Here is a 113,950-nt window from a genome sequence, read left to right on the forward strand (position 1 = left end):
TGCACCTGGTCGACCTCGACGCCGCCTTCGGCACCGGCGACAACCGCGAGCTGATCGCCGAGGTCGCCAGGGCCATGGACATCAAGGTGGAGCTGTCCGGCGGCATCCGCGACGACGACACCCTCGCCGCCGCCCTCGCCACCGGCTGCACCCGCGTCAACCTCGGCACGGCCGCCCTGGAGACCCCGGAGTGGGTCGCCAAGGTCATCGCCGAGCACGGCGACAAGATCGCGGTCGGTCTGGACGTGCGCGGCACGACCCTGCGCGGCCGCGGCTGGACCCGGGACGGCGGCGACCTCTACGAGACGCTGGCGCGCCTCGACAAGGAGGGCTGCGCCCGCTACGTCGTCACCGACATCGCCAAGGACGGCACCCTGCAGGGCCCGAACCTGGAGCTGCTGAGGAACGTCTGCGCCGCCACCGACCGCCCGGTCGTGGCCTCCGGCGGCGTGTCGTCCCTGGACGACCTCCGCGCCATCGCCGAGCTGGTACCCCTCGGTGTCGAGGGTTCCATCGTCGGCAAGGCCCTGTACGCGAAGGCGTTCACCCTGGAAGAGGCACTGGAGGCAGTGGCGTCATGACATCCGAGGCCGTACGGCGCGTGCAGAGCGGAAGTCCCTGGGAAGAGAGCTTCGGATTCGCGCGCGCCGTCGCGGCGGGTGACCGGGTGCTGGTGGCCGGCACGACGTCCTTCAAGGGCACCGTGCTGTACGGGGAGGGCGACCCCTACGAACAGGCCAAGGTGGCCTTCACCAGCGCCCTCGAGGCGATCGGTGAGTTCGGCCTCGGCATCGGGTCCGTGCTGCGCACCCGGATGTACCTGACCCATGTGCGGGACGTGGACGCGGCGGGCCGCGCCCACAAGGAGCTCTTCGACTCCGTCCGCCCTGCCTCGACCCTGCTGGTCGTGCAGGGCTTCGTCGACCCGCGCATCCTGGTCGAAGTGGAACTAGAGGCATTCAGAGGAGACGTGACCTCATGACCCTGGCGGTCCGAGTCATCCCCTGCCTGGACGTGGACAACGGCCGGGTCGTCAAGGGCGTCAACTTCCAGAACCTGCGCGACGCGGGCGACCCCGTCGAGATGGCCAAGGTGTACGACGCCGAGGGCGCGGACGAGTTGACCTTCCTGGACATCACCGCGTCCTCGGGCGACCGGGAGACGACCTACGACGTGGTGCGGCGCACCGCGGAGCAGGTCTTCATCCCGCTCACGGTCGGCGGCGGCGTCCGCACCGCCGAGGACGTCGACCGGCTGCTGCGGGCCGGCGCCGACAAGGTGGGCGTGAACACCGCCGCCATCGCCCGCCCCGAGCTGATCCGGGAGATCGCGGAGCGGTTCGGCCGGCAGGTCCTGGTGCTGTCGGTGGACGCGCGCCGCACCGAGGGCGGCGCCTTCGAGGTGACGACCCACGGCGGCCGCAAGGGCACCGGCATCGACGCCGTCGAGTGGGCCCACCGCGCGGCCGACCTGGGCGCCGGGGAGATCCTGCTCAACTCCATGGACGCCGACGGCACCAAGGACGGCTACGACCTGGAGATGATCGCGGCCGTCCGCAAGCACGTCACCGTCCCCGTGATCGCCTCCGGCGGCGCGGGCCGGCTGGCGGACTTCCCGCCGGCCGTCGACGCGGGCGCGGACGCGGTTCTGGCCGCCTCCGTCTTCCACTTCGGCGACCTGCGCATCGGCGAGGTCAAGCAGACCCTGCGGGAGGCGGGCCACCCCGTGCGGTGACACCGTCCCACAGCTGCCGGCCCCGGCCGCCCGACCAGGGCGGCCGGGGCCTTCTCAGGTCCGGACGTCCTCGCCGCAAGATGCGAAAGGAAAGTTGCGCAACATCTGTTGTGCAATTTTTCTTTCGCATCTAGGGTTGGAGGCATGACAGCCAAGGGAAGCCGTCCCATCACGGACGTGGGGACGCTCAAAGCGCTCGCCCACCCGCTGCGGATGAAGCTGTACCGAGCCCTGTGCGTGGCCGACAAGGCGACCGCCTCGCACCTCGCCGACCAGGTCGACGAGGCCGTGTCGCTGGTCAGCTACCACCTGCGCAAACTCGCCGAGCACGGCCTCGTCGAGGAGGCCCGGCCGCAGAGCGCGGACGGCCGGGAACGCTGGTGGCAGCCGTCCTCCGAGGGCGTGAGCATCCGGGACCAGGACTTCCGGGACGCCCCCGAGAAGGCGGCCGCGCATCTCGCGGCGACCCGGCTCTTCCACGACCAGCGCACCGACCTCTACCGCCGCTACCTCGACGAGCGGCCCACGTGGAGCGCCGAGTGGAACACGGCCGCGGCCGACAGCGAGTCCCTGCTCCGCCTCACCGCACCCGAACTGCGCGCGCTGAAGGACGAGATGCTCGCCCTGATCCGCAGGTACGACGAGCTGGGCCGGTCCGCCGAAGCCGAGGGCGGCACCGAAGGGCGCGAGCACGTCGCGCTGCACGTGTACGGATTCCCGTTCCGCGTCTGAGAAGGGCCCGACGTGACCGACACCCTCATGGCCCCGGCGACCGCCGCCGAGGACCGCGCCGCCCACCGCGACCCCAACGTGCTGCGCTGGCTCGGCGCCTACACCGCCTCCATGCTCGGCGACAGCGTCTACTACATCGCCCTGTCCTGGGCCGCCGTCCAGGCCGGCACCCCCACCGAGGCCGGCGTCGTGATGTCCGTCAGCGCACTGCCCAGGGCCGTGCTGATGCTCGGCGGGGGAGTGCTCGCCGACCGGCTCGGCCCGCGCCGCGTCGTCATCGGCAGCGACGCCGTGCGCTGCGCGGCCGTCCTGGCGGTGGCCGCCCTGCTGTTCCTCACCGGTCCGGGACTGTGGCCGCTCGCGCTGCTGGCCCTGCTCTTCGGCACCGTCGACGCCGTCTTCATGCCGGCCGTGGGCGCCCTCCCGGCCAGGATCACCGGCAAGGGGCAGCTCGCCCGCGTGCAGGGCATGCGCGGCCTCGCCATCCGCTGCGCGGGCGTGGCCGGCGCCCCGCTCGGCGGGCTCGGCGTGGCCCTGGGCGGCGCACCGGCCGCCTTCGCCCTCGCCGGGCTGCTGATCGCCGTCTCCGTGCCGCTGCTGATCTCCGTGCGCCTGCTCCCCCTGCCCGGCGACGACAGGCCCGGCGCCCCGCGCACCACCGCCTGGGCCGACCTGGCCGGCGGCCTGCGCTACATCCGCGGCCACCGCGTCCTCGCCCCGCTCATGCTCGCCATCGCCCTCGGCGACTTCGGCTTCGTCGGCCCGCTCAACGTCGGCCTGACCCTGCTCGCCGACCGGCGCGGCTGGGGCGCCGCCGGCATGGGCTGGGTGCTCGCCGGATTCGGCGCCGGAGCGGGCGCCGCCTCGCTGCTGCTCGCCGTCCGGGGCCGGGTGCCGCGCGCCGGGCTGGTCGCCGCCTGGGCGATCCTCGCCGGCTCCGTCGCCATCGGCACCCTGGCCTACGTGCCCCGGCTCGTCGGCGCCGTCGGCGTCGCCCTGCTCATCGGGCTGCTCGCCGGGCTCAGCGGAGTGCTGTGCGGGGCCCTGCTGCAGACCCTGTCCGACCCCGCCTACCTCGGCCGGGTGACCGCCGTCGCCAGTGTGGTCAGCCTCGGCCTCGCCCCGCTGAGCATGCCCTTCGCGGCCGCCGCCGTCGGGGCCTTCGGCCTCGGCCCGGTGTTCGTGACCAGCGCGGCCGTCTGCGGGCTCGGCGGGGTGGTCGCCCTGTGCGTCCCCGGGCTCCGCCGCGCCGAACTTCCCCGCTGACGCTCACACCCCCGGCTGGGTGAGCTGCACCAGGTTGCCGACCGAGTCGTCGAACACCGCCGCGAGCACCGGGCCCTGCCTCCGCGGGGGATGCGGGAAGCGCACACCCAGCCCGCGCAGCCGCTCGTACTCCGCCGGCAGGTCGTCCACGGAGAAGACGATGCACGGGATGCCCGCCTCGTACAGCGCCGTGCGGTACGGCTCCGCGATCGGGCCCTGCCCGGGCTCCAGCAGCAACTGGAGATCCGGCTGGGCCCCCTCGCGCGCCCCCACCGTGACGAACGGCGTGGCGTCGCCCGGATCCAGGTGCTGCCGGGTCTCGAACCCGAGGACCTCCGTGTAGAACGCGTGCGCCTTCGCCACGTCGTCCACGAACACGCTGGTCATCGCGACCTTGATCATGCGGCGCCTCCCGGCTGCCCGGTCCCGGCGGCCCGGTCTCCCGGAACCCCGGTCAGAAGCCGAGCTGCTTCGACTCGTGCAGGGTGGCGATCGCGTTCTCGTCGCCGTCCAGCTCCACCTTCGCCTCGTTCTGCCGGCCGAAGGCGAACATCAGCAGCTCCGAGGGCTCACCGGTCACCGTCACCACCGGAGTGCCCCGGTGCGCCACCGCCGTCTGGCCGTCCGGGCGGCGCAGCACCAGACCGGTCGGCACACCCCGGCCCAGCAGCCGGGCGGTGCGCTCCAGACGCGACCACAGCGCGTCCTGGAACACCGTGTCCAGCTCGCGCGGGCCCCAGTCCGGCTGGGCCCGGCGGACGTCCTCGGTGTGCACGTAGAACTCGACCGTGTTGGCGGCCTCGTCGACCTGCTTGAGCTGGAACGGCGAGAAGCGCGGCGGACCGGTCCTGATGAGCTGGATCAGCTCCTCGTACGGCTTCGCGGCGTACTCGCCCAGCACCTTCTCCAGCCGGGAGGCCAGCGGCTTGATCAGCGCTCCGCCCGCCGCGTCCGGGCGGCGCTCGCGCACCACCACGTGCGCGGCCAGGTCCCGGGTCCGCCAGCCCTCGCAGAGGGTGGGGGCGTCCGGCCCGACGGTTTCCAAGAGGTCGGCGAGCAGGAGCCGTTCACGCTTGGCGAAGGTCGACATGGAGTCAGCCTACGACTCCGTAACCGGTCCGCCCACCCGTCACCCGGCCACCCGGACCAGTCCCGGGTGGCGTCCACCCGGTGCCCATCCCCTGGACAGGAACCCGGAAGCGGCCGGCCCACGCGGCACAATGGCACCCATGACCAGCACTCTCGACCCCGAGATCGCCGCGCGCCTGAAGCGCAGCGCCGACGGACTCCTCCCGGCCATCGCCCAGCAGTACGACACCGGCGAGGTGCTCATGCTCGGCTGGATGGACGACGAGGCGCTGCACCGCACCCTGACCACCGGCCGCTGCACCTACTGGTCGCGCAGCCGCCAGGAGTACTGGGTCAAGGGAGACACCTCCGGCCACGTCCAGTGGGTGAAGTCCGTCGCCCTGGACTGCGACGCCGACACCGTGCTCGTCAAGGTGGACCAGGTCGGCGCCGCCTGCCACACCGGCGCCCGCACCTGCTTCGACGAGGACGTCCTGTTCCAGGACGACCCCGGCGCGAGCGTCCCGCGGGGCCGCGCGGCGTCCGCCGGTCAGTAAGGTCTGCCGCCATGGACCTCGAGACCTTCCGCAAGCTCGCCGCCGACCGGCGTGTCATCCCGGTCACCCGCAAGCTCCTCGCCGACGGCGACACCCCGGTCGCGCTCTACCGCAAGCTCGCCGCCGAACGCCCCGGCACCTTTCTGCTGGAGTCGGCGGAGAACGGGCGCTCCTGGTCCCGCTACTCCTTCGTCGGCGTGCGCTCCGCGGCCACCCTCACCACCCGGGACGGCGAGGCGCACTGGCTCGGCACGCCGCCCGTCGGCGTCCCCGTCGAGGGCGATCCGCTCGCCGTCCTGCGCGCCACCGTCCAGACCCTGCACACCCCGCCGCAGGAGGGCATGCCGCCCTTCACCGGCGGCATGGTCGGCTACCTCGGCTACGACATCGTCCGCCGGCTGGAGAAGATCGGCCCCGGCGAGGTCGACGACCTCGGGCTGCCCGAGCTGACCATGCTCCTCACCAGCGACCTCGCCGTCATGGACCACTGGGAGGGGTCGGTCCTGCTGATCGCCAATGCGATCAACCACAACGACCTCGAGACCGGCGTGGACGAGGCGTACGCCGACGCGGTGGCCCGCCTCGACGCCATGGAGGCCGACCTCGGCCGCGCGGTCGCCCAGCCCCCGGCCGTGCTGCCGCCCTCCGAGCTGCCCGAGTACACCGCCCGCTGGGGCGGCCCCGACTTCCGCCGGGCCGTCGAGGACGTCAAGGAGCGCATCCGCGCGGGCGAGGCCTTCCAGGTCGTGCCGTCGCAGCGCTTCGAGACCCCGTGCACGGCGAGCGCGCTGGACGTCTACCGCGTGCTCAGGGCCACCAACCCCTCGCCGTACATGTACCTGTTCCGCTTCGACGGGTTCGACGTCGTCGGCTCGTCCCCCGAGGCGCTGGTGAAGGTCGAGGACGGGCGCGCGATGGTCCACCCCATCGCCGGCACCCGGCACCGCGGCGCCACCCCGCAGGAGGACCAGGCCCTCGCCGACGAACTGCTCGCCGACCCCAAGGAACGCGCCGAGCATCTGATGCTCGTCGACCTCGGCCGCAACGACCTCGGCCGGGTCTGCGAGCCCGGTTCGGTGGAGGTCGTCGACTTCATGTCCATCGAGCGCTACTCGCACGTCATGCACATCGTCTCCACGGTCACCGGCCGGGTCGCCGAGGGCCGTACCGCCTTCGACGTGCTGACCGCGTGCTTCCCCGCGGGCACCCTCTCCGGCGCCCCCAAGCCCCGCGCCATGCAGATCATCGACGAGCTCGAACCGTCCCGGCGCGGCCTGTACGGCGGCTGCGTCGGCTACCTCGACTTCGCCGGCGACTCCGACACCGCCATCGCCATCCGTACCGCCCTGCTCCGGGACGGCACCGCGTACGTGCAGGCGGGCGCGGGCATCGTCGCCGACTCCGACCCGGCCGCCGAGGACCAGGAGTGCCGCAACAAGGCCGCCGCCGTGCTGCGGGCGGTGCACACGGCCAACCGGCTGGGCGGCTAGCACGGCCCGTGCCGAACCCCGGGTGACGGTTCACCCGGGGTTCAGGCGATAGTGGAGTACGTGACTGCCGTACCTCAACCCCGTTCCGAAGCCGCCGCACCCAGCCGGTCCGGCCGGCGGAGCCTCGCCGTGGCCCTGCTGTGCGGTGCGCTCGGCGCGGCCGTGACCCTGCTCGCGACCCGGCAGCGCTGGTCGGAGGGCACCGCCACGGTGGCCGGCGGCGCGTTCCCGCTGACCGCGAAGGGCAGCGACGTCACGGGCGTCCCCGCGGCCCTCGCCATAGTGGGCCTGGCCGCGCTCGTCGCCGTCTTCGCCGTCCGCCGGGCCGGCCGCCTCGCCGTCGCCGCGCTGCTCGCGCTCAGCGGCGCCGGCATCGTCGCCGCCGCGTTCACCGGCGCCTCCGACGGCTCCGCGCTGGACGAGAAGGCCGCCGAGACCACCGGCGACACCTCGGCCGCGGTGACCGCACTCACGCACACCGGCTGGCCCTGGGTGGCCGCCGCAGGCGGCGTCCTGATCCTGCTCGCCGGACTGCTGGCGCTGCGCTACGGCACCCTGTGGCCCGCCATGTCCGGCCGCTACGAGCGCGGCTCGGAACGCCCGCGCCGCAAGGCGGCGCCCGCCGACCCCGACCGCCCCGAGGAGATCTGGAAGGCCCTCGACCGCGGCGAGGACCCCACCGGCGCCTGAGGCCGCGCCCGCCGCCCCCGCCGGATGTGGCGAACCAGACGCCACCCCCGCGTCCGGCACGCGTGTGCGTACGGGACAATGGAGTAAGAGCGCCCGGCACGGACGGTGACGCGCTCGGAACCGTACGGACACGTACTTCGACACGTACAAGCAACGAGGAGCAAGTCATGGCGGGCAGCAGCCACGGTCACACCCCGGCCGCCTGGACCGGCGTCATCATCGCCTTCATCGGTTTCTGCGTCGCGGGTGCCTTCATGGTGATGGCCCAGCCGGTCGGCTTCTGGGCGGGCATGGTGATCGTGCTCCTCGGCGGCGTCGTCGGCGCCGCCATGCGCGCCATGGGCCTCGGCCAGCCGAAGCAGTCGCACACCACGCCGCACGTGGCCCGCGCCGCGACCCGCGAGCCGGCCGGCGTCGAGGGCTGAGCCCCACCGCAGCGCATCCCGCGAGGGGCGGCCCCGCCGGACGCGGTGGGGCCGCCCCTCGCGCGCGTGCCGCCGGCACGCGGGGCACAATGCCGACGTGAACCCCGACAGCGGCATCGCCCCGCGCACCACGCCCAGCACCCCCTGGAGCCGGCTCGCCGTCCCGGCCGGTGTCCTCGCGGCCGTCGCCGGGGCCTTCGCCTACGTCGGCACCGTCGACCCCAACGAGCCCGGCCACTACCCGGTGTGCCCGCTCTACTACCTGACCGGGCTGTACTGCCCCGGCTGCGGCGGACTGCGCAGCGCCCACGCCTTCGTCCACGGCGACTTCCTCACCGCACTGCAGGACAACGCGGCGGGGGTGACCGCCTACCTGGGCTTCGCGGTGCTCTGGACCGTCTGGGCGGTGCGCGCGGCGCGCGGCCGGGCGGTGCGGTTCGAACCGGGGCGGGTCCGGATGTGGGCCGTCGGCGCGCTGCTGCTGGTGTTCACCGTTGTCCGGAACCTGCCGTTCGGCGGCTGGCTGCATCCTTGATCGACGGTGAACGTCCAGGTAATGGGACCGGCGTCCACCGGATGCGGGGCCTCGGCCGTCGTGCGGATACCATCGCAAGTGACCACAGGTTTCGGAACCTGAAGGAACGACCGTCTGAAAGGGGGCCGCTCGCGTGAGTGTGCTCGACGAGATCATCGACGGAGTCCGTGCCGACCTCGCGGAGCGGCAGGCGCGCGTCAGCCTCGACGAGCTCAAGGAGCGCGCGGCGAAGGCCCGCCCCGCCAAGGACGGAGTGGCCGCGCTCAAGGGCGACGGCGTCAAGGTCATCTGCGAGGTAAAGCGGTCCAGCCCCTCCAAGGGCGCGCTGGCGGCGATCGCCGACCCGGCCGGGCTCGCGGCGGACTACGAGGCGGGCGGCGCCGCCGTCATCTCTGTCCTCACCGAGCAGCGCCGCTTCGGCGGCTCGCTGGCCGACCTGGAGGCGGTCCGCGCCCGCGTGGACATCCCCGTCCTGCGCAAGGACTTCATCGTCACGTCGTACCAGCTCTGGGAGGCCCGGGCGTACGGCGCCGACCTCGCGCTGCTGATCGTCGCCGCCCTGGACCAGCCGGCCCTCGAGTCGCTGATCGAGCGCGCCGTCTCCATCGGACTCACCCCGCTGGTCGAGGTGCACGACGAGGACGAGGTCGAGCGGGCGGTGGACGCGGGCGCCAAGGTCATCGGCGTCAACGCGCGCAACCTGAAGACCCTGCGCGTCGACCGCGGCACGTTCGAGCGGGTGGCCCCGGAGATCCCCGACCACCTCGTCAAGGTCGCCGAGTCCGGAGTGCGCGGTCCGCACGACCTCATCGCCTACGCCAACGCCGGCGCCGACGCGGTGCTGGTCGGCGAGTCGCTGGTCACCGGCCGCGACCCGAAGGCCGCCGTGTCCGACCTGGTCGCCGCCGGCGAGCACCCCGCGCTCCGGCACGGGCGGGGCTGACCTCCGGCTAAGCTGGTTCCGATGACGCTTCCGATCACCCCGGCGACGCGGGACGCCTATGCCCGCCTCGCCCGCGGCTGCCGGCCCCGTGGCTGCCGTGCCCCCGCGCGGCGGGTGCACGGGCGGCGGGTCCGCTATGTGATCGGCGACGAGCCCGGTCAGGTGAACGGCATGCGATGGCGTCCCTCCGCGTGCGCTTCACCTGCGGTGAGCTGAGCCGACGGTTCTTGTGAACGCCGTCTGATCCGCACCCTCGGTCGGGCGGACCGCCCAGGGGGCTCCCCCCCGAACCCCGGCCTTCGCCCACCCACCACCCGACTCGGGCCCTTGAGGCAAGTGCCTCGCCGGCACCGACCGGCAGGCGCGGGTGTCGTGGGAGGCACCGCTGAGGGCAGCGCGCGCGTACTCGTACCCCAAGTCCAGCAACCCGGGGCCTGAGCCCCTGCGAGGTATCCGTATGCCCAGCGAGTTCTTCATTCCCGATCCCACCGGCCAGGTGCCCAGCGCCGAGGGCTACTTCGGGGCGTTCGGCGGCAAGTTCATCCCGGAGGCGCTCGTCGCCGCCGTGGACGAGGTCGCCGTCGAGTACGACAAGGCCAAGGCCGACCCCGAGTTCGCCCGCGAGCTCGACGACCTGATGGTGAACTACACCGGCCGGCCCAGCGCGCTGACCGAGGTGCCGAGGTTCGCCGAACACGCCGGCGGCGCCCGCGTCCTCCTCAAGCGGGAGGACCTGAACCACACCGGCTCGCACAAGATCAACAACGTGCTCGGCCAGGCCCTGCTCACCAAGCGCATGGGCAAGTCCCGCGTCATCGCCGAGACCGGCGCCGGCCAGCACGGTGTCGCCACCGCCACCGCCTGCGCGCTCTTCGGCCTCGAATGCACCATCTACATGGGCGAGGTCGACACCGAGCGGCAGGCCCTCAACGTCGCCCGCATGCGCATGCTCGGCGCCGAGGTCGTGGCCGTGAAGTCCGGCAGCCGCACCCTGAAGGACGCCATCAACGAGGCGTTCCGGGACTGGGTCGCCAACGTCGACCGCACCCACTACCTGTTCGGCACCGTGGCCGGCCCGCACCCCTTCCCGGCCATGGTCCGCGACTTCCACCGGGTCATCGGCGTGGAGGCGCGGCGGCAGATCCTGGAGCGCGCCGGGCGGCTGCCCGACGCCGCGATCGCCTGCGTCGGGGGCGGCTCCAACGCCATCGGCCTCTTCCACGCCTTCATCCCCGACGAGGACGTGCGCCTCATCGGCTGCGAGCCCGCCGGGCACGGCATCGCGACCGGCGAGCACGCGGCCACCCTCACCGCCGGCGAGCCCGGCATCCTGCACGGCTCCCGCTCCTACGTCCTGCAGGACGACGAGGGCCAGATCACCGAGCCGTACTCCATCTCGGCCGGTCTGGACTACCCGGGCATCGGCCCCGAGCACTCCTACCTCAAGGACTCCGGCCGCGGCGAGTACCGCGCGGTCACCGACGACGCCGCCATGCAGGCGCTGCGCCTGCTGTCGCGCACCGAGGGCATCATCCCGGCCATCGAGAGCGCCCACGCCCTCGCCGGCGCCCTGGAGGTCGGCAGGGAGCTGGGTCCGGACGGCCTGATCGTCGTCAACCTGTCCGGCCGCGGCGACAAGGACATGGACACCGCGGCACGCTACTTCGGCCTCTACGACACCGACGCCGAGGTGGCCGCCAACGAAGCCGACACCGCAGAGATCGAGGGGGACGCCAAGTGAGCGGCAACATCCGGCTGTTGACGGACACCCTCGCCGCCGCGAAGGCGGAGGGCCGGTCCGCGCTCATCGCCTACCTGCCGGCCGGGTTCCCGACCGTGGACGGCGGCATCGAGGCGATCAGGGCCGCGTTCGACGGCGGCGCGGACGTCGTGGAGGTGGGCCTGCCGCACAGCGACCCCGTCCTGGACGGCCCGGTCATCCAGACCGCCGACGACATCGCCCTGCGCGGCGGGGTCAGGATCGCCGACGTCATGCGCACGGTCAGGGAGGCCCACGAGGCCACCGGCAAGCCCGTGCTCGTGATGACGTACTGGAACCCCATCGACCGCTACGGCGTCGAGCGCTTCACCGCCGAGCTGGCCGAGGCGGGCGGCGCGGGCTGCATCCTGCCCGACCTGCCGGTCCAGGAGTCGGCCCTGTGGCGGGAGCACGCCGACAAGCACGGCCTCGCGACCGTCTTCGTCGTCGCCCCCAGCAGCAAGGACGAGCGTCTGGCGCGGATCACCGAGGCGGGCAGCGGCTTCGTCTACGCGGCCTCGCTGATGGGCGTCACCGGCACCCGCGCGTCCGTCGGCGCGCAGGCGCAGGACCTGGTGGAGCGCACCCGCGCCACCGGCACCGGGCTCCCGGTGTGCGTGGGACTCGGCGTCTCCAACGCGGCCCAGGCCGCCGAGGTCGCCGGGTTCGCCGACGGAGTCATCGTCGGCTCGGCGTTCGTCAAGCGGATGCTGGACGCCCCCGACCACGCGGCCGGGCTCGAAGCGGTGCGCGCGCTCGCCGGCGACCTGGCCATGGGCGTGCGCGGACAGGCGTAAGCGTCCATAGGCGGAGTGATCCGTTCACAACGGAAGAATCGGTCACCCGAACGGGTGGACCTCGGGTCGGGGAGGCGCGCTGCGCCTCCCCGGTTCGTTCTGGGGGTGTGAGCGAGAAGAACCGTGACGGAAAGCGCACCGCCCGTGAGCGGATTGCGGCGGATCGCAAGAAGCAGAAGGCCGCCGAGCGGCGGCGCCGCACGCTGATCGTGGGCGCGAGCGTCGTCTGCGTCCTGGGGCTCGCGGCGGTGATCGGCGTGATCGCCGCCAACTCGGGCAAGGGCAAGAAGAGCAGCACCGCCTCCGGGCCCGTCGTGGTGCCCTCCGGCGCCCGGGGCCAGAACAGCCTCGCGATCCCGGTCGGCAAGGACGGCGCCAGATCGACGCTCACGGTCTGGGAGGACTTCCGCTGCCCCGCCTGCATGGCCTTCGAGGCGCGGTACCGGCCGACGCTGCACGAGCTGACCGACGCGGGCAAGCTCAAGGTCGACTACCACCTGGTCCGGCTGATCGACGGCAACCTCCGCGGCACGGGCTCGCTGCGCGCGGCGAACGCCGCGGCCTGCGCCCAGGACGCCGGGAAGTTCCGCGACTACCACGACGTGCTGTACGCGAACCAGCCCCAGGAGACCGACGACGCCTTCGGGAACAACGCCAAGCTGATCCAGCTCGCCGGAAAGGTGAAGGGCCTCGACACCCCGGCGTTCCGCGCGTGCGTCAACAAGGGCACCCACGACGGCTGGGTGAACAAGTCGCACCAGGCGTTCCAGACCGGCGGCTACGGCAGCACGCCCACCGTCCTGCTGGGCGGCAAGAACATCTACGCCGACCAGACGATGACCCCGGAGAAGCTGAAGCAGATGGTGGAACAGGAGAACAAGGGGTGAGTGTTTCCCACGCCCCCGTTATGGACCCGTAGCCCGTCCGCTTGCCGTCCGCCCGGGCCGGCACGGTAGCGTCGACCCTGCCATGGAACTTGCCTACATCCCCAGCCCGTCGCACGGGGTGCTGTATCTCGGCCCCATCCCGCTGCGCGGCTACGCCTTCTGCATCATCATCGGCGTCTTCATCGCCGTCTGGCTCGGCAACAAGCGCTGGGTCGCGCGGGGCGGACGGTCCGGCACGGTCGCCGACATCGCCGTCTGGGCCGTGCCCTTCGGCCTGGTCGGCGGCCGCCTCTACCACGTGATCACGGACTACGAGCTGTACTTCGGCGAGGGCCGTGACTGGGTGGACGCCTTCAAGGTGTGGGAGGGCGGCCTGGGCATCTGGGGCGCGATCGCACTGGGCGCGCTCGGTGCCTGGATCGGCGCGCGGCGCCGGGGCATCCCGCTGCCCGCCTACGCCGACGCCGTCGCGCCCGGCATCGCCCTCGCGCAGGCCATGGGCCGCTGGGGCAACTGGTTCAACCAGGAACTGTACGGGCGTGAGACGCACGTCCCCTGGGCGCTGCACATCACCTCCTCCGAGGGCGGCCGGGTGCCGGGCTACTACCACCCGACCTTCCTCTACGAGTCCCTGTGGTGCATCGGCGTCGCCCTCCTGGTCATCTGGGCCGACCGGCGCTTCAGGATGGGCCACGGCCGGGCCTTCGCCCTGTACGTCGCCGCGTACTGCGTGGGCCGCGCCTGGATCGAGTACATGCGCGTCGACGACGCCCACCACATCCTGGGTCTGCGCCTCAACGACTGGACCGCGCTGATCGTCTTCCTGCTCGCGGTCGCGTACATGGTCGTGTCGGCCAGGAAGCGGCCCGGACGCGAAGCGGTGGTCGAGCCGGGCGTCTCCGACGGCGGGACCGCGGGCGCCGAGGCCGCGACCGAGGACGCCGCCGGCGAGGGCACCGTGGCCAGGGCCGCGGACGGGACGGGCGACGGCACCGGGCACAAGGCCGAGGGCACAGCCGAGGAGAAGGACGGTGGCAAGGCCGCGGTCAAGGCCGCGGACGACCCCCGGGATCCCGCCGATGCGGATGCCGTGCCGGCGAAGGACGAGGCGGAGTCGGCGAAGAAGAGCTGACGGCCGATGGGCAGTCGCCGAAGGGCGCTCCGGATCTTCCGGAGCGCCCTTCGCCGTGTCCGGCCCGCGTGTGCCGCCGGACCGGCGGCGGTCAGTCCCGGCGCGCCAGCGACAGCGTCCGCCGCGCGGCGGCCACCACCGCCGCGTCGACGAAGCGGCCGTCGGGCAGGGCCTGGGCGCCCTGGTCCGCGGCCGCCGCCTTGATGATCGTCTCCGCGTGCTCCAGCTCCGCCGGGGTGGGGAGGTAGGCCCGCTCGATCACCGGGAGCTGCCGCGGGTGGATCGCCGCGCGGCCGAGGAAGCCCAGGGCCCGGCCCCGGGCGCAGGAGGCGGCGAGGCCGTCCAGGTCGCGGATGTCGGGGTGGACGGACTGCGGCGGTGGGGGCAGCCCGGCGGCCCGGGCGGCGACCACCACGCGGGAACGCGGCCAGTCGAGGCCCGCGTCGGCCCGTACGCCCAGGTCGGCGCGGAGATCGGACTCGCCGAGCGAGATGCCCCGCAGGGACGGGTGGGCGGCGGCGATGGCGTAGGCGTGCTCGATGGCCAGGGCCGACTCCAGCAGCGCGTACAGCGGGCGGGCGGCGGCCACGGCGACCTGTCTGACCTGCCCGGCGCAGCTCACCTTCGGCAGCCGCAGCCCGGTCACGCCCGGCAGCGCGGCCAGGGCCGCGAGATCCGCGGCCGCCCAGGGGCCGTCCAGGGCGTTGACCCGGACGTGGACCGGGACCCGCTGCGGCTCGGCCAGCCGCTCGGCCGTGGCCGCCCGGGCGTACTCCTTGCGGTCGGGGGCGACCGCGTCCTCCAGGTCGATCACCACCACGTCGGCGCCCCAGGCCAGCGCCTTGGTCACGACGTGCGGACGGTCGCCGGGGGCGTACAGCCAGGTCAGCGGGAACGCTGTCACAGCGCGCCCTCCTCACGCAGGGCGCGCAGCTCGTCCGGGCCGAGGCCCAGCTCGCCGAGGACCGCGTCGGTGTCGGCGCCGTGCGGGCGGCCGGCCCAGCGGATCGCCCCGGGCGTGCCGGACAACCGGAAGAGGACGTTCTGCATGCGCAGCGGACCGAGCTCCGGGTCGTCGACCGTGGTGACGGTGTCCAGGGCCTGGTACTGGGGGTCGGCCAGGACGTCCCGGACGTCCTGGACCGGAGCCACCGCCGCCTCCGCCTTCTCGAAGGCCGCGAGCACCTCGGCGCGGTCGCGGACCGCGATCCAGCTCCCGACCGCCTCGTCCAGCACGTCGGCGTGCGCGGCCCGCTGCACGCCCGTGGCGAACCACGGCTCCTCGATCAGCTCCGGGCGGCCCACCAGCCGCATCACCCGCTCCGCCACCGACTGGGCGGAGGTGGAGACGGCGACCCAGGCGCCGTCGGCGGTGCGGTAGGTGTTGCGCGGGGCGTTGTTCGCGGACCGGTTGCCGGTGCGCTCCTGGACGTAGCCGAGCTGGTCGTACCAGGTGGGCTGGGGGCCGAGGACCGCGAGGATCGGCTCGATGATCGCCATGTCCACGACCTGGCCCTCACCGGTGCGGTCCCGGCCGGCCAGCGCTGTCAGCACCGCGTAGGCCGTGGCGAGGGCCGCGATCGAGTCGGCGAGGCCGAAGGGCGGGAGCGTCGGCGGTGCGTCGGGTTCGCCGGTGAGCGCGGCGAAGCCGCTCATCGCCTCGGCGAGCGTGCCGAAGCCGGGCCGGTGCGCGTACGGGCCGAACTGGCCGAAGGCCGTGACCCGGGCGAGGACCAGCCGCGGATTGGCAACGGACAGCTCAGGCCAGCCCAGGTCCCACTTCTCCAGGGTGCCGGGGCGGAAGTTCTCGATCACCACGTCGGCGGTGGCCGCCAGCCGCAGCAGGGTGGCGCGGCCGCCGGGCCGGGACAGGTCGAGGGTGATCGCGCGCTTGTTGCGCCCGAGCACCTTCCACCACAGGCCGACGCCGTGCTTCGCCGGGCCGTGGCCCCGGGACGGATCGGGCCGCCCCGGATGCTCCACCTTGATCACCTCGGCGCCGAAGTCGCCGAGCAGGGTGGCCGCCATGGGGCCGGCGAAGAGGGTGGCCAGGTCCAGGACCCGCAGGCCGTCGAGGGGACGGGGGCGCTTGTTCTCGGGGTGCGTGCTCATGCGTGGTACTGCGCCTCGATCTCCGGGCGGTACGGCATCGACGCCGACGCGCCCTCCCGCTGCACGGACAGGGACGCGGCGGCCGCCGCCCAGGACAGTGCCTCGCGCACCGGTTTCTCCTCGGCCAGGGCCACCGCGAGCGTTCCGGCGAAGGTGTCGCCCGCCCCGGTGGTGTCGACGGCCCTCACCTGCGGCGCCGGCACCACCAGCGGCTCGGCGCCCCGGGCCAGGTACAGGCAGCCGGTCGCGCCCAGCGTGACGACGACCTCCGGGATCAGCTCCGTCAGCGCGGCCGCGGCCGCCTGGGGGTCGGTACGGCCGGTGAGGGTGACGGCCTCGTACTCGTTGGCGACCAGCAGGTCGGTGGCCTCCAGGAGATCGGGGGGCAGCGGCTGGGCGGGGGAGGGGGTGAGGACCGTGCGGACCCCGTGCCGTCGTGCCGCCTCCGCCCCGGCGACCACCGCGGCCAGCGGGATCTCCAGTTGGAGCAGCAGGGCGTCGGCGGAGGCGATGACGCCCTCGTCGCCGGGGGCGAGGTGGTCGACGGTGCCGTTCGCGCCGGGGATGACGACGATGGAGTTGCCGCCCTCGTCGTCCACCACGATGTGCGCGGTGCCGGACGGGCCCTCCACGGTGCGCAGGAAGTCGGTGTCCGCGCCCGAGTGTTCCAGCGTCTCGCGCAGGCGGACGCCGAAGGCGTCGTTGCCGACCGCGCCGATCATCGAGACGGTGGCGCCGGCCCGCGCCGCGGCGATGGCCTGGTTGGCGCCCTTGCCGCCGGGGACGGTGCGGAACTCCCGGCCCGTCACGGTCTCGCCGCGCTGCGGGGCCTTGTCCACATAGGTGACGAGGTCCATGTTCGTGCTGCCGAGGACGGCGATGTGGGTCATGGGCGGGTCGCCTCCAGATGCGTGAGCCGGGCGAGGGTGTCGAAGCCGGTGCCGTCGAAGTCGCCGACGGTGGTGGCGAGCCGGTTCTTCAGCGGGGCCCGCCAGCGGTCGGGGAGCGCCTCCGGGGTGCCGGCCAGGAGGCCGGCGACGCTGCCGGCGGCCGCCCCGTTGGAGTCCGTGTCCCAGCCGCCGGACACGGCACGGCACACGGAGCCGCCGAAGTCGCCGTCCGCGTGGCTGAGGGCGGCGACGGTCAGGGCGGTGTTGGGGATGGCGTGGACCCAGTGGTGGGTGGCCGCGTAGGCGGCGTGCAGTTCGTCCACCACGTCGTCGAAGTCCTCGTGCCGCGCGGCCAGCCCGAGCGCGTGGTCGATGGCCCTCGCCAGCCGTGAGCGCTCCGGCACCACCGTGCGGCCGGTGCGCAGGCAGGCGTGCACGTCCGTGTCGCCGCCGGCCGCCGCGGCGAGGGTGGCGGCCGTGAACATCGCCGCGTACACGCCGTTGGCGGTGTGGGTGAGCAGCGCGTCGCGGTGCGCCTGTTCGGCGGCGGCCGCGGGGTCGCCGGGGTTGGTCCAGCCGTGGACGTCGGCGCGGATCAGGGCGCCGATCCACTCGCGGAAGGGGTTGCGGTGCCGCGCGGTGTGCGGGGGCTCGATGCCGCTGAGCAGGTTGCGGAAGGCGACGCGCTCGGCGGTGAAGGCGCGGCCGGGCGGGAGTTCGTCCAGCCAGAGCGCCGCCACGTCGGCGGTGCTGAAGCCCCGGCCGTGGCGGCGCAGCAGGAGGAGCCCCAGCAGCGGGTAGTTGAGGTCGTCGTCCTCGGGCATGCCGTCGATGTTCTCGGCGAGGGACGTCGGCGCCGAGCGGCGGTTCCACGGGTACTGGGCGAGCAGGTCCGCGGGGACGCCGCGGGCGGTGAACCATGTGGTCAGCGGCCAGTTGCCGGTGGCCCTCGCGAGGGCCCGGATGCCGTCGAGGGGGAGTTTCTCGACGGGCTTGCCGAGGAGGCAGCCGGCCGCCCTGCCCAGCCAGGCCGCCTCCAGGGCGAGGGGCGTGGTCCGCCCGCGGGGCCGCGCGGCGGGCCAGTCGGGGCAGGCGGCCCGGATGCCGGCCAGGTCCGTCGGCTCGTCCTCGGCCAGCCTGCTCGGCAGGTCGGCCAGCTCGTCCAGCAGGTCCTCCGCCAGGAGGCGCAGATAACGCGAGGCGCGCTGCGGCGAGGCCCCCGCCCGCTCCGGGGCCGCCGGGCCCCCGGCCGCCCGCCACCGCGCCTCGATCCGCGCCGGCTCCCGCCCGTCCAGGCGGGCCTGGACGAGTTCGTGGCCCAGCAGGTCCTCGGGCTGCACCCAGGTCAGTCGGAGCACGAGGTGCCTCCCAGCGCCGCGAACGCCCGTTCGTGCGCCCGCCTGCGGTCCACATCCCGCCGGAAGATCTCGCGGGCGACCCCGGCGAGCGTGCGGGCCGGTTCCCACAAGTCCAGGCGGCTGGCCTCCGCCACCGTCTTCGCCCAGTCCTCGGGGACCGGCGAGCCCAGCGCTCCGGCGAGCGCGCCGGCCATCGTGGCGATCGAGTCGCAGTCGCGCCCGTAGTTGACCGAGCCCAGCACCGCGTGGCGGTAGTCCCCGCCGGCGACCAGCAGCATGCCGAGGGCCACCGGGAGTTCCTCGATGGAGTGCAGCCGGGAGGGACGCCGGGCGCCGAGGGAGGGGGAGCGGTAGTCGGGGCCGACCGTGTCGTACGGGGCCACCGCCGCCCGCAGCGGGGCCAGCGCCGACTCGAAGTCCCGGTGCCCGCGCGCCGCTTCGCAGACCTTCTCGATCGCCGCGCGCGTGCCGTCCTTCGCCAGGCCGAGACAGGCGGTCACCACGGAGTCCGGGGTGGCGTCCGGAGCGACGGCGGCGGCGACCGCGGCGGCGAAGACCCCGGCCGCCTCGCGGCCGTACGACGACTGGTGCGCACCCGCGACGTCCAGCGCCTCGGCGTACGCGGCGGCCGGGTCGGCCGCGTTGACCAGGCCGACGGGGGCCATGTACATCGCCGCTCCGCAGTTGACGATGTTGCCGACGCCCGCCTCCCGCGGATCCACGTGGCCGTACGCCAGCCGAGCCACCAGCCACTTCTCGGCGAGGAAGAGGCGGTGCAGCGGCAGCGTCTCGGTCTCCAGCTCCGGGATCCAGCGCGGGTTCGTCATCAGGTCCGGGACGAGGTGGTCGGCGACCGCGTACGCGTCGAGGTGGTCGCGGACCCGGGCGTAGACCCGGACCAGCGCGTGGGTCATCAGGGTGTCGTCGGTGACGTGGCCGTCGCCCTTGTGGTACGGGGCGATGGGGCGGGCGGTGCGCCAGTCCTCGCCGTGCCAGGGGCCGACGACGCCGTGGACGCGGCCGCCGTGGCGGTCGGTGATCTGTTCCGGGGAGTAGCCCTCGACGGGGCCGCCGAGCGCGTCGCCGACGGCCGCCCCGACCAGGGCGCCGGTGATCCGGTCGTCGAGGCCGCTCAGCCGCGCCGGACCCGGCCCGCTGCTTTCTTCTCCTTTGGGCGTCATGCCCGAATCATCCTCCCGGTCGGGCCCGGTGCGCGGCTTCCAGGAGCCCGGCGAGTTCCACCAGGTCGGTGCCGGTGAGCCGGGGCAGGGCGCAGCCGGACAGGGTGCGGCAGGCCTCCCGCCAGGCGGCCGGGACGGCCGCGCCGCCCTCCAGGGCCCCGGTGAGCGCGCCGGCGAGGGCCGGGGCGGAGTCGGCGACCCGGGACAGGCACGCGGCGGTGGGGACGGCCTCGGCGATACGGCCGCGGGCGGCGGTGGCGAGGGCGAGCGCGACGGGGACCGTCTCGGCGGCGGCGATGCCGTAGCTGTAGACGTGGTCGACGATCTGGTGCTCCAGGAGCGGGACGAGGGCGAAGGCGCCGTCGCTGTCCCGGGCCAGGGCGAGGGCGTGCCGGGCGTTGCGGCCGATCTCCGTCCCCTCGGGGAGCTCGGCGAGCGCGGCCGCGACGCAGGCGTCCGTGTCCGCTCCGGCGAGGGCGAGGGCCACGGCCGCCGCCATCGCGCGGGCGCCGTGCACCCCGTCGCCGTCCTGGGTGTAGCGGGCGTCGAACTCGGCCAGGTCCGCCGCGCGTTCCGGGTCGCCGGGATGGGCCACGGCGAGCACGCAGGCGCGCACACAGGCCGCGTCGTCGAAGTAGTGCGGGTTGTCGTGGCCGGTGGCGGGCGGGCGCAGCCCGGTGGCGAGGTTGCCGAGACCGGCCCGGACGGAGATACGGGCGCGCAACGGGAGCACGGCCGACTCGATCTCGGGGGCGCGTTCCGCCGCCGCGGCGACCTCGGCGGCGACCGCGGTCCAGGTGAGGTCGATCGCGGCGCGCATCCGGCGCTCCCGGCTGAGGTCCCCGAGCACGTCGTCGTCACCGGCCCGCAGGACGGCCTCCGCGGCGAACGCCGCCCACTCGGCGTCGTCGGAGGGGCCGAGGCGGAGGGGTTCCGGCGGCTGGTTGAGGGCGATCGGCACCGGCAGGGTGGTGGTGGCGTTCTGCTCGGCGAACGTGTCCAGCTCGCGGGTGAGGCGCCGGGTCCACTCGGGCATACGGGCAGCCCGGTGCCGCGCGGCGGGCCAGCCGGCGGCGTCCCCGGCGGCGAGCCCCAGCAGCAGCCCTTCGACACGGCGCCCGGTCATGCCCGGCCCTCGCCGTCTGGCTGCCCGGGGTTCCCGGCCGTCCGCGCGGTGACGGCCTGCGGCGCCGTCGCCGCCGTCCCGGTACCGGCGGTCTCGCGTGGTGCGGCCACGCGCACGGCCGCCGGGCCGGCCCCCGCCGGGGCCGGCGGGAGGGCGGGCGCGGTGTCGCCCGCGTCCCGCGTCGCGGTCACCCGCACCACCTCCCGGATCGCCGTCGGAAGGGAGCCCGGCAGTACCAGCCCCGCCCCCCACTTGCCGCCCTCCTCCGGTACCAGCAGCTCGGCCACGTCCAGCACGTGGTGCCCCGCCATCGAGGGCAGGCAACGGCCGCGGGCCGGGCCGATGGCGGCGGCCCAGTCGGCCGGGATCGCGGCGATGCCCTGGGTGGCGCCGGCGAGGGCGCCCGCCACCGCCGCCGTCGTGTCCGCGTCGCGCCCCATGTTCACCGCCGTGAGCACCGCCGTGCGGAAGTCGCCGTCGGCCGCCGCGTACGCGCCGAAGGCGAGGGCGACCGCCTCGGGGGCCAGGTCGGTCCACGGATAGCCGCCGACGACCACCGCCGAGCGCACCGCCCGTTCGCCGCGGTGGGCGACGGTCACCGCGCGGCGCAGCGAGCGGGCGGTCCAGGAGTCCTCGGGGACGACGGCGAGCGCCGAGGCGATGACCACCGCGGGCGTGGCCCCCGCCATCGCGGCCGCCACGCCCCCCGCGACCGCCTGGCCGCCGTAGATGCCCTCGCCGTCGTGGCTGACCGAGCCGTCGATCGCCACCAGCCGGGCCGCCTCGCCGGGGCGCCCGGCGGCGAAGACGCCGAACGGCGCCGCGCGCATCGCGAGGCCGTCGCTCCAGGCGTGCCGGTGCTGGGCGGAGATCGGCGCGGCCAGGCCGCGGCGGAGGTTCTCCAGCGTGCCGCGCTCACTGAAGCCGGCGCCCCGGAACGGGCCCTCGGCCCGGTCGGCGATCCACTCGTGCCAGGCGCTCTCCACGTGGGCCGGGGTGAGCGCCGAGCCGTGCCGGGCCAGCAGCAGGCCCGAGAACAGGGCGTACTCGGTGTCGTCCGTGCCGCTCGGCCGCTCGCTCACGTACCCGGTGATCCGGCCCCAGCGGGCGCGGATCTCGGAGGGCTTCAGGTTCTCCGCCGGCGCCCCGAGCGCGTCGCCGACGGCCAGGCCGAGCAGCGCGCCGCGGGCCCGTTCGCGCGGCCCGGGGGCGTCCCCCGGCGCCGGGGACGGGGGAGTGCAGGCGATCGACGCCATGGGCGGCCTCTCCTTCCGCAGGGCCACGGGCCGTCCGCGGGGCCACGGCCTCGTCGCGGATTCCCGTGCGGATGCCCTTTGCGGATGTCTGCCACGGTGACGCCGCGCACGAGCCTGGGACGCCTCCCTGTCACCCGCTCGGCAACTGAGCGCTCATGATCACTGATGAGCGATTTTCGGGGAAAGCGCAGGTAAGCCCAGCCTTTCCTTGCTGGCGCCCGGGAAATTACCGGCGTACGTTCGGTGTTGTCGAAAAATAGAACTCATCCAAAGTTAGCTTTGGCTAAGCTACCTGGGGGACCCCGCGATGGCGATCATCGAGACCGAGGCCGCGCTGCACGAGGCGCACCGCGACAACCACACGCACCGCGACGTCAACGGCGGCTGGCTGCGCCCCGCCGTCTTCGGCGCGATGGACGGCCTGGTCTCCAACCTGGCCCTGCTGACCGGCGTCGCGGGCGGCTCCGTCGGCCACCAGACGATCGTCATCACCGGTCTCGCGGGCCTCGCGGCCGGCGCCTTCTCCATGGCCGCCGGCGAGTACACCTCCGTCGCCTCCCAGCGTGAGCTGGTCGAGGCCGAGCTCGACGTCGAGCGGCGCGAGCTGCGCAAGCACCCGCAGGACGAGGAGGACGAGCTGGCCGCGCTCTACGCGGCCCGCGGCGTCGAGCCGGAACTGGCCCGCGAGGTCGCCCGGCAGCTCTCGAAGGACCCCGAGCAGGCGCTGGAGATACACGCCCGCGAGGAGCTGGGCATCGACCCCGGCGACCTGCCGTCGCCGCTGGTCGCGGCGGTCTCGTCGTTCGGGTCGTTCGCGCTGGGCGCCCTGCTCCCGGTCCTGCCGTACCTGCTCGGCGCGACCGCGCTCTGGCCCGCCGTGCTCCTCGCGCTCGCCGGACTGTTCGCCTGCGGCGCGGTCGTGGCCCGGGTGACCGCGCGCAGCTGGTGGTACAGCGGCCTGCGGCAGCTCGCCCTGGGCGGCGCGGCCGCCGGTGTGACGTACGCCCTGGGCAGCCTGTTCGGAACGGCCGTAGGATGACCCGACTGGAACTTATGCGTCGGACCGCATAAGTAGCCGTTACTCGCTGGTTTCGAACGCTTAACCACCGGGCATGAGCCGTAAGCGCTGGGGGCAATGACGCCTGCGGCGCACTCACGGGACGGGTGAAGACGCTCGCTCCCGTCCCCCAGGGCCGATGGACGCCGATCTGATCGATCTTGTCCCGTTCGGTCCCCACACACTTTCCGTCGCCGGTGCGCGGTACCCGCCGTGACCCCGCGACACCCCCGCCGCAATCCGTGGCGTCCGCATGTTGGAACGGAGTATCCGATTCCCGGGAACCGCTCCATCATGTAACCTGCACGAAATTTCGCACTCCGCAGAGGGCCAACGTCGTCCCTCGGCACCATCACATGCCACATGACGACGACGGGAGAGCCGATGCGTACGCCGCGCCAGCCGTCCCAGCATTCCGCGAATGGCCAGAACTGGTCCTTCATGGATGCTCGCCCTGCTGCGCAGGGTATGTACGACCCCCGCAACGAGCACGACGCCTGCGGCGTCGGCTTCGTCGCCACCCTCACCGGCGAGGCGAGCCATGCGCTGGTCGAGCAGGCGCTGACTGTTCTGCGCAACCTCGAGCACCGCGGCGCCACCGGCTCCGAGCCCGACTCCGGCGACGGCGCGGGCATCCTCTCCCAGGTCCCCGACGCCTTCTTCCGCGAAGTGGCCGGTTTCGACCTTCCCGCGGCGGGCTCCTACGCGGTGGGCATCGCCTTCCTGCCGGAGGACGGCACCGCGGACGTCGTCTCACGAATCGAGACGATCGCGGCCGACGAGGGCCTGACCGTCCTCGGCTGGCGCGAGGTCCCCGTCGCCCCCGAACTGCTCGGCGCGACCGCCCGGTCCACCATGCCGGTCTTCCGCCAGCTCTTCGTCGCCGCCGGCGACGCCGAGGGCATCGCGCTCGACCGCCGGGCCTTCGTGCTGCGCAAGCGCGCCGAGCGGGAGGCCGGTGTCTACTTCCCGTCCCTCTCCGCCCGCACCATCGTCTACAAGGGCATGCTGACCACCGGCCAGCTCGAGCCCTTCTTCCCGGACCTGTCCGACCGCCGCTTCGCCTCCGCGATCGCGCTCGTGCACTCCCGGTTCTCCACGAACACCTTCCCGTCGTGGCCGCTCGCGCACCCCTACCGGTTCGTCGCGCACAACGGTGAGATCAACACCGTCAAGGGCAACCGCAACTGGATGCGCGCCCGCGAGTCCCAGCTCGTCTCCGACCTGTTCGGCTCGGACGAGAAGGCGATCGAGCGCATCTTCCCGGTGTGTACGCCGGACGCCTCCGACTCCGCCTCCTTCGACGAGGTGCTGGAACTGCTGCACCTCGGCGGCCGCTCGCTCCCGCACTCCGTGCTGATGATGATCCCGGAGGCGTGGGAGAACCACGACTCCATGGACCCGGCCCGGCGCGCCTTCTACCAGTTCCACTCCACGATGATGGAGCCCTGGGACGGCCCCGCCTGCGTCACCTTCACCGACGGCACCCAGGTCGGCGCCGTGCTCGACCGCAACGGCCTGCGCCCCGGCCGCTACTGGGTCACCGACGACGGCCTCGTCGTCCTCGGCTCCGAGGTCGGCGTCCTCGACATCGACCCGGCCAAGGTCGTCCGCAAGGGCCGGCTGCAGCCCGGCCGCATGTTCCTCGTCGACACCGCCGAGCACCGCATCATCGAGGACGACGAGATCAAGGCGTCCCTCGCCGCCGAGAAGCCGTACGCCGAGTGGCTGGAGGCCGGCGAGATCGAGCTGGCCGACCTGCCCGAGCGCGAGCACATCGTCCACACCCACGCCTCGGTCACCCGCCGCCAGCAGACCTTCGGCTACACCGAGGAGGAGCTGCGCGTCATCCTCGCGCCGATGGCCCGCACCGCGGCCGAGCCGATCGGCTCCATGGGCACCGACAGCCCGATCGCGGCCCTGTCCGAGCGCCCGCGGCTGCTCTTCGACTACTTCACCCAGCTGTTCGCGCAGGTCACCAACCCGCCGCTGGACGCGATCCGCGAGGAGCTGGTCACCTCGCTGCGCTCGTCGCTGGGGCCGGAGGGCAACCTGCTCGAGCCGACCGCCGCGTCCTGCCGCAGCGTCCTGCTGCCCTTCCCGGTGATCGACAACGACGAGCTGGCCAAGCTCATCCACATCAACGCCGACGGCGACATGCCCGGCTTCAAGGCCGCGACCCTCTCCGGCCTGTACCGGGTCTCCGGCGGCGGTGACGCCCTCGCCGCGCGCATCGAGGAGATCTGCGCCGAGGCCGACGCGGCCATCGAGAACGGCGCCCGGCTGATCGTCCTCTCGGACCGCCACTCGGACGCCGAGCACGCGCCGATCCCGTCGCTGCTGCTCACCGCGGCCGTCCACCACCACCTCATCCGCACCAAGCAGCGCACCCAGGTGGGCCTGCTGGTCGAGGCCGGCGACGTCCGCGAGGTCCACCACGTCGCCCTGCTCATCGGCTACGGCGCCGCCGCCGTCAACCCGTACCTGGCGATGGAGTCGGTCGAGGACCTGGTCCGCGCCGGCACCTTCCTGTCGGACATCGAGGCCGAGCAGGCCATCCGCAACCTGATCTACGCCCTCGGCAAGGGCGTGCTGAAGGTCATGTCCAAGATGGGCATCTCCACCGTCGCCTCCTACCGCGGCGCCCAGGTCTTCGAGGCCGTCGGCCTCGACGACGCCTTCGTCGAGAAGTACTTCAACGGCACCGCCACCAAGATCGGCGGCGTCGGCATCGACGTCATCGCCAAGGAGGTCGCCGCCCGCCACGCCAAGGCCTACCCGGCCTCCGGCATCGCTCCCGCGCACCGCGCGCTGGAGATCGGCGGCGAGTACCAGTGGCGCCGCGAGGGCGAACCGCACCTGTTCGACCCGGAGACGGTCTTCCGGCTGCAGCACTCCACCCGCAGCGGCCGCTACGACATCTTCAAGAAGTACACCGACCGCGTGAACGAGCAGTCCGAGCGCCTGATGACGCTGCGCGGCCTGTTCGGGTTCGACTCCGGCCGGGCCCCGATCCCGGTCGACGAGGTCGAGCCCGTGAGCGAGATCGTCAAGCGCTTCTCCACCGGCGCCATGTCGTACGGCTCCATCTCCAAGGAGGCGCACGAGACCCTCGCCATCGCCATGAACCAGCTGGGCGGCAAGTCCAACACCGGTGAGGGCGGCGAGGACCCGGACCGTCTGTACGACCCGGCGCGCCGCTCGGCGATCAAGCAGGTCGCCTCCGGCCGCTTCGGCGTGACCTCGGAGTACCTGGTCAACGCCGACGACATCCAGATCAAGATGGCCCAGGGCGCCAAGCCCGGCGAGGGCGGCCAGCTGCCCGGCCACAAGGTCTACCCGTGGGTCGCCAAGACGCGTCACTCGACGCCGGGCGTGGGCCTCATCTCCCCGCCGCCGCACCACGACATCTACTCCATCGAGGACCTGGCCCAGCTCATCCACGACCTGAAGAACGCGAATCCGCAGGCGCGGATCCACGTGAAGCTGGTCTCCGAGGTCGGCGTCGGCACCGTCGCCGCCGGCGTCTCCAAGGCGCACGCGGACGTGGTGCTGATCTCCGGCCACGACGGCGGCACCGGAGCCTCCCCGCTGACCTCCCTGAAGCACGCGGGCGGCCCCTGGGAGCTCGGCCTCGCCGAGACCCAGCAGACCCTGCTGCTCAACGGCCTGCGCGACCGCATCGTCGTGCAGACCGACGGCCAGCTCAAGACCGGCCGCGACGTGGTCATCGCCGCGCTGCTCGGCGCCGAGGAGTTCGGTTTCGCGACCGCGCCGCTCGTCGTCTCCGGCTGCGTCATGATGCGCGTCTGCCACCTGGACACCTGCCCGGTCGGCATCGCCACCCAGAACCCGGTGCTGCGCGACCGCTTCGCCGGCAAGGCCGAGTACGTCGTGAACTTCTTCCGGTTCATCGCCGAGGAGGTCCGCGAGATCCTCGCCGAGCTGGGCTTCCGCTCCATCGAGGAGGCCGTCGGCCACGCCGAGGCGCTCGACGTCACCCGGGCCGTCGACCACTGGAAGGCGCAGGGCCTGGACCTGGAGCCGCTGTTCCACGTGCCGGAGCTGCCCGAGGGCGCCGTCCGCCACCAGATCGTCGGCCAGGACCACGGCCTGGAGAAGGCCCTGGACAACGAGCTGATCAAGCTCGCCGCCGACGCGCTCGCCGCCTCGGACGCCACCGAGGCGCAGCCGGTGCGCGCTCAGGTCGCCATCCGCAACATCAACCGCACGGTCGGCACCATGCTCGGCCACGAGGTGACGAAGAAGTTCGGCGGCGCGGGCCTGCCCGAGGACACCGTCGACATCACCTTCACCGGCTCCGCCGGCCAGTCCTTCGGCGCGTTCCTGCCGCGCGGTGTCACGCTCCGCCTGGAGGGCGACGCCAACGACTACGTCGGCAAGGGCCTCTCCGGCGGCCGGATCATCGTCCGCCCGGACCGCGCGGCCGACCACCTCGCCGAGTACTCGACCATCGCGGGCAACACCATCGGCTACGGCGCCACCGGCGGCGAGCTGTTCCTGCGCGGCCGCACCGGCGAGCGGTTCTGCGTCCGCAACTCCGGCGCGCTGGTCGTCTCCGAGGGCGTGGGCGACCACGGCTGCGAGTACATGACCGGCGGTCACGCGGTCGTCCTCGGCCCGACCGGCCGCAACTTCGCGGCGGGCATGTCCGGCGGCATCGCCTACGTCATCGACCTCGACAGCGACAACGTCAACGCCGGCAACGCCGCGGCGGTCGAGGCGCTGGACGACACGGACAGGCAGTGGCTGCACGACGTGGTGCGCCGCCACGCCGAGGAGACCGGCTCCACCGTCGCCGGGAAGCTGCTCGCCGACTGGGACACGGCCGTGCAGCGGTTCAGCAAGATCATCCCCAGCACGTACAAGGCAGTGCTCGCCGCCAAGGACGCCGCCGAGCGAGCCGGTCTCTCCGAGACCGAGACCACCGAGAAGATGATGGAGGCGGCGACCAATGGCTGACCCGAAGGGCTTCCTGAACCACGGCCGCGAGGTCGCCAAGACCCGTCCTGTCGGTGAGCGCGTCAAGGACTGGAACGAGGTCTACGTCCCCGGCTCCCTGCTGCCGATCATCAGCAAGCAGGCCAGCCGGTGCATGGACTGCGGCATCCCGTTCTGCCACAACGGCTGTCCGCTGGGGAACCTGATCCCCGAGTGGAACGACTACGCCTACCGCGAGGACTGGGCGGCCGCCTCCGACCGCCTGCACGCGACCAACAACTTCCCGGAGTTCACCGGTCGCCTCTGCCCCGCCCCCTGCGAGTCGGCGTGCGTGCTCGGCATCAACCAGCCGCCGGTCACCATCAAGAACGTCGAGGTCTCCATCATCGACAAGGCGTGGGAGACCGGGGACGTCGCCCCGCGGATCCCCGAGCGCCTGTCCGGCAAGACCGTCGCGGTCATCGGCTCGGGCCCGGCGGGCCTCGCCGCCGCCCAGCAGCTCACCCGGGCCGGCCACACGGTCGCCGTCTACGAGCGCGCCGACCGCGTCGGCGGACTCCTGCGGTACGGCATCCCCGAGTTCAAGATGGAGAAGCGGCACATCAACCGCCGCATCGAGCAGATGCGCGCGGAGGGCACCCGCTTCCGCACCGGCGTGGAGATCGGCCGCGACCTCGGCGCCCGCGACCTCAAGAAGCGGTACGACGCGATCGTCATCGCCGCCGGCGCCACCACCGCCCGCGACCTGCCGGTTCCCGGCCGCGAGCTCAAGGGCGTCCACCAGGCGATGGAGTACCTGCCCCTGGCCAACAAGGTCCAGGAGGGCGACTACGTCACCACGCCGATCTCGGCCGAGGGCAAGCACGTCGTCGTCATCGGCGGCGGCGACACCGGCGCCGACTGCGTGGGCACCGCCCACCGCCAGGGCGCCGCCTCGGTCACCCAGCTGGAGATCATGCCCCGCCCGAACGACGAGCGGCACGCCATCAACCAGCCCTGGCCGACCTTCCCGATCCTCTACAAGGTCACCTCGGCGCACGAGGAGGGCGGCGAGCGGATCTACGCCGCCTCCACCACCCACTTCGAGGGCGACGAGGAGGGCAACGTCCAGTGGCTGCACCTGGCCGAGGTCGAGTTCGTCGACGGCAAGCTGACCTCCAAGCCGGGCACCGAGCGCAAGATCCCGGCCCAGCTGGTCACCCTCGCGATGGGCTTCACCGGCACGGACCGGGAGAACGGCCTGGTCGAGCAGTTCGGCCTGGAGCTGGACGAGCGCGGCAACATCGCCCGCGACGCCGACTTCCAGACCAACGTGCCGGGCGTCTTCGTCGCCGGTGACGCGGGCCGCGGCCAGTCCCTGATCGTCTGGGCGATCGCGGAGGGCCGCTCGGCCGCCCGCGGCGTGGACCGCTTCCTGACCGGCGCCAGCGAACTGCCGGCCCCGATCCGCCCGACCGACCGCGCGCTGGCGGTCTGACGGGCCCCGAGAAACGTCCCGTACAAAGGCGTACGGAACACCTGACGGCGCCCGCCCCGTCCCCGACCGGACGTGGGGCGGGCGCCGTCGCACGTCCGCCCGCGCCGGCTACGGCACCGTGTACGTCTCCCCGTACACCTGCCAGGTCAGCGGGGTGCGCAGCCCCAGGTTCCCCTCGTCGAGGAACCGCCGCTGGGCCGTGTCGACGCGCGTGGTGTCGATGGTGGCCTCCCGGTCCTTCATCGCCGCGCGGCGGATGTCCAGGAAGACGCCGAGGTACTTCTTCTCGCTGCCGCCCAGGGACGGGGAGCCGGCCTTCTCCAGCGCGCGTTCGCGCAGGCCGTAGAAGCCGTCGCGACCGGTGCCGGGGCCGTGGAAGACCATCGCGTCGTAGTAGACGAACTGGCCCAGCGTGCCCAGCCCGTCGAGCTTGGCGAGGCGGACGGCCGGGTCGAAGTAGACGCGGTCGCGCTCCGCGTCCTGCGCCTCGCGGAACGCCGGGAGCCTCGCCTCCGCCTTCCAGGCCGCGGTGAAACCAGGGTCCAGGCCCCGGTGGGAGCCGGTGCCGTCGACCTTTCGCAAGGCCGGCAGATACGGCGCGAGGCCGTTGCCGGGGTGGGCCTTCGTGTACCGCTCGACCAGGGTGAGCAGGTCGTGGGTGCCGGTGCAGAACCCGATGATGCCGGCGGTGTAACCCCGCCCGTCGCCGATGTCCTCGATGTAGCCGTACGCGCTGCGCCAGTCGAGCGTGGAGTTCTCCGCGCTCGCCACGATCTTCTGCGCCAGCTCCTTCGCCGCCGGCGCCGCGAGCCCCGGCGGCGCGTCCGCGATGACCTCCTCGTCCCGGGCCCGCTCCGACTCCGCCCGGGACTTGGCGTCCTCCGGCTCCCGCTGCACGGCGGAGACCCGCTTGTCGACCGCGTCCGAGGAGCCGGAGGAGCCGGCGCCGAGGGCGTAGACCACCGCCGCGAGGGCGACCGGAACGGCCGCGAGCAGCAGGATTCCGGCTCGTCTCATGACAGGTCCCGTCTCTCCATGGCAGTCACCGTACGGCCCGGATCAGGCCGCCCCTCCCGTGAGCGCCGGTTCCACCGCCAGCGACGACACCCTGACCGCGGTCAGCGCCACCAGCAGCACCAGCAGCGCCACGCACACGCCCGCCTGGACGAGCGTGCGCCGGCCGTCCCGGGGCGCGTAGGCGTACGCCAGCGTCACCGTGCCGCCGGCCAGCAGGCCGCCGAGGTGCCCCTGCCAGGAGGTCATCCAGGCGGAGACCACCAGCCACACCAGCAGGCCCGTCATGTACTGGTTGACCGCCCGGCGGTCGTAGCCGAGCCGGCGGCCCATGATGTAGTACGCGGCGCCCAGCCCGAAGACGGCGCCGGACGCGCCGACCGTGCGGGTCTCCGGGGCGAGCAGCAGCACCAGCACCGAGCCGCCCAGCGCCGACAGCAGGTACAGGGCGAGGTAGCGGACCCGGCCGAGCTGCGCCTCCACCACCCGGCCGACGTTCCACAGCGCCAGCATGTTGAACAGGATGTGCGTGATGCCGAACGCGCCCTCGGCGGGCGTCAGATGCAGGAACGCGCCGGTCAGCAGCCGGTACCACTCGCCGTGCGCGACGCCCTCGGGCAGATAGCCCGGCGGCACCGAGCCCAGCATGTCGAACCGGTACTCGACCGAGGGCCGGGCCAGCTCGGCGAGATAGGCGAGCACGTTCAGGCCGATCAGCACGTACGTCACCACCGGCACCGCGCTGATCCGGCCGCCGAACGCCGTCCGCGCCTGCCGTACCGAGCGCGTCCCCTCCTTCACGCACTCCACGCACTGGTGACCGACGGCGGCCTCCCGCATACAGGAGGGGCAGATGAAACGGTCGCAGCGGGTGCAGCGGACGTGCGACTCGACCTTGGGGTGACGGAAGCACGTGGTCACGGCGGACTCGGCGGTCACGGCCGGCTCCTCGGGGGTTCACGGGGACAGGGTGAGCCGGTGGGGACGGCGGCGAACAAAATAGCGAACGGCTGTGACGTGAGTGACACCAGGGGGCGGTGATCACGTAGGCTCGGCGGCCTGCCGGAGCCGAGGGGGGACACCATGGCCGTGATCAGCCTGCGCAAGGTGGAGGAGACCGCGCCCGCGCTCGTCGAGCAGTACCGCACGGCCGGCATCTCGCTGCGCAAACACGGACTGGACGGTCTCACCGCCGCCGTGTACCTGGTGATCGACCACTCGGGCTCGATGCGGCCCTACTACCAGGACGGCAGCGTGCAGGCGCTCGCCGACCGGGTGCTCGGCCTGTCCGCGCACCTCGACGACGACGGCCGGGTGCCGGTGGTCTTCTTCTCCACCGACGTCGACGCCGTCACCGACATCGCCCTCGACGGCCACGAGGGCCGCATCGCACGGATCGCGGCCGGACTCGGGCACATGGGCAGGACCAGCTACCACGTGGCCATGGACGCCGTCATCGACCACTACCTCGACAGCGGCGCCACCGACCCCGCCCTGGTCGTCTTCCAGACCGACGGCGGCCCCACCAGCAGGCCCGCCGCCGAACGCCACCTCTGCAAGGCCGCCCGGCTCCCGCTCTTCTGGCAGTTCGTCGGCTTCGGCGACCCGGACAGCCGGCAGTTCGACTTCCTGCGCCGGCTCGACGAACTGCCCGTGCCCGCGAAGCGCGCCGTGGACAACGCCGGCTTCTTCCACGCCGGGAAGGACCCGCGCGGGGTCCCCGACGCCGAACTGTACGACCGCCTCGTCGGCGAGTTCCCGCGGTGGCTGGCGGCCGCACGCGCCGCGGGCATCGTGACCGGCTAGCTCCCGGCACCGCGCCGCCTTCTACGTGTCGCACTCCAGCACCGTCCGGCACAGCCCGCACCGGGCCCGCACCCGGCCCTTGACCGGCAACCGGATCCGCTGCAGACACGTGGGGCACGGAAAGGACACCCGGAGGTCACCGCCCGGACCGGGACCGGCACTGAAGACGTACCCCGCGGCCGGCCGGCCCCCGGACGGATGACGCCGGTCATGGGCGTAGCGGCGCCGGCCCGCCCAGCCCGCCCCGGTCAGCGGCGGCTGCTGCCCGTCCCGCAGCGCCAGCTCCCGGCCCCTGACGTACGCCGAGTACGCCTGCGCACTGGTGAACCACACCCGGGGATCCTCGTCGAACAGCAGCGCCCGCTTGGCGAGGACGTACCCGAACTCCTCCGGCGTGAGATAGCCCAGCTTCTGCGAGGACACCCCGTCCTCGCGGAACGCGTCCAGCAGCAGCCAGCCCGCGCCCAGATAGGCCGCCACCGTGTCCGTCAGGATCTCGTTCTCCGCCGTGGTCGGGAACGCGAGATCCAGACGGTGCAGATACACATGGGTCACCTCGTGGGCGAGCGCCGCTCCGATGTCCCCGCGATGCGTACGGAACCGGTCGTTCAGCTCCACGAAGTACTCCGGGCCCGCCGCCAGTTCGACGTTCGCGGCGTGCGTCATCTCCCGGAAGCCCACCACCAGCCGCGCGTCCGGCAGCCTGAAGTGCCGCACGATCTCCCGCGCCACCCGCTGCGCGCCCAGATGCAGATCGTCGGTGTCACAGAAGGCCACGTCGGCCGGCGGCACGCTCGCCGAGAACGTCCGCACGGTCTCGTACGACAGCCGCCTGTACAGCGCGGTCACGGCGGCCCGCACCGTCTCCAGATGCGGGTAACCGTGCTCGACCGGTCCGCCGTCCGCCACCTGCGACCCCCAAAGACGCCCGGAACTCCCTCCCACTGTATGCGGGCGCCCACCGTGTCGCCCCGCCCGCGACACGCCGTCCCGGCACGGACTGATCGCATGCTGGTCACGCACGATCGCCGGACCGCGCGGCCCTTAGGGTTGACCGCCATGACCATCAGCAACACCGGTACCGGTGACGTCGACCCCGCGGTCCGCCAGGAGCTGGAGCGGCTGCGCGACAGCATCGACAACATCGACGCGGCCGTCGTCCACATGCTCGCCGAGCGCTTCAAGTGCACCCAGCAGGTCGGCCGGCTCAAGGCACGGCACCAGCTCCCGCCCGCCGACCCCGCCCGCGAGGCCCGGCAGATCGAACGCCTGCGCCGCCTCGCCGAGAACGCCAAGCTCGACCCGGCCTTCGCCGAGAAGTTCCTGGGCTTCATCATCGCCGAGGTGATCCGGCACCACGAGTCCATCGCCGGGGACACGGTCGGCGGTGCGTCCGCCACGGCCGGCTGACCCTCCCCGGCGCCGGCCCGCGGGCGCACGGAGCGTGGCCACGGCGGCACGGGGCGCGACACCGGACATATGCCGTGTACCGATCCGCCCCTGTCCGCTGTGGATGCCATCAGGCAGCATGACGTCCATGTCCGTCATCACGCGCGACGAAGCGCAGCTCCGAGCACAGCTCCTCGACGTCCACCGCTACACGGTCGAACTCGATCTCACCACAGGGGACGAGACCTTCGACTCCCGCACCGTGATCAGGTTCACCGCGCGGTCCGCCGGGGACACGTTCGTCGAGCTGAAGCCCGCCTCCTTGCGCACCGTCACCCTCGACGGGCAGCCCCTCGACCCGGAGACCCTCGACGGCAACCGGCTGCCGCTGCGCGGCCTCACCGCCGGCGAGCACGAACTGCGCGTCGACGCCGCCATGCGCTACTCCCGCACCGGCGAGGGCATGCACCGCTTCACCGACCCCACCGACGGCGAGACCTACGTCTACACCCAGATGTTCCTGGACGACGTCCAGCGCGTCTTCGCCGCCTTCGACCAGCCCGACCTCAAGGCCGTCTTCGAACTCACCGTCACCGCCCCCGACGGCTGGAGCGTCCTCGCCAACGGCATCACCGAACACCTCGGCCAGGGCCGCTGGCGCGCCGCCGCCACCCCGCTGATCTCCACCTACCTCGTCGCCGTCGCCGCCGGCCCCTGGCACTCGCTGCACACCGAACACCGCGGCCTGCCCTTCGGCATCCACTGCCGCCGCTCCCTCGCCGCGCACCTCGACACCGACGCCGAGGAGATCTTCGACGTCACCCGCGCCTGCTTCGACCGCTACCACGAGAAGTTCGAGGAGCCCTACCCCTTCGACTCCTACGACCAGGCGTTCGTCCCCGAGTTCAACGCCGGCGCCATGGAGAACCCCGGCCTGGTCACCTTCCGCGACGACTTCGTCTTCCGCTCCGCCGTCACCGACACCGAACGGCAGACCCGCGCCATGGTCATCGCCCACGAGATGGCCCACATGTGGTTCGGCGACCTCGTCACCCTCAAGTGGTGGGACGACATCTGGCTCAACGAGTCCTTCGCCGAGTACATGGGCTACCAGACCACCCTCGAAGCGACCCGCTTCACCCAGCCCTGGGTTGAGTTCGGCGTCACCCGCAAGGCCTGGGGCTACGACGCCGACCAGCGCCCCTCCACCCACCCGGTCGCCCCCGAAGCCGTCGACGACACCGCCGCAGCCCTGCTCAACTTCGACGGCATCTCCTACGCCAAGGGCGCCTCCGCACTGCGCCAGCTCGTGACCTGGCTCGGCGAGAAGAACTTCCTCGCCGGCATCAACATCCACTTCGAACGGCACCGGTTCGCCAACGCCAACCTCGCCGACTTCATCGACTCCCTCGCCGCCGCCACCGACCGCGACGTGCACGCCTGGGCCGAGGCCTGGCTGCGCACCACCGGAGTCGACACCCTCAGCCCGCGCGTCGCCGCCGCCGACGGCACCCTCGCCCTCACCGTCGACCGCGCCGGCAGCCGCCCGCACCGGATCACCGTCGGCCTCTACGACCACGACCTCACCGACGAGGGCCGCCTCACCCCGCGCGAGCACGTCAGCCTCGACGTCCCGCAGAGCGCACCGCAGCCCATCGGCAAGCGCCCCGCGCTGATCCTCACCAACGACGGCGACCTCACCTACGCCAAGATCCGCTTCGACGACGAGTCCTTCGAAGCGGTCCGCACCGGCCTGTCCGGACTGCCCGAGCCCCTCACCCGCGCCGTGGTCTGGAACGCCCTCCGGGACGCCGTACGCGACGGCGAACTCCCGCCCGCCGCCTACCTCGAGACGGCCCGCACCCACCTCCCGCGCGAGACCGACCTCGCCGTCGCCGAAGGCGTCCTCGCCTTCGCCGCCCACGAGGTCACCGACCGCTACCTGCGCCCCGAGGACCGCCCCGCGGCCCTCGCCACCCTCGGCTCCCTCTGCCGCGACCTGCTGCGCCGCACCGAGGACGGCGACAACCCCGGCCTGCGCCTGATCGCCGTACGCCACTTCATCAACGTCGCCGCCCACCCCGACACCATCGCCGCCTGGCTCGCCGACGACACGGTCCCCGGCGGACCCGAACTCGACCCCGAACTGCGCTGGCGCATCCTCGGCCGGCTCGCCGTCCTCGGCGCCACCGACGAGGCCGCCATCGCCGCCGAACTCGACCGCGACCCCTCCGCCAACGGCCAGGAAGGCGCCGCGACCTGCCGCGCCGCCCTCCCCGACCCGGAGGCCAAACGCGCCGCCTGGGACGCGATGTTCGCCTCCGACGACCTCTCCAACTACCTCTTCACGGCCACCGCGCGCGGCTTCTGGCAGCCCGAACAGGCCGACCTCGTCCGCGCCTACGTACCCCGCTACTACCAGGACGTCGTCCCGCTCGCCGCCCGCCGCGGCCCCGCCATCGCCGCGGCCGCCGGACGCTGGGCCTTCCCGTACCACGCGGTCGACGCCGAGAACCTCGCCCTCGGCGAGGCCTGCCTGCGCGAGGCGGAACCCGTCGCCGCGCTGCGCCGCAAACTGGTCGACGAACTCGACGACCTGGCCCGCGCCCTGCGCGTCCGGGACGCATAGCACCGAAGTCCCAAACGGCGTGGTGCCCTCGCTCCCCTCCCGAGGGAGGGGAGCGAGGGCACCACGCCGTCCGGGAGGCAGCCCCTAGCCGTTCCCCACCCGCAACTCCGCCCGGCGCACGCCCCCTTCACGCGGGCCCGCCCGCCGGTTGCCCACCGCCTCACGCGCCGGAACGGCCGCACCCAGCAGGAAACCGAGCCGCTCCAGGAAAGCCTCCCCGGAGCGCCAGCCGGCCGGCACCGACGCCGTCACCAGGGACACCGAGCCCGCCCGGGCCAGCAGGGACTCCGCCAGCGCCCGGCCCAGCCCCCGGCCCCGCGCCCAGGGCGCCAGCAGGAACAGGCCCACCGCCACCGCACCCGGCTCCGGATGGTCCAGCACCGCGTCCACCAGACCCGCGACCACGCCGTCCCGCTCCAGCACCAGCAGCACCTTGTCCTCCGGACTCGCCCCCTCCGGCAGCGCGTAGAACAGGCTCTGCACATCACCCGGCCCCGACGGCAGCCCCGTCGCCGCCACGAACCAGTCCTCGCACTCCTCGAACAGCGTCAGCAGCGGCACCTCGTCCCGCGGACCGGGCTCACGCACCACCACCCGCTCACCGGGCACCTCGATCATCCACGCGTCAACCATCCGAACGACGGTAGCCGCGGCGCCACCACGGCTCCACCGCTCCAACGCGTTTTCCCCGTACGGCAGTACCCACGACCGGGTCCCGATCGTTGAACCTCCCGGACGGGTGGACCCCCGCCACGGCCGCCCCCCTCCCCGCGCCCCGGAGGACAGCCCATGAGCACCCCGCCCCTCGCCTCAGGACCCGGCGGACCCACAGCCCTCCGTCCCCTCCTGGACACCGTCCTCGACGCCCTCGCCACCGGCCGCCGGGCCCGCGGCGGCCCCCTGCCGGCCGGCGGCCCCGAAGCCGTCACCGCCCGCATGACCACGGCCCTCGGAAACGGCGTCCTCCCCGACGCCCCGGACCCCGACGCCCTGCGCACCCTCGTCCACGCCCTGGCCGAAGGCGCCGCCGACCCCGCCGACCCGCTCTGCGCCGCCCACCTGCACTGCCCGCCGCTCGCCCTCGCCACCGCCGCCGACCTCGCCGCCAGCGCCCTCAACCCCTCACTCGACTCCTGGGACCAGGCCCCCGCCGCCTCCGCCCTGGAAACCGAGGTCACCCGCGCCCTCGCCCGGCTCATCGGCCTCCGCGACGCCCTCGTCACCACCGGCGGCACCGAATCCAACCAACTCGCCCTGCTCCTCGCCCGCGAGACGCACGGCCCCCGCCTCCGGCTGGTGCACGGCGCCAACGCCCACCACTCCCTGCCCCGCGCCGCCTGGCTGCTCGGCCTGCCCCACCCGATCGTCCTGCCCACCCCGCGCGGCACCCTCGACCCCGCAACCCTCCACCACACCCTCAGCACCGAGCCCGGCCCCCTGCTCGTCGCCGCCACCGCCGGCACCACCGACGCCGGACTCATCGACCCGCTGCCTGAGGCCGCCCGCCTGTGCGCCACCCACGGCGCCCGCCTGCACGTCGACGCCGCCTACGGCGCCGGCCTCGCCTTCAGCGACCGGCACCGCCACAAACTCGCCGGACTCGAAACCGCCCACACCGTCACCCTCGACCTGCACAAACTCGGCTGGCAGCCGGCCGCCGCCGGACTCCTCGCCGTCGCCGCGCCCGGCGAACTCACCGCACTCCACCACCACGCCGACTACCTCAACGCCGACGACGACACCGAAGCAGGCCTCCCCGACCTGCTCGGCCGCTCACTGCGCACCACCCGCCGGCCCGACATCCTCAAGATCGCCGTCACCCTGAAGACCCTCGGCCGCACCGGACTCGGCGCCCTCGTCGACCAGGTCTGCGCCCACGCCGACGAGTTCGCCGACCTCGTCCACCGCCACCCCGGCCACGACCTCTACGACCGGCCCGTCATCAGCACCGTCCTGTTCCGGCCCGCCGGCGCCCCCGACACCGCCGTCGCCGCCGTACGCCGCCGCCTGCTGCACGAAGGCCGGGCCGTCCTCGGACGAGCCCGCCCCGACGGACGGCTCTGGCTCAAGGCCACCTTCCTCAACCCCCACACCCGGCCCCACGAACTGGCCGCACTCCTCGAACTCGCCGAAGGAGCCACCCCCGCATGACCAACCCCCCACACCACCGGCCCGGCGCCCCCCGCGACCTCGTCGGCATCGGCATCGGCCCCAGCAACCTCTCCCTCGCCGCCCTCGCCCACCCCCTCGCCGAACTCGACGCCGTCTTCTACGAACGACGCCCCCGCTTCGACTGGCACCCCGGCCTGCTCATCGAAGGCGCCACCATCCAGGTCCCCTTCCTCGCCGACCTGGTCACCCTCGCCGACCCCACCAGCCCCTGGAGCTTCCCCAACTACCTGAAGACCCACGAACGGCTCTTCCCCTTCTACTTCGCCGAGCGCTTCCACATCCAGCGCGCCGAATACGACGCCTACTGCCGCTGGGTCTGCGAGCACCTGCCCGGACTCCGCTTCCACCACCAGGTCGACGCCGTCCGCTGGAACCCCGAACACGACGTCTTCGAGATCGACCACACCCGCCACGACCCCCACGGCGGCACCCCCGCCCACGGCCGCACCCACACCCGCAACATCGTCCTCGGCATCGGCACCACCCCCCATGTGCCCGACGCCCTGCGGCCACTCGTCGAAGCACCCGGCGTCCCCGTCATCCACGCCGCCGACTACCTCGACCACCGCGCCACCCTCCTCACCGCGGGCCACATCACGGTCGTCGGCTCGGGACAGTCCGGCGCCGAGGTCTTCCTCGACCTGCTGCGCCACCGCCCCGCCGGCCACGAGAAACTGCACTGGATCGGCCGCACCGAAGCGTTCGCACCGATGGAGTACTCCAAACTCGGCCTCGAACACTTCACCCCCGACTACACCCGCTACTTCCACGCCCTCGCCGAACCCGTCCGCGACCGGCTCACCACCGCCCAGTGGCAACTGCACAAAGGCATCGACGCGGACACCCTCGCCGCCATCCACGACGAGCTGTACCGGCGCACCCTGAACGGCGGCTGGCCCGACACCGTCCTCACCCCCGGCGTCCGCGTCCGCACCGCCGGCCGCATCGCCGCCGGCCAGGTCGAACTCCACCTCGAACACCTCCAGCAGGGTGCCCGCAGCCGGCTCACCACCGACGCCGTCGTCCTCGCCACCGGCTACCGCGAACGCCCCCTCGGCGGCCTCCTCGCCGGACTCGACCCCTACATGCGCCGCGACGGCAGCGAACGCCCCCGCATCGACGAGAACTACCGCCTCGTCCTCGACCCCGCCGTCACCGGCTCCGTCTACGTCCAGAACGCCGAACTGCACACCCACGGCGTCGGCGCCCCCGACCTGGGCCTCACCGCCTGGCGCAGCGCCACCATCCTCAACTCCCTCACCGGCAAGGAGCAGTACCCCCTGCCCACCCGCACCGCCTTCACCACCTTCGGACTCCAGGACCCCGCCCCCCGCATGCCGCACGCCAGACAAGCCGGGCAACTGGTCCCCCTCCTCGAATAGGCCCCACGCACGACGGCGGCGCCGGTGCGGGAACCCGCACCGACGCCGCCGACACACCTCGACCGGAGACTCAGAACACCGGGGTGCCGTCCCGCGTCAGCTTCCAGTCCACCGACGCGAAGTCCTTCGGGTCCAGCACACCCTTCGCCGTCACCCACTCCGCGATCCGGGTGCGGATCTCCGTCGACTCCGACCACAGCTCCTTCGCCGACGCCACGTGCGGGAAGGCGCCACCGCCGTTGGCGCGGTAGTTGTTCACCGCCAGCACGAACTGCTGCGCGTCGTCCAGCGCCGCACCACCGAACGTCAGGTTCCTGATCCGCGAACCCGCCGGCTGCGCCACGTCGATGTCGTACGACAGACCCGACACGTAGTCGTAGTTGTAGTCCGGACGGCCACCCGCGTTCGTCAGCTTCTCCACGTCGACCGCCGCGCCCGCCGCCGTCTGCACGTAGTACGCCGCCGAGTACTCCAGGTACGCCCGCACCTGCGCGCCCGTCATCAGCTTCGCGACCAGCGTGTTGTCGTACACGTACAGACCCGACAGGTCCCGGATCGTCACATCGCCGGCCGGGATCTGCGACGTCCGCGAGAACGGCGACGCCTGCGCGATCACCGGCAGCGACGCGTACTCCGTGCCCGCCAGCGCCGCCTTCACCACGTCCTCCTGGACCTTGGTGATCAGATCGATGATCGGGGCGTCCTTGTACCGCGCCTCGACCGTCGTCAGGGTCTGCGTCGCCCGGCCCACCACCTGGTTGACGTACGCCACGACCTTGTCGTGCTCGTCCTTCAGCAGCTTCGTGATCCGCGGGTCGTCCGCCACCGTCCTCGAGTCACGCAGCGAAGCGGAGACCGACTCCACCTCCCACCGGCCCTTGTCGAACACCAGCTCGATGTCGAAGACGCTCAGCCGTTCCGCGAAGCACAGCGGCTCCGACAGCACGACCGTCCGGCCCGACTTCTCGTTGACGACCTTCAGCTCCGGAATCTCCAGATGCGCGTGCCCCACCAGGATCGCGTCGATACCCGGCACCTGCCGCGCCACGTTCGCCGCCGCGTCCTCCACGTACGGCAGCTGGTCACCGTACGAGGAGTTCCCCGACGTACCCGAGTGCGCCGACACCACGACCACGTCCGCGCCCATCGCCCGCAGCTTCGGCACCCACTTCGCGGCCTGCTCCTCCAGACCCGGGAACGCCAGCTTGCCCTGCACGTACGCCTTGTCCCAGATCGCGATGCCCGGGTTGGTCAGACCCAGCACGGCCACCTTCACCGGCGGAGCGCCCGGCACGTGGAACTTCTTCATGAAGTAGGGCGGGAAGGCCGGCTTCAGCGTCTTCGCGTCCACCGCGTTGGCCCCCAGCAGCGGGAAGTCGAGCTGGTCCTCGAACTTCCGCAGCGTCTCGATGCCGTAGTTGAACTCGTGGTTGCCGAGCGCCGCCGCGTCGTACCCGATCGCGTTCATCGCCTGCGCCATCGGGTGCACCGGACCGCCCTTGGCGGTGATCGGGTCGACCTTCGCGTAGTAGTACGTCAGCGGCGTGCCCTGGATCGTGTCACCGGCGTCCAGCAGCAGCGTGTTGCAGCGGCCCTTCTCCTCGCGGATCGACTCGACCAGCGTCGAGACACGCGCCAGGCCCTGCGCGTTGCCCGCCTTGTCGGAGTACTCCGCGTCCTTGAAGTAGTCCCAGTTGAAGACGTGACCGTGCAGATCCGTGGTGCCCATGACGGTCAGCGAGTACCGCTTCGGGTGCTTCCCCGGCCCCTTCGCCTCCGCGGCCTCGGCCGCCGGAGCCGCTCCCGCACCGGCGATCGCCACCCCCGCCCCGGTCACGGCGGACTTCTTCAGGAACTTCCGGCGGTTCAACGGCATCTCTCGGTCTCCTCGGGGAAACAGCCAACAACGCGCGTAGATTCTGACCCGGGCATGACCGAAAGCAACAGGTCCATTCGGTTTCGATCTGGTGACCTGTCGCCCCAACTCCGGCCACAGAAGCGGAAACCCCATGACACAGTGGGACGTATGACCCCACCGGCGACCTCACCCCACGGCACCCCCGACGCCCCCCTCCTCACCGTCCGCGGCGAGGCCGAGATCGACGCCGAACCCGAGATCGCCCGCATCGGCGTCACCGTCACCGCCCGCGGCCGCGACCGCCGCACCACCCTCGACGACCTCACCCGCCGCAACACCGCCGCCCTCGACCTCGTCAAGTCCTACGGCGACGCGGTGGAACACGTGACCACCGGCAGCATCTCGATCACCCCCGAACTCACCCCCCACGGCCGCGGCGAACGCCTACGCGGCCACCACGGCCGCGTCCACCTCACCGCCGAACTCACCGACTTCACCGCCCTCGCCGAACTCACCACCCGACTGGCCGACTTGGAACTCACCCGGATCGACGGCCCCTGGTGGTCCCTGCGCCCCGACTCACCCGTGCCCGCCCAGGCCCGCCGCCAGGCCGTCCACGAGGCCCTCCGCCGGGCCCGCGAATACGCCGACGCCCTCGGCACCACCGTCGCCGCCCTCGTCGAACTCACCGACACCGGCGACGACCACACCCGCCCCGGACGCACCCCCCTCGAACGCGGTGCACGCAGCACCGCACTCGCCCAACCGGAGGAACCACCCCGGCCCCTCGACCTCGAACCCCCGCGACTGCGCGTCGGCGCACAGGTCACCGCCCAATTCACGATGCGGCCCCCGCGGGTCTGAAGACCGAAAACCCACGACGTGAAGATTTCGCTCAAAGGAGCGGGCCTTCGCACAGTTCAACAGTTGTCAATATCCCTTTACCCAACGGTTGTTGGGCAGTCATGAACCCCGGATTCACTACCCGTGGGTAAGGCCTAGGCTCGACCTATGCGCCGAGCAAAGATCGTCTGCACTCTGGGCCCCGCCACCGACTCGTACGACCAGATCAAAGCACTCGTCGAAGCCGGAATGGACGTCGCCCGCTTCAACCTCAGCCACGGCACCCAGACCGAGCACGAGGTGCGATACCAGCACGTCAGAAAAGCCGCCGACGAAACCGGCCGCAGCGTCGGAATCCTCGCCGACCTTCAAGGCCCGAAGATCCGCCTCGGCCGATTCAGCGAAGGCCCCGTACTCCTTGAACGCGGCGACACCTTCACCATCACCGTCGAGGAAGGCGTCGAAGGCGACCGCCACATCTGCGGCACCACCTACGCCGGCCTCGCCGCCGACGTCACCCCCGGCGAACGCATCCTCGTCGACGACGGCAAGGTCGGCCTCGAAGTCACCGCCGTCGACGGCCCCCGGGTCCACACCCGAGTGGCCGAAGGCGGCGTCATCTCCGACCACAAGGGACTCAACCTCCCCGGCGTCGCCGTCTCCGTACCCGCCCTGTCCAAGAAGGACGAGGACGACCTGCGCTGGGCCCTGCGCACCGGCTTCGACGTCGTGGCCCTCTCCTTCGTCCGCAGCGGCAAGGACGCCCACGACGTCCACCGCATCATGGACGAGGAAGGCCGCCGCCTCCCCGTCATCGCCAAGGTCGAGAAACCCCAGGCCGTCGAGAACATCGACGACATCGTCGCCTCCTTCGACGGAATCATGGTCGCCCGCGGCGACCTCGGCGTCGAAATGCCCCTCGAACAGGTGCCCATCGTCCAGAAGCGCGCCATCAAACTCGCCCGGCGCAACGCCAAACCCGTCATCGTCGCCACCCAGATGCTCGACTCGATGATCGAGAACTCACGCCCCACCCGCGCCGAGGCCTCCGACGTCGCCAACGCCGTCATCGACGGCACCGACGCCGTGATGCTCTCCGGCGAGACCAGCGTCGGCAACTACCCCGTCGAGACCGTGCGCACCATGGCCAAGATCGTCGCCGCCGCGGAGGAGGACATCCTCGCCAGGGGCCTGCCGCCGCTCACCGAACGCAACAAACCCCGCACCCAGGGCGGAGCCGTCGCCCGCGCCGCCGCCGAGATGGGCGACTTCCTCGGGGCCAAGTTCCTCGTCGCGTTCACCCAGTCCGGCGACACCGCCCGCCGGCTCTCCCGCTACCGCTCGCCGATCCCCCTGATGGCCTTCACCCCCGAGCCGGCCACCCGCTCCCAGCTCAGCCTCACCTGGGGCGTGGAGACCTTCCTCGGCCCGGAGGCGGACTCCACGGACGCGATGGTCGCCCAGGTGGACGAACTCCTCCTGCGGTACGGCCGCTGCGAGAAGGGCGACATCGTGGTCATCACGGCCGGCTCACCCCCCGGCGTCCCCGGCGCGACCAACATGGTCCGCGTACACCACATCGGCGAGGACGACAGCCCCAAGTAGCGAAGGCTCAGTACTTGGGGCCCACGTGCACGTCCATGAGGGCTACGGAGGCTTTTCGGGCGACGGAGATGTTGTACGGGTCGCCGTTGCGGGTGCAGTGGGTCCACGTGATCCCGAGCCTGTCGAGTGTGTCCGTGTAGAGCCGCCGGATGTCGTCGGAGACGTTGGTGAAGAAGTAGCGGGGATACTCGTAGCGCCTGCGCTCACCGCCGACCAGGCGAGTCGTCCAGTTGGTGACACGGCATCCGTCGGAGTGGATCAGGCCGCGGACGAACTCCCAGGGGTACTCGTCGACGATGTCCTGCTGCCAGGGCTCCAGGACGATCCGTCGCTCGTGCTTCTTGCCGGGACCGTGCTGGGGGAACAGGACGGGCCAGTGCCGGTGGTAGCTGGTCACCATCGCACAGCCCTGTTTGCGGAGCGTATGGACCCGCACCCCGGGGCGTACACGTGCGATGGCCTCGCAGCACATCCGCATGAGCCCGGGCCATGTGTCGGCGCACGCGATCCTGAGGTAGTAACCGCCGCCCGGGTGCGGGCTGATGCACCCGTCGCCGAGATAGAGGCCCAGCAGGTACGCGTATGCGCGGGCGTCGGAAGGCGGCCCGGGCGGAGGCGCTGGGCGGGACAGCGGTTCGAGACGGACCTGCCATGAACGGATCGCGGCGCGCGAGATACCGGTCTCGCGGCTCACCGCGTTCAGGCTGCGGCCCTGCGCGACAAGCGCGAGAGCCTGCTTACGGGTGCTGACGTCGTACATGCGGCCACTCTGCGAAGGCGATCGCTGTGACACGCGGAGAAGAGTGGAGCTTCACGGGAATGTGGAAATCCGCTCGTGAATGGTGACCTTCGGATCGAAGGAAAAGTGCCCCGGGTCGGACTCGAACCGACACTGTATGGGTTTTGAATCCATTGCCTGCTGCCAATTGGGCTACCGGGGCCCGGTGAATCGAAGGTTTACCTCGACCCGCTGCCTGACCACCTTACCGCAGCTGGGTAGGCTCTTGTCAGCAGTACCGACCTGCCTCGTAACAAGGAGCCCGAGTGACCTCCCCCGAGTCGCCCCAGCCCGTAGACGTGCCCGACGACGACAAGTCGCACGTGCCTCCGCTGACGACCCGTGTCGTCATCGCCGAGGACGAGGCCCTGATCCGGCTCGATCTGAAAGAGATGCTGGAGGAGGAGGGCTACACCGTCGTCGGCGAGGCCGGGGACGGCGAGCAGGCCGTCGAACTGGCCCGCGAGCACCGCCCGGACCTGGTGATCCTCGATGTGAAGATGCCCAAGCTCGACGGCATCTCCGCGGCCGAGAAGATCGCCGAGGAGTCCATCGCCCCGGTCCTGATGCTCACCGCGTTCTCGCAGCGCGACCTGGTGGAGCGGGCCCGGGACGCCGGTGCCATGGCGTACCTGGTGAAGCCGTTCAGCAAGAGCGACGTCGTCCCGGCGATCGAGATGGCCGTGTCCCGGTTCACCGAGCTGCGGGAGCTGGAGAAGGAGATCGCGGACCTCACCCAGCGGCTGGAGACGCGCAAGCTGGTGGACCGCGCGAAGTCCATCCTGCAGACGGAGTACGGGCTGACCGAGCCGGCCGCGTTCCGCTGGATCCAGAAGACGTCGATGGACCGGCGTCTGTCGATGCAGCAGGTCGCCGAGGCGGTCATCGCGGACAACGACGAGAAGAAGTCCGCGAAGAAGGGCTGAGCCCCCCCGCGCACAGGACGAGGCCCGCGCCCCGGAGAAGGGGGACGCGGGCCTCGTCGTACCGGCGGTGCGCGGCGGGGTCAGTCCTCGCCGAGGTACGCCTTGCGCACGGACTCGTCGTGCAGCAGGTCCTGTCCGGTGCCGGAGAGGACGATGCTGCCGACCTCCATGACGTGGCCCTGGTCGGCGAGCGAGAGCGCCGCCTGGGCGTTCTGCTCGACGAGCAGGATCGTGGTGCCGGAAGCCTTCAGCTCGACGATCGTCGCCATGATCTTCTGCATCATGATCGGCGACAGGCCCATGGAGGGTTCGTCGAGCATCAGCAGCTTGGGCTGGGACATCAGCGCCCGGCCCATGGCCAGCATCTGCTGCTCACCGCCGGAGAGGGTGCCGGCGGCCTGCTTCCTGCGCTCCCCGAGGATGGGGAAGAGGTCGTAGGCGCGCTGGATGTCCTTCTCGATGCCTTCCTTGTCCTTGCGGAGGAAGGCGCCGAGCTGGAGGTTCTCGGCGATGGACAGGCGCGGGAAGATGTGCCGGCCCTCGGGGGAGTGGGCGAGTCCGAGGGCGACGATCTTGTGCGCGGGGACGCCGGCGAGTGGCTTGCCGTCGAAGAGGATCTTTCCGGAGCTGGGCTTGAGCAGTCCGGAGAGGGTGCGCAGGGTGGTCGTCTTGCCGGCGCCGTTGGTGCCGATGAGGGTGACGACCTGGCCGGCTTCGACGCTGAACGAGATGCCCTTGACGGCTTCGATCTTGCCGTAGGCGACCCTGAGGTCCTCGACCTCCAGCAGTGCGGTCACTGGGTGTCTCCCTTGGTGGTGCTGGTGCTCTCCGCGCCGCTCTCCGGGCCGCCGGTGGTGCCGGCGTCGGCGGGTGCGGCGTCGTCCGGGCCGGTGGACTCGGCCTGCGCGGGCTCGGGCTCGGCGTCGGTCTTCGGGGCCGCGGCCGGGGTTCCGGCGTCGGCGGCGGTCTCCGCCGCCTCGACCTCGGCGGCCTCGACCTCGGCGGCCTCGGCCTCGGCCGCCTCGGCCTGGCCGGGGTCGCCCTCGAAGGGTTCGCCGAGGTAGGCGGCGACGACCCGGTCGTCGGCCTGGACGACGTCGGAGGTGCCCTCGACGAGCTTCTCGCCCTGGACGAGGACGGCGACGCGGTCGCAGAGGTTGAAGATGAAGCGCATGTCGTGCTCGATCACGAGGACGGCGATGCCCTTGTCCCGGATGGCGAAGACCAGTTCCTCGGTGGTCCGGGTCTCCTGCGGGTTCATGCCGGCCGTCGGCTCGTCGAGGAGCAGCAGGCCGGGCTCGCTGGCGAGTGCGCGGGCGATCTCCAGCTTGCGCTGTTCGCCGTAGGGCAGGTTGCGGGCGAGGTGGTCGCGCTTGGCGGCGAGGCCGACGAACTCGAGGAGTTCCATGGCCTTGGCCTCGGACTCCTTCTCGGCCTTGCGGAAGCCGGGGCCGCGCAGGAGGGCGGACCAGAGGCCCTCCTTGGTGCGGGTGTGGCGGCCGACGAGGACGTTCTCCAGGACCGTCATGTTGGCGAAGAGCCGGATGTTCTGGAAGGTCCGGGCGATCCCGGCCTGGGTGACCAGGTGCGGCTTGGGCGGGAGCACCTTGCCCCGGAAGGCGACGGTGCCCTCGGTGGGCACGTACAGGCCGGTGAGGCAGTTGAAGAACGTGGTCTTGCCGGCGCCGTTGGGGCCGATCAGGCCGACGATCTCGCCGCTGTTGACGGTGAAGTCGACGGATCGGACGGCGGTGAGGCCGCCGAAGCGCATGGTGACGTCACGGGCTTCGAGTACAGGTGTCGTCATGGTTCTTTACGCCCCTGCCTTGGTGGCGGCCGGTTCGTCGGTGAGCGTTCTCTGTTCGGGGACGTCGAGTTGGCCGATTTCGTGGAATTCGAGCTGGCGGCGGCGGTTGGCGATGATGCCCTCCGGCCGGAAGCGCATCAGCAGGACGAGCGCGATGCCGAAGGCCAGCAGTTCGTAGTTCTGCAGGAACTGGAGCTTCTCGGGGACCAGGTAGAGGACGCTGGCGCCGAGGAGGGGGCCGCTGACGGTGCCCATGCCGCCGAGGACGACGGCGGCGAGGAGGAAGGCGGAGTTGGGCGGGGCGGCGCCGGCGAACTGGTAGGGCTGCGGGTTGACGCTGTAGTTGACGTGGGCCATCACGGTGCCGGCGAGGCCGGCGAGGGAGGCGCCGAGGGCGAAGGCGATCAGCTTGACGCGGAAGCCGTTGATGCCCATGGCCGTGGCGGCGGTCTCGTCCTCGCGGATGGCGATCCAGGAGCGGCCGATGCGGGAGTCGGCGGCGCGGGTGAAGACGAGCACGACGATGGCCGTGACGATGAGCATCAGGAAGAGGTAGTTGGCGAAGCGGCCGAGTGTGAACCCGGCTATCTCGTGTGCTTCGCCGAACTTGAACCCGAGGATGTCCAGGTCCGGGATCTGGGTGATGCCGTTGGGGCCGCGGGTGATGTCGGGTCCGGAGTCGCCGTCGAGGTTGTTGACGGTGATGCGGAAGATCTCTCCGAAGCCGAGGGTGACGATGGCCAGGTAGTCGCCGCGCAGTCGCAGGGTGGGGGCGCCGATGAGGACGCCGAAGACGAGCGAGGCGGCCATGCCGGTGAGGGCGGCGGCCCAGAAGGGGAAGTGGACGCCGGAGAAGCGGGAGTACTCGGAGCCGGAGACGAGTGCGGCCGCGTAGGCGCCGACGCCGAGGAAGGCGACGTAGCCGAGGTCGAGGAGGCCGGTGAGGCCGACGACGATGTTCAGGCCGAGTGCGACGGTGGCGAAGATGAGGATGTTGACGCCGACGTTGGCGTTGTGGTCGTCGCTCTGGGTGAACGGGAAGATCACGGCGGCGAGGAAGGCCAGCGCGGAGGCGAAGCCCTTGTGCTGGGCGGCCATGGTCGCGTAGCGGTCGACGAGGCCGGTGTGCATCAGGCCCCAGGCGGCGAAGATGACGAGGAGGAGGAAGCCGATGAAGGTTTCGCTCGCGTCGTTGTCGATGCCGATGCCGTAGGTGAAGGCGATCAGGGCGATGGCGGTGCCGGCGGTGATGACGCCGCGCTCGAGGAGCGGGGACAGGGTGCCGGGGCGGGGCTGCTGGGGCTTGGTGAGGTAGCCGCGCAGTCCGGTGCCGGGGGCCGGGTGGGGCAGGGCGAGGGCGCCGACGACGGGCAGTGCGGAGGCGGCCATGGCGACGTAGGCGCCGGGGTCGAGGTTGACCAGGCCGTCGAGGTCGACGGCGATGGCGATGCCGGTGAACCAGCAGACGGTGAACGCCGACAGGGCGGTGAGGAACACGGGGGAGGTGGCGCCGGCGGGGTTGAGCCAGCGCAGGCCCTTGATGTTCCACAGGGTGAGGGAGAACAGCAGGGTGAGGGCGCCGGCCACGAGGGCGAGGATCTGCAGGCCCGCGGGGTAGCCGTAGACGGTGAGGTCGCCGGGGAACGCGGGGGTCCAGGTCCAGCTCATGAAGGTGCTGGCGATGGTGCCCACGGCGCCGATGGCGATGAGCAGTCGGGCGGCGGCGGGCGGCAGCGGGACGGGCCCGTGCGTGGCCGTGGCGGGTGCTGCGGTGGTGGTGTCGGTCATGGTGCTCACGCCCTGTCCGCGACGCGCTCGCCGAGCAGGCCTTGTGGTCTGAAGAGGAGTACGAGGATCAGCAGGACGAAGGCCCAGACGGCGGCCCAGCCGCCTCCGCCGAGCTGCTGCATGCCGGGGATGTCGGCGATGTAGGCGGTGGCCATGGCTTCGGCGAGGCCGAGGACGAGGCCGCCGAGCATGGCGCCGTAGATGTTGCCGATGCCGCCGAGGACGGCCGCGGTGAAGGCCTTGAGGCCGGCGATGAAGCCCATGTCGTAGGAGACGGAGCCGTACTTGAGGCCGTAGGACAGGCCGGCGACGGCGGCGAAGAAGCCGCCGATGGCGAAGGCGATGACGATGATGCGGTTGGTGTCGATGCCCATGAGCTGTGCGGTGTCCGGGTCCTGGGCGGTGGCCTGCATGGCGCGGCCGGTGCGGGAGAGCCGGACGAAGAAGGCGAGGACGGCCATGCACAGCGGGGCGGCGATGATGAGGAAGACGTCGCCGCTCTGGACGGTCACGGAGCCGAGGTGGAGCGGGCCGAACGGCAGCTGGGGGAAGACGCGCGCGGACTTGGCGTCGGGGTACCAGTTGAAGACGGCCTGCTGCAGGGCCAGTGACAGGCCGATGGCGGTGATGAGTGGCGCGAGGCGTGGTGCGCCGCGCAGGGGGCGGTAGGCGAAGCGCTCGGCGCCGACGGCGATGAGCACGGCGACCAGTGCGCCGCCGATGAGCATCGCCGGCAGGGCTATCCACATGGATATGCCGTCCGGCAGGGCGAGGTAGACCGTGAGTGCGCCGAAGCCTCCGGTCATGAAGATCTCGCCGTGGGCGAAGTTGATGAGCTGGACGATGCCGTACACCATCGTGTAACCGATGGCGATCAGCCCGTACATCGAGCCGAGGAACAGCCCGTTGGCCAGCTGCTGCGGCAGGGTGTTCACCGCATGGCCTCCATGTGGTGGGGAGAGTCAAGGGGGGCGTAGAAGGCGGGCCGCGCGGTGACGGTGGTCTGCGCCGCGCGGCCCTGGTGGTGCGGTGTGTCCGGCTGGACTACTTCGGGTTGGCGACGCCGCTCTTGGCGGACTTCCACTCGCCGTTGGTGACCTTGTAGACGGTCAGCTGCTTGTTGGTGGTGTCGCCGTACTCGTCGAAGGAGATCTTGCCGGAGATGCCGTCGAAGGAGCTCTTCTGGACGGCGTCGACGACCTGCTGGCGGGCGTCGGAGGGCACCTTGCCGTCCTTCACGACCTGGCCGACGGCCTTGATGATGGCGGTGGTGGCGTCGTAGGAGTACGAGCCGTAGGTGCCGTAGTCGCCGGGGTACTTCTTGGCCTTGTAGGCGGCGACGAAGTCCTTGGCGGCGGGCAGGGTGTCGACGGGGACGCCGATGGAGGTGACGAGGTCGCCCTCGGCGGCCTTGCCGGCGGTCTTGATGTAGGTCGGGGTGAACATGCCGTCGCCGCCGAACAGCGGGATCTTGGCGCCGGCGTCCTTGAGCTGCTTGGTCAGCACCTGGGACTCGTCGTACTGGCCGCCGTAGTAGAGGATGTCGGCGCCCGAGTTCTTGATCTTGGTGGCGAGGGTGGAGAAGTCGCGGTCACCGGTGTTGACGTGGTCGGTGCCGACGACCTTGCCGCCCTGCTTGGCGAACTGGGCCTTGAAGATCTTGGAGAGGCCGGCGCCGTAGGTCTGCTTGTCGTCGACGACGAAGGCCTTCTTCTTCTTGAGGCCGTTGTACGCGTAGTCGGCGGCGAAGGCGCCCTGGAGGGCGTCGGTGGTGGCCGTACGGAAGTAGGACTTGAACGGGCGGGACTTGCTGGTCTGCCAGTTCTTGCCCTGGGTCAGCTCGGGCGCGGTGTTGGAGGGGGAGATCTCCACCAGGTTGGCCGAGGCGAGGGTCTGCTGCATCTGGGTGGCCACGCCCGAGTTGAGCGGGCCGACCACGCCGAGGACGTCCTTGTCGGCGACGAGCTGGGAGGCGTTCTGCTGGCCGGTGGCCGGGATCGCCTTGTCGTCCAGTGCCTTGATCTTGAAGGTGACGCCGGGGACGGTCTTGTTCTTGTTGGCGTCGTCGACGGCGATCTGGGCGCCGTACTGGATGCCGAGACCCGTCGCGGAGTTCTGGCCGGTCAGCGGGGCGTCGACGCCGATCGTGACCGTCACGTTGCCGCTGTCGCCGCCCTTGCTGTCGTCATTGCGGGAGCCGCAGGCGGTGAGGGTCAGAGCTCCGGTGGTCAGAACGGAGGTAAGAATCACCAGAGAACGCTGTCGCACAATCGATCCTTTCCGCAGGCACGTTCGCCCCGAGTGGTGGGGTGTTGGGTGCCGCGCCGGTACCGAACTCCCGATGGAGCGGTGACTGGCCGTGACTCTAGGCGTGTGTGGACAACGTGGAGGAGTGCTTGTCCAAGGCTGTGACGCTCTTGTTATGACACGAGGTAATGCAGAGCGGTACGGCGTGGGGGGAACGCATGAATTCAGGTCGATTCGCCCCGTCCGCATTCTGAGAACCCGCAGGACCGCGTCGGCGCGTTCAGGCGTCTCGACGGTTTTGGTAATTACACAACTCTGTTGCTGCAGGCGACTTTCGGGACTGCTGTGCGGCCCTGGGACGGGTGGACGCGATGGCCGAAACCGAGAATCTGGATTGCGCGCGTATTACATAGAGTTACTGCAAGGGAAAGGAGCTCGACGGCTTCGGCGCTTTTCCGCATTCCGCCCATGGGGACGGTTGTGGTGATCTTGCGGGGGAAGCGTCCCTTTGTCCCGGAAAGGGGCGGCGCGGTGTGGCGCGGCGCGGTGTGGCGCGGCGCCGTCCGGACGCGCTCGGGCGCGCGGCGCGGAGGCCGGCGGGGGAGGGGCGGGGCGAGTGGGCCCGCGGCCTGCCGGGCTGTCAACTCGGCGGCGGAGAAAGGGCGGTGACGGGGTCCCGCTGTCGGGGCCGCGGGTGGGGGCAAGGGGCCGGCGGGGCCTCGGCGGCCCCGCCGGACAGCGGTCAGGCGCCGGTGTGCGGCACGTGCGCCTCGTCGCCCTTGCGGACGTCGCGCAGCAGGCAGGTGAGCCGGGCGGTGCAGACCCGGCGCTCCTCCTCGTCGCTGATGACGATCTCGTACGTCGCCGTGGAGCGCCCCCGGTGCACGGGGGTGGCCACACCGGTCACCAGGCCCGAGCGGGCGCCGCGGTGGTGGGTGCAGTTGAGGTCCACGCCGACCGCGATCTTCGAGCTGCCGCCGTGCAGCATGGAGCCGACCGAGCCCAGGGTCTCCGCCAGCACCGCGGACGCGCCGCCGTGCAGCAGCCCGTAGGGCTGGGTGTTGCCCTCGACCGGCATGGTGCCGACGACCCGCTCCGCCGACGCCTCCAGGATCTGCACGCCCATACGGGTCCCGAGGTGGCCCGCGGAGAACAGCGCGGGCAGGTCGACGCCGAGCGCGGCGTACTCGTCGACGACCTCCTGCGGGAATGTCACCTGCTGCTGCTCACCCATGGGCGCGGCTCCGTTCTCGTACAGCTGTCACGTCACTGAGCAAACGCTCAGTCGGTCGCCGATTGTTCCAGACGCCCTTCCGGGCGGGCCTGCGGGCGGCGCTCGCCCGGGACGCCCCCCGCCGCGCCCCCCAGGGCGTGCTCCAGCCGGACCACGACGGACTTGCTGGCCGGGGTGTTGCTGGTGTCGGCCGTGGCGTCCAGCGGCACCAGGACGTTGGTCTCCGGGTAGTAGGCGGCGGCGCAGCCCCGCGCCGTCGGGTAGTGCACGACGCGGAAGCCGGGCGCCCGCCGCTCCACGCCGTCCCGCCACTCGCTCACCAGGTCGACGTACGCCCCGTCGGCGACGCCCAGGGCGCGCGCGTCCTCGGCGTTCACTAGCACCACCCGGCGGCCGCCCGTGATGCCCCGGTAGCGGTCGTCCAGGCCGTAGATGGTGGTGTTGTACTGGTCGTGCGAGCGCAGCGTCTGCAACAGCAGCCGCCCGGCGGGGAGTTCCGGGTACTCCACGGGGGCCGCGGTGAAGTTCGCCTTCCCGGTCGCGGTCGGGAAGCGGCGCTCGTCGCGCGGGGCGTGCGGCAGCGCGAAGCCGCCGGGTCGGGCCACCCGCGCGTTGAAGTCCTCGAAGCCGGGGACCACGCGCGCGATGCGGTCCCGGATCGTCGCGTAGTCCTCCTCGAACTCCTCCCACGGCACCTTGCTGTCCGCGCCCAGCACCCGGCGCGCCAGCCGGCACACGATCGCCGGCTCGGACAGCAGGTGCCGGCTCGCCGGCTCCAGACGGCCCCGCGAGGCGTGCACCATGCCCATGGAGTCCTCGACGGTCACGAACTGCTCGCCGCCGCCCCGCACATCGCGCTCGGTGCGGCCCAGGGTGGGCAGGATCAGGGCACGCGCGCCCGTGACCACGTGCGAGCGGTTCAGCTTGGTCGACACGTGCACGGTCAGCCGCGCGCGCCGCATGGCCGCCTCGGTGACCTCCGTGTCGGGGGAGGCGGAGACGAAGTTGCCGCCCATGGCGAAGAACACCTTCGCCTCGCCGTCGCGCAGCGCCCGGATGGCCCGCACGACGTCGAAGCCGTGCTCGCGCGGCGGCGCGAACCCGAACTCCTTCTCCAGCGCGTCCAGGAAGGCCGGCGCGGGCCGCTCGAAGATGCCCATCGTGCGGTCGCCCTGCACGTTGGAGTGACCGCGCACCGGGCACACGCCCGCGCCGGGACGGCCGATGTTCCCGCGCAGCAGGAGGAAGTTGACGACCTCGCGGATGGTCGGCACCGCATGCTTGTGCTGGGTGAGGCCCATGGCCCAGCAGACGATGGTCCGCCGCGAGGCGAGGACCATGCCGAGCGCCTGCTCGATCTCCGCGCGCGTGAGACCGGTGGCCGCGAGCGTTCCCTCCCAGTCGGCGGCGCGGGCGGCCTCGGCGAACTCCTCGTACCCGTGCGTGTGCTCCCGCACGAACTCGTCGTCGACCGCGCCCTCGGTCTCCAGGATCAGCTTGTTCAGGAGGCGGAACAGGGCCTGGTCGCCGCCGATGCGGATCTGCAGGAACAGATCGGTGAGCGCGGCGCCCTTCAGCATGCCCTGCGGGGTCTGCGGGTTCTTGAACCGCTCCAGTCCGGCCTCGGGCAGCGGGTTGACGCTGATGATCCGCGCGCCGTTCGCCTTGGCCTTCTCCAGCGCGGAGAGCATCCGCGGGTGGTTCGTCCCGGGGTTCTGCCCGGCCACGATGATCAGGTCGGCCCGGTGCAGGTCCTCCAGCAGGACGCTGCCCTTGCCGACGCCGATGGTCTCCGACAGCGCCGAACCGGACGACTCGTGGCACATGTTGGAGCAGTCCGGCAGGTTGTTGGTGCCCAGTTCGCGCGCGAAGAGCTGGTAGAGGAACGCGGCCTCGTTGCTGGTGCGGCCGGAGGTGTAGAAGACCGCCTCGTCCGGGGAGGCCAGCGCGGAGATCTCCTCGGCGACGATGCCGAAGGCGCGCTCCCAGGTGACCGGCTCGTAGTGCGTGCCGTCCTCGGCGAGGTACATGGGATGGGTGAGCCGGCCCTGCTGGCCCAGCCAGTACCCGCTGCGCCCGGCGAGATCAGCGACGGGGTGCGCGGCGAAGAACTCCGGGGTGACCCGGCGCAGGGTGGCCTCCTCGGCCACCGCCTTGGCGCCGTTCTCGCAGAACTCCGCCCTGTGCCGGTGCTCCGGCTCCGGCCAGGCGCAGCCCGGGCAGTCGAAGCCGTCCTTCTGGTTCACGCGCAGCAGGGTCAGCGCGGTGCGCCGCACGCCCATCTGCCGCTGGGCGATGCGCAGGGTGTGGCCGACGGCCGGCAGGCCCGCCGCCGTGTGCCTGGGCTCCGCGACCTGCGGCGCGTCCTGGACCGGATCACCCTTGGGCGGCTTCGTCGCCATCGCCCGCTCCCCTTCGACTGCGTGTGAGACGTACGCCACCGATCCTCCCACGGGGCGCCGACAGGCCGCCGGGGCGGCCACTGCGGGCGCGCGGGCCCCCGGCCGCCGCCCGCGACGGCGGTGTGCCGGGTCGCTCCGGCGCCCGCCGCGGGTCGGACCGGTCCCGGCTGTCAGTGGGGCGTGGCAGGATCGGGGACGTGGCAGACACAGCATCGAAGAAGACCGACAGCACCCCCGGCGGCCGTCCCCGGCTGATGCTCATGGACGGGCACTCGCTGGCCTACCGCGCGTTCTTCGCGCTGCCCGCGGAGAACTTCACCACCGCGACGGGCCAGCCGACGAACGCGATCTACGGCTTCGCGTCGATGCTGGCCAACACCCTGCGTGACGAGGCGCCCACCCACTTCGCGGTGGCCTTCGACGTGTCCCGCAAGACCTGGCGCTCCGAGCGGTTCACCGAGTACAAGGCGAACCGCTCCAAGACCCCCGACGAGTTCAAGGGGCAGGTCGAGCTGATCGGCGAGCTGCTCGACGCCATGCACGCGCAGCGCTTCGCCGTCGAGGGCTTCGAGGCGGACGACGTCATCGCCACCCTCGCCACCCAGGCCGAGGCCGAGGGCTTCGAGGTGCTGATCGTCACCGGCGACCGGGACTCCTTCCAGCTCGTCACCGAGCACACGACCGTGCTGTACCCGACGAAGGGCGTCTCTGAGCTGACCCGGTTCACCCCGGAGAAGGTCTTCGAGAAGTACGGGCTGACGCCCGCCCAGTACCCGGACTTCGCCGCCCTGCGCGGCGACCCGTCCGACAACCTCCCCGGCATCCCCGGCGTCGGCGAGAAGACCGCCGCGAAGTGGATCAACCAGTTCGGCTCGTTCGCGGAACTGGTCGAGCGCGTCGACGAGGTCAAGGGCAAGGCGGGCCAGAACCTGCGCGACCACCTGGAGTCCGTCAAGCTCAACCGGCTGCTCACCGAGCTGGAGCGCGAGGTGGAGCTGCCGAAGACGGTCACCGACCTGGAGCGGGCGCCGTACGACCGCAAGACCGTCGCGATGGTCCTGGACACCCTGGAGATCCGCAACCCGTCGCTGCGCGAGCGGCTCTTCGCCGTCGACCCCGGCGGCGAGGAGGCCGAGGCCACCCCCATCGTGGCGGAGGGCGTGGAGCTGGACGGCGCCGTCCTGCGCACCGGCGAGCTGGCCGGCTGGCTCACCGAGCACGGCACCGGAACCCTCGGCGTCGCCACCGTCGACACCTGGGCGCTGGGCACCGGCTCGGTCGCCGAGGTCGCCCTCGCCGCGGCCGGGGGGGCGGCCGCCTGGTTCGACCCGGCCGAGCTGGACGAGGCCGACGAGCGCGCCTTCGCCGGCTGGCTCGCCGACGCCGCCCGCCCGAAGGTGTTCCACAACGCCAAGGGCGCCATGCGGGTCCTCGCCGAGCACGGCTGGCGCGTCGACGGCGTCGCGATGGACACCGCGCTCGCCGCGTACCTGGTCAAGCCGGGCCGCCGCTCCTTCGACCTGGACGCCCTGTCCCTGGAGTACCTCCACCGCGAGCTGGCCCCCGCCGCCGCGGCCGACGGCCAGCTCGCCTTCGGCGCGGACGACGGAGCCGAGGCGGAGGCCCTGATGATCCAGGCCCGCGCCGTCCTCGACCTGGGCGAGGCCTTCGAGGGCCGCCTCCAGGAGGTCGGCGCCGCCGACCTGCTGCGGGACATGGAACTGCCCACCTCCGCCCTGCTCGCCCGCATGGAACGCGACGGCATCGCGGCCGACCGCGCCCACCTGGAGGCGATGGAGCAGACGTTCGCGGGCGCCGTGCAGCAGGCCGTGAAGGAGGCCCACGCCGCCGCCGGCCACGAGTTCAACCTCGGCTCGCCCAAGCAGCTCCAGGAGGTCCTCTTCGGCGAGCTGGCGCTGCCGAAGACGAAGAAGACCAAGACCGGCTACACCACCGACGCCGACGCCCTGGCCTGGCTCGCCACCCAGACTGACAACGAGCTGCCGGTCATCATGCTCCGGCACCGCGAGCAGGCGAAGCTCCGCGTCACCGTCGAGGGCCTGATCAAGACCATCGCCGCCGACGGCCGCATCCACACCACCTTCAACCAGACGGTGGCCGCGACCGGCCGGCTGTCGTCCACGGACCCGAACCTGCAGAACATCCCGGTCCGCACGGACGAGGGCCGGGCCATCCGCCGCGGCTTCGTCGTCGGCGAGGGCTTCGAGTCCCTGATGACCGCCGACTACAGCCAGATCGAGCTGCGCGTCATGGCCCACCTGTCCGAGGACGCGGGCCTGATCGAGGCGTTCACCACGGGTGAGGACCTGCACACCACGGTCGCCTCCCAGGTCTTCTCGGTCGGGCGGGACGCGGTGGACGCGGAGATGCGCCGCAAGATCAAGGCGATGTCGTACGGCCTGGCCTACGGACTGTCCGCCTTCGGCCTCTCCCAGCAGCTGAACATCGAGGCGGCCGAGGCCCGCGGCCTGATGGACACCTACTTCGAGCGCTTCGGCGGTGTCCGCGACTACCTGCGCCGCGTCGTCGACGAGGCACGGGCCACGGGCTACACGGCGACGCTCTTCGGACGCCGCCGCTACCTCCCCGACCTCAACAGCGACAACCGCCAGCGCCGCGAGGCCGCAGAACGCATGGCGCTCAACGCCCCCATCCAGGGCACGGCCGCCGACATCGTCAAGATCGCCATGCTCGACGTCGACCGGGCCCTGCGCGAGGCGGACCTGAAGTCCCGCCTGCTCCTGCAGGTGCACGACGAAATCGTGCTGGAGATCGCCCCCGGCGAGCGCGCGGCCGTGGAGGAACTGGTCCGCCGCGAGATGGCCGGCGCCGTCCAGCTGCGCGCCCCGCTGGACGTCTCGGTGGGCGTCGGCCGCGACTGGGAGTCGGCGGCACACTGACGCCGGTCCGGTGTCCCGGATGGGGCACCGCACCGGCGTAGGCACCCCTGACCGGTCCGACACCGGCAGGGGCGCCGCACCCCTGACCGGCGGAGCCCCGGCGGGGTTCTTCACTCACGTGGACCCCGCCAGAACGCAGCCCCGTGCCCGCAGCCGCAACACTGCGGGCATGGGTATACGCATGCTCCACCGCCGGACCCACGAGGTACGGGGCGGCGCCCGGGCCGAGACCGGCAGCGGTGCCGGCGCGCCCGCGGCCGCCTCACCGGTCCCGGCCCTCGCGCCCGGCGCAAGCACCGCCCGCATCCCCCTCGTCCGGACCGCGGCCGCCCGCGAAGCCGTCGCCGGCCTGCTGCGCCGGCCGCGCGCCCGACTCCGCCGCACCGCCGACCGGCGCGCCTGGGCCGACCTCGCCCGCGCCTACCTGGCGCTGCTGCTCACCGCGATCCCCCGGGCCCGCCCCAGACACACCCTCACCGTCTTCGTGGCCGCCCTCACCGAGCCGCCGACCGGTCCCGGCCCGCACCGACCACCCCGCCAGGACCGCCCGGAACCCGGACCGGACGCCACACCCTGACCCCGGCCGCGTACAGCAGCACCCCGAGCAGCAGCCCGGCCCCGACCCCGAAGCACAGGGTCGGCACCAGATCCAGCGGCCGCACCGACGTACCCCAGTACGCCCACCACCGCGCCGCCCGCTGCACCGCTCCTGCCAGGGCACAGCCCCCGATCACGGCCGCCGCCCACCACCGGTCCCGCACCGACAGCGCGGGCACCCCTGCCGGTGCCCCGGCGGGCGCCCGCCGCAGCGCCCCCACCAGGAACACGGCGATCACCACGGCCGCCAGCGCCGACGAGCCGTACTGCAGCCACGTGTACCGCGGCAGGCCCGCCACCACCCCGCCCAAACCGGCCAGTCGCGACCCCCACCGGTCGTGGTGCGTGAACGCGTCCCACACGACGTGCGTCAGGGCGCCGAGCACCGCCGAGACGTAACCCCACAGCAGCAAGCCCGCGCTGACACGCGCGCGTGGCGCGCCGCAGCGCAGCAGAGCCGCCACACGCCCCTGGCGGGCCCGGGGGAGCAGCGCCACCAGCGGCTCCCGCACGAACAGCCACAAGCCCACCAGCGCCCAGGCGATCAGGGCGTCCACGCCGACCACCCCGGGCAAGGAGTGCGTGACCGTCCCGAACTCCATCGCGTCCCGCCGGACGCTCGCCGCGTAATAGGTGACGTCCGGCGCGAAGGACCCCGCGACGAGCACCGAGGGCACCAGCCGGCCCCGTCCGCCGCCGTCCCGGCGGACGGCGGGCAGTACGGCCGCCGCGTGGCTGAGTGTGAACGGCAACAGGGCCCCCTCGGGCGGTCGTCGGCCGCGGCTTCGCGACCGGTGATCACGTCCGCTCCAGTATGCGTCGGCGCCCTTCGCGGTCCCCCCGGCCGGACAGTGTCGGCCAACCGGTGAAAAGCGGACGCGAACGGGTGCCCACGGCAAACAAGTTGTCGTAGGGTCACCTGGGTTGCCGTGTCCGGCGGCACGAGCGCACACCCGTCGCACGAACGGAAAGTCGGAACAGGGGCAACCAGAGCACCGGGTCAACCGTCACACCAGAGCGAGGCGGACAGACGGAGACGGACGCGGCAGGCGTCCACGGGAGGGGTTCACTCTATGGCGGCGCACATCGGCAGGCGGCTGCGCAAGGGAGCGGCGAGCACCGCCGTGGCCGCGGCGGCGGTCGCGGCACTGTCCGCGTCCCAGGCTCCGGGAGCGGCCGGCGACGACCACGGCAGACCGGCCTCGGCCGGCTCCAGCAGCCCCGCACCCGATGCCGCGTCCGGCGGCGACGCCACCGGCAACTCGCCGTACTACACGGACCTTCCACCGCTGAAGAGCCCCAACCCCGGCCCCTCGTCGACCGTCGGCGACCCCGTCGCCCGGGGCGAGGCGGAGGCGGGCATCCCCGCGACCGTCCTCGACGCCTACAAGAAGGCCGAGGCCGAGCTGCGCTCGTCCAAGCCCGGCTGCAACCTGCCCTGGCAACTCCTCGCCGCCATCGGCAAGGTGGAGTCCGGCCAGGCCCGCGGCGGCCGCGTCGACGCCGACGGCACCACGATCGGCCGGATCCTCGGCCCGCAGCTCGACGGCAACGGCTTCGCGCTCATCAAGGACACCGACCACGGCGCGTACGACGGCAACAGCCACTACGACCAGGCCATCGGCCCGATGCAGTTCATCCCGTCCACCTGGGCCTGGGCCGGCCGCGACGGCAACGCCGACGGCAAGGCGGACCCGAACAACGTCTACGACGCCGCGCTCGCCGCGGGCCACTACCTGTGCCGCAACGACTGGGACATGTCCACCGACGCCGGTCTGCACAGCGCGATCCTCAGCTACAACAACTCGCAGGACTACCTGAACCTGGTCCTCAACTGGCTGCAGTACTACCGCAAGGGCACCCACTCCGTGCCCGACGGCACCGGCGGCGTCCCCAGCCACCGCAGCGACGACGGCGCCCCGCGCACCCACACCCCGGCGCCGTCCAGCCCGCCGGCGACGAACCCCGGGCACAAGCCGGACCACAAGCCCGACCCGAAGCCGACCCGGCCGGGCAGCGGCGGCGAGAGCCCCGAACCCCAGCCGCCGAAGCCGCCCGTCCCCCCGACGCAGCCCACCCCGTCCGAGACCGTGGACCACCTCGAGGACGCGGGCACCGCACAGCTCACCGCGATGGCCGGCGAGGCGTTCGGACAGCGGATCGGCACCCGCGCCGAGACCAAGGCGGGAGCGGCCGTCGCCAAGGTCAGGATCCGGTTCACCATCACCGGCGACACCGACGCCACCTTCGCCGGCGGCGAGAACGTCGCCACCGTCGCCACCGACGCCAAGGGCGTGGCGCTCGCACCGGCCCTCCAGGCGGGCGAGAAGACCGGCGACTTCAAGATCACCACGGCTGTCGTCGGCCACCAGGTCAAGAGCGTCGGCTACACCGCCACCGTCACGCCCCGGGCCGCCGACACCCTCACCCGCACCGGCGACACCGCGATGATCTGCACCCCGGGCGGCGAGTTCGGCGAGAAGATCCAGGTGAAGGCGACCTACAAGGGCGCCGCCGCCGACCGGGTCGCGGCCACCGCCACCCTGATCAAGGCCGCCGACGACGCCACCGAGAACGACAAGGGCCCCTACTTCAAGGACGCCGACGGCAAGGCAGTGCGCACCCTCACCGGGCTGCAGACCGACGCCGAGGGCCGGCTCACGCTGCCCGCGCTGTACGCGGACGACACCACCGGCACCTTCCTGCTCCGGGTCACCACCCCCGGCGGCGGCACCGTCACCGTCGAACTGAAGGTCGCCGCCGCCGACGCCTCGGCCGACCCCTCGCCGAGCCCGTCCGCGACGTCCTGACACGACCGCCGGACAGCGCCGAGGGCGCCCCTCCGCTCCACCGGACGGGCGCCCTCGGGGCACCGGCGGTCAGCGCTCGAGTCGTGCGCTGGCGTGCGGGTCGGCCCGGCCGTCGCCCGGTCCTCGGGTCACGGGTGCTTCGGTCAACGCCCGCGCAGCCCGGGGCGGGAGGGCGGCACGGCATACGCGGCCGGTAGAGGACGGCGAGGGCGTCCCTCGGCTCCGGCGGGCGGTTCCCTTCGTGCACCGGCGGTCAGCGTCCAGGCCGTGCGTTGGTGTGCCGGGTCGGCTCCACGGTCGCCGGGTCCTCGGGCCACGGGTGCTTGAGGCGGGCCCGCGTGGCTCGGCCCGCACGGCTCGGAAGGCCGGCACAACCCGCCGAGGCCGTCCCTCCGCCCGGGCAGACGGGCGCCCTCGGCGCAGCACAGGTCAGCGCTTGAGGCGTGCGTTGGTGTGCCGGGTGGGCTCCGCCGTCGCCGGGTCCTCGGGCCACGGGTGTTTCGGATAGCGCCCGCGCAGCTCGGCGCGCACGCCCCGGTAGCCGTCCCGCCAGAACGAGGCGAGGTCGGCCGTGACGGCGGCGGGCCGCCCGGCCGGCGAGAGCAGGTGCACCAGCAGCGGCACCCCCGCCACGGCCGGCGTCTCGCGCAGCCCGAACATCTCCTGCAGCTTCACGGCGAGCACCGGCCGCTCCGGATCCCGATAGTCGATCCGGATCCTGGACCCGCTCGGCACGGTGATCCGCTCCGGCGCCAGCTCGTCCAGCCGGGCCGCTTCCCCGCTCGCCCACGGCAGCAGCCGCGTCAGCGCCTGCCCGGCGTCGATCCGCCCCAGATCGGCCCGCCGCCGCGCCCGGCCCAGCTCCGGCTCCAGCCACTCGTCCACGCGCGCGTGCAGCGCCTCGTCCGAGACCTCCGGCCACGGCTCACCGGCATGCGCCCGCAGGAACGCCAGCCGCTGCCGCAGCGCCGCCGCGTCCGGCGACCAGCGCAGCAGCCCCAGCCCCTCGGCCCGCAGCCCGTCGAGCAGGGCCGCCCGCACCAGCGCGGGATCGGCCTCCTTCAGCGGACGCACGGCCAGCTCCACGGCGCCGAGCCGTTCGACATGCCGGGCCACGACGTCCCCGCCGGCCCAGCGCACCTCGTCCCGTTCCTTGAGGAGCGCGCCCGCGGCGGCCCGGGCCACCTCCTCGGAGACGGCCGCGCCGAGCCGCACGCGCGCGTGCCCCTTCCCGGCGGCCCGGTCGGCCACGGCGACGACGATCCAGGGCGCACCGCTCAACGCCGACCCGTCGCCCAGCTCGGCCCGGGTCCCGGAGACCATGAGATAGGAGCCGCCGTCCAGCCTCGCGACCCGCTCCGGGAACGCCAGCGCGACGGTCGGCCCGACCAGCCCGTCCGCCCCGCCCCCCGCGCCCGGGGCGGCCCCGCCCACCCGCGTCCGGCGATCGGCGGAGGCCGCGGGCGGGGAGTCCGCCGAGACGGCCCGCAGCCGCCGCACCTCCGCGGCCCACCGCCCCGCGTACGCGTCACCGCCCCGCCGGGCCCGCCGCAGCGCCCCGGCGAGATCGTCCCCGTACTCCCGCGGCACCTCCTCGGAGAGCAGGGCGACGGCCTCCGCGCCCCTGCCAGCCGTGTCCAGCAGGGCGCGTCCCAGCCGCGGATGCACCCCCAGCCGGCCCAGCCGCACCCCGAGCCCGGTCGCCCGCCCCGCCGCGTCCACCGCGCCCACGGCGGTCAGCACCTCCCGCGCCGCAGCCATCGCGCCGCCCGGCGGCGGATCCAGCAACGCCAGTCCCGAGGCGTCGGGATCACCCCAGCAGGCGGCCTGGAGGGCGAACGCCGTCAGGTCCGCCACCTTGATCTCCGGCGCCGGGAAAGCCGTCAGCCGGCCGTCCTCCGCCTCCGTCCAGCACCGGTACACCACACCCGGCGCCTCACGCCCGGCCCGCCCCGCCCGCTGCCGCCCGGCGGCCCGCGACGCCCGCACCGTCACCAGAGCGCTCAGCCCGCGCGCGTGATCCACGCGCGGCTCCCGCGCCAGCCCCGAGTCCACCACCACCCGCACCCCGGGCACCGTCAGCGACGACTCCGCCACCGACGTCGTCAGCACCACCCGGCGGCGCTCCCCGGGCGCCAGCACCGCGTCCTGCACGGCGGCCGGCGCCCGGCCGTGCACCTGGAGCACGTCCACGCCGTCCAGGTCCCCGAGCTGCCCGGCCACGCGCGCGATCTCCCCGACGCCGGGCAGGAAGCACAGCACGTCCCCCGCCCGCTCGGCCAGCGCCCGCCGCACCACCGAGGCGACGTGGGCGAGCAGCGCCGGGTCGACCCGCATCCCGTGCGGCGGCCGCACAGGCCGCGCCGGAGGCGCCCACACGACCTCCACCGGATGCGCGACGCCCGCCGCCTCCACCACCGGCGCCCCGCCCAGCAGCCGCGCCCACCCCTGGGCGTCCGTGGTCGCGGAGGCGGCCACCAGGCGCAGCTCCGGACGCAACGCCTGCCGCACGTCCCACAGGAACGCGGCCACCGTGTCGGCGTCCAGATGCCGCTCGTGGCACTCGTCCAGCACCACCACGTCGACGCCCGACAGCTCCTGGTCCCGCTGCAGCCGCTGCAGCAGCACACCCGTGGTCACGACCTCCACACGCGTGTGCCGCCCCACGGCCCGCTCACCGCGCACCGTGTAGCCGACGCTGCCGCCGGTCCGCTCGCCGAGCAGCCACGCCATCCGGCGGGCCGCCGCCCGCGCCGCGATCCGCCGCGGCTCCGCCACCACGACACGCCGCGCCGGCCCGTCCCCGACCAGCCCCGCGAGCACAAGCGGCACCAGCGTCGTCTTGCCCGTGCCGGGCGGCGCCACCAGCACGGCCGTACCTTCCGCGTCCAGGGCGTCGGTCAGAGCGGGCAGGGCGGCCCGCACGGGCAGCACGTCCAGGGCGTCGTAACGGATCACGCCCCCAGTGTCGTACGGCGGCGGGAACGCCCTCCACGGGCGTACGTGCCCGGACGGCTGCCTCTCGCGCGGGCAGGGACACGCGCGCGCACGTAAGGAACGGAGACAGCGGAGACGAACGCCCCGCTCAGTCCCGCTCGCACACGAAGATCGCCGTGCCCGGGATCAGGTTCCCCCGCAACGGGGACCAGCCGCCCCACTCCGAGGTGTTCCACGCCGGCCACTCCGGCTCCACCAGGTCCACCAGGCGCAGGCCCGAGGCCACGATGTCCCGCACCCGGTCCCCGAGCGTCCGGTGGTGCTCGACGTACACCGCCCGGCCCTCCTCGTCCTGCTCCACGTACGGCGTGCGGTCGAAGTAGGACGCGGACACCGAGAGCCCCTCCGGGCCCGGCTCGTCCGGGAAGGCCCAGCGGACCGGGTGCGTCACCGAGAAGACGAACCGGCCGCCCGGCCGCAGCACCCGGCGCACCTCGCGCAGCACCAGCCGCGGATCGGCGACGAACGGCAGCGCCCCGTACGCCGAGCACGCCAGGTCGAAGGAACCGTCCGCGAACGGCAGCGCGCCGGCGTCGGCGCAGACGAGCGGGATCGATCCGCCGATCCGCAGCGAGTGCTGGAGCTGGCGGTGCGAGAGGTCCAGGGCCACCGGCCGGGCGCCCTGGGCGGCCAGCCAGCGCGAGCACTGGGCGGCTCCCGCGCCGATCTCCAGGATCTCCTTGCCCTTCAGCTCCTCCGGCGGTCCCAGCAGCTCCGCCTCCACCTCGTCCAGGCCCTCCGGACCCCATACGAAGCGGTCGTCGCCCAGGAACGTCCCGTGCTCGACCTGGTACTCGTCCGCGTTGCGGTCCCACCAGCCCCGGTTGGCGCGGCTGCTCTCCGCGACCCCGGCGTCACGCCGGGTGGCTTCCGCCTCGAACCCGTGGGGATCGGGCTGTTCCGGCTCTTGGATGATCGGCTCCCTCGTCGTACTCTTCCGTCCAACCCGCCGGGCGCGACACGGCGGGACGAAGGCCTGTGCGGCCTCGCGGGACGTTTCCTGTGCCGGTTATGCGGCGATCCGCCCCGGGTGTGCGCCTTCGCGCATTGACCATGCCCGGCTGCCCCCGTATGCTACAAGTTGCGCTGCGGGCCTGCGCACCTCAGACGTAGCAGGCTGCGCTCGCATCTGTTGTATGTCCCCTCGGTTGTCGAGGCGCCATCACCAGTTCCTGGTGGGGCGCTTCCTTGGCTGTCCGGCTTCTGCAGAGCGATACGGGCTCCCGGCGTAGCAGTACCTACGACTTCAATGTCCGTACCGGAGCCCTTTCCCACATGACGAGCAGCACCGAGACCACCGCCACCACCCCGCAGGTTGCGGTCAACGACATCGGTAACGAGGAAGCCTTCCTCGCCGCGATCGACGAGACGATCAAGTACTTCAACGACGGCGACATCGTCGACGGCGTCATCGTGAAGGTCGACCGGGACGAGGTCCTGCTCGACATCGGTTACAAGACCGAAGGTGTCATCCCGAGCCGCGAGCTCTCGATCAAGCACGACGTCGACCCCAACGAGGTCGTCGCCGTCGGTGACGAGATCGAGGCCCTTGTTCTCCAGAAGGAGGACAAGGAAGGCCGCCTGATCCTCTCGAAGAAGCGCGCCCAGTACGAGCGTGCCTGGGGCACCATCGAGAAGATCAAGGAAGAGGACGGCATCGTCACCGGTACCGTCATCGAGGTCGTCAAGGGTGGTCTCATCCTCGACATCGGCCTCCGCGGCTTCCTCCCGGCCTCCCTGGTCGAGATGCGCCGTGTCCGCGACCTCCAGCCCTACGTGGGCAAGGAGCTCGAGGCGAAGATCATCGAGCTGGACAAGAACCGCAACAACGTGGTCCTGTCCCGCCGTGCCTGGCTCGAGCAGACCCAGTCCGAGGTCCGCCAGACGTTCCTCACGACCCTCCAGAAGGGTCAGGTCCGCTCCGGCGTCGTCTCCTCGATCGTCAACTTCGGTGCCTTCGTGGACCTGGGTGGCGTCGACGGTCTGGTCCACGTTTCCGAGCTGTCCTGGAAGCACATCGACCACCCGTCCGAGGTCGTCGAGGTCGGCCAGGAGGTCACCGTCGAGGTCCTCGACGTCGACATGGACCGCGAGCGCGTCTCCCTGTCGCTGAAGGCGACCCAGGAAGACCCGTGGCAGCAGTTCGCCCGCACCCACCAGATCGGCCAGGTCGTGCCCGGCAAGGTCACGAAGCTGGTTCCGTTCGGTGCGTTCGTCCGCGTGGACGAGGGCATCGAGGGTCTGGTCCACATCTCCGAGTTGGCCGAGCGCCACGTGGAGATCCCGGAGCAGGTCGTCCAGGTCAACGACGAGATCTTCGTCAAGGTCATCGACATCGACCTCGAGCGTCGTCGCATCAGCCTCTCGCTGAAGCAGGCCAACGAGTCCTTCGGTGCCGACCCGGCCTCGGTCGAGTTCGACCCGACCCTGTACGGCATGGCCGCGTCCTACGACGACCAGGGCAACTACATCTACCCCGAGGGCTTCGACCCCGAGACCAACGACTGGCTCGAGGGCTACGAGAAGCAGCGGGAGGAGTGGGAGCGCCAGTACGCCGAGGCGCAGTCCCGCTTCGAGCAGCACCAGCAGCAGGTCATCAAGTCCCGCGAGGCCGACGCCGCCGCTGCCGCCGAGGGCGGCGAGGCTGCCGCTCCGGCCGCGTCGGGTGGCGGTTCGTACTCCTCCGAGGGTGCGGACACCTCCGGTGCCCTCGCCTCGGACGAGGCGCTGGCCGCGCTGCGCGAGAAGCTGGCCGGAGGCCAGAGCTGACCGCCAGCCGCTAGGGCTCGCTGATAGCCACTGAGGGGCCGCACCTTTCGAGGTGCGGCCCTTCGGGGTTTTCCGGGGCGGGCCGGCCGCTCTCCCGCCGCGGCTGCTGACAGGGCGTCAAGACGGCGTCCGGGAGATGCCTGATCAGCGCGGTGACCCGGGAATGCCCACGCTCCAGGGCGCGTTGTCCAGGGGGAACACGAGGAGGAGCGGTCACAGTGCTTGATCCGCAGGGTTTGTACGCATGGGAGCCGAAGGGCCTCGCCGTGGTCGACATGGCGCTCGCCCAGGAGTCGGCCGGACTTGTCATGCTCTACCACTTCGACGGATACATCGACGCGGGTGAGACCGGCGACCAGATCGTCGACCGGCTCCTCGACTCTCTGCCCCACCAGCTCGTGGCACGCTTCGACCACGACCGGCTCGTGGACTACCGGGCCCGCAGGCCGCTGCTGACCTTCACCCGGGACCGCTGGACCGACTACGAGGTCCCGGCCATCGAGGTCCACCTCGTCCAGGACGCCACCGGCGCCCCCTTCCTGCTGCTGTCCGGGCCCGAACCGGACATCGAGTGGGAACGGTTCGCGGCGGCCGTACGGCAGATCGTGGAACGGCTCGGCGTCCGGCTGTCCGTGAACTTCCACGGCATCCCCATGGGCGTCCCCCACACCCGTCCCGTGGGCCTCACCCCCCACGGCAACCGCTCCGACCTGGTCCCGGGACACCGCAGCCCCTTCGAGGAGGCCCAGGTGCCCGGCAGCGCCGAAGCGCTGCTGGAGTACCGCCTCATGGAAGCCGGCCACGACGTGCTCGGCGTCGCCGCGCACGTCCCCCACTACATCGCCCGCTCGCCCTACCCGGACGCGGCGCTGACCGTACTGGAAGCCGTCACGGCCGCCACGGGCCTGGTACTGCCGGGCGTCGCGCACACGCTGCGCACCGAGGCCCACCGCACCCAGACCGAGATCGACCGGCAGATCCAGGAGGGCGACGAGGAGCTGACGGCGCTCGTCCAGGGACTCGAGCACCAGTACGACGCGGCGGCAGGCGCCGAGACCCGGGGCAACATGCTCGCCGAACCGGTCGACATCCCCTCCGCCGACGAGATCGGCCGCGAGTTCGAACGCTTCCTGGCGGAGCGCGAGGGCGAGAACTGAAGCCGCCGCCCCGTCGCACGGCCCACACCGGCCGCGGCGCCGTCACCGACAGGGCCTAGGCTTCCTCTCATGCTGAAAGTGGGCCTGACCGGCGGGATCGGCGCCGGCAAGAGCGAGGTGTCACGGCTGCTCGTGGAGCACGGGGCGGTACTGATCGACGCCGACCGCATCGCACGCGAGGCCGTGGCGCCCGGAACACCCGGGCTCGCCGCCGTGGTGGACGCCTTCGGCGCGGACATCCTCACCGCCGACGGCAGCCTGGACCGGCCCCGGCTCGGCTCCATCGTCTTCGCCGACCCCGGGAAACTGGCCGTGCTCAACGCGATCGTGCACCCCCTCGTCGGCGCCCGCTCCAGCGAACTGGAGGCGGCGGCGGCCGAGGACGCCGTCGTCGTCCACGACGTCCCGCTGCTCACCGAGAACGGGCTGGCCCCCCTGTACGACCTGGTCATCGTCGTCGACGCCAGCCCCGCCACCCAGCTCGACCGGCTGGTACGGCTGCGCGGCATGACCGAGGACGACGCACGCGCCCGCATGGCCGCGCAGGCGACCCGCGAACAGCGCCGGCAGATCGCGGACGTCGTGATCGACAACGACGTGCCCCTCGACGCCCTGAGGAAGCGCGTGGCGGAGGTCTGGGACGGCCTCGTACGCCGGGCACGCGGACCCCGCACGGCAGCCCCGGACGACGCACCGCGGACGGACGGCACGGAATAGCGGACCGCGCCCGCGCGTTGAACCCCTCCAGCAAGGGAAGGACTCAGCCGTGCCCGAGACCAGTGGTTCGTCCGGACGTACTCCGGAGACGCATGTCATCGACTTCCGCGCGGCCGAACAACTGCTCAACGCGCGGGACCCGCGGGGCGCGGTGAAACTGCTCGACGGCGTCGTCGCCGCACACCCCGAGAACACCGCGGCCCGGCTGCTGCGCGCGCGTGCCTTCTTCGCGGCCGCGCAACTGCGGCCCGCCGAGCTGGAGTTCACCATCGTGCTGGAGCGGGAACCGGACAACGCCTTCGCGCACTTCGCGCTCGCCCGCACCTACGAACGCCAGGGCCGCCCCGACCAGGCGAAACGACACTTCCGGCTGGCCGCCGCACTCGACCCCAACCCCGAGTACCTCAAGGCCGCCCGCTTCGACTCCTGATCCCGGCGACCGCCGGCTGCCGTCACGGGCGGCGGATCCCCGCCCGTCAGCCGTGCCGGTACGGAGGGACGTCCGGACCCGGCTGATAGTGCGGGCCCTGCCGCAGATGCCTGAGGATCACGGCCAAGTCCACCGTGGCCACCAGCCACAGCACCCCGCAGGCGGCGGCCCAGCCGGGACGCCCGACCAGCGAGAACACGGCCGTGCCGAAGATCGCCCAGACGATCCCCCACAGGCTCAGCCAGAACCGCGCCCGCAGCGCACTGCGCGCGGTCACCGGCTCACTGCCCGTACGCATCCGGATCACCGTTCCCGACTTCAACGTACTCTTCCCCCAGGACGCGACCAAGGGGGTCACCGCTTGCTGCCCGACGCCGACGAACTGGCCGAGGAACTGCTCGACCTGGCCGTACCCCACGAGGACATCGACGACCTGGTACGCGTGGGCCGCCACGTCCGCGACGACCCGGAACTGCGGCAGTCGCTGGAGAACGCCGTCGCGGATCTGGTGCGCGACATGGGGGCGACCCACGGCGGCGCCGATCTTCCCGACCCCGACGTGCCCACCGACGCGCTGCGACGCTGCTTCCCAATCCACGTCTTCGTCGCGGCCCTGCCCCACGTCCGCCGGTACCACCGGGAACGCGGCATCCCGGCCGACGTCACCCGGCGCACCCTCGCCGACCTCGGCCGGAACATGGCCGCCCACCGGGCCCGCCACGGAACGGCCGGCATCCTGGCGCCGCGCTGGCTCACCCTGCACTTCCGCGGCGAGCTGTACCGACTGGGACGCCTGCAGTACCAGCGTGCCCCGCTCGGGGAGCCCACCGCGGCGGCTCTCACGGCGGCCGGGCTGGACGTGACCCCGCAAACGCCCTGCCTGAGCCTGCACATACCCGGCTGCCACGGCCCGCTGACACCGGCCGCCTGCGACCGCTCACTGGCGCTGGCGGGGGAGTTCTTCGCCCGCCACTACCCGGAGGAGAGGCACCCGGCCGCCGTCTGCCACTCCTGGCTGCTCGACCCCCAGCTCAAGCGGTACCTGCCCGCACACTCCAACATCGTCCGCTTCCAGGAACGCTTCCGCACCGCCCACCAGGACACCGAACCGGCCGACACCACGCCCGTCCGGTTCGTCTTCGGCGACCCGGACCTGCCGTACGCCGACCTGCCGCGGCGCACCCCCGTCGAACGGGCCGTCGGCGACCACCTGAGAGCCGGACGCCACTGGTACGTCGGACACGGATGGTTCCCGTTCCCCAGTACCTGACTCGAACGAGTGAACCGCCACCCTCCCGGGAACGCCCGTTCCCGCCCCACCCGTTCTCCCGGCATGACGGTCGAAATGCGTGAGGGATACGAAGGAACAGGACCCGGTGCGATCACCCCGGACGGCTGCGCGGTCGAGCTCTACACGCGGCTCCCGGTCGGCGGCGAACCGGACGTCATCACGAGCGCCGTCCCCGCCGGGGCGCACATCCTCGAACTGGGCAGCGGAGTGGGCCGCGTGACCCACGCCCTGCTCGAACGCGGCTTCACGGTCACGGCGGTCGACGAGTCCGCCGAGATGCTCGCCCGCGTCCGCGGGGCACGCACGATATGCGGGCCGATCGAAAAGCTGGAGCTGGACGAGAAGTTCGACGTGGTGATGCTCGCGTCGTTCCTCGTGCACGCCGGCGACATCGAGGTGCGCCGGGGCCTGCTGCGCACCTGCGCCCGGCACGTGGCGGAAGGCGGCTGCGTGCTCATTCAGCGGGAGGGCGAGGACTACCACTCCGACGTACCGAGAGAGCGGGTCGACCCGAGCGGCTTCACCGTGCGGATCGCGTCGGACGAGCCCGTCGGCGACGGAGTGCGCGCGGTACGCGCCGAGTACGTGTTCCCGGACGCGGTCTGGACGCAGACGTTCCGGAGCCGGCCGCTGACCAAGGAGCAGTTCGAACAGGCGCTGGCGGAGGCGGGACTGGAGGTGGACACGTATCTGACCCCGGACCGGACATGGGTGAGGGCGATGCCGGTGGTCCAGGAGCGATGAGTTCGCGGGACGAGGCCGGTCTACCTCTGTGACAGCAATCGGGACCGCTTCACCCAGGAGACCACCATGTCCGAGACCGCCGCCCCCAGCACCTCCGCCGCCACCTCCACCACCCGCGGCCGATTCGCCAGGATCGCCCTGCGCTCGGTGCAGGTGCTGCTGGCCCTGTTCTTCGGGATCGCGAGCGCGCTGCCCAAGCTGATCGCCCACCCGTCGGCCGTCGAGTCCTTCGACAGAATGGGATGGGGCAGTGCGGCCATGTACGCCATCGGCGCGCTCGAACTGGCAGGCGCGGTGGCGCTGTTGGTGCCGGTCCTGCAGTCGGTGGCGGCGATGGCGCTGAGCGCGCTGATGGTGGGCGCGTTCATCGTCCAGCTCACCGTCTTCGACGGTCAGAACGCGGCGACCCCGCTGATCCTGATCGTGCCGCTCGCACTGATCGCGTGGACCCGGCGTGCCCACAACCGGGACCTGGTGGCACTGCTGCGGCGCGGGGGACGCCGGGCCTGATCTCGGCCCCCGGGGGAGACGAAACTACCGCCCCCGTGAACGCCCGCCCGTTCCTCCGGTCCCGCCCGTCCTGCCGCGCCCGCGGGAGCCCTGCGCTCGTCCCGTACCGGGCCCACTCGGGCCACCGGACCCGACAGACCCACCAGGCCCGCCCAGGCCACCCATCCCGCCCGGTGCCCCCGGTCCGCCCAGCCCGCGCAGTCGTTCCAGCTCGCGGCGGTCCCGCTTGGTGGGGCGGCCGGTGCCGCGGTCGCGGAGGCCGGCCGGAGCCACGGCCTCGCGGGGCGGCGGAGGCGGGGAGTTGTCGATGTAGCACTGCACGGCGACCGGGGCGCCGACGCGTTTGCGGATCAGCCGCTTGACGATCACGACGCGTTCCCGGCCCTCGTGCCGCAGGCGCACCTCGTCGCCGACCCGCACGGAGTAGGCCGGCTTCACCCGCTCGCCGTTGACGTGCACGTGCCCGCCCCGGCAGGCGGTGGCGCCCAGGGACCGGGTCTTGATCAGACGGACGGCCCAGATCCAGCTGTCGATCCGTACGCTCTCGCCCTTCCCCGGACCGGCCGCCTCGGCGGCGGCCACCGCGGCGGCGACCTTGGGATCGAGCGGCTGGGAGTCCGCGGCCCCGGAGCCATCGGCGGCCGGGACGGGAGCCGGTTCGCCCGGCCCGCCGCTGTCACGGTGCACGTTCTCGTCCGCATCCTCGGAAGCCATGCCCCGACCCTAACTCGCCGGACCCGGCAGGCCGGGCGGATTTTCCGGCGGCCGTTCCGCGTACGAACCCGCCTGTCCATCGGCGGGGCGCGGTGCGCGAGTCTCCGGGGTTGACGCCCCGCCGCACACGGTCCGCCGGCCGCGTCGCCCATGCATGGGACACGCATACGACGGGCATACGGTGGCGGCATGGACGACAGCAGCGACCTGGCCCGGCTCGACCGGCGCGTCGCGGAGTGCCGGGCCTGCCCCAGGCTCGTCGAGTGGCGTGAGGAGGTGGCCCGGACCAAGCGGGCCGCGTTCGCCGACTGGACGTACTGGGGGCGGCCGGTGCCCGGCTTCGGCCCGCCCGACGCGCGACTCGTGATCATCGGACTCGCGCCGGCGGCCCACGGGGGCAACCGCACCGGACGCATGTTCACCGGTGACCGCTCCGGCGACGTGCTGTACCAGGCGCTGTACGACGTGGGCCTCGCCTCGCAGCCCACCTCCGAGCGGGCCGGCGACGGTCTGGAGCTCTACGGAGTCCGCGTCACCGCACCCGTGCACTGCGCCCCGCCCGCCAACAAACCCACCCCCGGCGAGCGTGACACCTGCCGCCCCTGGCTGGTCCAGGAGCTGCGGCTGCTGCGGCCCACGCTCAGGGCCGCCGTCGTGCTCGGCGCCTTCGGCTGGCAGGCTGCGCTGCCCGCGTTCGCCGAGGCGGGCTGGCCGGTGCCGCGCCCGCGTCCCGCGTTCGCCCACGGCGCCCGGGTCGCCCTCGGCGGCCTGGACGTCTTCGGCTGCTTCCACGTCAGCCAGCGCAACACCTTCACCGGCCGGCTCACCGCCGAGATGCTGCGCGAGGTGCTGCGCACGGCCGCGGACACGGCCGGGCTGCCCTGACCGCTTCCCCGTAGCCCGGGCCCGGCCTCATGCCAGGACTGAAGGCCGCCACGTCTCAGGGCTGCCACGTCTCAGGGCCGCCACACGTACCTGCCACGTCTCAGGGCCGCCACACGTACCGCACGTCCGGCTCGCGCTCCTCGTTGCCGCTGCCGTCCGTGTGCTCGACGGCGACGAAACCGTGCCGTTCGTAGAAGCGGTGTGCCGGCTTGTTGACCTGGAAGGTCCACAGCGTCAGCCCCTGCGGACTGCGCTCCTTGGCCAGGGCGACGAACCGGTCCCCGACGCCTCGCCCGCGCCACCCGGGATCCAGGTAGAGCTGCGACAGCAGGTCGCCGTCCAGGACCATCACGCCGACTGTCCGGCTCTCTGCCGCCGTCTCCACGGCGATCCAGGTCTCCCGCAGCGGTACCACCACGTCGCGGAAGTGGCCCCGCACGTCGTCGTCGGTGCGGGGCCGGACGACCGTGGGCAGGGCGGCGGCGAAGGACCGCAGCCAGACGTCGGCGGCCGCACCCGCGTCCGCCGCCACCGCCCGCCGCAGCACGATCCCGTCCCCGGACGTCATCGGTCCGCTCCCGCGTCCGGCACGGCGGCCGTCGCCGTGATCTCCACCAGCTGCCCGGTGTATCCGAGGCAGGCGACCCCGAGCAGCGTCGACGAGTGCGGCCCGCGGCTCAGCCCCGAGGCCTCGACGACCTCCCACACCGAGGACAGCACGGCGGGCTCGCCGCTGACGACGTACACCTCCGTCTGCAGCACGTGCTCCAGGCCGCTGCCGACGGCGTGCAGCTGTTCCGTGAGGTTGGCGATCACCTGCTCCGCCTGCCGCACCGGATCGCCGGGACCGACCACCTCGCCCTTCTCGTCGAGCGGGACGGCCCCGGCGAGGAAGGCGAGCCTGGTGCCGGCCTCGACCACGGAGGCGTGGGAGTAGGCGGGCGGCGGGAAGAGCGCGGGGGAGGTCACACGCCGGATCATGGCGGCTCCTGGGGTGGTGGGCGGACAACCTCCCGATCATCCGAGGACCACGCGGCCCGGCGCACCCGAATTTCCGGCCCGACGGCCGAGGCACGGGAACCCGCGAGGTCCTCACGGGATTCACCGCCCCGAAACGTCGTCGTCCCAGGCGTTCGGGACGGGCCCCGTATCCTGGTATCCGCACTTGAAGCGCCCGGCCACTGTCGTCCGAAGGCCCAAGCCGCCCTCGTATGGACAGGAGCCCCGTGTCGCGCCCCGCCGCACTGCCACTGCCGCTCTGGCTCACGCATGCCCTGCGCACCCAGCGGGGGCCCGTCCCGTGGAGCGCGCTGACACGGGGCGCGCTCGCCGCCGGGCCGCTGCTGCTCGCCGGAATGCTCGCGGGCCGGACTCCGCTGGGCGTGCTCGCCGCCATCGCCGCGATGCTCGCCGGCATCAACGACCGGCCCGGCAGCAGGCGGGCCTCCGTGAAGCGGCTCGGGGTGCCCGCGCTGGCCGGGACCGTCGGGCTGCTCGTGGGCTCGTACGCGGGGCAGCAGTTGTCCGCGGTGCCGCTGACCCTGGTCCTCACCGGGCTAGGACTGGCCGCCGGAGGCGTCAGCGCCGTCGGGCCGGTCGCCTCGGCCGCCGGCACGCAACTGCTCGTCACCGCCGCCGTCGGCGCCGGGACGCCGCCGGCCGGGAGCGGCTGGCAGCAGGGCGCGGCCTTCCTGGCCGGAGCGGGCTGGCTGCTTCTGCTGCGCCTCGTCCTGCCCACGCCCGGCTCGCTCGCCGGTGACTTCCGGTTCGACGGCGAGCGGACGGCGGTCGCCGACGTGTACGACGCCATCGCCGCGCTGATCGACGCCACCGGAAGCACGAGCGCCACGGCCCGGCGGGCCGCGCTCACCGCCGCCCTCGACCACGCCCAGGACGCGCTCGCCGGACCCCGCTTGCGCCGCCGCGCCAGTTCCGCCGCCGAGCGCCGGCTGCACGCCCAGTTCACCGCCGCGCTGCCCCTCGCCGAGGCCGCCACCGCCCTGGCCTGGGCGGGCGAGCCGGTCTCCGCGCGGGCGGCCGAGGGCCCCCGGCGGCTCGCCGCCGCCGTCCGCGGCAACACCGGCACCGGACCGCTGCCGGCGCCCAGCCGATCGGCGCCGGCGCTGCGCGCCCTGGACGACGCCCTGCTGCGTGCCGCCGAGACCTTCGACCGGGCCGGGGACGGCGCACAGCGGCTGCCCGCCCGGCGCCGGGGGGTCAAGGCCGCGGTCCGGGCCGTGTTCGGCACCGGCGGGCGGGAGTACGGACTGCGTGTCGCCGTCTGCTTCGGGGCGAGCGCGGCCGTCGCCCAGGCGCTGCACGACGCCCGCTGGTACGGGCAGCACCAGCACTGGTACTGGCTGCCCGCCACGACCGTCTTCCTGGTCAAGCCCGACCTCGGGCCGCTCGCCTCCCGGGTGCTGTGCCGGGCCGCCGGTACCGTGCTGGGCGCCCTCGTGTTCGCCGGGTTCGCCGCGCTGCTGCCCCGGCCGGAGGGGCTGGTCGTCCTGGTGACGGTGTGCGGGGCGCTGGTCCCCCTCTCCACCCGCAACTTCGCCGCGCTGACCGCCGTCATCACCCCCCTGGTGCTGGCGCTGGTCATGATCGGCGGCGAGCGGCAGGCCTCGCTGAGCCGCATCGCCGAGACCCTGCTGGCCTGCGCGATCGTGCTGATCGTCGGTCATCTGCCGATGCCGGGGAAGCGGGGCGGCGGGGTACGGGCCCGGCTCGACACCGCCGGGAGCGCCGCGCACGCCTACCTGGTGCACGTGCTGAGCGAGTCCGGCGACCGCGCCGAACGGTGGGCGCTGCGCCGCGAGGCGTACCGCGCCCTCGCCGAGGCCCGTACCGCCATCGCGGTCTCCGCCGCCGAGCTGCCCGCACTGGCCCGGCACACCGAGGGCACGGACACCGTCGCCGTCGTGCTGGAACGTCTCGTGGACACCACCACGGCCTGCGCGGTGCACCTCGACGACACCGGACGGCTCACCGCCCGGCACACCGAACTGCTGCGGGACCTGCTCGACGAGCTGGAGCGGCGCGAGGCGTGGACCGTGCCGCCCGCCGCGGCATAGCTACAGCTCCCTCAGGGGCTCGTGACGCGCGCGTCCGGCCGCGGAAGGAAGAAAAACCACGCGCCGGAAAAAATCCTCGCGGGCTCCGATGAGTTCCGTGTCCGCCGCCGGTCACCACCCGGAACCGACCTGATACAGGCCGTAGGACAGGAGGGCCCATGTCGCTTCCGGAGATCGTCTCGCGCGAGCGGTGGCGCGCGGTACGGGAGGCGTTGCTGCTCAAGGAGGAGGCGGTGCGCAGGGCGCGGGAGGTGCTGAGCGCCGAGCGGCGGCGGCTGCCCATGGTGGAGGCCGACCCGGAGTACGTGCTCGAGGGCGGCGACGGCAAGGCGACGCTCCTCGACCTCTTCGAGGGCCGGACGCAACTCGTCGTCCACCACTTCATGTTCGACCCCGAGTGGCAGGCCGGCTGCCCCTGCTGCGCCGCCTTCCTCGACCAGGTCGGCCACCTCGCCCATCTGCACGCGCGCGACACCTCGTTCGCGGCCGTGTCCCGGGCCCCCTTCACCCGGATCCTGCCGTTCAAGGCGCGGATGGGCTGGGCGGTGCCCTGGTACTCCTCCTGCCACAGCGATTTCAACCGCGACTTCGAGGCGACCGTGGAGCGGGCCGGGGCACTCGTGGAACGGCCGGGGCTCAGCTGCTTCCTCCGGGACCGGGACCGGGTCTTCCACACGTACTCGGTCCACGACGACGGCCTGGACACGCTGGGCACCACCGCGGGCCTGCTCGATCTGACCGCGCTCGGCCGCAGCCCGCTGGGCAGCGACCGGCTCCGGTACCACGACGAGTACGCGGACTGACCGAGCCGCGGATCCGGCACGCGCCCGGCACGACGACTGCCCGGCTCGCCGGCACGACGGCCGGCGGTGCGACGCGCGAGCCTGACACGGAATGCGCCGAACCCGTCGCCGAACGTACGGTTCGTGTCGCAAGGTGCACGGATCCTCACGGTCCGCGCTGAACGGGTGTCGACATGGTCTCAGTCGGGTCACTGGGCGAGGCGTTCGCCCTCCTCAGAGCGTTAACTCCTACGAGTACAACGCTTCTGGAGGTGCGAGATGGTGAACGGGCGAACGGTGCTCGAACGCTTTCCCGCAGGCGGCCCGCGCGGATCGTGGCCCGCCGAGGAATTCGCGCACGCGCGACGTCTCGAGGGCCTGCCCGCCGAGGTCGTGATGGACCTGGCGACGGACACGTTCCTGGTGATCGTGCGCGGCGGGGACGGCGCTGAGTGAGGCCGCTCAGGCCGGCTTCGGGGCCGGTATCCGCGCCGTGAACTGCTCCGCCTGCAGCGCGTACAGTTCGGCGTAGACACCACCCCTGGTCAGCAGCTCCTCCGGGGTGCCGGACTCCACCAGCCGTCCGTGCTCCAGCACGTGCACCAGGTCGGCGTGACGGACCGAGGCCAGCCGGTGGGTGATCAGCACGACGGTCTGCCCGCTGCCCGCCAGTGCCCGGATCTTCTCGAACACCTCCAGCTCCGCCCGCGCGTCCAGCGCCGCGGTGGGCTCGTCCACGATCAGGATCCGCCCGCGCCGGTACGCGGCCCGGGCGATGCCCAGTCGCTGCCACTGGCCGCCGGACAGCTCGTGGCCGCCGCTGAACTCGCGGGCGAGCAGGGTGTCGAGACCGCGCGGCAGCTCGGCGACCACGTCCTCGGCGCCGGCCTCGGCGAGCGCCGTGGCCAGCCGCTCCTCGGTCAGGGCGGCGGAGGGCCAGCCGATGGCCACGTTCACCCGGGCGGTGAAGGGCCAGCGCTTGAAGTCCTGCGCCACCATCGCGACGCGCTCGGCGAGCAGCCTCCGGTCGGCGTCCGCCGCGTCGACGCCGTCCCACAGGATCCGCCCCCGGTCCGGGGTGTAGAGGCCCGCGAGGAGCTTGACGAGGGTCGTCTTGCCCGAGCCGTTCTCGCCGACGAGCGCGATGATCCGGCCGAGGGGGAACGTGAGGGACACGTCGTCGAGGGCCGGACGGGTCGTGTCACCCGGGTAGCTGAACGTGACGTGCTCGAACCGGATCTCCTCGGGCTCCTCGGGCAGCGGCCGGCCGCCGGCCGGGATGGCCCGCTCGGCTCCCTCGGCGTACAGCCGCTGCAGATCGCCCACGAACAGCGCCTCCTCGTGCAGCTCGTTGATCTCGAGCACCAGAGTGTCCAGGCTCGCCGCCCCGGTACGGATGGCGATCACCGCGGTGCCGGCCACCGCCAGCGCCATCGCGCCGGTCAGCAGCAGCGCGCCCAGCGTGGCGTACGTCGCGACGGTCGCGAGGCCCGTCCAGGCGGCCGCGATCAGGCCGGTGCGGGCGGCCAGCCGGGACAGCCGGGCCTGTTCGGCCTCCGCGGACTCCGACATGGACCGGTAGTGCCGCAGCAGGAACGGGCCGACGCCGTGCACCCGGATCTCCGGGGCGGCGGCCGGTTCGGTGAGCAGGTGGCCGATCAGGTGGCCGGCGCGGGAGTGCTGAATCCAGACGTGGAAGGACTCGTAGCGGCGGCGGGCGTTGGTCAGGGCGCTCCAGGCGCTGGGCAGGGTCATGGTGACCAGCAGCGGGAGCAGGGCCGGATGCAGCACGGTGAGCACTCCGGCCGCGGCGACCAGGGAGATCACCGCATTGATCACCCGGGCCCCGTACATGATCATGCGGCGGGCGGACTGGGCGCCGTACCGGGCCGTGTCCAGCAGTTTGTGGAAGGCGTGGTCCTCGATCGCGGCCAGTTCCACGTTGGCCGCCCGCTCCAGGTACAGCTCGGTCGCCACCCGTTCCACCTTGGGCTCCAGCCGTCCGGTGGCATACGTGGAGGCCGCCCGCAGCAGCGCCGCGACCAGCATCATGGCGGCGACGACGGCCAGGGCGGGGACGGCGTCGCGCAGCCGCCGTTCGATGTCGGCGCCGGCCAGCAGCCTGCCGAGCGCGCTGTTCACGGCCAGCAGGCTCACCGCCTGGGCCACGCCCCGGCCCGCCTCGGCGACCAGTACGGTCCGCGCGGCCGACGGATCGGCCTGCCGGGCCAGCCGCAGGCTGGAGGCCAGCATGCCGGGCAGCCGCACCACCATCGCCCGGAAACCGAGCTCCAGGAAGGCGTCGGCGTGCTTGTTCCATCCCATGTCGTAGCGCAGCGGCCCGCCGAACAGCAGCCGCTCCGACGCCGAGACCTCAGGGCCGGCCGCCGTACGCCTCTTCCGCACCTGGAACCTCCCCCGAGGGCGCCGTGGACCGCCCCTGGCTCTCCGTGAACCACCGAGGGCCGGCCGCGGCGCGCGGCCGGCCCGGGCGGCTGGCCTTACGGTCACGGCCACTATCGCGGCCGGGGCCGGCGGCGGGGCAGGGCGCGAGCGGGGGTACCGGGGGCGCGCGGGGAGCACTGGCGGGGGAGCGAGGGCTCGGCTCGGGGCTGTGCGGGGTGTGGGGTACGGGAGGCTGGCCGCACGCGGAAGGCCTACCGTCTCGGGGGAGCCGGTGGCGCTACGCCGAGACGGCCCGGGACCAGTCCGGGGTCGTGCCGGTCACCCGGCACAGGGCCAGGTACAAGGGGATCGGCGGGGTGTACGGGACCGTGCTCTCGGGGCGGTGGATCAGCCGGGCGGCGTCGGGGACGGGGGCGCCGGTGGCGTAGTGGGCGGGGACGGGCCAGCGGAGGGCGTAGTCGGAGTCCGACGGAACGATCCACCACCAGTGCGCCCCGTCGGCGTACACGCAGCCCACCCGGGGCAGCCGCGGCACGATCAGCGGTCCGAGGCGGTCCGGCACGGCTACGGCGTCGCAGCCGAGCGGGGCCGTCATGCCCTCCGGGACCACCGGGCGGCGGACCTGGGCCGGTATCCGCCGGTGGCGTCCGAGACGGACCAGGGTGTCCAGGCCGAGCGGCCTGCCGCACGCGTCGGCGCCGTTCACCGGTGCTCCCGCGTCCGGCGCCGTTGCGCCGGGGCCCGGTGCCGCCCCTGCGCCTCCTCCTCGTCGCCGGGGCCGGGCGGTGGGCCGCCGGGCTTGGGGCGGGTGCCCCAGCCCAGGTCGTTGCGCGGTTCGGAGAGATCGTGGGCCGCGTCGGTCTGGCGGGCCAGCTCGGCCCAGACCAGCAGCCCGGGCCCGTGCTCCTGGGCGCCCCAGGCCCGGCACAGCGTGTCCACCAGCAGCAGCCCCCGCCCGTGCTCCTCATCGGGCCGCTGCGGGGAGGGATGGGGTTCGCCGGGTGCGCAGCCCTCGTCGTGCACGGCTATGCGCACGGTGTCGTCGTGGTCGTGCAGCTCGCACACGACACGGCTGCTCGCGGTGTGCACGATCGCGTTGGTGACCAGCTCGGATATGACCAGGGCCGCGGTGTCGCAGGTGTCCTCGCACACCGACCAGCCGGTCAGCCGGGCGCGTGCCAGACGCCTCGCCTGCGCGGCGGAGCCCGGGTGCGCGGCCAGCTCGAAACGGAACCGGCGCCCGCCGGTGTTCCTGTCAGGGGTCGCCGCCTCGCCCGCACTCGAACCTGCTCGAGCGGGGGAACCGCCATCGGCGCCGAGACGCGGGGCGTCTGCGGCGGTGTCTGTTCCTAAGGGCGCGGACGGAATCACGCTTGCCACTATCTCCCCGGCGTGAACACTTGGCAAGTGTCACTCTGAAAAATGCAGAGTGCTGTGTGACTCGGTGGGAGGCCGTGGCACACTGCTCGCAACAGCACCTCGCGCGGCGCCAATTGGGACCGTCGACGATCCCCCGGATCATCGAACGGGTCTTCGAACGGCGCCGCAGGGCTGTCGGGAATCTTTTGTCCCGGACTCTTTTGTCATGGCGGATCGTGCCGGAGGTGGAGCGTGAGCGAACCGCGGTCCGCGCCGACCGTGGGCCAGGTGGTCCTCGGCAGGCGCCTGCTGGACCTGCGGGAACGCGCCGGGCTGAAACGCGAGGAAGCCGCCCGCGTCCTGCGTGTCGCCCCCGCCACCATCCGCCGGATGGAGATGGCCGAGGTCGCCCTCAAGATCCCGTACCTGCAACTGCTGCTGAAGGCCTACGGAGTCCCCGACGACGAGGCCGAACTCTTCGTCCAGCTCGCCGAGGAGGCCAACCGGCCGGGGTGGTGGCAGCGGTTCCACGACATCCTGCCGGGCTGGTTCTCGATGTACGTCAGCCTCGAGGGCGCGGCCGGCCTCATCCGCTCCTACGAGCCGCACTTCGTCCCGGGCCTGCTGCAGACCGAGGACTACGCGCGCGGTGTGCTGAAGTCGGGCGCCATCGGCCAGACCAGCCCCGACGACATCGAGCGCCACGTCGCGCTGCGCATGCGGCGCCAGAACCTGCTCACCCGCCCCGACGCGCCCCGTTTCTGGGCGGTGATGGACGAGACCGCCCTGCGCCGCCCGGTCGGCGGTCCCGAGGTCATGCGCGCGCAGATCGACAAGTTGCTCGAGGCCACGAAGCTGCCCAACGTCACGCTCCAGGTCGCCCCGTTCGCCAACGGGCCGCATCCGGGGACGTACGGGCCCTTCGTGCTCTTCCGGTTCGCCGTGCCCGAACTTCCGGACATGGTCTACAGCGAGTACCTGACCGGCGCGGTCTACCTGGACGCGCGCTCCGAGGTGGCGACCCACCTGGAGGTCATGGACCGCATGGCGGCGCAGGCCGCCACTGCACAACGCACGAAGGAGATCCTCCGGGATCTCCGCAAGGAGCTGTGAATGGATCGCATCACGCCGCGCAGTCGCGTCTACAACGGCATGCCCGCGGGGGAGTTGGGCAGCGAGGGGTGGCACAAGCCCTGGAGCGGCGGCAACGGGGGGAACTGCCTGGAGGCGATGAAGCTCGCCGACGGCCGGATCGCCGTACGCCAGTCGACCGACCCGGACGGGCCCGCGCTGATCTACACCTCGGACGAGATGACCGCCTTCATCGAGGGCGCCAAGGCGGGGGTGGCCGACTTCCTGCTCTCCTGAACGACTGATGATTGCCTTTTAACCAACTTGTTCATGGTGAGCTCGACTTGATTGTCCGACGCGTCAGACGCTCACGGATCGCCGTATGACAGGGCCACGGAGAAGCTCAAGGCGGCCGGAGTCACCCTGGCCCTGCGCTCCCGCGAGGAGTTCGCCCGCTTCTTCGACGGCCTCGACCTGCTGGAGCCGGGCGTCGAGGTCGTGCACAAGTGGCACCCCGAACTGGGCGAACCGGTGCCCGGTCAGGACGACGGGATGATTCCGGGGTACGGGGCGGTGGCACGCAGGCGATAGGCCCGCCGGTCGCCGGTCGGTTCACGGGGCGTCGGTCGTGGGCCGGCCGGCGACCGGCGATGGGGCTAGGCGGTCATCGGCCGGTCGTGCGCCGATATCGGCGCCGGGAGGCGGGAGCCGCCCGTCAGGTAGTGGTCGACGGCCGCCGCCACCGCCCGCCCCTCCGCTATCGCCCACACGATGAGCGACTGACCGCGCGCCGCGTCCCCGGCGGCGAAGACACCGGGGACGTTGGTGGCGAAACCCTCGTCCCGGGCGATCGTGCCGCGCGGCTGCATGGCCAGTCCCAGCTGCCCGACGAGCCCGTCCTCCCGGTCCGGCCCGGAGAAGCCGAGGGCGAGCAGGACGAGGTCCACGGGCAGGGTGCGCCCGGTGCCCGGCACCGGCTGCCGCCGCTCGTCGACCTCGACCAGGTGCAGCGACCGGACGTGCCCGCTGTCGTCACCGGTGAAGCGGAGCGTGGACGCCGCGAACAGCCGGGCGTCCGCGTCCGCCGCCGGAGCCGTCCGCAGCTCCCCCGCCTCCTCGTGCGCGGCGGACAGCCGGTAGATCTTCGGATACGTCGGCCACGGCTCGGTGTCCTCGTCCCGCTCGGCGCCGGGCTGCGCGTAGATGTCCAGCTGGCTCACGGACGCCGCGCCCTCACGTACCGCCGTACCCAGACAGTCGGCGCCGGTGTCCCCGCCGCCCACGATCACCACGTGCTTCCCGGCCGCGGACAGCGGCGACGCCTCCAGGTCCCCCGCGCACACCCGGTTGGCCAGCGGCAGGTACTCCATCGCCTGGTGTATCCCACGCAACTCCCGCCCCGGCACCGGAAGTTCCCGCCATGCCGTCGCACCCGTGGCGAGCACCACCGCGTCGTACCGCGTGCGCAGCTCGTCCGCCGGGACGTCCCGCCCGACCGCCGTCGACGTACGGAACTTCGTCCCCTCGGCCCGCATCTGCTCCAGCCGCCGCTCCAGATGCCGCTTCTCCATCTTGAACTCGGGAATGCCGTAGCGCATGAGCCCCCCGAGCCGGTCGTCCTTCTCGTACACCGCGACGGTATGACCGGCCCGGGTCAGCTGCTGCGCCGCGGCGAGCCCCGTCGGCCCCGACCCGATCACGGCGACGGTCCTGCCCGACAGCCGTTCCGGGGGCCGCGGCGGGGTGAATCCGTCCTCCCAGGCCCGATCGGCGATCGCGCACTCGACGTTCTTGATGGTGACCGCCGGCTGGTTGATCGCGAGCACGCACCCCGCCTCGCAGGGCGCCGGGCACAGCCGCCCGGTGAACTCCGGGAAGTTGTTCGTCGCGTGCAGCCGGTCGCTCGCCGCCCGCCAGTCCTCCCGGGAGACCAGGTCGTTCCACTCGGGGATGAGGTTGCCCAGCGGACAGGCCTGGTGGCAGAACGGAACGCCGCAGTCCATACAGCGGTCGGCCTGCTTGCTGATGATGGGCAGCAGCGCTCCGGGGACATAGACCTCGTCCCAGTCCCGGACCCGTTCCTCGATGGGCCGCCGCGGCCACTCCTGCCGCGGTGTGGTCATGAACCCCTTGGGATCGGCCATGGTCGTGTTCCTCGCGTACGGGTACCCGGGGTACTCGGTGTACGACGGGCCGTGCGTCATCGGGCGGCACCCTTCCGGCCACGATACGTCCCCCTCCCCACCCCCGCAGAGTGGCCGACAGCGCTTTCTCGGAGCCCGTCTCGACGGGGAGCCGGCCGTTTCCTCCCGGCCCCCGGCGCGGGCGGAAGCCGGAACCGGGAACCTCAGCCGGCGTCGGCGGCCCCCGCCCATTCCCGCAGCACACCGGCCAGGGCCGGCGCGATCCGCCGGCGCGCCTCGTACCTCGGCACTCCGCTCATGAGGAGCTGGTCGTACGGCGTGTCCACATGCCGTACGGCGGCCACGACCGCCGAGGTCACCGCCCCCTCCGTCAGCGCCCGCCCGGCCGCGCTCCGCCCCACCCTGCCGCTGCCCCGCGCCGACGCGTGTGCCGCGATCGCCCGAGCCCGATCGGCCGGGCACCCCGGGAACAGGCGAACGATCTCCGCCGCGAACGCCGCCGTGAACCGCTCGTCCTCCACCGCCCGGCGCCGGGCGTCCCGGGCCCGCCGCCGGCGTCGTGCCTCCGCGTCCGCCAGGCAGCGCGCCTCGGCCCGGGCGAGCGCCGGCTCCTCCACGAGCAGGCCCCGCCGGTCGTAACGGCCCCGGCGCCGGTCGAACCGCACCACCACCGCCCACAGCGCGCTCTCCTCCCGCGCCCTGCGGGTCAGCGCCGTGTCACCGCGCGGCAGGAAGACCAGGTGCCCGAGGTCGGCGCAGTCCAGACAGCGCGGCACGCCGTCCTCCAGCACGAGCAGCGGCAGCGGACCACGCCTGCACCCCGCGCAGTGTTTGCGCCGCTGGGGCTGGACCACGACAAGCCCACCCGGATACAGAGGAATTGGAGATACCGCCATGGGTGGTTCCTTCCCCGTGCCGCCCGCCCTCTCCCGCCCTCCGGGGCCGCACCCGGCATCATGGGCCTGTGCGACTCGAAGCGATCACCTGGGACCGGCTCGCCGAGCGGCTGGCCGACCGGCTCCTCGAGCTGGAACCGGCCGACGGCGGCGCCTGGCCGCGAGCCGGCTTCGACGGAGCACCGGCCGCCCACCCGGGCGACCTGGCCGAGCGCGTCGCCCAGGCGCTGCGCGTACGGGGGCGGCCCTCGCTCGTCGTCGGCGCGGAGGACTTCCTGCGCCCCGCGTCCCTCCGGCTGGAGCACGGCCGCCGGGACGCCGAGTCGTACTACGGCGGCTGGTTCGACACCGGCGCCCTGTGGCGTGAGGTGTTCGGCCCGCTCGACCCCGGTGGAAGCGGCCGCGTCCTGCCCGACCTGTGGGACCCGGTCACCGACCGCGCCACCCGCAGCCCGTACGTCCAACTCCCGCCCGGCGGAATCCTGCTGATGCACGGCCCCCTCCTGCTGCGCCACTGGTTCCCGTTCGACCTGACCGTCCACGTCCTCCTCTCTCCGGGCGCCCTGCGCCGCCGCACCCCGGAGCCCGACCACTGGACCCTCCCCGCGTTCGAGCGCTACGCGGCCGAGACCGCACCCGACGCCGCCGCCGACGTCCTCGTGCGCGCCGACGACCCCCGCCACCCCGCCTGGAACGGCTGAACGGGCCGGCCCGGCGCCTGCTCCACGAGAGGCCGCGGCCTCTCCGCCGGTACGGTCACAGCCAGCCGTTGCGCCTGAAACCCCGGTACAGCACGAGGCAGGCCAGTGCCATCACACCCATGACCAGCGGATATCCGAACCGCCAGCGAAGCTCCGGCATGTGGTCGAAGTTCATGCCGTAGACGCCGCACACCATCGTCGGCACGGCGACCACGGCCGCCCACGCCGTGATCTTCCGCATGTCCTCGTTCTGCGCGACCGTCACCTGCGCGAGGTGCGCCTGCAGGATCGAGTTGAGCAGTTCGTCGAACGCGGCTATCTGCTCCTTGGCCCGCATCAGGTGGTCGGACACGTCCCTGAAGTACGCCTGTATCTCCGGGGGGACCGCGCGTATCGGCCGGGTGGCCAGATCCTCCACCGGACGTCCGAGCGGCACCACCGCGCGCTTCAGCTCCAGCAGCTCACGCTTGAGCTGGTAGATGCGCCCCGGGTCGGCCCGCGCGCCGCCCTCCGAGAACACGTCCGTCTCCACCTGCTCGATGTCGGCCTGCACCGCGTCCGTGACGTTCAGATACTCGTCGACGACATGGTCGGCGATCGCGTGCAGCACCGCCGCCGGGCCCTTGGCGAGCTGCGCCGGATCCGCCTCCAGCTCCTCGCGCAGCGGCCCCAGCGACCCGTGTCGGCCGTGCCGTACCGTGATGACGAAGTCCTCGCCGACGAACACCATGATCTCGCCGGTGCCGACCACCTCGCTCGTCGCCGTCAGCTGCTCGTGCTCCACGTAGCAGACGGTCTTGAACACGGTGAACAGGGTCTCCGCGTACCGCTCCAGCTTCGGACGCTGGTGGGCCTCCACGGCGTCCTCCACCGCCAGCGGATGCAGGTCGAAGAGCCGGGCGACGTCCGTGAACTCACTGTCCGTCGGCTCGTGCAGCCCGAGCCAGACGAATCCCTCGCCGCTCTTGCGCACCTTGGCCACGGCGTCCACCAGGTCGGAGCACCCGGGAACCCGCACCCCGTCCTGATAGGTCACGCAGTTCACCACCGACGAACCGAGCGGTGACCGGGCGGGATGGCTCAGGTCCACGCGCGGCCGCCGTCGGGCCAGCCGCGCCACCTTGCGCAGCCCGCCGGCCCTGCCCAGTCCGGTGACCTTCCGCAGATTCCCTGCCATGGACATCTGGATCTCCTCGCGTGGATCTCCTCGCACAACGTTCTCGCGTCCTGCCCGGCAAGTGTGCCAGTCACGCGAAAAGTCCGTGCGGGCCTGTGGGAACGGTGACTTCCGCTTTGTTCCCGCCTGTGGACAGTGCCCGTTCCCGCAGGCCGGCCCGCCGAGTGCGATGCTCGCGGCATGACATCATCCGACGGATATCTCCTGGACAACCAGCAGGACGAAGCGGAGGAGCGCTTCCACGCCTTCGCCTCCCTCTTCGACCCCGCGACGTTCCGGCACCTCGAAGCCCTCGGCGTCGGTCCCGGCTCGCGGTGCTGGGAGGTCGGCGCCGGCGGCACCTCCGTGGTGTCATGGCTCGCCGAGCGTGTCGGCCCCACCGGCGAGGTCGTCGCCACCGACATCGACACCACCCGGCTCGCCGCCGCTGCCCGGCCCCCGGTCGAGGTGCGCGTCCACGACGTGGGCGGCGAGGAGCCGCCGGGTGCCGGCTTCGACCTGGTGCACGCCCGGCTGGTGCTGGTCCACGTCCCGGACCGGGAAAGAGCCCTGCGGTCCATGATCGAGGCGCTGCGGCCCGGGGGACACCTGCTGATCGAGGACGCCGACCCGGCCCTCCAGCCGCTGCTCTGCCCCGATGAGCAGGGCCCGGAGCAGCGGCTCGCCAACCGGCTGCGCAACGGCTTCCGCAGCCTGCTCGCCGAGCGCGGCGCCGACCTGTCGTACGGCCGCAAGCTGCCGCGTCTGCTCCGTGAGGCCGGACTGCACGACGTCGAGGCCGACGCCTACTTCCCCATGACCTCGCCGGCCTGCACCGCCCTGGAATCCGCGACGGTCCGTCAGATCAGGGGCCGGCTGGTCGCCGCGGGCCTCGCCACCGACGAGGAGATCGACCGTCACCTGGCCAACGTGCGGACCGGCGGGATGGACCTGGCCACCGCGCCGATGATCTCCGCCTGGGGACGCAAGGGCTAGGCCGTGTCCGCAAAGTCGCGTCTGCGTCACGACGCCCGGCACGCACTCTCGCCGCACCGGCCGAAAGCCCGAGTACACCCAGTACGAGGGCATCCGGCCGGCACTCCCCCAGCCTTCGGCCGGGGGGACCCCCAGAGCACGCACCGGACGCCGCGACGCCCGCCCTGCGGGCGAACGACGCGACTTTGCGAACACGACCTAGGCCGTCCCACGGTGTGCGGCCACCGCGCCGACACCGAGGAGGCGCGGCGCCGGGCGCCCCGGTGCGGACCGAGCGGAAGGCCCTGGTCAGCCAGGTGTGGACGGCACGCCGGTGTCCCGCCGCGGTGGTCTGCCGCCCACCCGCCGCACCGCCAGCGCGCCCGCCCCGCAGCCGCTCGCCGCCGCCTCCTCGGGAGCCGCGCCCGCCAGCAGGGCGGCCAGGAACGCGCCGGTGAAGGCGTCGCCCGCGCCCGTCGTGTCCACCGGATCGGCCGGCACGGCGGGAACCCGGGCCACCACGGCCCCGGCACGCGCCACCACCGCACCGTCCACACCCGCCTTGGCGGCCACCAGCGGGACCAGCCGGCTCAACTTGGCCGCCGCGTCGCCCGGTTCGGGCAGTCCTGTCAGCAGACACGCCTCGTCGCGGCTGGGCAGGAGCACGTCGACGCCCTCCGCGAAGGCCAGGAAGCGGTCCACTCCGAAACGCACGAGGAAGCCCGCCGACGCCGGGTCCAGACTGACCGGCACGCCCCGCGCGCGGGCCGCGGCGAGAGCCACCCCGGCCAGCGCCCGGCTCCGCTCGGAGAACAGCAGATAGCCCGACAGGTGCAGCCGGGCCACGCCCTCGAGCAGCGCGTCGGACCAGTCGGCGGGTTCGAGCCGCAGCGACGCCCCGCTGTCCGTGAGGAACGTGCGCTCGGCCGAGGCGCCGTTGTCGACGAGGCAGATCACCGTCCCCGTCGGGGCCTCCGCGTCGATCACCAGCCGGGGCCGCACCCCCGCCGCCACCAGCTCCCGCTCGTGCCACCGGGCGGCGTCCGCGCCCACCCGGCCCAGCAGCCGCACCTCCGCGCAGCCCGCGTGCGCCGCCCAGCAGGCCACGTTGGCGCCCGCGCCACCCGGCAGGGCCCGGATCGCGGCGGCCGTGTCCGTGCCGGCCGCGAGCGGCCCCCGGTGCCGGGCGACGACGTCGGTGACGACGTCCCCGACGACCAGCAGCGCTCCGCTCCCGCCGGAGTTCACCCCCTGGCCCACGCGGTGGCGATCCGCGTCGCCAGCCGGACGTTGCCGCGCACCGCCGCCAGGTTGGCGCTCAGCGAGGCCCCGTCCGTGTGCCGGACCAGATAGTCCAGCAGGAAAGGCGTGACCCCCTGCCCGGTGACCCCCTCCTCCTCGCAGGCGCGCAGCGCGTCGGCGAGCACGCGCGCGTGCAGCCCGGGATCGAGCTGCTCGTCCTCCGGGACGGGATTGGCGACGATCAGCGCGGAATCCGGCCCGTGGAGCGCGTCCTGCGCCCGCATGACCCGCGCGACCTCCTCCGGGCCGTCCAGCGTCCAGTCGACCGGATGCCCGGAGTCGGACAGGTAGAAGCCGGGGAACCGGCCGGTGCGGTACCCGGCGACGGCCACGCCCAGAGTCTCCAGCCGCTGCAGCGTCGCCGGCACGTCCAGGATCGACTTCACCCCCGCGCACACCACGGTGATCCGGGTCCGCGCCAGCAGACCCAGGTCAGCCGACTCGTCCTGCGTCACCGTCCACTGCCGGTGCACACCACCGAGACCGCCCGTGGCGAACACCCGGACGCCCGCCAGCGCCGCGAGCTGCGCCGTGGCCGACACCGTGGTCGCCCCGCTCGCCCCCGCCGCCACGGCCAGGGGCAGGTCGCGATGGCCCAGCTTGCGGATGCCGTCCTCGTTCGCGACCCGCTCCAACTGCCCCTTGTCCAGGCCGACACGGGGCCGTCCGTCCAGCAGGGCGACGGTCGCGGGAACGGCGCCCGCCTGCCGCACCACATCCTCCAGTTCCAGCGCCACCGCCAGATTGCGCGGACGCGGCAGCCCGTGCGCGATGATCGTCGACTCCAGGGCCACCACCGGCCGCCGGGCGTCGAGCGCGTCCCGGACCTCTTCCGACACCACCAGCACCACGTGCCCGCCTCCTGTCCGTCGGTCCTCTCTCATCCCTGGCGGGCGCCGGACCCGAATAAACGCTTGCGGTCTGTGGGGGACACCACCAGCCTGGGCCGCATGACCGACCACACCACGCGTCTCGACCATGTCGTCCTGTGGGTCGCCGACCCCGCGGCGGCCGCGGCCTTCTACGAGAACGCCGTCGGCCTCCAGCCCCTGAGGCTCGCCGAGTACACCGACGGAAAGGTGTCGTTTCCCTCGGTACGCGTCAACGAGGAGACGATCCTCGACCTCGCGCCGCGGACCCTCGCCGAGCGCATGAACATGCTTCCCGGCGCCGCCGACAGCGCCGGCCACCCCGTGAACCACGTCTGCCTGTCCCTGCCGTCCGCCGGATTCGACGCCCTGCGCGCCCGTCTGGACGAGCGGGACGTCCCCCTGACCGACATCGGGTACGGCTCCTTCGGCGCCCGCGGAGAGGCCACGCGCAGCTTCTACTTCCGGGACCCCGACGGCAACGTCATCGAGGTCCGGCACTACGGATAGCCCGCCCGGCCCCGTCAGAACAGCGGCTCGGGCAGCACGCCCTCCAGCGCGAGCAGCTTCCGCTTGGTCTCCAGCCCGCCTCCGAAGCCGCCGATGCCCCCGCCGCTCTCCACCACCCGGTGGCACGGCACGACGACCGGAAGGGGGTTGGCGCCCATCGCGGCGCCCACCGCCTGCGCACCGCCGGGTTGCCCGACCCGCCCCGCCAGATCCCCGTAGCCGACCACCGTGCCGTACGGCACCGAGCCGGCCAGTTCGCGCAGCACCTGCCGGTTGAAGCCGGAGATCAGCGACCAGTCCAGGGGCAGGTCGAAGTCGTGCCGCCGGCCGGCGAAGTACGCCTCGAGCTGCCGTATCGCCTCGTGCAGCAGCGGCGACCGCGGGTCCTCGACCGGCTCGGCGCCCATCCGGGCGGTCAGCCGTTCCAGGGCCCGCTCGCGCACTCGGTCCGAGGCGTGGAAGACGACGTTGACCAGACCCTCACGGGTCGCCGCCAGCATCAGCGGGCCGATGCCGGTGTCCACGACGGCCCACACGACCCGCTGCCCGTCCTGCCCATGACTCTCCATGCGGTCACCGTACGACCCGGCACTGACAACGCCCCACCGCCCGCGACGGCTCCCGGTCAGTCCGCGTCCAGGGCCGCCCGGACCACGTCCGGCTTGTTGGTGATGATGCCGTCGACGCCGTAGCGCGCGACCTTCCGGGCGGTGGCGGCGTCGTCCACCGTCCAGGCGCACAGCCCGAGCGGTCTGCCGTGCGGTCCGTCGAAGGCGCGCAGGGCGGTCACGTAGGTCCCGGTGATCGACCCGTACGAGGGATTGATCAGATTGGTGAAGCGTGCGTACCGCTGCAGCTGGGCAACGGACGGCCTGCCGAGGTAGGCGGTGGTGAGCGCCGGCTTCAGCTCGTGCACGGTGCGCACGCTGTCCGCGCTGAAGCTCTGCACGACGAGCCGGCCCAGATGCGCCCGGTCCAGCCAGCCCTCGTTGCCGAGCAGCTTCAGGGTCTGCCCCTCGATCCCCGGGTACAGCTCCGGGTTCTTGATCTCCAGGAGCAGCTTCTCGTGGTTGTGCTCCACCCGGCGCATGTACTGCTTCAGGGTCGGCACGCGCGTGCCGGCATACGAGGCGGAGAACCAGCTGCCCGCGTCCAGCCGGGCGATCTCCGCGGCGGTGAAGTCCTTCACCTTCCAGGGAGCCCGGCCGGGGAAGACCCTCTCCGCGTTCGTGGTGCGCCGCAGACTGTCGTCGTGGATCACGACCAGCTGGCCGTCCTTGGTGCGCTGGACGTCGTTCTCGACCCAGGAGAAGCCCAGCCGGGCCGCCTTGTCGATGGAGGCCAGGGTGTTCTCCGGGGCGTAGGCCGAGGCGCCGCGGTGGGCGATCACCACCGGCCCGCGGGCCTCGCCCGCCCGGGCGTCGGACGTGGGGGTCAGCAGCACCGCCGCCCCCAGGATCGCGGTGGCCGTGGCGGCGACTGCGCGCGCGTGCATGGGCGGACTCCTCCCGTCGAACGAATACCGACAGCACCAGAGTGGCAGCAGAGAGTCAACGGCACCCGGGCGCGGGAGGGTCACACGGTGAACGGGGGCGGCCGATTCCGCACACCGGTGCGGCACATGTGGGGCAAGGGCGTGTTTCTTTGCCGGAAAATCGTTCGACCATTCCGGTGCGGGTCATACTCTCTGCGTCAACCCTGGCCGCCCGCGCGGCCCGGTACGGGGGCGCAGTTCGGATATTCCGGGACGCAACAGGACGGAAGGGCTGCCGCGCATGCAGGGCACGGTCGACGGATTCAGCTACGGGGTCGTCACCCCGCTGGTGGCCTATGTCATGGCCTGCCTCGGCGGCGCCCTCGGCCTGCGCTGCACCACCCGCGCCCTGCTGGTCACGCACTCCCGGCGGCCCGCCTGGCTCGCCCTCGGCTCGGCCGCGATCGGCTCCGGCATCTGGACGATGCACTTCGTCGCGATGATGGGCTTCCGCATCGAGGGGGCGCCCATCCACTACGACCAGCCCATCACCTACGCGAGCCTCGGCCTCGCCATCGTGATGGTGGGCGTCGGGCTGTTCATCGTCGGCTACCGGGGAGCCACCGGCGCCGCCCTGTTCACCGGCGGCACGATCACCGGTCTGGGCGTCGCCTCGATGCACTACCTGGGCATGGCGAGCATGCGCTTCGACGGACGGTTCGCCTACAGCACCGTCACGGTGGCCGCGTCCGTCGTCATCGCGGTGGTGGCCGCCACGGCCGCCCTGTGGGCCGCCGGACGCGTCCGGGGCGTGCTGTGGAGCGTCGGCGCGAGTCTGGTGATGGGGCTCGCCGTCACCGGCATGCACTACACCGGCATGGCCGCTCTGAACGTCCACCTGCACAGCGCCTCCGCGACCGCCGCGGGCGGGCCGCCGGCCTCGGTACTCGTGCCGATGCTGATCGGCCCGCTCGCCTTCCTGCTCCTCGCCGGCGCCGTCATGATGTTCGACCCGCTGATGGTCATGGGCCGGCCGGCCCAGGCCCCGGTCGAGGACAGGCCGGGCGTCCCGGCCGCCGCCGTCGCCTCCCACCCGGCCCGGCACGCACAGCTCCGCCCCGGCCGCCGGTCCGTCGGTCACCCGCGCCAGCACGCCTCCGGGACCCCGCAGAAACGCTGACCGGGACCCGTTGTCAGTGGGGGGTCGTACGGTTGATGGCATGCGGCCCGTTTCCCACATCGAACGCACGGTGGCGCCCATCGAGGTCGTCAGCCCCTACCAGCCCAGCGGTGACCAGCCGGCGGCCATCGCCGACCTGGCCAAGCGCATCGAGGCCGGTGAGAAGGACGTCGTCCTGCTCGGCGCGACCGGCACCGGCAAGTCCGCCACCACCGCGTGGATGATCGAGAAGCTCCAGCGCCCCACCCTCGTGATGGCGCCGAACAAGACGCTGGCCGCGCAGCTGGCCAACGAGTTCCGCGAGCTCCTGCCGAACAACGCCGTCGAGTACTTCGTCTCGTACTACGACTACTACCAGCCCGAGGCCTACGTCCCGCAGTCGGACACCTACATCGAGAAGGACTCCTCGATCAACGAGGAGGTGGAGCGGCTGCGCCACTCGGCGACGAACTCGCTGCTCACCCGCCGCGACGTCGTCGTGGTCGCCTCCGTGTCCTGCATCTACGGTCTCGGCACCCCGCAGGAGTACGTGGACCGGATGGTCCCCCTCAGGGTCGGCGACGAGATCGACCGCGACGACCTGCTCCGGCGCTTCGTCGACATCCAGTACACCCGCAACGACATGGCCTTCGCCCGGGGCACCTTCCGCGTCCGCGGCGACACCATCGAGATCTTCCCGGTCTACGAGGAGCTGGCCGTCCGCATCGAGATGTTCGGCGACGAGATCGAGGCCCTGTCCACGCTCCATCCGCTCACCGGCGAGATCATCAGCGACGACCAGCAGCTGTACGTCTTCCCCGCCTCCCACTACGTCGCCGGACCCGAGCGCATGGAGCGTGCGGTCAACGACATCGAGAAGGAGCTCGGGGAGCGCCTGGCCGAGCTGGAGAAGCAGGGCAAGCTCCTGGAGGCGCAGCGCCTGCGCATGCGCACCACGTACGACATCGAGATGCTCCGCCAGATCGGCACCTGCTCCGGCGTGGAGAACTACTCGATGCACTTCGACGGCCGCCTGCCCGGCTCGCCGCCCAACACGCTGCTGGACTACTTCCCGGACGACTTCCTGCTCGTCATCGACGAGTCGCACGTGACGGTGCCCCAGATCGGCGCCATGTACGAGGGCGACGCCTCCCGCAAGCGCACCCTGGTCGACCACGGTTTCCGGCTGCCCTCGGCCCTGGACAACCGGCCGCTGAAGTGGGAGGAGTTCCAGGAGCGCATCGGGCAGACCGTCTACCTGTCGGCGACCCCGGGCGCCTACGAGCTGTCCCGCGGGGACGGGGTCGTGGAGCAGATCATCCGTCCGACGGGTCTGGTCGACCCGGAGGTCGTGGTCAAGCCCACCGAGGGGCAGATCGACGACCTGGTGCACGAGATCCGCAAGCGCACCGAGAAGGACGAGCGCGTCCTGGTCACCACGCTCACCAAGAAGATGGCCGAGGACCTCACCGACTACTTCCTGGAGCTCGGCATCCAGGTGCGCTACCTGCACAGCGACGTCGACACCCTGCGGCGTGTCGAGCTGCTGCGCGAGCTGCGTTCCGGCGAGTTCGACGTCCTGGTCGGCATCAACCTGCTGCGCGAGGGCCTCGACCTGCCCGAGGTGTCCCTCGTGGCGATCCTCGACGCCGACAAGGAGGGCTTCCTGCGCTCCGGTACGTCCCTGATCCAGACCATCGGCCGCGCGGCGCGCAACGTCTCCGGCCAGGTCCACATGTACGCGGACAAGATCACGCCGGCGATGGAGAAGGCCATCGACGAGACCAACCGGCGCCGGGAGAAGCAGGTCGCCTACAACAAGGCCAACGGCGTCGACCCGCAGCCGCTGCGCAAGAAGATCAACGACATCGTCGCCCAGATCGCCCGCGAGGAGGTCGACACCGAGCAGCTGCTCGGCTCCGGCTACCGCAAGCTGAAGGACGGCAAGGGGGCCAAGGCTCCCGTCCCCGCGCTCGGAGACAAGGCGGCCAAGGGCGCGAAGGCGGGCAAGGCCGCGAAGTCCGCCAAGGGCAAGGCGGCGGCCGGCGTGCCGACGGACCGCCCGGCTGCCGAACTCGCCGGGCAGATCGAGGAGATGACCGAGCGCATGCGCGCGGCGGCCGCCGAGCTGCAGTTCGAGATCGCCGCCCGGCTGCGCGACGAGGTGTCCGAGATGAAGAAGGAGCTGCGGCAGATGCGTGAGGCGGGCATCGCCTGAGGACCCTTCAGGGCCCGCCCTGTGACGCTCCTGTGGTGCCGGACCTCGGCATATGCGCCAAGTGTTGCAACACCGACACAAAGCGCGGTCCGGGGTTCGGCACTGTCAGTGCCCCTGCGTAGGGTTCTGGCAACCGCGCAGTGCGCGGCAACCGGGGAACACGAGAGGGGAATCAGCCGTGACCGTCAACTTGTCCAAGGGTCAGGCCATCAGCCTGGAGAAGAAGGACGGGGCCAGTCTGAGCGCGGTCCGCATGGGTCTCGGCTGGCAGGCGGCTCCCCGCCGCGGCCTCTTCGGCTCGCGTACGCGGGAGATCGACCTCGACGCCTCAGCGGTGCTGTTCGCGGACCGGCAGCCGGTCGACGTCGTCTTCTTCCGGCACCTCGTGAGCGACGACGGCTCCGTGCGGCACACCGGTGACAACCTCGTCGGCGGTGCGGGCCAGGGCGGCGACGACGAGGCGATCCTCGTCGACCTGCAGCGCGTCCCGGTCCACGTCGACCAGATCGTCTTCACCGTGAACTCCTTCACGGGCCAGACCTTCCAGGAGGTGCAGAACGCGTTCTGCCGCCTCGTCGACGAGACCACCGGCCAGGAACTCGCCCGCTACACGCTGGCGGGCGGCGGCGAGTACACCGCCCAGATCATGGCGAAGGTGCACCGGTCGGGCTCGGGCTGGACGATGACCGCCCTGGGCGAGCCGGCCAAGGGCCGTACGTTCCAGGACCTCATGCCGGCGATCCAGCCGCACCTGTAGGACCGCCGCCGGAAGCGGCGCGCACGACATCACGACACAGGGGGGACGGCGATGACGGCCGAACTGGTGCGGGGACAGAACCACCCGCTGCCCCAGGTCCGGCTGGAGATCCGCATCTCGGCCGGATCGCCGGTCCTGGCGGGTGCCGCGCTCGGCGACGAGCACGGCACCGTGCACGGCGCCGAGTGGGTGGCCCATCCCGGCGCTCCCACCCTGCCCGGCATCGAGGTGTCCCCGCAGGCGGCCGCCGATCACCGCCTGGCCGTCGACCTGGCCGCGCTGCCGGAGGCGGTGCACCGCGTCACGGTGCTGCTCGCCCTGCCGGAGCGGCCGGGGGGCCCGCTCCGGTTCGGCTCGCTGGCCGCACCGACGGCGGCGGTCACCGGTCTCGACGGCGCCGAGATCGCCCGCTTCGTCCTGACCGGTCTGGACGCCGAGTCGGCCGTGGTCGCTCTGGAGCTGTACCGGCGGCAGGGCGCCTGGAAGGTGCGCGCGGTGGGCCAGGGCTACGCCGGCGGCCTCACCGCCCTGCTCGCCGACCAGGGCCTGCCCTCGGCCGCCGAACTCGCCGCGGACGTCGAGGAGGCGGTCGCCCGTGGCCTGGCACGGGCCGTACCGGCACCGCCCACGCCGTCCACGCCGGGCATCCCGGCCGTCCCCGATTCCCCGGAGCCCCGGCGGGTCGGGGCGGACGCCAGCCGCGACCCGGCCGGTGGGCGGGCTCCCGGTGGCCCGATCGACTACACCCACCCCGGCCGCCGTCCCGGCGCCACCCCGCCGCCCGCCCGGTCGCCGGCCGCGTCCCACGCCGCCTCCGACGGGCAGCCGCCGCGGCCCGTCGCGGGCGACGCCGTGGGCTGGTCGATGGACGAACGGCTGTACAACCAGGTCTGGGGCATGTTCGAGGACCTGGCCCGCACCACGGCCGCGTACCGCAGCGCCGTCGACTTCGCAGACTCCCGCCTGGAGAAGGAACTCGACCAGGCCCTCGCCGACCCCCGCGCCCGGCTCGGCGCGGCGGGCGACGCGGCGCGGGAGGCGGCCCAGGCACGGCACACCCAGCTGGTCGACCAGGCCCAGGCCGCGCTCGACCGCGACGTCGCGCAGCTCGCCGCCGAGTCCGAGGTGGTCGAGCCCGCACTTCCCCCGGCCTGTGCCCGCTGGGACAACCCCGTCTGGCACGGATACCGGGTGCCGGCCGAACCGCCGATGGCCATGCGGCTCGGCGACCTGCACCTGCCGGAGAGCGCCCCGCTGTCCATACCGCTGCTGGTCAGGCTCCCGCTCGAACGCGGCCTGTGGATCGACAGCGGCCCGGCGCCGGGAGCCGACGACGTCTTCCTGGACTCCGCGGAGACCCGCCGGCTCGCCATGGACGCCGCGGTGGCGCTCGCCGTCCGGCTGCTCGCCGTCCATCCGGTGGGGGAGTTCACCGTTCAGGTCCTGGACCCGGCCGGTACGGGGGCGCAGGCGCTCCTGCCACTGACCCGGACGGGAGTCGTCGCCCTGCCGTCCCTGGCCGGCGCGGCGGGCGTGGCCGACGTCCTGGGACGGCTCACCCGGCGGGTCGACCTGGTCCAGATGGCGCTCCGCGGCGGGGCGGCCGAGTCACTGCCGCCCGACTTCGACCCCGCCCAGCAGCTGCTGCTCGTCAACGACTTCCCGCACGGCTTCGACGACCGGGCGGTGACCCAGTTGCGCTACCTCGCCGACGAGGGGCCGGCCGTCGGCGTCCACCTTCTGATGGTCGCGGACCGTGAGGACGCCGCCGCCTACGGGCCGTTGCTCGATCCGCTGTGGCGTTCGCTCATGCGACTCACCCCCGTCCCCGACGACCACCTCGCCGACCCCTGGGTCGGCCACGCGTGGACGTACGAGCCCTCGCTCGTGCCGTCCGGCAGCGGTGTCCTTCAGCAGGTGCTCACCGAGGTGGCCACAGCCCGCACCAAGCGTAAGTAAAGTGCTCCTGGCCAGCCACTTTGGGATTCCCTTTACCAATCACTTTACCTTTCCTTGGTGATTGAGGTACTGTTTTCCGTGCGGAGGGGAGTACTCCCTGATTGCGGCGCACCCGTCAGTACGGACCGTTACGGATCCCGGGGCGCCGGCCCACGCGGGTGGAAGAGACCTCCGGCAATGACAACGCAGATGTGTTTGCCATGACCTATGCCGGAGGTGCAGTGCAAGTCTCCCCGACCCTGTGGGTCCTCACCATCGTTGGCCTCGCCGTCCTCATCGCGGTCGACTTCTTCATCGGGCGCAAGCCTCATGACGTGTCGATCAAGGAGGCGGGCATCTGGACGGTCGTCTGGATCGCCCTCGCCGGGCTCTTCGGCCTCGGCCTCCTCCTGTTCGGCGGCGGCGGGCCGTCCGGCGAGTTCTTCGCCGGCTTCATCACCGAGAAGTCGCTGAGCGTCGACAACCTCTTCGTCTTCGTCCTGATCATGGCGAAGTTCGCGGTGCCCTCGCGGTACCAGCAGCGCGTGCTGCTCGTCGGTGTCCTCATAGCCCTGGTGCTGCGTGCCGTGTTCATAGCCGCCGGCGCCGCGATCATCGCCAGCTTCTCCTGGGTGTTCTACCTCTTCGGCGCCTTCCTGATCTGGACCGCCTGGAAACTCGTCCAGGACGCCCGGGCCGACGAGGAGGAAGAGGAGTTCGAGGAGAATAAGCTGCTGAAGGCCGCCGAGCGAAGGTTCGGCGTGGCGGACCGGTACCACGGCACCAAGCTGTGGATCCAGCAGAACGGCAAGCGGGTCATGACCCCGATGCTGGTCGTGATGCTGGCCATCGGCACCACGGACGTGCTCTTCGCGCTGGACTCGATCCCCGCGATCTTCGGCCTGACCCAGGACCCGTACATCGTCTTCACCGCCAACGCCTTCGCCCTGATGGGACTGCGTCAGCTGTACTTCCTCATAGGCGGCCTGCTGAGGAAGCTGGTCCACCTGTCGTACGGCCTGTCGATCATCCTGGGCTTCATCGGCGTCAAACTGGTGCTGCACGCCCTGCACGAGTCCGGGGTCCACGTCCCCGAGATCAGCATCCCGGTGTCGCTCGGCGTGATCTGTGCCGTCCTGGCCATCACCACCGTCACCAGCCTGATCGCCTCGCGCAAGCAGGCGGCGGCCGAAGTGGCGGACCCCCGGAGCGGCGAACCGGCCGAGCGCATAGACGCCTGACCGGGACCGGCGCGACAACCGACACCGAACCCGCGAGGCGCCGGCCGCACCGTGACCGGCGCCCCGTGCAGGAAGGATGACAAGGGATCCGGAAAGAACGGAATGCGAATCCTGTACGTGTCTGCCACGATCGCAGCATGATCGCTCGGCTCAGACCGCTCACCACCCAGTGGACGTTCCTCGTGCCGGTACTCGCGGTCGTCCTGCTCGTCCTCACCTGGGGTCGCGCCCTCCCCGGCCCGCTCGTCGCGCTGGTCACCCTGGTCCTCGCCGGGTCCGTCCTCGCCGCCGTGCACCACGCCGAGGTGGTCGCACACCGGGTGGGCGAGCCCTTCGGCTCGCTGGTGCTGGCCATCGCCGTCACGATCATCGAAGTGGCCCTGATCGTCACCCTCATGGTCGACGGCGGCGACAAGAGCGCCTCCCTGGCCCGGGACACCGTCTTCGCCGCCGTGATGATCACCTGCAACGGCATCGTCGGACTCAGTCTTCTCGTGGCCTCCCTGCGGCACGGCACCGCGGTCTTCAATCCCGAGGGCACCGGCGCCGCCCTGGCCACCGTGGCGACCCTCGCCACGCTCAGCCTGGTGCTGCCGACCTTCACCACCAGCAAGCCCGGCCCCGAGTTCTCCACCGTCCAGCTCACCTTCGCCGCGTTGTCCTCGCTGATCCTGTACGGACTGTTCGTGGCCACGCAGACCCTGCGGCACCGTGACTACTTCCTGCCGGTCAGCCGGCAGGGCGATGTGATCACGGGGGACGACCACGCGGTGCCCCCGTCCGCGCGCACGGCATGGATCAGCCTCAGCCTGCTCGGCCTCGCGCTGGTCGGGGTGGTCGGTCTGGCCAAGGGGGTGTCCCCGACCATCGAGTCCGGGGTGGAGGCGGCCGGCCTGCACCAGGCGGTCGTCGGTGTGATCATCGCCCTGCTCGTACTGCTGCCCGAGACCATCGCGGCGCTGCGCGCGGCCCGCCGGGACCGGGTGCAGACCAGCCTCAACCTGGCGCTCGGCTCGGCGATGGCCAGCATCGGCCTGACCATCCCCGCGGTCGCCCTGGCCTCCATCTGGCTGTCCGGCCCGCTCGTCCTCGGCCTCGGCGCGACCCACATGCTGCTGCTGGCGCTGACCGTGGTGGTCAGCTCCCTGACGGTGGTTCCCGGCCGGGCCACCCCTCTGCAGGGCGGTGTGCACCTGGTGCTGTTCGCGGCCTATCTGGAACTGGCGATCAACCCCTAGGCGCGTCGGGGGACGGCGCCGGCCCGGGGCCGGTCAGCCGGCGGCCGGGTCCATGGCGGGCGCGGGTGCGGGCGCGGGCCGGGTCTCCGGCAGCAGGGCGAAGCAGACCAGGCTCACCAGGGCGATCCCGGTCAGATAGGCGCCCACCCCCCACGGGACGCGACCGCCTCGGTCCGCCAGGGCCGTCGCCACGATCGGGGTGAGGGCGCCGCCCAGGACGCCGCCGAGGTTGTAGCCGACCGCGGCGCCGGTGCAGCGCACCCGCGCCTCGTACAGCTCGGGCAGGTACGCGGCGATCACCGCGAACATGGTGATGAAGGCGATCAGCGCGCCCAGGATGCCGAGGAACATCAGCAGCGGTTCACCGGTCGCGAGCAGCGCGACCATCGGCAGCATCCACAGCGCGCAGCCCGCGCAGCCCGCCAGGCACAGCGGTCGCCGGCCGTAGCGGTCGCCGAGCAGCGCCATGAGGGGCGTCAGCGCCCCCTTCACCGCCACGGCGGCCATGACGCAGGTCAACATGACGGTCCGGCTCACCCCGAGCCGTCCGGTGGCGTACGCCAGCGACCAGGTCGTCACCGCGTAGAACACCGCGTACCCGGCGGCCAGCGCCCCGGCCGTCAGCAGCACCAGCCGCCCGTGGCGCCGTACCACCTCCACGAGCGGTACGCGCGCGTGATCGTCGATCTCCAGGAAGCGGGGACTCTCGGTGAGCGAGGCGCGCAGCCACAGCCCGGCCAGGGCCGGCACCCCGGCCGCCCAGAACGGCACCCGCCAGCCCCACTGGGCGAACTGGTCGTCCGGCAGGGCGGCCGACAGCGCGAGCATCACGCCGTTGGCGAGCACGAAGCCCACCGCGGGCCCCACCTGGGGGAAGCTCGACCACAGGGCACGCCGTCCCGGCGGCGCGTGCTCGGCGGTCAGCAGCACCGCCCCGCCCCACTCCCCGCCGAGCCCCAGCCCCTGCAGGAAGCGCAGCAGGAGCAGCAGCACGGGGGCGGCCGCTCCGATCGTCTCGTACGTCGGCACACAACCGACCGCCACCGTCGAGGCGCCGGTCAGCAGCAGCGAGGCGACCAGTACCGGCCGCCGTCCGCGCCGGTCGCCCAGGTGTCCGAACAGCACCGAGCCGAGCGGCCGCGCCACGAAGCCCACCCCGAACGTCCCGAACGCCGCGAGCGTCGCGGCCAGCGGGGAGAACGACGGGAAGAACAGCGGCCCCAGCACCAGGGCCGCCGCCGTGCCGTAGACGAAGAAGTCGTAGAACTCGATCGCGGTCCCGGCGAGCGAGGCGGCCGCCAGCCGCGGCATGGAAGGCGCCCTCACAGGGCGTACGGGCTGCATGTCGCGTCAACCACCCGCGGTGATCTTGGGTTACGGGGGCGCGCGGAGCTGATCCAAGACCGGGGCGTGAGCCGGACCACCGGCGTACGCCGCCCTCGCCCACGCCTCATCGGTCCGTCGCCCGCGTCTCGCCGGCCCCCGGCCACTCCTCGCCCGTCCTCCGGCCACTCCTCGCCCACCCCTCGGCCGCCCGTCCCACCGTGATAGACCGGGTCCGAGCAGCGGTGGTGAACGCGCCGCCCCGAACGGACCGGAGGAACCGTGCCCCGCACCCTGGCCAACGCCCCGATCATGATCCTCAACGGGCCCAACCTGAACCTCCTCGGTCAGCGTCAGCCCGAGATCTACGGCAGGGACACGCTCGCCGACGTGGAGGCGATGTGCGCCAAGGCCGCGGCCGCGCACGGCGGGACGGTGGACTTCCGCCAGTCCAACCACGAGGGCGAACTGGTCGACTGGATCCACGAGGCGCGGCTGAACCACTGCGGCATCGTCATCAACCCCGGTGCCTACTCGCACACTTCGGTGGCGATCCTGGACGCGCTCAACACCTGTGACGGCATGCCGGTGCTGGAGGTGCACATCTCCAACATCCACCAGCGCGAGTCGTTCCGGCACCACAGCTACGTCTCGTTGCGCGCCGACGGCGTGATCGCGGGCTGCGGGGTGCAGGGTTACGTGTTCGGCGTGGAGCGGGTCGCCGCGCTGGCGGGGGCGGCTCGGGCCGACGCGTAGTCCACCGCGCGTCTCGTCCAGGGGCGGCCGCCGGGCACGCGGCGTGCCGACGCCGGACGTTGCCGCTGCCCGGGCCGCCGGTCGAGGGCGGGGTTGGAGACCGGCGGCCCCTACCGCCCAGGAGCCGTCGTCCTGTGCGGCGCTGCTACCAGTTGACCGCGTGTCACGTGGCCCGGGGAGCGCGCACGAGCACCCGGAGCGTGTGAAGAGTTCACACGGGGCGCGTGCCATGGAGTGCACGCCGGGCGTGCCTCAAGGGCGTGCGCCCGGCGTGCGTCGTGCCCTCGCGGCTACCACCCGCGCGCGTGCCACTCCGGCAGGTGCGGCCGTTCCGTGCCGAGCGTGGTGTCGTTGCCGTGTCCGGGGTAGACCCAGGTCTCGTCCGGCAGCACGTCGAAGATCTTCGTCTCGACGTCGCGGATCAGGCTGGCGAACGCCTCGGGATCCTTGTGGGTGTTGCCCACACCGCCGGGGAACAGGCAGTCGCCGGTGAAGACGTGCGGATGGCCGTGCGGGTCGTCGTAGACCAGGGCGATGGAGCCCGGGGTGTGTCCGACGAGGTGGCGGGCGGTGAGTTCCACGTGGCCGACCCGGATGACGTCGCCGTCGTCGACGAGGACGTCGGTGGGCACCGGGATGCCGGGCGCGTCCTCCCGGCCGGCGTACGTGCGCGCGCCCGTGGCGGCGACGACCTCGGCGAGCGCCTGCCAGTGGTCGCCGTGCCGGTGGGTGGTGACGACGGACGCGATGCCGTCGTCACCGATGGTGCCCAGCAGCGCTCCCGCGTCGTTGGCGGCGTCGATCAGCAGCTGCTCGTCGGTGGCCCGACAGCGCAGCAGATAGGCGTTGTTGTCCATCGGGCCGACCGCGACCTTGGTGATCATCAGGTCTTTCAGCTCGTGCACGTCCGCGGGTCCGCCGACCCTGACCTCTCCGCTGTACGTCATGGTGATCAGCCTATAGCGGGGCGGCGCCCGGAGGACCGTGTCGCGCTACAGCGGAGGCAGCTTCGGCAGCGTGCCGCCCGTCACCTCCAGCGCGGACCCGTCGCGGCGTCCGGCGAGCCAGCCCAGCAGGTCCGCCGGCGCTCCGCTCACCGTGACCTCGGCCACGTCCGCCTCGCGCCCGGTGCGCCACGCGCGCGTACCGTCCGTGATCCGTGTCGCCGGAATCTCGGGGTGCCCGGCGAAGCGGTCCGCCAGGAAGCCGGTCTCGCGCTCCGTGAACTCCGCCGGAAGGTCCTCCAGCTCGTAGCCGATCCCCAGGTCCACGTGGTGCAGGTCGACCTCGGCCCACCGCCGGAACGGCAGTCGGGCCGCGGAGTCGGTGACGCCGTTGCGCAGCTCCACCGTCCGCGCCCAGTCCGCCGGCACCGCTCCCGCCCGCTGGAAACGGGCGGCGCTCTCGCGCACATCGGCGAGCTGGGCGGCCGGCGGCCGCGGGGCGTCCCGCTCGATGTCGGCGTCCCGGGCCTCGGCGCTGACGTACATGGGCCGGCCCTCGAGGACGTTCACGAGGGCGTCCGCGTTGCGGGCGAGGTGGGCGAGGACGTGGCCGCGCGTCCAGCCGGGCAGCCGTGACGGCTCGGCCGTCGACGCGTTGTCCAGCTTGGCGACAGCGGTGAGGAGCCGCTCGGTCGCGTCCTGCACACATGCCAGGTCATGAACGTGATCAATCATGGCCCTGACCCTAGCCTCGCCACCCCTTCGGGTGAAGGTGGTGAAGCTCGCCCCTTAATCGAAAGCACGTGCTATATCGTCGAAGACGGCGCCGGGCATGTAACAGGGCCCGCGATTGTTATGCATCCCGGAATCCGACCGGCGCTGTCAGTGGCTCCCCCTAGTCTCGAAAGAAGCACCGGGGGCCCCGGCCCCTGTCACTTCTCTCAAGAAAGGTGCGGACCCGGCGTGGCCGACCGTCTCATCGTCCGTGGAGCGCGCGAGCACAACCTGAAGAACGTCTCGCTCGACCTCCCGCGCGACTCGCTCATCGTCTTCACGGGCCTGTCGGGGTCGGGCAAGTCCTCGCTGGCCTTCGACACGATCTTCGCCGAGGGGCAGCGGCGCTACGTGGAGTCGCTCTCCTCGTACGCCCGGCAGTTCCTCGGCCAGATGGACAAGCCGGACGTGGACTTCATCGAGGGTCTGTCCCCGGCCGTCTCCATCGACCAGAAGTCGACCTCGCGCAACCCGCGCTCGACGGTCGGCACCATCACCGAGGTCTACGACTACCTGCGTCTGCTCTTCGCGCGCATCGGCAAGCCGCACTGTCCCGAGTGCGGCCGGCCCATCTCGCGGCAGTCGCCGCAGGCCATCGTCGACAAGGTCCTGGAGCTGCCGGAGGGCAGCCGCTTCCAGGTGCTGTCGCCGCTGGTGCGCGAGCGCAAGGGCGAGTTCGTCGACCTCTTCTCCGACCTGCAGACCAAGGGCTACTCCCGCGCGCGTGTGGACGGCGAGACGATCCAGCTCTCCGAGCCGCCCACGCTGAAGAAGCAGGAGAAGCACACCATCGAGGTGGTCGTCGACCGCCTCACGGTCAAGGACTCCGCCAAGCGCCGCCTCACCGACTCCGTCGAGACCGCGCTCGGCCTGTCCGGCGGCATGGTCGTGCTCGACTTCGTCGACCTCCCCGAGGACGACCCCGAGCGCGAGCGCATGTACTCGGAGCACCTGTACTGCCCGTACGACGACCTGTCCTTCGAGGAGCTGGAGCCGCGCTCCTTCTCCTTCAACTCGCCCTTCGGCGCCTGCCCCGAGTGCACCGGCATCGGCACGCGCATGGAGGTCGACCCCGAGCTGATCGTCCCGGACGAGGACAAGTCCCTCGACGAGGGCGCCATCCACCCCTGGTCGCACGGCCACACCAAGGACTACTTCGGCCGTCTGATCGGGGCCCTCGCGGACGCCCTCGGCTTCCGCACCGACATCCCCTTCGCAGGCCTGCCCCAGCGGGCGCGGAAGGCCCTGCTGTACGGCCACAAGACCCAGATCGAGGTCCGCTACCGCAACCGGTACGGCCGCGAGCGGGTGTACACCACCCCCTTCGAGGGCGCGGTGCCCTTCGTCAAGCGCCGGCACAGCGAGGCGGAGAGCGACGCCAGCCGCGAGCGCTTCGAGGGCTACATGCGCGAAGTGCCCTGCCCCACCTGCGAGGGCACCCGCCTGAAGCCGATCGTCCTGGCCGTCACGGTCATGGGGAAGTCCATCGCCGAGGTCTCCGCGATGTCGATCAGCGACTGCGCGGACTTCCTGGGCGAGCTGAAGCTGACCGCCCGTGACAAGAAGATCGCCGAGCGGGTCCTGAAGGAGGTCAACGAGCGGCTGAAGTTCCTGGTCGACGTCGGCCTGGACTACCTCTCGCTCAACCGCGCGGCCGGCACCCTCTCCGGCGGCGAGGCCCAGCGCATCCGTCTCGCCACCCAGATCGGCTCCGGTCTGGTCGGCGTCCTGTACGTGCTGGACGAGCCGTCCATCGGCCTGCACCAGCGGGACAACCACCGGCTGATCGAGACCCTGGTCCGGCTGCGCGACATGGGCAACACGCTCATCGTCGTCGAGCACGACGAGGACACCATCAAGGTCGCCGACTGGATCGTGGACATCGGCCCCGGCGCCGGCGAGCACGGCGGCAAGGTCGTGCACAGCGGTTCCCTGAAGGAACTGCTCGCCAACACCGAGTCCGAGACCGGCCAGTACCTGTCGGGCCGCAAGGCGATCCCGCTGCCCGACGTGCGGCGCCCCCGCGACCCGTCCCGGCAGCTGACCGTGCACGGCGCGCGGGAGAACAACCTCCAGGACATCGACGTGTCCTTCCCGCTGGGCGTCTTCACGGCCGTGACGGGCGTGTCCGGCTCCGGCAAGTCGACGCTGGTCAACGACATCCTGTACACGCACCTGGCGCGCGAGCTGAACGGCGCGCGCAACGTCCCCGGACGGCACACGCGCGTGGACGGCGACGACCTGGTCGACAAGGTCGTGCACGTCGACCAGTCGCCCATCGGCCGCACCCCGCGGTCCAACCCGGCGACCTACACCGGCGTCTTCGACCACATCCGCAAGCTGTTCGCCGAGACCACCGAGGCGAAGGTCCGCGGCTACCTGCCCGGCCGCTTCTCCTTCAACGTCAAGGGCGGCCGCTGCGAGAACTGCGCGGGCGACGGCACGATCAAGATCGAGATGAACTTCCTCCCGGACGTCTACGTCCCGTGCGAGGTCTGCCACGGCGCCCGGTACAACCGGGAGACCCTGGAGGTCCACTACAAGGGCAAGTCCATCGCCGAGGTGCTGAACATGCCGATCGAGGAGGCGACCGACTTCTTCGAGGCGGTTCCGTCCATCTCCCGGCACCTGCGCACGCTGAAGGACGTCGGCCTCGGCTACGTCCGGCTCGGCCAGTCCGCGACCACCCTGTCCGGCGGTGAGGCGCAGCGCGTCAAGCTCGCCAGCGAGCTCCAGAAGCGCTCCACCGGCCGCACGGTCTACGTCCTGGACGAGCCGACCACCGGTCTGCACTTCGAGGACATCAGCAAGCTGCTGAAGGTCCTGTCCGGCCTGGTCGACAAGGGCAACACGGTCATCGTCATCGAGCACAACCTCGATGTGATCAAGACCGCCGACTGGCTCGTCGACATGGGCCCGGAGGGCGGCGCCGGCGGCGGCCTCGTGGTCGCCGAGGGCACCCCCGAGGAGGTCGCCGGGGTTCCGGCGAGCCACACCGGCAAGTTCCTGCGCGAGGTCCTCGGCGCCGACCGCGTCAGCGACGCGGCACCGGTGAAGGCGCCGCGCGGCACGGCGGCCAAGCGGACCGCCGCCGCCCGGTCGACGGCGAAGAAGACGGTGACGGCCAAGGCCAACAACACGGCCACCGCGAAGGCCACCGCCAAGAAGGCGTCGCCGGCGAAGACCGCACCGGCGAAGAAGACGACCCGGGCCCGCAAGGCCTGAGGTCACCGGCGGCGCTCCTGACGCGCCGGCCGGCAGACGGCGCCCCGCGATGACGCATCGCGGGGCGCCGCCTGTGTACGAGTGGGGCTACAGCTCGCCCAGTTCGGCCGCGAACGGCGGTTCCGCCCCCGCCCGCGAGCAGGTGATCGCCGCCGCGCGCGCCGCGAACCGCAGCAGCCGCCGCCAGCCGTCCGGGCCCAGGGCCGCGAGGCCCCCGGGCGACAGCGCGTCCCGGGCGGCCAGTCCGTGCAGCAGGGCCGCGTTCACGGTGTCGCCGGCGCCGATGGTGTCCACGACCTCGACCTTCTCACCCGGTACGGAGTACTCGGCGCCGTCCCGGGTGTGCACGGTGAGGCCCTCGCCGCCCCGGGTCACCACGACCGCCGAAGGCCCCGCGGCCAGCCACTCCTGCGGGGTGCCGCCGAGCCACTCGGCGTCCTCGGCGGACAGCTTCAGCAGCGTCACCGAGGGCAGCCAGCCGCAAAAGCGCGCCCTGTAGGCGTCCGCGTCCGGGATCAGTCCGGTGCGGATGTTGGGGTCGAGGGCGGTGAACAGGCCCTGCGCGGCCGCTTCGCGCATCAGCTTCTCGTAGGCGCTCGCCCCGGGCTCCAGGACGAGCGAGCAGGTACCGAAGGACACCGCGCGCGTGCCCGCCGGGAGAGCGGCGGGGGCGGTGAAGAGGCGGTCGGCGGTGCCGTCCACGTAGAACGAGTAGGCGGCCGAGCCGTCGGTGTCGACGGTGGCGACGGCCAGGGTGGTCGGCTCGGGACCGCGCTGCACGTCCGACACCTCCACCCCGGCCCGCCGCAGCCCGTCCAGCAGGGCCTCCCCGAACGGGTCGCGCGAGGCGCGGGAGCAGAAGGCGGTCCGGGAGCCGAGACGGCCGAGGGCCACGGCGGTGTTGTACGGGCCGCCGCCCAGCGCCGGCTTCAGGTCGGCCAGGGCGCCCGGGCCGCGCGGGACCAGGTCGATCAGTGCCTCTCCGGCGACGACGATCACGAGGCGGTTCCCCTCTCCAGAGGCGTGGATGGTTCCGTGGTCCCGCCGGTTCCGGCCGGCGGGGAGCCCACGGCCTCGTCCCGCCGTTCCGGGCATCCGCAGGAGGTGCGGTGGACGAAGGCGCAGGGCAGCCGGACGGTCCTGGGAGGCCGGCCCGGCTCGGCCAGCCGCTCCAGGAGCACATCGACGGCCCGCGCGCCGATCTCCCTGCTGGGCTGGGCGATGGCGGTGAGCCGGGGCGAGAACAGGTCGGCCCAGGCGAAGTCGTCGAAGCAGCCCAGGGCGATGCCGCCCGGTACGGCCAGATTCCGCTCGCGCAGGGTGCGCAGGGCTCCGATGGTCATGGCGTTGTTGGCTGTGACGAGGGCGGTAGGCGGAGCGGGCAGGGCGAGCAGCGCGGCCGTGGCCCGCTCGGCGCCGGCCGACTCCGACAGACCGGACACCACGAGATCCTGGTCGAAGGCCAGTCCGGCGGCCGCGAGGCCCTGCCGGTAACCGGCGATCCGCTCCTCGGTGGTGCTGAGGCCGGGCAGGCCCGCGACCAGTCCGATCCGGCGGTGGCCGAGACCCGCGAGATGACCGGTGAGATCCGCCATCGGGCCGGCGTTCTCGGCGCACACCTGGTCGAACAGGCCCCGGCCGGGGGCTGTGCCGCCGGCCACGGGTTCGGTGGCCGGGAGCACCCGGTCGAGGAACACGGCGGGCACGGCATGACGTCCGAGGTAGGCGACGAGGTCGTGCGGGCGGGCGGACGGGGCGACGATCATGCCGTCCACCCGGCGTTCGTGGAGGAGCTGCACCACCTTGCGCTCGTGCGCGGGGTCGTCGTGCGGATCGGCGATGAGGAGGCTGTAGCCGGCCGCGAGGGCGGCTGCCTCGACTCCCTGGAGGATCTCCGTGAAGTAGGGGTTGCTGATCGCCGACACCGCGAGACCGATGGAGCGGGTGCGGGACGTGACCAGTGAGCGGGCCAGGGTGTTGGGGGTGTAGCCGAGGGCGTCGACGGCGTCGAGCACGGCCTGCCGGGTGGAGGGCAGCACCGGGCGCGTGCCGTTGAGCACGTGGGAGACGGTCGCCACGGAGACTCCGGCGCTGCGGGCCACGTCCGCCATGGTGGGCATCGAGTCGTCCCTTCTCTCCGGCCGTGGCCGGGAAGGTATCGCATCCGCGCGGCCCACGTAAACGCTTGCGCAAACGTTTACGTCTTCCGGTCCTCGCACCTCAGTCACCGTCCCTCCGAAGGCTCCCCTACGGACAGCCGCCTCCGGAACGCACGCCGGACGCACGTCGGACCGGCCCCGGAACACACCCCGGACTCGCCCCCGACCACACCCCATACGCACGTCGGGCCCGCCCCCCGGCTCTCGGCCGTCCCCGGGTATCGTCGGGCTGCACGCCCCCTGACCAGTGGAGATCTGATGCCCGCCCGATCGTCAGCGAGCCGCCGTACCGTCCTCCGCGGAGCCGCCGTGGCCCCGGCCGCGGGGCTGGGCCTCGCCGCCTGCTCGGCCCCGGGCGACGACTCGGCCGACGCGAGCCCGACCACGCCGGTCGACCTCGGCGCGGAGAGCGAGATCGCGAAGGGCGGCGCCAAGCTCTACCGGGACCGGAACGTCGTGGTCAGCAGGGACGCGGGCGGGGCGCTCAAGGCGTACAGCACCGTCTGCACCCACGCCGGCTGCGTGATCAACAAGCTCCGGGGCACCACGCTCGTCTGCCCCTGTCACGGCAGCGAGTTCGACGCGGTGACCGGCGAGGTGCTGCAGGCCCCGGCCACCGAGCCGCTCGGCGAACTCCCCGTCCGCGCCTCGAAGGGGCGGATCATCGCCGGTCCTGGCGCCTGAGCCGGTTCATCCCTGCGGATCACTCCCACTCCCACGCGATGCCCACCAGCCCCGGCCGGATCCGGGGCTCGACCACGTGGACGCCGTGGTGCGGCGCGCTGATCCGCAGTTCCTGCCTGCCGCCGCGCGGGGCAGCCGGGCTGTGCTGGGTGAAGCGGTGGCAGCGGGCCGGCAGCGCCGCCGCGTCGAAGCTCACCTGGAGCGCGTACTGGCCGCCCGGGAAACCGAACCGGTGGACGTACTCGCCCGAGACCCCCGCCGTGCCGTCCTCGACGCCGTAGCGGAAGAGGAACGTGTCGCCGGAGCGCAGCCGGGTGCCGAACAGCAGCTCCGTCACCAGCACACCGGTGTCCTTGTCCCAGCGCGTCCGCCCGGTGCGGCAGTTCTCCAGCGCGCGCACCGTCATCGCGCCCGGACTGCAGCCGGGGTCGCCGTGGTGGACTGCCACGAAACGGTCGACGCCGTCGCGATGGGCCCGCACGATGTGGTGGGACTCCAGGCCGGCGAGCTCGCGCCGGGCGCCGATCCGGACGCGCTCGTGGTGGCCCAGGGTGTGCAGTCCCCCGTCCAGGTGCCAGTCCAGATCGGCCCGCAGCCGGTTCCCGGCGTCACAGGCCGCCGCCCGGGAGCGGTAGGAACGGGCCGGGCGGCCCGGCCCGGCCTCGTCCGGTTCGGTGAGCAGCCGGATCAGCGACTCGTCCGGCAGCCGCAGGATCTCCTCGAGGGCCCGTACCGCGCGCAGCGACTCCGGGCGCTGCGGGCGCCGGGCCCCCTGCTGCCAGTAGCTCAGACTCGTGATGCCGACCCTGACCCCGTGGCGGGAGAGATGGTGCTGCACGCGCTGGAGCGGCAGTCCGCGGGCGGCGATCGCGGCGCGCAGCGCCACATGGAAGGGGCCGCCCCGCAGGGCCGTGTCGAGTTCGGCGGTGGGGACGTCCGCGTGCTCTGTGGCGTGCCGCATGGACAGAGGCCTTTCTGTGAGGTGTCACGACGGCTGGTCAGACCGCTGGCGCGGGCGCGGGTCCACCCCCGTGGGCGCCCGGGCACGCCCGTCTCCGCGCACGTCGCGTCCGTGCCCGGTGGGCACGGCCCCGAGTTCCCACGCATTGAAGCGTGTTGACCATGCCCCGACAACACCGCGGACCGGTCGCGGTCGGCTCTGGCCGGGTCACGGCCCCCGCACGCGCTGTTTCCGGCCGACCCCGCCCGCCCGTCGAGCCCGACCCCGTCCGTCCGGCGAGTTGCTGACCCGGGTGCGCGGCCCACGGGCCCGACGCGCTGTCGGTCCTCGCCAGTAGGGTGTGAAGCATGGCCGACCCCTCCAGCTACCGCCCCAGGCCGGGTGAGATCCCGGACTCTCCGGGGGTGTACAGGTTCCGTGACGAGCACCGCCGGGTGATCTACGTCGGAAAGGCGAAGAGCCTGCGCCAGCGCCTGGCGAACTACTTCCAGGACCTGGCGGGCCTGCACCCCCGCACCCGGACGATGGTGACCACCGCCGCGTCCGTGGAATGGACCGTGGTGTCCACGGAGGTCGAGGCGCTGCAGCTGGAGTACTCCTGGATCAAGGAGTTCGACCCCCGGTTCAACGTCAAGTACCGCGACGACAAGAGCTACCCGTACCTCGCGGTGACGATGAACGAGGAGTTCCCGCGCGTCCAGGTGATGCGCGGTCACAAGAAGAAGGGCGTCAGGTATTTCGGCCCGTACGCGCACGCGTGGGCCATCCGGGACACCGTCGACCTGCTGCTGCGCGTCTTCCCGGTGCGCACCTGCTCGGCCGGTGTCTTCAAGAACGCCGCCCGCACGGGCCGTCCCTGCCTGCTTGGCTACATCGGCAAGTGCTCCGCCCCCTGCGTCGGCCGGATCAGCCCGGAGGACCACCGGGAGCTGGCCGAGGAGTTCAGCGACTTCATGGCCGGCCGCACCGGCACCTACCTCCGCCGTCTGGAGAACCGGATGACGGAGGCGGCGGAGGAGATGGAGTACGAGCGGGCCGCCCGCCTGCGCGACGACATCGGGGCCCTGAGAAAGGCCATGGAGAAGAACGCGGTCGTGCTCGCCGACGCGACCGACGCCGACCTCATCGCCGTCGCCGAGGACGAGCTGGAGGCGGCGGTGCAGATCTTCCACGTCCGTGGCGGCCGGGTCCGCGGCCAGCGCGGCTGGGTGACGGACAAGGTCGAGGACGTCACCACCGGCGCCCTCGTCGAGCACGCCCTGCAGCAGCTCTACGGCGAGGAGAGCGGGGACGCCGTGCCCAAGGAGGTCCTGGTCCCGGCCCTGCCGGAGCCGGTCGAGCCGGTCCAGGAGTGGCTGGCAGTCCGCCGCGGGGCGAACGTCTCGCTGCGCGTGCCGCAGCGCGGCGACAAGAAGGCGCTCATGGAGACCGTGGAGCGCAACGCCCTGCAGGCCCTCGCCCTGCACAAGACCAAGCGCGCCTCCGACCTGACCACGCGCTCGCGCGCGCTGGAGGAGATCGCCGAGGCCCTCGACCTGGACAGCGCGCCGCTGCGGATCGAGTGCTACGACATCTCGCACCTCCAGGGGGACGACGTGGTCGCCTCCATGGTCGTCTTCGAGGACGGACTGCAGCGCAAGAGCGAGTACCGCCGCTTCCAGATCAAGGGCTTCGCCGGGCAGGACGACGTCCGCTCCATGCACGAGGTGATCAGCCGCCGCTTCCGGCGCTACCTGGCCGAGAAGGAGCGGACGGGGGAGTGGACCGACGGCGAGCAGGCGACGACCACCGATGGCGCGCTCGCGCTCGGCGACGGCGGTCCGGCACTCGCGGACGAGGCGCCTGCCCTCGCTGTCGGGGGTCCGGAGCTCGCGGACGAGGGGGCCGCGCCCGCTGTCGGCGGTCCGGAGCTCGCCGACGAGGCGCCTGCCCCCGCTGACGGCGGTCCGGCACTCCGGGGCGAAGGAACCACGCCCGCTGACGGCGGCCCCGCGCTCC

At 72.5% G+C, this 113,950-nt stretch carries 101 protein-coding genes, 1 tRNA gene and 1 pseudogene (2 of these 103 running past the window's edge); 57 read left to right on the top strand and 46 right to left on the bottom strand.

Features of this window, described 5'->3' with window-relative positions:
* From priA to ACFYU0_RS24885, 5 genes are all read left to right on the top strand, one after another.
* Positions 1-581: the 3' portion of a bifunctional 1-(5-phosphoribosyl)-5-((5-phosphoribosylamino)methylideneamino)imidazole-4-carboxamide isomerase/phosphoribosylanthranilate isomerase PriA gene (gene priA, locus ACFYU0_RS24865; protein ID WP_351670430.1), read on the top strand. Its footprint begins 145 nt before the window's first position; 581 of the gene's 726 nt are visible here — the last part of the coding sequence; its start codon lies beyond the left edge, outside the window; its stop codon occupies positions 579-581.
* Positions 578-982, top strand: coding sequence for a RidA family protein (locus ACFYU0_RS24870; protein ID WP_351670427.1), 405 nt, complete (start codon positions 578-580; stop codon positions 980-982). The genes priA and ACFYU0_RS24870 overlap by 4 nt, the downstream gene beginning before the upstream one ends.
* Entirely contained in the window at positions 979-1,734 is a 756-nt protein-coding gene (hisF, locus tag ACFYU0_RS24875) for an imidazole glycerol phosphate synthase subunit HisF (RefSeq protein WP_389304238.1), read from the top strand. Before ACFYU0_RS24870 ends, hisF begins: the two co-directional genes overlap by 4 nt.
* Positions 1,735-1,878: 144 nt before the next feature.
* Complete coding sequence (locus ACFYU0_RS24880; RefSeq protein WP_389304240.1) at positions 1,879-2,466, top strand: helix-turn-helix domain-containing protein; 588 nt, start codon at positions 1,879-1,881, stop codon at positions 2,464-2,466.
* A 12-nt stretch (positions 2,467-2,478) separates the two neighbouring features.
* Entirely contained in the window at positions 2,479-3,732 is a 1,254-nt protein-coding gene (locus tag ACFYU0_RS24885; RefSeq protein WP_389304241.1) for an MFS transporter, read from the top strand.
* Between the two features lie 3 nt (positions 3,733-3,735).
* On the opposite strand, the gene ACFYU0_RS24890 is transcribed toward ACFYU0_RS24885, so the two are convergent.
* Positions 3,736-4,134: a VOC family protein gene (locus tag ACFYU0_RS24890; RefSeq protein ID WP_351670418.1), complete on the bottom strand. Its 399-nt coding sequence runs from the start codon at positions 4,132-4,134 to the stop codon at positions 3,736-3,738.
* A 52-nt stretch (positions 4,135-4,186) separates the two neighbouring features.
* Positions 4,187-4,822: a TIGR03085 family metal-binding protein gene (locus tag ACFYU0_RS24895; RefSeq protein WP_351670415.1), complete on the bottom strand. Its 636-nt coding sequence runs from the start codon at positions 4,820-4,822 to the stop codon at positions 4,187-4,189.
* Positions 4,823-4,961: 139 nt separating this feature from the next.
* On the opposite strand from ACFYU0_RS24895, the gene hisI reads away from it, so the two are divergent.
* From hisI to lgt, 11 genes are all read left to right on the top strand, one after another.
* Complete coding sequence (hisI, locus tag ACFYU0_RS24900; protein ID WP_389304244.1) at positions 4,962-5,357, top strand: phosphoribosyl-AMP cyclohydrolase; 396 nt, start codon at positions 4,962-4,964, stop codon at positions 5,355-5,357.
* 11 nt (positions 5,358-5,368) lie between these two features.
* Positions 5,369-6,847: an anthranilate synthase component I gene (locus ACFYU0_RS24905; RefSeq protein WP_389304246.1), complete on the top strand. Its 1,479-nt coding sequence runs from the start codon at positions 5,369-5,371 to the stop codon at positions 6,845-6,847.
* A gap of 51 nt (positions 6,848-6,898) precedes the next feature.
* Positions 6,899-7,537: a TIGR02234 family membrane protein gene (locus ACFYU0_RS24910; protein ID WP_351670406.1), complete on the top strand. Its 639-nt coding sequence runs from the start codon at positions 6,899-6,901 to the stop codon at positions 7,535-7,537.
* Between the two features lie 167 nt (positions 7,538-7,704).
* Positions 7,705-7,962 (top strand): HGxxPAAW family protein, encoded by a 258-nt coding sequence (locus tag ACFYU0_RS24915; protein WP_351670403.1) that lies wholly within the window; start codon positions 7,705-7,707, stop codon positions 7,960-7,962.
* A 97-nt stretch (positions 7,963-8,059) separates the two neighbouring features.
* Positions 8,060-8,497: a DUF2752 domain-containing protein gene (locus tag ACFYU0_RS24920; protein ID WP_389304249.1), complete on the top strand. Its 438-nt coding sequence runs from the start codon at positions 8,060-8,062 to the stop codon at positions 8,495-8,497.
* Between the two features lie 133 nt (positions 8,498-8,630).
* Positions 8,631-9,440, top strand: a complete 810-nt coding sequence (gene trpC, locus ACFYU0_RS24925) for an indole-3-glycerol phosphate synthase TrpC (protein ID WP_351670397.1) — start codon at positions 8,631-8,633, stop codon at positions 9,438-9,440.
* Between the two features lie 21 nt (positions 9,441-9,461).
* Positions 9,462-9,656 carry a tryptophan biosynthesis modulator TrpM gene (trpM, locus tag ACFYU0_RS24930; RefSeq protein WP_351670394.1) on the top strand — a complete coding sequence of 65 codons (195 nt, stop codon included), beginning with the start codon at positions 9,462-9,464 and terminating at the stop codon, positions 9,654-9,656.
* Positions 9,657-9,897: 241 nt separating this feature from the next.
* Positions 9,898-11,181, top strand: coding sequence for a tryptophan synthase subunit beta (gene trpB, locus ACFYU0_RS24935; protein WP_389304251.1), 1,284 nt, complete (start codon positions 9,898-9,900; stop codon positions 11,179-11,181).
* A complete protein-coding gene (trpA, locus tag ACFYU0_RS24940; RefSeq protein WP_389304253.1) occupies positions 11,178-11,996 on the top strand; it encodes a tryptophan synthase subunit alpha in 819 nt (272 codons plus the stop codon). The genes trpB and trpA overlap by 4 nt, the downstream gene beginning before the upstream one ends.
* 107 nt (positions 11,997-12,103) lie before the next feature.
* Entirely contained in the window at positions 12,104-12,883 is a 780-nt protein-coding gene (locus tag ACFYU0_RS24945) for a DsbA family protein (RefSeq protein WP_389304255.1), read from the top strand.
* An 82-nt stretch (positions 12,884-12,965) separates the two neighbouring features.
* Positions 12,966-14,015 carry a prolipoprotein diacylglyceryl transferase gene (lgt, locus tag ACFYU0_RS24950; protein ID WP_389304256.1) on the top strand — a complete coding sequence of 350 codons (1,050 nt, stop codon included), beginning with the start codon at positions 12,966-12,968 and terminating at the stop codon, positions 14,013-14,015.
* Positions 14,016-14,106: 91 nt separating this feature from the next.
* Here the strand turns inward: lgt and ACFYU0_RS24955 are convergent, their stop codons facing one another.
* The 7 genes and pseudogenes from ACFYU0_RS24955 to ACFYU0_RS24985 form a co-directional block, all read right to left on the bottom strand.
* Positions 14,107-14,919, bottom strand: coding sequence for a CoA ester lyase (locus ACFYU0_RS24955; RefSeq protein WP_351670379.1), 813 nt, complete (start codon positions 14,917-14,919; stop codon positions 14,107-14,109).
* Positions 14,916-16,127 carry a CaiB/BaiF CoA transferase family protein gene (locus tag ACFYU0_RS24960; RefSeq protein ID WP_389304259.1) on the bottom strand — a complete coding sequence of 404 codons (1,212 nt, stop codon included), beginning with the start codon at positions 16,125-16,127 and terminating at the stop codon, positions 14,916-14,918. Before ACFYU0_RS24960 ends, ACFYU0_RS24955 begins: the two co-directional genes overlap by 4 nt.
* Positions 16,124-17,017, bottom strand: a complete 894-nt coding sequence (gene rbsK, locus ACFYU0_RS24965) for a ribokinase (protein ID WP_351670373.1) — start codon at positions 17,015-17,017, stop codon at positions 16,124-16,126. Before rbsK ends, ACFYU0_RS24960 begins: the two co-directional genes overlap by 4 nt.
* Positions 17,014-18,375 (bottom strand): ADP-ribosylglycohydrolase family protein, encoded by a 1,362-nt coding sequence (locus ACFYU0_RS24970; RefSeq protein WP_351670370.1) that lies wholly within the window; start codon positions 18,373-18,375, stop codon positions 17,014-17,016. Before ACFYU0_RS24970 ends, rbsK begins: the two co-directional genes overlap by 4 nt.
* Positions 18,363-19,556 (bottom strand): ADP-ribosylglycohydrolase family protein, encoded by a 1,194-nt coding sequence (locus ACFYU0_RS24975; RefSeq protein ID WP_351670367.1) that lies wholly within the window; start codon positions 19,554-19,556, stop codon positions 18,363-18,365. The genes ACFYU0_RS24970 and ACFYU0_RS24975 overlap by 13 nt, the downstream gene beginning before the upstream one ends.
* Positions 19,557-19,563: 7 nt before the next feature.
* Positions 19,564-21,006: an ADP-ribosylglycohydrolase family protein gene (locus ACFYU0_RS24980; RefSeq protein ID WP_389304262.1), complete on the bottom strand. Its 1,443-nt coding sequence runs from the start codon at positions 21,004-21,006 to the stop codon at positions 19,564-19,566.
* Positions 20,910-21,938 (bottom strand): annotated as a pseudogene (locus tag ACFYU0_RS24985) (ADP-ribosylglycohydrolase family protein); the annotation flags it as partial. The gene ACFYU0_RS24980 and the pseudogene ACFYU0_RS24985, both read right to left, overlap by 97 nt.
* A gap of 307 nt (positions 21,939-22,245) precedes the next feature.
* Here ACFYU0_RS24985 and ACFYU0_RS24990 point away from each other — a divergent pair.
* The 3 genes from ACFYU0_RS24990 to ACFYU0_RS25000 all read left to right on the top strand — a co-directional run bounded on the left by ACFYU0_RS24990 (position 22,246) and on the right by ACFYU0_RS25000 (position 29,434).
* Positions 22,246-22,977 carry a VIT1/CCC1 transporter family protein gene (locus ACFYU0_RS24990; RefSeq protein ID WP_351670365.1) on the top strand — a complete coding sequence of 244 codons (732 nt, stop codon included), beginning with the start codon at positions 22,246-22,248 and terminating at the stop codon, positions 22,975-22,977.
* Between the two features lie 402 nt (positions 22,978-23,379).
* A complete protein-coding gene (gene gltB / locus ACFYU0_RS24995) occupies positions 23,380-27,978 on the top strand; it encodes a glutamate synthase large subunit (protein WP_389304537.1) in 4,599 nt (1,532 codons plus the stop codon).
* Positions 27,971-29,434: a glutamate synthase subunit beta gene (locus ACFYU0_RS25000; protein WP_351670362.1), complete on the top strand. Its 1,464-nt coding sequence runs from the start codon at positions 27,971-27,973 to the stop codon at positions 29,432-29,434. Before gltB ends, ACFYU0_RS25000 begins: the two co-directional genes overlap by 8 nt.
* 108 nt (positions 29,435-29,542) lie before the next feature.
* Here the strand turns inward: ACFYU0_RS25000 and ACFYU0_RS25005 are convergent, their stop codons facing one another.
* Positions 29,543-30,451 carry a chitosanase gene (locus tag ACFYU0_RS25005; protein ID WP_389304264.1) on the bottom strand — a complete coding sequence of 303 codons (909 nt, stop codon included), beginning with the start codon at positions 30,449-30,451 and terminating at the stop codon, positions 29,543-29,545.
* A gap of 42 nt (positions 30,452-30,493) precedes the next feature.
* Complete coding sequence (locus ACFYU0_RS25010; protein ID WP_389304266.1) at positions 30,494-31,387, bottom strand: rhomboid family intramembrane serine protease; 894 nt, start codon at positions 31,385-31,387, stop codon at positions 30,494-30,496.
* 144 nt (positions 31,388-31,531) lie between these two features.
* On the opposite strand from ACFYU0_RS25010, the gene ACFYU0_RS25015 reads away from it, so the two are divergent.
* Positions 31,532-32,254 carry a vWA domain-containing protein gene (locus ACFYU0_RS25015; RefSeq protein WP_389304268.1) on the top strand — a complete coding sequence of 241 codons (723 nt, stop codon included), beginning with the start codon at positions 31,532-31,534 and terminating at the stop codon, positions 32,252-32,254.
* A gap of 21 nt (positions 32,255-32,275) precedes the next feature.
* On the opposite strand, the gene ACFYU0_RS25020 is transcribed toward ACFYU0_RS25015, so the two are convergent.
* The gene (locus ACFYU0_RS25020; RefSeq protein WP_351670350.1) at positions 32,276-33,163 is read right to left on the bottom strand and encodes a hypothetical protein; all 888 of its coding nucleotides are present in this window, start codon (positions 33,161-33,163) and stop codon (positions 32,276-32,278) included.
* 150 nt (positions 33,164-33,313) lie between these two features.
* On the opposite strand from ACFYU0_RS25020, the gene ACFYU0_RS25025 reads away from it, so the two are divergent.
* Complete coding sequence (locus ACFYU0_RS25025; protein WP_389304270.1) at positions 33,314-33,664, top strand: chorismate mutase; 351 nt, start codon at positions 33,314-33,316, stop codon at positions 33,662-33,664.
* A 127-nt stretch (positions 33,665-33,791) separates the two neighbouring features.
* The gene (pepN, locus tag ACFYU0_RS25030; protein WP_389304271.1) at positions 33,792-36,272 is read left to right on the top strand and encodes an aminopeptidase N; all 2,481 of its coding nucleotides are present in this window, start codon (positions 33,792-33,794) and stop codon (positions 36,270-36,272) included.
* 84 nt (positions 36,273-36,356) lie between these two features.
* Here pepN and ACFYU0_RS25035 read toward each other — a convergent pair whose 3' ends face one another.
* Entirely contained in the window at positions 36,357-36,905 is a 549-nt protein-coding gene (locus ACFYU0_RS25035; RefSeq protein ID WP_351672376.1) for a GNAT family N-acetyltransferase, read from the bottom strand.
* A 156-nt stretch (positions 36,906-37,061) separates the two neighbouring features.
* Between ACFYU0_RS25035 and ACFYU0_RS25040 the strand changes: the two genes are divergently transcribed.
* A complete protein-coding gene (locus tag ACFYU0_RS25040; RefSeq protein ID WP_389304273.1) occupies positions 37,062-38,423 on the top strand; it encodes a pyridoxal phosphate-dependent decarboxylase family protein in 1,362 nt (453 codons plus the stop codon).
* Positions 38,420-39,826 (top strand): lysine N(6)-hydroxylase/L-ornithine N(5)-oxygenase family protein, encoded by a 1,407-nt coding sequence (locus ACFYU0_RS25045; RefSeq protein WP_389304274.1) that lies wholly within the window; start codon positions 38,420-38,422, stop codon positions 39,824-39,826. Before ACFYU0_RS25040 ends, ACFYU0_RS25045 begins: the two co-directional genes overlap by 4 nt.
* Positions 39,827-39,896: 70 nt before the next feature.
* On the opposite strand, the gene ACFYU0_RS25050 is transcribed toward ACFYU0_RS25045, so the two are convergent.
* Positions 39,897-41,702 (bottom strand): bifunctional metallophosphatase/5'-nucleotidase, encoded by a 1,806-nt coding sequence (locus tag ACFYU0_RS25050; protein WP_389304276.1) that lies wholly within the window; start codon positions 41,700-41,702, stop codon positions 39,897-39,899.
* Positions 41,703-41,852: 150 nt separating this feature from the next.
* Here ACFYU0_RS25050 and ACFYU0_RS25055 point away from each other — a divergent pair, with 150 nt between their 5' ends.
* Both ACFYU0_RS25055 and pyk read left to right on the top strand, forming a co-directional pair.
* A complete protein-coding gene (locus ACFYU0_RS25055; RefSeq protein WP_389304277.1) occupies positions 41,853-42,548 on the top strand; it encodes an SIMPL domain-containing protein in 696 nt (231 codons plus the stop codon).
* A gap of 147 nt (positions 42,549-42,695) precedes the next feature.
* Positions 42,696-44,132, top strand: coding sequence for a pyruvate kinase (gene pyk / locus ACFYU0_RS25060; RefSeq protein WP_351672386.1), 1,437 nt, complete (start codon positions 42,696-42,698; stop codon positions 44,130-44,132).
* Positions 44,133-44,139: 7 nt separating this feature from the next.
* Here the strand turns inward: pyk and ACFYU0_RS25065 are convergent, their stop codons facing one another.
* Both ACFYU0_RS25065 and ACFYU0_RS25070 read right to left on the bottom strand, forming a co-directional pair.
* Complete coding sequence (locus tag ACFYU0_RS25065; protein WP_351672388.1) at positions 44,140-44,892, bottom strand: helix-turn-helix domain-containing protein; 753 nt, start codon at positions 44,890-44,892, stop codon at positions 44,140-44,142.
* A 106-nt stretch (positions 44,893-44,998) separates the two neighbouring features.
* Positions 44,999-45,073: transfer RNA gene (locus tag ACFYU0_RS25070), tRNA-Leu, on the bottom strand.
* A gap of 103 nt (positions 45,074-45,176) precedes the next feature.
* On the opposite strand from ACFYU0_RS25070, the gene ACFYU0_RS25075 reads away from it, so the two are divergent.
* Positions 45,177-45,836: an ANTAR domain-containing response regulator gene (locus ACFYU0_RS25075; RefSeq protein ID WP_389304279.1), complete on the top strand. Its 660-nt coding sequence runs from the start codon at positions 45,177-45,179 to the stop codon at positions 45,834-45,836.
* An 80-nt stretch (positions 45,837-45,916) separates the two neighbouring features.
* Here ACFYU0_RS25075 and ACFYU0_RS25080 read toward each other — a convergent pair whose 3' ends face one another.
* The 7 genes from ACFYU0_RS25080 to ACFYU0_RS25110 all read right to left on the bottom strand — a co-directional run bounded on the left by ACFYU0_RS25080 (position 45,917) and on the right by ACFYU0_RS25110 (position 55,314).
* Positions 45,917-46,633 carry an ABC transporter ATP-binding protein gene (locus ACFYU0_RS25080; protein WP_351672390.1) on the bottom strand — a complete coding sequence of 239 codons (717 nt, stop codon included), beginning with the start codon at positions 46,631-46,633 and terminating at the stop codon, positions 45,917-45,919.
* Positions 46,630-47,643: an ABC transporter ATP-binding protein gene (locus ACFYU0_RS25085; RefSeq protein ID WP_389304281.1), complete on the bottom strand. Its 1,014-nt coding sequence runs from the start codon at positions 47,641-47,643 to the stop codon at positions 46,630-46,632. Before ACFYU0_RS25085 ends, ACFYU0_RS25080 begins: the two co-directional genes overlap by 4 nt.
* A 6-nt stretch (positions 47,644-47,649) precedes the next feature.
* Complete coding sequence (locus tag ACFYU0_RS25090; RefSeq protein ID WP_389304539.1) at positions 47,650-49,431, bottom strand: branched-chain amino acid ABC transporter permease; 1,782 nt, start codon at positions 49,429-49,431, stop codon at positions 47,650-47,652.
* A 5-nt stretch (positions 49,432-49,436) separates the two neighbouring features.
* Positions 49,437-50,366, bottom strand: a complete 930-nt coding sequence (locus ACFYU0_RS25095) for a branched-chain amino acid ABC transporter permease (RefSeq protein WP_199210157.1) — start codon at positions 50,364-50,366, stop codon at positions 49,437-49,439.
* 109 nt (positions 50,367-50,475) lie between these two features.
* On the bottom strand, positions 50,476-51,684 hold the full coding sequence (locus ACFYU0_RS25100) for a branched-chain amino acid ABC transporter substrate-binding protein (RefSeq protein ID WP_389304541.1): 1,209 nt from the start codon (positions 51,682-51,684) through the stop codon (positions 50,476-50,478).
* A 736-nt stretch (positions 51,685-52,420) separates the two neighbouring features.
* Positions 52,421-52,912 carry a hotdog fold thioesterase gene (locus ACFYU0_RS25105; RefSeq protein WP_351672397.1) on the bottom strand — a complete coding sequence of 164 codons (492 nt, stop codon included), beginning with the start codon at positions 52,910-52,912 and terminating at the stop codon, positions 52,421-52,423.
* A gap of 47 nt (positions 52,913-52,959) precedes the next feature.
* Complete coding sequence (locus tag ACFYU0_RS25110; protein WP_351672399.1) at positions 52,960-55,314, bottom strand: FdhF/YdeP family oxidoreductase; 2,355 nt, start codon at positions 55,312-55,314, stop codon at positions 52,960-52,962.
* Positions 55,315-55,511: 197 nt separating this feature from the next.
* Here ACFYU0_RS25110 and polA point away from each other — a divergent pair, with 197 nt between their 5' ends.
* Together polA and ACFYU0_RS25120 are read left to right on the top strand one after the other, a co-directional pair.
* On the top strand, positions 55,512-58,235 hold the full coding sequence (polA, locus tag ACFYU0_RS25115; RefSeq protein ID WP_389304284.1) for a DNA polymerase I: 2,724 nt from the start codon (positions 55,512-55,514) through the stop codon (positions 58,233-58,235).
* A gap of 169 nt (positions 58,236-58,404) precedes the next feature.
* Positions 58,405-58,812: a hypothetical protein gene (locus ACFYU0_RS25120; protein WP_389304286.1), complete on the top strand. Its 408-nt coding sequence runs from the start codon at positions 58,405-58,407 to the stop codon at positions 58,810-58,812.
* Here ACFYU0_RS25120 and ACFYU0_RS25125 read toward each other — a convergent pair.
* Positions 58,730-59,584, bottom strand: a complete 855-nt coding sequence (locus tag ACFYU0_RS25125; RefSeq protein ID WP_389304287.1) for a DUF4184 family protein — start codon at positions 59,582-59,584, stop codon at positions 58,730-58,732. The genes ACFYU0_RS25120 and ACFYU0_RS25125 overlap by 83 nt on opposite strands.
* Before the next feature lie 321 nt (positions 59,585-59,905).
* Between ACFYU0_RS25125 and ACFYU0_RS25130 the strand changes: the two genes are divergently transcribed.
* A complete protein-coding gene (locus ACFYU0_RS25130; protein WP_389304289.1) occupies positions 59,906-61,642 on the top strand; it encodes a lytic transglycosylase domain-containing protein in 1,737 nt (578 codons plus the stop codon).
* A gap of 429 nt (positions 61,643-62,071) precedes the next feature.
* Here ACFYU0_RS25130 and hrpB read toward each other — a convergent pair whose 3' ends face one another.
* On the bottom strand, positions 62,072-64,600 hold the full coding sequence (gene hrpB, locus ACFYU0_RS25135) for an ATP-dependent helicase HrpB (protein WP_389304291.1): 2,529 nt from the start codon (positions 64,598-64,600) through the stop codon (positions 62,072-62,074).
* A gap of 127 nt (positions 64,601-64,727) precedes the next feature.
* Complete coding sequence (locus ACFYU0_RS25140; RefSeq protein WP_351672457.1) at positions 64,728-65,552, bottom strand: class I SAM-dependent methyltransferase; 825 nt, start codon at positions 65,550-65,552, stop codon at positions 64,728-64,730.
* 362 nt (positions 65,553-65,914) lie between these two features.
* On the opposite strand from ACFYU0_RS25140, the gene rpsA reads away from it, so the two are divergent.
* The 4 genes from rpsA (at position 65,915) to ACFYU0_RS25160 (ending at position 69,712) form a co-directional block, all read left to right on the top strand.
* Positions 65,915-67,408, top strand: a complete 1,494-nt coding sequence (gene rpsA / locus ACFYU0_RS25145) for a 30S ribosomal protein S1 (protein ID WP_009322963.1) — start codon at positions 65,915-65,917, stop codon at positions 67,406-67,408.
* A 218-nt stretch (positions 67,409-67,626) separates the two neighbouring features.
* Complete coding sequence (locus ACFYU0_RS25150) at positions 67,627-68,565, top strand: PAC2 family protein (RefSeq protein ID WP_389304293.1); 939 nt, start codon at positions 67,627-67,629, stop codon at positions 68,563-68,565.
* A 69-nt stretch (positions 68,566-68,634) separates the two neighbouring features.
* The gene (gene coaE, locus ACFYU0_RS25155) at positions 68,635-69,282 is read left to right on the top strand and encodes a dephospho-CoA kinase (protein ID WP_351672414.1); all 648 of its coding nucleotides are present in this window, start codon (positions 68,635-68,637) and stop codon (positions 69,280-69,282) included.
* 49 nt (positions 69,283-69,331) lie between these two features.
* Positions 69,332-69,712 carry a tetratricopeptide repeat protein gene (locus tag ACFYU0_RS25160; RefSeq protein WP_351672416.1) on the top strand — a complete coding sequence of 127 codons (381 nt, stop codon included), beginning with the start codon at positions 69,332-69,334 and terminating at the stop codon, positions 69,710-69,712.
* 46 nt (positions 69,713-69,758) lie between these two features.
* Here the strand turns inward: ACFYU0_RS25160 and ACFYU0_RS25165 are convergent, their stop codons facing one another.
* Complete coding sequence (locus ACFYU0_RS25165) at positions 69,759-70,010, bottom strand: DUF6343 family protein (protein WP_351672418.1); 252 nt, start codon at positions 70,008-70,010, stop codon at positions 69,759-69,761.
* A gap of 63 nt (positions 70,011-70,073) precedes the next feature.
* Here ACFYU0_RS25165 and ACFYU0_RS25170 point away from each other — a divergent pair, with 63 nt between their 5' ends.
* From ACFYU0_RS25170 to ACFYU0_RS25180, 3 genes are all read left to right on the top strand, one after another.
* Complete coding sequence (locus ACFYU0_RS25170) at positions 70,074-70,982, top strand: acyltransferase domain-containing protein (protein ID WP_389304296.1); 909 nt, start codon at positions 70,074-70,076, stop codon at positions 70,980-70,982.
* Positions 70,983-71,057: 75 nt separating this feature from the next.
* Positions 71,058-71,747 carry a class I SAM-dependent methyltransferase gene (locus tag ACFYU0_RS25175; protein WP_351672422.1) on the top strand — a complete coding sequence of 230 codons (690 nt, stop codon included), beginning with the start codon at positions 71,058-71,060 and terminating at the stop codon, positions 71,745-71,747.
* A gap of 66 nt (positions 71,748-71,813) precedes the next feature.
* Positions 71,814-72,257: a DoxX family protein gene (locus ACFYU0_RS25180; RefSeq protein ID WP_389304298.1), complete on the top strand. Its 444-nt coding sequence runs from the start codon at positions 71,814-71,816 to the stop codon at positions 72,255-72,257.
* A gap of 24 nt (positions 72,258-72,281) precedes the next feature.
* Here ACFYU0_RS25180 and ACFYU0_RS25185 read toward each other — a convergent pair whose 3' ends face one another.
* Positions 72,282-72,971, bottom strand: a complete 690-nt coding sequence (locus ACFYU0_RS25185; protein ID WP_389304299.1) for an RNA-binding S4 domain-containing protein — start codon at positions 72,969-72,971, stop codon at positions 72,282-72,284.
* 189 nt (positions 72,972-73,160) lie between these two features.
* Here ACFYU0_RS25185 and ACFYU0_RS25190 point away from each other — a divergent pair, with 189 nt between their 5' ends.
* On the top strand, positions 73,161-73,856 hold the full coding sequence (locus tag ACFYU0_RS25190; protein WP_351672428.1) for a uracil-DNA glycosylase: 696 nt from the start codon (positions 73,161-73,163) through the stop codon (positions 73,854-73,856).
* Positions 73,857-73,956: 100 nt separating this feature from the next.
* Here ACFYU0_RS25190 and ACFYU0_RS25195 read toward each other — a convergent pair whose 3' ends face one another.
* The gene (locus ACFYU0_RS25195) at positions 73,957-74,424 is read right to left on the bottom strand and encodes a GNAT family N-acetyltransferase (protein ID WP_389304301.1); all 468 of its coding nucleotides are present in this window, start codon (positions 74,422-74,424) and stop codon (positions 73,957-73,959) included.
* On the bottom strand, positions 74,421-74,837 hold the full coding sequence (locus ACFYU0_RS25200; RefSeq protein ID WP_389304303.1) for a RidA family protein: 417 nt from the start codon (positions 74,835-74,837) through the stop codon (positions 74,421-74,423). Before ACFYU0_RS25200 ends, ACFYU0_RS25195 begins: the two co-directional genes overlap by 4 nt.
* 245 nt (positions 74,838-75,082) lie before the next feature.
* Between ACFYU0_RS25200 and ACFYU0_RS25205 the strand changes: the two genes are divergently transcribed.
* The 3 genes from ACFYU0_RS25205 (at position 75,083) to ACFYU0_RS25215 (ending at position 78,168) form a co-directional block, all read left to right on the top strand.
* Positions 75,083-76,930 (top strand): FUSC family protein, encoded by a 1,848-nt coding sequence (locus ACFYU0_RS25205; RefSeq protein ID WP_389304305.1) that lies wholly within the window; start codon positions 75,083-75,085, stop codon positions 76,928-76,930.
* 158 nt (positions 76,931-77,088) lie between these two features.
* Positions 77,089-77,733 carry a DUF899 domain-containing protein gene (locus ACFYU0_RS25210; protein ID WP_389304307.1) on the top strand — a complete coding sequence of 215 codons (645 nt, stop codon included), beginning with the start codon at positions 77,089-77,091 and terminating at the stop codon, positions 77,731-77,733.
* 258 nt (positions 77,734-77,991) lie between these two features.
* Positions 77,992-78,168 carry a hypothetical protein gene (locus ACFYU0_RS25215; RefSeq protein ID WP_167357441.1) on the top strand — a complete coding sequence of 59 codons (177 nt, stop codon included), beginning with the start codon at positions 77,992-77,994 and terminating at the stop codon, positions 78,166-78,168.
* 6 nt (positions 78,169-78,174) lie between these two features.
* Here the strand turns inward: ACFYU0_RS25215 and ACFYU0_RS25220 are convergent, their stop codons facing one another.
* The 3 genes from ACFYU0_RS25220 to ACFYU0_RS25230 all read right to left on the bottom strand — a co-directional run bounded on the left by ACFYU0_RS25220 (position 78,175) and on the right by ACFYU0_RS25230 (position 81,525).
* Complete coding sequence (locus ACFYU0_RS25220) at positions 78,175-80,037, bottom strand: ABC transporter ATP-binding protein (protein ID WP_389304543.1); 1,863 nt, start codon at positions 80,035-80,037, stop codon at positions 78,175-78,177.
* A gap of 358 nt (positions 80,038-80,395) precedes the next feature.
* Positions 80,396-80,824 carry a hypothetical protein gene (locus ACFYU0_RS25225; protein WP_389304309.1) on the bottom strand — a complete coding sequence of 143 codons (429 nt, stop codon included), beginning with the start codon at positions 80,822-80,824 and terminating at the stop codon, positions 80,396-80,398.
* The gene (locus ACFYU0_RS25230; protein WP_389304310.1) at positions 80,821-81,525 is read right to left on the bottom strand and encodes an ATP-binding protein; all 705 of its coding nucleotides are present in this window, start codon (positions 81,523-81,525) and stop codon (positions 80,821-80,823) included. The genes ACFYU0_RS25225 and ACFYU0_RS25230 overlap by 4 nt, the downstream gene beginning before the upstream one ends.
* Positions 81,526-81,729: 204 nt before the next feature.
* On the opposite strand from ACFYU0_RS25230, the gene ACFYU0_RS25235 reads away from it, so the two are divergent.
* Genes ACFYU0_RS25235 through ACFYU0_RS25245 form a run of 3 tightly spaced genes read left to right on the top strand, consistent with a single transcriptional unit; the run spans position 81,730 to position 83,139 of the window.
* A complete protein-coding gene (locus ACFYU0_RS25235; RefSeq protein WP_351672443.1) occupies positions 81,730-82,590 on the top strand; it encodes a helix-turn-helix transcriptional regulator in 861 nt (286 codons plus the stop codon).
* A complete protein-coding gene (locus ACFYU0_RS25240) occupies positions 82,591-82,845 on the top strand; it encodes a DUF397 domain-containing protein (protein WP_351672445.1) in 255 nt (84 codons plus the stop codon). It begins immediately after the preceding gene.
* A gap of 51 nt (positions 82,846-82,896) precedes the next feature.
* Positions 82,897-83,139 (top strand): SAM-dependent methyltransferase, encoded by a 243-nt coding sequence (locus tag ACFYU0_RS25245; RefSeq protein WP_389304312.1) that lies wholly within the window; start codon positions 82,897-82,899, stop codon positions 83,137-83,139.
* A 65-nt stretch (positions 83,140-83,204) separates the two neighbouring features.
* Here the strand turns inward: ACFYU0_RS25245 and ACFYU0_RS25250 are convergent, their stop codons facing one another.
* Positions 83,205-84,692 carry a glutamate synthase subunit beta gene (locus ACFYU0_RS25250; protein WP_351672461.1) on the bottom strand — a complete coding sequence of 496 codons (1,488 nt, stop codon included), beginning with the start codon at positions 84,690-84,692 and terminating at the stop codon, positions 83,205-83,207.
* 203 nt (positions 84,693-84,895) lie between these two features.
* Positions 84,896-85,588, bottom strand: coding sequence for a DUF2293 domain-containing protein (locus ACFYU0_RS25255; protein ID WP_351672447.1), 693 nt, complete (start codon positions 85,586-85,588; stop codon positions 84,896-84,898).
* Positions 85,589-85,656: 68 nt separating this feature from the next.
* Here ACFYU0_RS25255 and ACFYU0_RS25260 point away from each other — a divergent pair, with 68 nt between their 5' ends.
* Positions 85,657-86,289: a uridine kinase gene (locus ACFYU0_RS25260; protein ID WP_389304314.1), complete on the top strand. Its 633-nt coding sequence runs from the start codon at positions 85,657-85,659 to the stop codon at positions 86,287-86,289.
* Positions 86,290-86,344: 55 nt separating this feature from the next.
* Here ACFYU0_RS25260 and ACFYU0_RS25265 read toward each other — a convergent pair whose 3' ends face one another.
* Positions 86,345-87,472 (bottom strand): magnesium and cobalt transport protein CorA, encoded by a 1,128-nt coding sequence (locus ACFYU0_RS25265; protein WP_351672451.1) that lies wholly within the window; start codon positions 87,470-87,472, stop codon positions 86,345-86,347.
* Between the two features lie 174 nt (positions 87,473-87,646).
* Here ACFYU0_RS25265 and ACFYU0_RS25270 point away from each other — a divergent pair, with 174 nt between their 5' ends.
* Positions 87,647-88,441 carry a methyltransferase domain-containing protein gene (locus ACFYU0_RS25270; RefSeq protein WP_389304316.1) on the top strand — a complete coding sequence of 265 codons (795 nt, stop codon included), beginning with the start codon at positions 87,647-87,649 and terminating at the stop codon, positions 88,439-88,441.
* 288 nt (positions 88,442-88,729) lie between these two features.
* On the opposite strand, the gene ACFYU0_RS25275 is transcribed toward ACFYU0_RS25270, so the two are convergent.
* Positions 88,730-89,680: a PfkB family carbohydrate kinase gene (locus ACFYU0_RS25275; RefSeq protein ID WP_351672904.1), complete on the bottom strand. Its 951-nt coding sequence runs from the start codon at positions 89,678-89,680 to the stop codon at positions 88,730-88,732.
* On the bottom strand, positions 89,665-90,573 hold the full coding sequence (locus ACFYU0_RS25280; RefSeq protein ID WP_389304318.1) for a pseudouridine-5'-phosphate glycosidase: 909 nt from the start codon (positions 90,571-90,573) through the stop codon (positions 89,665-89,667). The genes ACFYU0_RS25275 and ACFYU0_RS25280 overlap by 16 nt, the downstream gene beginning before the upstream one ends.
* 99 nt (positions 90,574-90,672) lie before the next feature.
* Here ACFYU0_RS25280 and ACFYU0_RS25285 point away from each other — a divergent pair, with 99 nt between their 5' ends.
* Positions 90,673-91,101: a VOC family protein gene (locus ACFYU0_RS25285; protein ID WP_389304320.1), complete on the top strand. Its 429-nt coding sequence runs from the start codon at positions 90,673-90,675 to the stop codon at positions 91,099-91,101.
* Between the two features lie 14 nt (positions 91,102-91,115).
* Here ACFYU0_RS25285 and ACFYU0_RS25290 read toward each other — a convergent pair whose 3' ends face one another.
* Positions 91,116-91,670: a methylated-DNA--[protein]-cysteine S-methyltransferase gene (locus ACFYU0_RS25290; protein WP_389304321.1), complete on the bottom strand. Its 555-nt coding sequence runs from the start codon at positions 91,668-91,670 to the stop codon at positions 91,116-91,118.
* Between the two features lie 56 nt (positions 91,671-91,726).
* On the bottom strand, positions 91,727-92,596 hold the full coding sequence (locus tag ACFYU0_RS25295; protein ID WP_389304323.1) for a glycerophosphodiester phosphodiesterase: 870 nt from the start codon (positions 92,594-92,596) through the stop codon (positions 91,727-91,729).
* Positions 92,597-92,876: 280 nt separating this feature from the next.
* Between ACFYU0_RS25295 and ACFYU0_RS25300 the strand changes: the two genes are divergently transcribed.
* The 6 genes from ACFYU0_RS25300 (at position 92,877) to ACFYU0_RS25325 (ending at position 101,126) form a co-directional block, all read left to right on the top strand.
* On the top strand, positions 92,877-93,755 hold the full coding sequence (locus ACFYU0_RS25300) for an MHYT domain-containing protein (RefSeq protein WP_389304325.1): 879 nt from the start codon (positions 92,877-92,879) through the stop codon (positions 93,753-93,755).
* Positions 93,756-93,795: 40 nt separating this feature from the next.
* Positions 93,796-95,952 carry an excinuclease ABC subunit UvrB gene (uvrB, locus tag ACFYU0_RS25305; protein WP_351672892.1) on the top strand — a complete coding sequence of 719 codons (2,157 nt, stop codon included), beginning with the start codon at positions 93,796-93,798 and terminating at the stop codon, positions 95,950-95,952.
* Between the two features lie 178 nt (positions 95,953-96,130).
* On the top strand, positions 96,131-96,709 hold the full coding sequence (locus ACFYU0_RS25310) for a TerD family protein (protein ID WP_351672890.1): 579 nt from the start codon (positions 96,131-96,133) through the stop codon (positions 96,707-96,709).
* Positions 96,710-96,760: 51 nt separating this feature from the next.
* Positions 96,761-98,668 (top strand): TerD family protein, encoded by a 1,908-nt coding sequence (locus ACFYU0_RS25315; RefSeq protein WP_389304328.1) that lies wholly within the window; start codon positions 96,761-96,763, stop codon positions 98,666-98,668.
* Between the two features lie 221 nt (positions 98,669-98,889).
* A complete protein-coding gene (locus tag ACFYU0_RS25320) occupies positions 98,890-99,888 on the top strand; it encodes a TerC/Alx family metal homeostasis membrane protein (RefSeq protein WP_389304330.1) in 999 nt (332 codons plus the stop codon).
* Positions 99,889-100,025: 137 nt separating this feature from the next.
* The gene (locus ACFYU0_RS25325) at positions 100,026-101,126 is read left to right on the top strand and encodes an ionic transporter y4hA (RefSeq protein ID WP_351672884.1); all 1,101 of its coding nucleotides are present in this window, start codon (positions 100,026-100,028) and stop codon (positions 101,124-101,126) included.
* Between the two features lie 33 nt (positions 101,127-101,159).
* Here the strand turns inward: ACFYU0_RS25325 and ACFYU0_RS25330 are convergent, their stop codons facing one another.
* Complete coding sequence (locus ACFYU0_RS25330) at positions 101,160-102,437, bottom strand: MFS transporter (protein WP_351672882.1); 1,278 nt, start codon at positions 102,435-102,437, stop codon at positions 101,160-101,162.
* A gap of 294 nt (positions 102,438-102,731) precedes the next feature.
* On the opposite strand from ACFYU0_RS25330, the gene aroQ reads away from it, so the two are divergent.
* Positions 102,732-103,205, top strand: coding sequence for a type II 3-dehydroquinate dehydratase (aroQ, locus tag ACFYU0_RS25335; protein WP_351672880.1), 474 nt, complete (start codon positions 102,732-102,734; stop codon positions 103,203-103,205).
* A 290-nt stretch (positions 103,206-103,495) separates the two neighbouring features.
* Here the strand turns inward: aroQ and ACFYU0_RS25340 are convergent, their stop codons facing one another.
* Together ACFYU0_RS25340 and ACFYU0_RS25345 are read right to left on the bottom strand one after the other, a co-directional pair.
* The gene (locus tag ACFYU0_RS25340; protein ID WP_351672878.1) at positions 103,496-104,152 is read right to left on the bottom strand and encodes an MBL fold metallo-hydrolase; all 657 of its coding nucleotides are present in this window, start codon (positions 104,150-104,152) and stop codon (positions 103,496-103,498) included.
* A gap of 45 nt (positions 104,153-104,197) precedes the next feature.
* Entirely contained in the window at positions 104,198-104,884 is a 687-nt protein-coding gene (locus ACFYU0_RS25345) for a maleylpyruvate isomerase family mycothiol-dependent enzyme (RefSeq protein WP_389304333.1), read from the bottom strand.
* 228 nt (positions 104,885-105,112) lie between these two features.
* Here ACFYU0_RS25345 and uvrA point away from each other — a divergent pair, with 228 nt between their 5' ends.
* Entirely contained in the window at positions 105,113-108,148 is a 3,036-nt protein-coding gene (gene uvrA / locus ACFYU0_RS25350; RefSeq protein WP_351672874.1) for an excinuclease ABC subunit UvrA, read from the top strand.
* Positions 108,149-108,235: 87 nt separating this feature from the next.
* Here the strand turns inward: uvrA and ACFYU0_RS25355 are convergent, their stop codons facing one another.
* Together ACFYU0_RS25355 and ACFYU0_RS25360 are read right to left on the bottom strand one after the other, a co-directional pair.
* A complete protein-coding gene (locus ACFYU0_RS25355) occupies positions 108,236-109,147 on the bottom strand; it encodes a carbohydrate kinase (protein WP_389304335.1) in 912 nt (303 codons plus the stop codon).
* Positions 109,144-110,268, bottom strand: coding sequence for a LacI family DNA-binding transcriptional regulator (locus ACFYU0_RS25360; RefSeq protein WP_389304337.1), 1,125 nt, complete (start codon positions 110,266-110,268; stop codon positions 109,144-109,146). The genes ACFYU0_RS25355 and ACFYU0_RS25360 overlap by 4 nt, the downstream gene beginning before the upstream one ends.
* Before the next feature lie 297 nt (positions 110,269-110,565).
* Here ACFYU0_RS25360 and ACFYU0_RS25365 point away from each other — a divergent pair, with 297 nt between their 5' ends.
* Entirely contained in the window at positions 110,566-110,991 is a 426-nt protein-coding gene (locus ACFYU0_RS25365) for a Rieske (2Fe-2S) protein (protein WP_351672868.1), read from the top strand.
* Positions 110,992-111,010: 19 nt separating this feature from the next.
* Here the strand turns inward: ACFYU0_RS25365 and ACFYU0_RS25370 are convergent, their stop codons facing one another.
* Positions 111,011-111,952 carry a hypothetical protein gene (locus ACFYU0_RS25370; protein WP_351672866.1) on the bottom strand — a complete coding sequence of 314 codons (942 nt, stop codon included), beginning with the start codon at positions 111,950-111,952 and terminating at the stop codon, positions 111,011-111,013.
* Positions 111,953-112,299: 347 nt separating this feature from the next.
* Between ACFYU0_RS25370 and uvrC the strand changes: the two genes are divergently transcribed.
* A protein-coding gene (gene uvrC / locus ACFYU0_RS25375; protein ID WP_389304339.1) for an excinuclease ABC subunit UvrC crosses the window boundary here: on the top strand, positions 112,300-113,950 show its 5' portion. 731 nt of this gene lie beyond the right edge of the window; only the first 1,651 of its 2,382 coding nucleotides appear in the window; its start codon is at positions 112,300-112,302; the stop codon falls past the right edge of the window.

Source organism: Streptomyces sp. NPDC003720 (assembly GCF_042875075.1).
Taxonomy (GTDB): domain Bacteria; phylum Actinomycetota; class Actinomycetes; order Streptomycetales; family Streptomycetaceae; genus Streptomyces.

Bases quoted from the DNA above. Each gene is read 5' to 3' on its own strand.
- ACFYU0_RS25330 (WP_351672882.1), bottom strand. From the start codon at position 102,437: ATGCCGCGGCTGGCGGCCGCCTCGCTCGCCGGGACCGCGATCGAGTTC.
- ACFYU0_RS25190 (WP_351672428.1), top strand. From the start codon at position 73,161: ATGGACGACAGCAGCGACCTGGCCCGGCTCGACCGGCGCGTCGCGGAG.
- ACFYU0_RS25165 (WP_351672418.1), bottom strand. From the start codon at position 70,010: ATGCGTACGGGCAGTGAGCCGGTGACCGCGCGCAGTGCGCTGCGGGCG.
- ACFYU0_RS25045 (WP_389304274.1), top strand. From the start codon at position 38,420: ATGACCAACCCCCCACACCACCGGCCCGGCGCCCCCCGCGACCTCGTC.
- ACFYU0_RS24990 (WP_351670365.1), top strand. From the start codon at position 22,246: ATGGCGATCATCGAGACCGAGGCCGCGCTGCACGAGGCGCACCGCGAC.
- ACFYU0_RS25200 (WP_389304303.1), bottom strand. From the start codon at position 74,837: ATGATCCGGCGTGTGACCTCCCCCGCGCTCTTCCCGCCGCCCGCCTAC.
- ACFYU0_RS25325 (WP_351672884.1), top strand. From the start codon at position 100,026: ATGATCGCTCGGCTCAGACCGCTCACCACCCAGTGGACGTTCCTCGTG.
- ACFYU0_RS24960 (WP_389304259.1), bottom strand. From the start codon at position 16,127: ATGAGCACGCACCCCGAGAACAAGCGCCCCCGTCCCCTCGACGGCCTG.
- ACFYU0_RS24915 (WP_351670403.1), top strand. From the start codon at position 7,705: ATGGCGGGCAGCAGCCACGGTCACACCCCGGCCGCCTGGACCGGCGTC.
- ACFYU0_RS25025 (WP_389304270.1), top strand. From the start codon at position 33,314: ATGACCATCAGCAACACCGGTACCGGTGACGTCGACCCCGCGGTCCGC.
- ACFYU0_RS25015 (WP_389304268.1), top strand. From the start codon at position 31,532: ATGGCCGTGATCAGCCTGCGCAAGGTGGAGGAGACCGCGCCCGCGCTC.
- ACFYU0_RS25090 (WP_389304539.1), bottom strand. From the start codon at position 49,431: ATGACCGACACCACCACCGCAGCACCCGCCACGGCCACGCACGGGCCC.
- ACFYU0_RS25105 (WP_351672397.1), bottom strand. From the start codon at position 52,912: ATGGGTGAGCAGCAGCAGGTGACATTCCCGCAGGAGGTCGTCGACGAG.
- ACFYU0_RS24975 (WP_351670367.1), bottom strand. From the start codon at position 19,556: ATGACGCCCAAAGGAGAAGAAAGCAGCGGGCCGGGTCCGGCGCGGCTG.
- ACFYU0_RS25285 (WP_389304320.1), top strand. From the start codon at position 90,673: ATGACCGACCACACCACGCGTCTCGACCATGTCGTCCTGTGGGTCGCC.
- ACFYU0_RS25365 (WP_351672868.1), top strand. From the start codon at position 110,566: ATGCCCGCCCGATCGTCAGCGAGCCGCCGTACCGTCCTCCGCGGAGCC.
- ACFYU0_RS24890 (WP_351670418.1), bottom strand. From the start codon at position 4,134: ATGATCAAGGTCGCGATGACCAGCGTGTTCGTGGACGACGTGGCGAAG.
- ACFYU0_RS25055 (WP_389304277.1), top strand. From the start codon at position 41,853: ATGACCCCACCGGCGACCTCACCCCACGGCACCCCCGACGCCCCCCTC.
- ACFYU0_RS24870 (WP_351670427.1), top strand. From the start codon at position 578: ATGACATCCGAGGCCGTACGGCGCGTGCAGAGCGGAAGTCCCTGGGAA.
- ACFYU0_RS25345 (WP_389304333.1), bottom strand. From the start codon at position 104,884: ATGATTGATCACGTTCATGACCTGGCATGTGTGCAGGACGCGACCGAG.
- ACFYU0_RS25005 (WP_389304264.1), bottom strand. From the start codon at position 30,451: ATGAGACGAGCCGGAATCCTGCTGCTCGCGGCCGTTCCGGTCGCCCTC.
- trpB (WP_389304251.1), top strand. From the start codon at position 9,898: ATGCCCAGCGAGTTCTTCATTCCCGATCCCACCGGCCAGGTGCCCAGC.
- hisI (WP_389304244.1), top strand. From the start codon at position 4,962: ATGACCAGCACTCTCGACCCCGAGATCGCCGCGCGCCTGAAGCGCAGC.
- lgt (WP_389304256.1), top strand. From the start codon at position 12,966: ATGGAACTTGCCTACATCCCCAGCCCGTCGCACGGGGTGCTGTATCTC.
- ACFYU0_RS25000 (WP_351670362.1), top strand. From the start codon at position 27,971: ATGGCTGACCCGAAGGGCTTCCTGAACCACGGCCGCGAGGTCGCCAAG.
- ACFYU0_RS24905 (WP_389304246.1), top strand. From the start codon at position 5,369: ATGGACCTCGAGACCTTCCGCAAGCTCGCCGCCGACCGGCGTGTCATC.
- ACFYU0_RS25180 (WP_389304298.1), top strand. From the start codon at position 71,814: ATGTCCGAGACCGCCGCCCCCAGCACCTCCGCCGCCACCTCCACCACC.
- rbsK (WP_351670373.1), bottom strand. From the start codon at position 17,017: ATGACCCACATCGCCGTCCTCGGCAGCACGAACATGGACCTCGTCACC.
- rpsA (WP_009322963.1), top strand. From the start codon at position 65,915: ATGACGAGCAGCACCGAGACCACCGCCACCACCCCGCAGGTTGCGGTC.
- ACFYU0_RS24895 (WP_351670415.1), bottom strand. From the start codon at position 4,822: ATGTCGACCTTCGCCAAGCGTGAACGGCTCCTGCTCGCCGACCTCTTG.
- gltB (WP_389304537.1), top strand. From the start codon at position 23,380: ATGCGTACGCCGCGCCAGCCGTCCCAGCATTCCGCGAATGGCCAGAAC.
- ACFYU0_RS25195 (WP_389304301.1), bottom strand. From the start codon at position 74,424: ATGACGTCCGGGGACGGGATCGTGCTGCGGCGGGCGGTGGCGGCGGAC.
- ACFYU0_RS25130 (WP_389304289.1), top strand. From the start codon at position 59,906: ATGGCGGCGCACATCGGCAGGCGGCTGCGCAAGGGAGCGGCGAGCACC.
- ACFYU0_RS25220 (WP_389304543.1), bottom strand. From the start codon at position 80,037: ATGGGATGGAACAAGCACGCCGACGCCTTCCTGGAGCTCGGTTTCCGG.
- ACFYU0_RS25295 (WP_389304323.1), bottom strand. From the start codon at position 92,596: ATGCACGCGCGCGCAGTCGCCGCCACGGCCACCGCGATCCTGGGGGCG.
- ACFYU0_RS25110 (WP_351672399.1), bottom strand. From the start codon at position 55,314: ATGGCGACGAAGCCGCCCAAGGGTGATCCGGTCCAGGACGCGCCGCAG.
- ACFYU0_RS25210 (WP_389304307.1), top strand. From the start codon at position 77,089: ATGTCGCTTCCGGAGATCGTCTCGCGCGAGCGGTGGCGCGCGGTACGG.
- ACFYU0_RS25175 (WP_351672422.1), top strand. From the start codon at position 71,058: ATGCGTGAGGGATACGAAGGAACAGGACCCGGTGCGATCACCCCGGAC.
- ACFYU0_RS25250 (WP_351672461.1), bottom strand. From the start codon at position 84,692: ATGGCCGATCCCAAGGGGTTCATGACCACACCGCGGCAGGAGTGGCCG.
- coaE (WP_351672414.1), top strand. From the start codon at position 68,635: ATGCTGAAAGTGGGCCTGACCGGCGGGATCGGCGCCGGCAAGAGCGAG.
- trpM (WP_351670394.1), top strand. From the start codon at position 9,462: ATGACGCTTCCGATCACCCCGGCGACGCGGGACGCCTATGCCCGCCTC.
- pepN (WP_389304271.1), top strand. From the start codon at position 33,792: ATGTCCGTCATCACGCGCGACGAAGCGCAGCTCCGAGCACAGCTCCTC.
- pyk (WP_351672386.1), top strand. From the start codon at position 42,696: ATGCGCCGAGCAAAGATCGTCTGCACTCTGGGCCCCGCCACCGACTCG.
- ACFYU0_RS25215 (WP_167357441.1), top strand. From the start codon at position 77,992: ATGGTGAACGGGCGAACGGTGCTCGAACGCTTTCCCGCAGGCGGCCCG.
- ACFYU0_RS25035 (WP_351672376.1), bottom strand. From the start codon at position 36,905: ATGGTTGACGCGTGGATGATCGAGGTGCCCGGTGAGCGGGTGGTGGTG.
- ACFYU0_RS25240 (WP_351672445.1), top strand. From the start codon at position 82,591: ATGGATCGCATCACGCCGCGCAGTCGCGTCTACAACGGCATGCCCGCG.
- ACFYU0_RS24880 (WP_389304240.1), top strand. From the start codon at position 1,879: ATGACAGCCAAGGGAAGCCGTCCCATCACGGACGTGGGGACGCTCAAA.
- ACFYU0_RS25120 (WP_389304286.1), top strand. From the start codon at position 58,405: ATGGGTATACGCATGCTCCACCGCCGGACCCACGAGGTACGGGGCGGC.
- ACFYU0_RS25270 (WP_389304316.1), top strand. From the start codon at position 87,647: ATGACATCATCCGACGGATATCTCCTGGACAACCAGCAGGACGAAGCG.
- ACFYU0_RS25085 (WP_389304281.1), bottom strand. From the start codon at position 47,643: ATGACGACACCTGTACTCGAAGCCCGTGACGTCACCATGCGCTTCGGC.
- ACFYU0_RS25370 (WP_351672866.1), bottom strand. From the start codon at position 111,952: ATGCGGCACGCCACAGAGCACGCGGACGTCCCCACCGCCGAACTCGAC.
- ACFYU0_RS25300 (WP_389304325.1), top strand. From the start codon at position 92,877: ATGCAGGGCACGGTCGACGGATTCAGCTACGGGGTCGTCACCCCGCTG.
- ACFYU0_RS25360 (WP_389304337.1), bottom strand. From the start codon at position 110,268: ATGCCCACCATGGCGGACGTGGCCCGCAGCGCCGGAGTCTCCGTGGCG.
- ACFYU0_RS25290 (WP_389304321.1), bottom strand. From the start codon at position 91,670: ATGGAGAGTCATGGGCAGGACGGGCAGCGGGTCGTGTGGGCCGTCGTG.
- ACFYU0_RS25185 (WP_389304299.1), bottom strand. From the start codon at position 72,971: ATGGCTTCCGAGGATGCGGACGAGAACGTGCACCGTGACAGCGGCGGG.
- ACFYU0_RS25315 (WP_389304328.1), top strand. From the start codon at position 96,761: ATGACGGCCGAACTGGTGCGGGGACAGAACCACCCGCTGCCCCAGGTC.
- ACFYU0_RS25340 (WP_351672878.1), bottom strand. From the start codon at position 104,152: ATGACGTACAGCGGAGAGGTCAGGGTCGGCGGACCCGCGGACGTGCAC.
- uvrB (WP_351672892.1), top strand. From the start codon at position 93,796: ATGCGGCCCGTTTCCCACATCGAACGCACGGTGGCGCCCATCGAGGTC.
- hisF (WP_389304238.1), top strand. From the start codon at position 979: ATGACCCTGGCGGTCCGAGTCATCCCCTGCCTGGACGTGGACAACGGC.
- ACFYU0_RS25040 (WP_389304273.1), top strand. From the start codon at position 37,062: ATGAGCACCCCGCCCCTCGCCTCAGGACCCGGCGGACCCACAGCCCTC.
- ACFYU0_RS25255 (WP_351672447.1), bottom strand. From the start codon at position 85,588: ATGGCGGTATCTCCAATTCCTCTGTATCCGGGTGGGCTTGTCGTGGTC.
- ACFYU0_RS25050 (WP_389304276.1), bottom strand. From the start codon at position 41,702: ATGCCGTTGAACCGCCGGAAGTTCCTGAAGAAGTCCGCCGTGACCGGG.
- ACFYU0_RS25065 (WP_351672388.1), bottom strand. From the start codon at position 44,892: ATGTACGACGTCAGCACCCGTAAGCAGGCTCTCGCGCTTGTCGCGCAG.
- ACFYU0_RS25265 (WP_351672451.1), bottom strand. From the start codon at position 87,472: ATGTCCATGGCAGGGAATCTGCGGAAGGTCACCGGACTGGGCAGGGCC.